This is a genomic window from Xenorhabdus sp. XBWT (genome assembly GCF_059072735.1).
In genome coordinates, this window is the sequence record NZ_CM180990.1 from 173,015 (window position 1) to 288,357 (window position 115,343).

At 42.7% G+C, this 115,343-nt stretch carries 91 protein-coding genes, 1 tRNA gene and 3 pseudogenes (2 of these 95 running past the window's edge); 50 read left to right on the plus strand and 45 right to left on the minus strand.

Features of this window, described 5'->3' with window-relative positions; translation table 11 throughout:
* The 13 genes from pstS to AC5JQI_RS00805 form a co-directional block, all read left to right on the plus strand.
* Window positions 1-551, plus strand: partial view of a phosphate ABC transporter substrate-binding protein PstS gene (gene pstS / locus AC5JQI_RS00745; protein WP_493913382.1) — the 3' portion only. 490 nt of this gene lie to the left of the window's left edge; 551 of the gene's 1,041 nt are visible here — the last part of the coding sequence; the start codon falls outside the window, past its left edge; it ends in the stop codon at window positions 549-551.
* 94 nt (window positions 552-645) lie between these two features.
* On the plus strand, window positions 646-1,602 hold the full coding sequence (pstC, locus tag AC5JQI_RS00750; protein ID WP_493914579.1) for a phosphate ABC transporter permease PstC: 957 nt from the start codon (window positions 646-648) through the stop codon (window positions 1,600-1,602).
* A gap of 1 nt (window position 1,603) precedes the next feature.
* Window positions 1,604-2,512 (plus strand): phosphate ABC transporter permease PstA, encoded by a 909-nt coding sequence (gene pstA / locus AC5JQI_RS00755; protein WP_493913383.1) that lies wholly within the window; start codon window positions 1,604-1,606, stop codon window positions 2,510-2,512.
* A gap of 38 nt (window positions 2,513-2,550) precedes the next feature.
* A complete protein-coding gene (pstB, locus tag AC5JQI_RS00760) occupies window positions 2,551-3,342 on the plus strand; it encodes a phosphate ABC transporter ATP-binding protein PstB (protein ID WP_237385783.1) in 792 nt (263 codons plus the stop codon).
* An 18-nt stretch (window positions 3,343-3,360) separates the two neighbouring features.
* Window positions 3,361-4,077, plus strand: a complete 717-nt coding sequence (phoU, locus tag AC5JQI_RS00765; protein WP_237385784.1) for a phosphate signaling complex protein PhoU — start codon at window positions 3,361-3,363, stop codon at window positions 4,075-4,077.
* A 155-nt stretch (window positions 4,078-4,232) separates the two neighbouring features.
* Window positions 4,233-5,081 (plus strand): ABC transporter substrate-binding protein, encoded by an 849-nt coding sequence (locus AC5JQI_RS00770; protein WP_493913384.1) that lies wholly within the window; start codon window positions 4,233-4,235, stop codon window positions 5,079-5,081.
* Window positions 5,082-5,217: 136 nt separating this feature from the next.
* A complete protein-coding gene (locus tag AC5JQI_RS00775; protein WP_493913385.1) occupies window positions 5,218-5,955 on the plus strand; it encodes an amino acid ABC transporter permease in 738 nt (245 codons plus the stop codon).
* Between the two features lies 1 nt (window position 5,956).
* Complete coding sequence (locus AC5JQI_RS00780; protein WP_493913386.1) at window positions 5,957-6,700, plus strand: amino acid ABC transporter permease; 744 nt, start codon at window positions 5,957-5,959, stop codon at window positions 6,698-6,700.
* Window positions 6,701-6,950: 250 nt separating this feature from the next.
* Window positions 6,951-7,430, plus strand: coding sequence for an Hcp family type VI secretion system effector (locus AC5JQI_RS00785; protein ID WP_493913387.1), 480 nt, complete (start codon window positions 6,951-6,953; stop codon window positions 7,428-7,430).
* 25 nt (window positions 7,431-7,455) lie between these two features.
* A complete protein-coding gene (gene ssp4 / locus AC5JQI_RS00790) occupies window positions 7,456-8,460 on the plus strand; it encodes an Ssp4 family T6SS effector (protein WP_493913388.1) in 1,005 nt (334 codons plus the stop codon).
* A 60-nt stretch (window positions 8,461-8,520) separates the two neighbouring features.
* A complete protein-coding gene (locus AC5JQI_RS00795; RefSeq protein ID WP_237385790.1) occupies window positions 8,521-9,210 on the plus strand; it encodes a hypothetical protein in 690 nt (229 codons plus the stop codon).
* A gap of 20 nt (window positions 9,211-9,230) precedes the next feature.
* Window positions 9,231-10,436 (plus strand): hypothetical protein, encoded by a 1,206-nt coding sequence (locus tag AC5JQI_RS00800; protein WP_493913389.1) that lies wholly within the window; start codon window positions 9,231-9,233, stop codon window positions 10,434-10,436.
* Window positions 10,437-10,597: 161 nt separating this feature from the next.
* Window positions 10,598-11,935: an NCS2 family permease gene (locus AC5JQI_RS00805; protein ID WP_493913390.1), complete on the plus strand. Its 1,338-nt coding sequence runs from the start codon at window positions 10,598-10,600 to the stop codon at window positions 11,933-11,935.
* Between the two features lie 59 nt (window positions 11,936-11,994).
* Here the strand turns inward: AC5JQI_RS00805 and AC5JQI_RS00810 are convergent, their stop codons facing one another.
* Complete coding sequence (locus tag AC5JQI_RS00810) at window positions 11,995-13,470, minus strand: ArnT family glycosyltransferase (RefSeq protein ID WP_493913391.1); 1,476 nt, start codon at window positions 13,468-13,470, stop codon at window positions 11,995-11,997.
* A 147-nt stretch (window positions 13,471-13,617) separates the two neighbouring features.
* On the opposite strand from AC5JQI_RS00810, the gene yihI reads away from it, so the two are divergent.
* The 4 genes from yihI to AC5JQI_RS00830 all read left to right on the plus strand — a co-directional run bounded on the left by yihI (window position 13,618) and on the right by AC5JQI_RS00830 (window position 16,584).
* The gene (yihI, locus tag AC5JQI_RS00815; protein WP_493913392.1) at window positions 13,618-14,142 is read left to right on the plus strand and encodes a Der GTPase-activating protein YihI; all 525 of its coding nucleotides are present in this window, start codon (window positions 13,618-13,620) and stop codon (window positions 14,140-14,142) included.
* Between the two features lie 203 nt (window positions 14,143-14,345).
* Window positions 14,346-15,719 (plus strand): oxygen-independent coproporphyrinogen III oxidase, encoded by a 1,374-nt coding sequence (gene hemN, locus AC5JQI_RS00820; RefSeq protein ID WP_493913393.1) that lies wholly within the window; start codon window positions 14,346-14,348, stop codon window positions 15,717-15,719.
* 149 nt (window positions 15,720-15,868) lie between these two features.
* Window positions 15,869-16,201, plus strand: a complete 333-nt coding sequence (locus tag AC5JQI_RS00825; RefSeq protein WP_493913394.1) for a hypothetical protein — start codon at window positions 15,869-15,871, stop codon at window positions 16,199-16,201.
* 8 nt (window positions 16,202-16,209) lie between these two features.
* Window positions 16,210-16,584 (plus strand): type II toxin-antitoxin system VapC family toxin, encoded by a 375-nt coding sequence (locus AC5JQI_RS00830; protein ID WP_493914580.1) that lies wholly within the window; start codon window positions 16,210-16,212, stop codon window positions 16,582-16,584.
* 49 nt (window positions 16,585-16,633) lie between these two features.
* Here AC5JQI_RS00830 and glnG read toward each other — a convergent pair whose 3' ends face one another.
* The 10 genes from glnG to AC5JQI_RS00880 form a co-directional block, all read right to left on the minus strand.
* Window positions 16,634-18,064, minus strand: coding sequence for a nitrogen regulation protein NR(I) (gene glnG, locus AC5JQI_RS00835; RefSeq protein WP_493913395.1), 1,431 nt, complete (start codon window positions 18,062-18,064; stop codon window positions 16,634-16,636).
* Between the two features lie 33 nt (window positions 18,065-18,097).
* Entirely contained in the window at window positions 18,098-19,147 is a 1,050-nt protein-coding gene (gene glnL / locus AC5JQI_RS00840; RefSeq protein ID WP_493913396.1) for a nitrogen regulation protein NR(II), read from the minus strand.
* Window positions 19,148-19,362: 215 nt separating this feature from the next.
* A complete protein-coding gene (glnA, locus tag AC5JQI_RS00845) occupies window positions 19,363-20,772 on the minus strand; it encodes a glutamate--ammonia ligase (RefSeq protein WP_493913397.1) in 1,410 nt (469 codons plus the stop codon).
* Window positions 20,773-21,324: 552 nt separating this feature from the next.
* A complete protein-coding gene (locus tag AC5JQI_RS00850; RefSeq protein ID WP_493913398.1) occupies window positions 21,325-23,241 on the minus strand; it encodes a hypothetical protein in 1,917 nt (638 codons plus the stop codon).
* A gap of 713 nt (window positions 23,242-23,954) precedes the next feature.
* Window positions 23,955-25,502, minus strand: coding sequence for a hypothetical protein (locus AC5JQI_RS00855; RefSeq protein ID WP_493913399.1), 1,548 nt, complete (start codon window positions 25,500-25,502; stop codon window positions 23,955-23,957).
* Between the two features lie 33 nt (window positions 25,503-25,535).
* Window positions 25,536-26,852, minus strand: coding sequence for a hypothetical protein (locus AC5JQI_RS00860; RefSeq protein ID WP_493913400.1), 1,317 nt, complete (start codon window positions 26,850-26,852; stop codon window positions 25,536-25,538).
* A gap of 215 nt (window positions 26,853-27,067) precedes the next feature.
* A complete protein-coding gene (locus tag AC5JQI_RS00865) occupies window positions 27,068-28,729 on the minus strand; it encodes a hypothetical protein (protein ID WP_493913401.1) in 1,662 nt (553 codons plus the stop codon).
* A 144-nt stretch (window positions 28,730-28,873) separates the two neighbouring features.
* On the minus strand, window positions 28,874-30,967 hold the full coding sequence (locus tag AC5JQI_RS00870; protein WP_493913402.1) for a hypothetical protein: 2,094 nt from the start codon (window positions 30,965-30,967) through the stop codon (window positions 28,874-28,876).
* A gap of 46 nt (window positions 30,968-31,013) precedes the next feature.
* Window positions 31,014-32,738 carry a hypothetical protein gene (locus tag AC5JQI_RS00875; protein ID WP_493913403.1) on the minus strand — a complete coding sequence of 575 codons (1,725 nt, stop codon included), beginning with the start codon at window positions 32,736-32,738 and terminating at the stop codon, window positions 31,014-31,016.
* Between the two features lie 264 nt (window positions 32,739-33,002).
* Entirely contained in the window at window positions 33,003-37,904 is a 4,902-nt protein-coding gene (locus AC5JQI_RS00880; RefSeq protein WP_493913404.1) for an inverse autotransporter beta domain-containing protein, read from the minus strand.
* Between the two features lie 561 nt (window positions 37,905-38,465).
* On the opposite strand from AC5JQI_RS00880, the gene typA reads away from it, so the two are divergent.
* The 4 genes from typA to fabY all read left to right on the plus strand — a co-directional run bounded on the left by typA (window position 38,466) and on the right by fabY (window position 42,686).
* Window positions 38,466-40,289, plus strand: coding sequence for a ribosome-dependent GTPase TypA (gene typA / locus AC5JQI_RS00885; protein WP_237385809.1), 1,824 nt, complete (start codon window positions 38,466-38,468; stop codon window positions 40,287-40,289).
* 276 nt (window positions 40,290-40,565) lie between these two features.
* Entirely contained in the window at window positions 40,566-41,183 is a 618-nt protein-coding gene (gene yihX, locus AC5JQI_RS00890; RefSeq protein WP_493913405.1) for a glucose-1-phosphatase, read from the plus strand.
* Window positions 41,184-41,259: 76 nt separating this feature from the next.
* Complete coding sequence (dtd, locus tag AC5JQI_RS00895; protein ID WP_493913406.1) at window positions 41,260-41,697, plus strand: D-aminoacyl-tRNA deacylase; 438 nt, start codon at window positions 41,260-41,262, stop codon at window positions 41,695-41,697.
* 71 nt (window positions 41,698-41,768) lie between these two features.
* Window positions 41,769-42,686, plus strand: a complete 918-nt coding sequence (gene fabY / locus AC5JQI_RS00900) for a fatty acid biosynthesis protein FabY (protein WP_493913407.1) — start codon at window positions 41,769-41,771, stop codon at window positions 42,684-42,686.
* Here the strand turns inward: fabY and AC5JQI_RS00905 are convergent.
* From AC5JQI_RS00905 to AC5JQI_RS00920, 4 genes are all read right to left on the minus strand, one after another.
* Window positions 42,676-44,445: a translocation/assembly module TamB domain-containing protein gene (locus AC5JQI_RS00905; protein WP_493913408.1), complete on the minus strand. Its 1,770-nt coding sequence runs from the start codon at window positions 44,443-44,445 to the stop codon at window positions 42,676-42,678. The two genes, fabY and AC5JQI_RS00905, sit on opposite strands and share 11 nt — an antisense overlap.
* A 333-nt stretch (window positions 44,446-44,778) precedes the next feature.
* Window positions 44,779-45,060, minus strand: coding sequence for a helix-turn-helix domain-containing protein (locus tag AC5JQI_RS00910; RefSeq protein WP_493913409.1), 282 nt, complete (start codon window positions 45,058-45,060; stop codon window positions 44,779-44,781).
* Complete coding sequence (locus AC5JQI_RS00915) at window positions 45,057-45,371, minus strand: type II toxin-antitoxin system RelE/ParE family toxin (protein ID WP_493913410.1); 315 nt, start codon at window positions 45,369-45,371, stop codon at window positions 45,057-45,059. The genes AC5JQI_RS00910 and AC5JQI_RS00915 overlap by 4 nt, the downstream gene beginning before the upstream one ends.
* 169 nt (window positions 45,372-45,540) lie before the next feature.
* On the minus strand, window positions 45,541-45,672 hold the full coding sequence (locus AC5JQI_RS00920; protein ID WP_493913411.1) for a hypothetical protein: 132 nt from the start codon (window positions 45,670-45,672) through the stop codon (window positions 45,541-45,543).
* 242 nt (window positions 45,673-45,914) lie between these two features.
* Here AC5JQI_RS00920 and gltS point away from each other — a divergent pair, with 242 nt between their 5' ends.
* Window positions 45,915-47,129, plus strand: coding sequence for a sodium/glutamate symporter (gene gltS / locus AC5JQI_RS00925; RefSeq protein WP_493913412.1), 1,215 nt, complete (start codon window positions 45,915-45,917; stop codon window positions 47,127-47,129).
* Window positions 47,130-47,221: 92 nt separating this feature from the next.
* On the opposite strand, the gene recG is transcribed toward gltS, so the two are convergent.
* The 5 genes and pseudogenes from recG to gmk all read right to left on the minus strand — a co-directional run bounded on the left by recG (window position 47,222) and on the right by gmk (window position 52,844).
* Window positions 47,222-49,303 (minus strand): ATP-dependent DNA helicase RecG, encoded by a 2,082-nt coding sequence (gene recG / locus AC5JQI_RS00930; protein ID WP_493913413.1) that lies wholly within the window; start codon window positions 49,301-49,303, stop codon window positions 47,222-47,224.
* Between the two features lie 48 nt (window positions 49,304-49,351).
* Window positions 49,352-49,672, minus strand: a pseudogene (locus tag AC5JQI_RS00935) (RNA methyltransferase); the annotation flags it as partial.
* Window positions 49,673-49,757: 85 nt separating this feature from the next.
* A complete protein-coding gene (gene spoT / locus AC5JQI_RS00940) occupies window positions 49,758-51,872 on the minus strand; it encodes a bifunctional GTP diphosphokinase/guanosine-3',5'-bis pyrophosphate 3'-pyrophosphohydrolase (RefSeq protein ID WP_493913414.1) in 2,115 nt (704 codons plus the stop codon).
* An 18-nt stretch (window positions 51,873-51,890) separates the two neighbouring features.
* The gene (gene rpoZ / locus AC5JQI_RS00945) at window positions 51,891-52,166 is read right to left on the minus strand and encodes a DNA-directed RNA polymerase subunit omega (RefSeq protein WP_013185697.1); all 276 of its coding nucleotides are present in this window, start codon (window positions 52,164-52,166) and stop codon (window positions 51,891-51,893) included.
* A 54-nt stretch (window positions 52,167-52,220) separates the two neighbouring features.
* On the minus strand, window positions 52,221-52,844 hold the full coding sequence (gmk, locus tag AC5JQI_RS00950) for a guanylate kinase (RefSeq protein ID WP_493913415.1): 624 nt from the start codon (window positions 52,842-52,844) through the stop codon (window positions 52,221-52,223).
* 307 nt (window positions 52,845-53,151) lie between these two features.
* On the opposite strand from gmk, the gene ligB reads away from it, so the two are divergent.
* Entirely contained in the window at window positions 53,152-54,975 is a 1,824-nt protein-coding gene (gene ligB, locus AC5JQI_RS00955) for an NAD-dependent DNA ligase LigB (protein WP_493913416.1), read from the plus strand.
* A gap of 2 nt (window positions 54,976-54,977) precedes the next feature.
* Here the strand turns inward: ligB and AC5JQI_RS00960 are convergent, their stop codons facing one another.
* The gene (locus AC5JQI_RS00960; RefSeq protein WP_493913417.1) at window positions 54,978-55,595 is read right to left on the minus strand and encodes a trimeric intracellular cation channel family protein; all 618 of its coding nucleotides are present in this window, start codon (window positions 55,593-55,595) and stop codon (window positions 54,978-54,980) included.
* A gap of 134 nt (window positions 55,596-55,729) precedes the next feature.
* Between AC5JQI_RS00960 and AC5JQI_RS00965 the strand changes: the two genes are divergently transcribed.
* Window positions 55,730-57,040 (plus strand): YidR family protein, encoded by a 1,311-nt coding sequence (locus AC5JQI_RS00965; protein ID WP_493913418.1) that lies wholly within the window; start codon window positions 55,730-55,732, stop codon window positions 57,038-57,040.
* Window positions 57,041-57,204: 164 nt separating this feature from the next.
* Here AC5JQI_RS00965 and AC5JQI_RS00970 read toward each other — a convergent pair whose 3' ends face one another.
* On the minus strand, window positions 57,205-57,543 hold the full coding sequence (locus tag AC5JQI_RS00970) for a YceK/YidQ family lipoprotein (RefSeq protein ID WP_493913419.1): 339 nt from the start codon (window positions 57,541-57,543) through the stop codon (window positions 57,205-57,207).
* A 1,280-nt stretch (window positions 57,544-58,823) separates the two neighbouring features.
* Here AC5JQI_RS00970 and AC5JQI_RS00975 point away from each other — a divergent pair.
* Window positions 58,824-59,558 carry an AzlC family ABC transporter permease gene (locus tag AC5JQI_RS00975; protein WP_493914581.1) on the plus strand — a complete coding sequence of 245 codons (735 nt, stop codon included), beginning with the start codon at window positions 58,824-58,826 and terminating at the stop codon, window positions 59,556-59,558.
* Window positions 59,555-59,866, plus strand: coding sequence for an AzlD domain-containing protein (locus AC5JQI_RS00980; protein WP_493913420.1), 312 nt, complete (start codon window positions 59,555-59,557; stop codon window positions 59,864-59,866). The genes AC5JQI_RS00975 and AC5JQI_RS00980 overlap by 4 nt, the downstream gene beginning before the upstream one ends.
* 235 nt (window positions 59,867-60,101) lie before the next feature.
* Here AC5JQI_RS00980 and AC5JQI_RS00985 read toward each other — a convergent pair whose 3' ends face one another.
* The 6 genes from AC5JQI_RS00985 to AC5JQI_RS01010 all read right to left on the minus strand — a co-directional run bounded on the left by AC5JQI_RS00985 (window position 60,102) and on the right by AC5JQI_RS01010 (window position 66,674).
* The gene (locus tag AC5JQI_RS00985; RefSeq protein WP_493913421.1) at window positions 60,102-60,518 is read right to left on the minus strand and encodes a DUF2000 family protein; all 417 of its coding nucleotides are present in this window, start codon (window positions 60,516-60,518) and stop codon (window positions 60,102-60,104) included.
* A 1-nt stretch (window position 60,519) separates the two neighbouring features.
* The gene (locus AC5JQI_RS00990) at window positions 60,520-61,635 is read right to left on the minus strand and encodes a fatty acid desaturase (RefSeq protein WP_493913422.1); all 1,116 of its coding nucleotides are present in this window, start codon (window positions 61,633-61,635) and stop codon (window positions 60,520-60,522) included.
* Complete coding sequence (locus AC5JQI_RS00995; RefSeq protein WP_493913423.1) at window positions 61,635-62,534, minus strand: 2Fe-2S iron-sulfur cluster-binding protein; 900 nt, start codon at window positions 62,532-62,534, stop codon at window positions 61,635-61,637. The genes AC5JQI_RS00990 and AC5JQI_RS00995 overlap by 1 nt, the downstream gene beginning before the upstream one ends.
* 835 nt (window positions 62,535-63,369) lie before the next feature.
* The gene (locus tag AC5JQI_RS01000; protein ID WP_493913424.1) at window positions 63,370-64,626 is read right to left on the minus strand and encodes a valine--pyruvate transaminase; all 1,257 of its coding nucleotides are present in this window, start codon (window positions 64,624-64,626) and stop codon (window positions 63,370-63,372) included.
* Window positions 64,627-64,892: 266 nt separating this feature from the next.
* Entirely contained in the window at window positions 64,893-66,014 is a 1,122-nt protein-coding gene (locus AC5JQI_RS01005; RefSeq protein WP_493912134.1) for an ISAs1 family transposase, read from the minus strand.
* 108 nt (window positions 66,015-66,122) lie between these two features.
* The gene (locus tag AC5JQI_RS01010) at window positions 66,123-66,674 is read right to left on the minus strand and encodes a DNA-3-methyladenine glycosylase I (protein ID WP_493914582.1); all 552 of its coding nucleotides are present in this window, start codon (window positions 66,672-66,674) and stop codon (window positions 66,123-66,125) included.
* A 208-nt stretch (window positions 66,675-66,882) separates the two neighbouring features.
* Here AC5JQI_RS01010 and glyQ point away from each other — a divergent pair, with 208 nt between their 5' ends.
* Together glyQ and glyS are read left to right on the plus strand one after the other, a co-directional pair.
* Window positions 66,883-67,806, plus strand: coding sequence for a glycine--tRNA ligase subunit alpha (glyQ, locus tag AC5JQI_RS01015; protein WP_493913425.1), 924 nt, complete (start codon window positions 66,883-66,885; stop codon window positions 67,804-67,806).
* 9 nt (window positions 67,807-67,815) lie between these two features.
* A complete protein-coding gene (glyS, locus tag AC5JQI_RS01020; RefSeq protein ID WP_493913426.1) occupies window positions 67,816-69,885 on the plus strand; it encodes a glycine--tRNA ligase subunit beta in 2,070 nt (689 codons plus the stop codon).
* 273 nt (window positions 69,886-70,158) lie between these two features.
* Here glyS and sstT read toward each other — a convergent pair.
* Both sstT and AC5JQI_RS01030 read right to left on the minus strand, forming a co-directional pair.
* Window positions 70,159-70,977, minus strand: a pseudogene (sstT, locus tag AC5JQI_RS01025) (serine/threonine transporter SstT).
* A gap of 72 nt (window positions 70,978-71,049) precedes the next feature.
* A pseudogene (locus tag AC5JQI_RS01030) lies at window positions 71,050-71,383 on the minus strand (cation:dicarboxylate symporter family transporter); the annotation flags it as partial.
* A gap of 484 nt (window positions 71,384-71,867) precedes the next feature.
* On the opposite strand from AC5JQI_RS01030, the gene AC5JQI_RS01035 reads away from it, so the two are divergent.
* Both AC5JQI_RS01035 and AC5JQI_RS01040 read left to right on the plus strand, forming a co-directional pair.
* Entirely contained in the window at window positions 71,868-72,413 is a 546-nt protein-coding gene (locus AC5JQI_RS01035; protein ID WP_493913427.1) for an ATP-binding protein, read from the plus strand.
* A gap of 3 nt (window positions 72,414-72,416) precedes the next feature.
* Entirely contained in the window at window positions 72,417-73,130 is a 714-nt protein-coding gene (locus tag AC5JQI_RS01040; RefSeq protein WP_493913428.1) for a hypothetical protein, read from the plus strand.
* 428 nt (window positions 73,131-73,558) lie between these two features.
* Here AC5JQI_RS01040 and AC5JQI_RS01045 read toward each other — a convergent pair whose 3' ends face one another.
* From AC5JQI_RS01045 to AC5JQI_RS01075, 7 genes are all read right to left on the minus strand, one after another.
* Window positions 73,559-74,941 (minus strand): MBL fold metallo-hydrolase, encoded by a 1,383-nt coding sequence (locus tag AC5JQI_RS01045; protein WP_493913429.1) that lies wholly within the window; start codon window positions 74,939-74,941, stop codon window positions 73,559-73,561.
* 28 nt (window positions 74,942-74,969) lie between these two features.
* On the minus strand, window positions 74,970-75,125 hold the full coding sequence (locus AC5JQI_RS01050; protein ID WP_493913430.1) for a hypothetical protein: 156 nt from the start codon (window positions 75,123-75,125) through the stop codon (window positions 74,970-74,972).
* Between the two features lie 118 nt (window positions 75,126-75,243).
* Window positions 75,244-76,149: a DMT family transporter gene (locus AC5JQI_RS01055; RefSeq protein WP_493913431.1), complete on the minus strand. Its 906-nt coding sequence runs from the start codon at window positions 76,147-76,149 to the stop codon at window positions 75,244-75,246.
* 63 nt (window positions 76,150-76,212) lie between these two features.
* Window positions 76,213-77,331, minus strand: coding sequence for an aspartate-semialdehyde dehydrogenase (gene asd, locus AC5JQI_RS01060; RefSeq protein WP_493913432.1), 1,119 nt, complete (start codon window positions 77,329-77,331; stop codon window positions 76,213-76,215).
* Window positions 77,332-77,480: 149 nt separating this feature from the next.
* Window positions 77,481-78,125, minus strand: coding sequence for a fatty acid desaturase (locus AC5JQI_RS01065; protein ID WP_493914583.1), 645 nt, complete (start codon window positions 78,123-78,125; stop codon window positions 77,481-77,483).
* Window positions 78,052-78,513, minus strand: coding sequence for a hypothetical protein (locus AC5JQI_RS01070; protein ID WP_493913433.1), 462 nt, complete (start codon window positions 78,511-78,513; stop codon window positions 78,052-78,054). Before AC5JQI_RS01070 ends, AC5JQI_RS01065 begins: the two co-directional genes overlap by 74 nt.
* Before the next feature lie 147 nt (window positions 78,514-78,660).
* Window positions 78,661-79,941: a type III PLP-dependent enzyme domain-containing protein gene (locus AC5JQI_RS01075; protein WP_493913434.1), complete on the minus strand. Its 1,281-nt coding sequence runs from the start codon at window positions 79,939-79,941 to the stop codon at window positions 78,661-78,663.
* Between the two features lie 717 nt (window positions 79,942-80,658).
* Between AC5JQI_RS01075 and AC5JQI_RS01080 the strand changes: the two genes are divergently transcribed.
* The 8 genes from AC5JQI_RS01080 to AC5JQI_RS01115 all read left to right on the plus strand — a co-directional run bounded on the left by AC5JQI_RS01080 (window position 80,659) and on the right by AC5JQI_RS01115 (window position 89,506).
* Window positions 80,659-80,735, plus strand: a tRNA-Pro gene (locus AC5JQI_RS01080).
* Window positions 80,736-81,354: 619 nt separating this feature from the next.
* The gene (gene dppA, locus AC5JQI_RS01085) at window positions 81,355-82,965 is read left to right on the plus strand and encodes a dipeptide ABC transporter periplasmic-binding protein DppA (protein WP_493913435.1); all 1,611 of its coding nucleotides are present in this window, start codon (window positions 81,355-81,357) and stop codon (window positions 82,963-82,965) included.
* A gap of 143 nt (window positions 82,966-83,108) precedes the next feature.
* A complete protein-coding gene (dppB, locus tag AC5JQI_RS01090) occupies window positions 83,109-84,128 on the plus strand; it encodes a dipeptide ABC transporter permease DppB (RefSeq protein ID WP_237385834.1) in 1,020 nt (339 codons plus the stop codon).
* 10 nt (window positions 84,129-84,138) lie between these two features.
* Entirely contained in the window at window positions 84,139-85,041 is a 903-nt protein-coding gene (gene dppC / locus AC5JQI_RS01095; RefSeq protein WP_237385835.1) for a dipeptide ABC transporter permease DppC, read from the plus strand.
* Between the two features lie 12 nt (window positions 85,042-85,053).
* Window positions 85,054-86,034, plus strand: coding sequence for a dipeptide ABC transporter ATP-binding protein (gene dppD / locus AC5JQI_RS01100; protein WP_493913436.1), 981 nt, complete (start codon window positions 85,054-85,056; stop codon window positions 86,032-86,034).
* Complete coding sequence (gene dppF, locus AC5JQI_RS01105) at window positions 86,031-87,059, plus strand: dipeptide ABC transporter ATP-binding subunit DppF (RefSeq protein ID WP_493913437.1); 1,029 nt, start codon at window positions 86,031-86,033, stop codon at window positions 87,057-87,059. Before dppD ends, dppF begins: the two co-directional genes overlap by 4 nt.
* Window positions 87,060-87,251: 192 nt before the next feature.
* Window positions 87,252-87,962, plus strand: a complete 711-nt coding sequence (locus tag AC5JQI_RS01110) for a HAMP domain-containing protein (RefSeq protein WP_493913438.1) — start codon at window positions 87,252-87,254, stop codon at window positions 87,960-87,962.
* A gap of 107 nt (window positions 87,963-88,069) precedes the next feature.
* Window positions 88,070-89,506, plus strand: coding sequence for an insulinase family protein (locus AC5JQI_RS01115; protein ID WP_493913439.1), 1,437 nt, complete (start codon window positions 88,070-88,072; stop codon window positions 89,504-89,506).
* A gap of 278 nt (window positions 89,507-89,784) precedes the next feature.
* Here the strand turns inward: AC5JQI_RS01115 and tnpC are convergent, their stop codons facing one another.
* The 8 genes from tnpC to AC5JQI_RS01155 all read right to left on the minus strand — a co-directional run bounded on the left by tnpC (window position 89,785) and on the right by AC5JQI_RS01155 (window position 101,131).
* On the minus strand, window positions 89,785-91,287 hold the full coding sequence (tnpC, locus tag AC5JQI_RS01120) for an IS66 family transposase (RefSeq protein WP_493913440.1): 1,503 nt from the start codon (window positions 91,285-91,287) through the stop codon (window positions 89,785-89,787).
* Window positions 91,288-91,357: 70 nt separating this feature from the next.
* Window positions 91,358-91,711: an IS66 family insertion sequence element accessory protein TnpB gene (gene tnpB, locus AC5JQI_RS01125; protein WP_275358884.1), complete on the minus strand. Its 354-nt coding sequence runs from the start codon at window positions 91,709-91,711 to the stop codon at window positions 91,358-91,360.
* Window positions 91,708-92,037 carry an IS66 family insertion sequence element accessory protein TnpA gene (tnpA, locus tag AC5JQI_RS01130; protein WP_493913441.1) on the minus strand — a complete coding sequence of 110 codons (330 nt, stop codon included), beginning with the start codon at window positions 92,035-92,037 and terminating at the stop codon, window positions 91,708-91,710. Before tnpA ends, tnpB begins: the two co-directional genes overlap by 4 nt.
* Window positions 92,038-92,156: 119 nt before the next feature.
* A complete protein-coding gene (locus AC5JQI_RS01135; RefSeq protein ID WP_237385840.1) occupies window positions 92,157-92,363 on the minus strand; it encodes a 2-hydroxymuconate tautomerase family protein in 207 nt (68 codons plus the stop codon).
* Window positions 92,364-92,553: 190 nt separating this feature from the next.
* Complete coding sequence (gene yhjD, locus AC5JQI_RS01140) at window positions 92,554-93,531, minus strand: inner membrane protein YhjD (RefSeq protein ID WP_237385841.1); 978 nt, start codon at window positions 93,529-93,531, stop codon at window positions 92,554-92,556.
* A 200-nt stretch (window positions 93,532-93,731) separates the two neighbouring features.
* Window positions 93,732-98,171, minus strand: a complete 4,440-nt coding sequence (locus AC5JQI_RS01145; protein ID WP_493913442.1) for a hemagglutinin repeat-containing protein — start codon at window positions 98,169-98,171, stop codon at window positions 93,732-93,734.
* Between the two features lie 118 nt (window positions 98,172-98,289).
* A complete protein-coding gene (locus AC5JQI_RS01150) occupies window positions 98,290-99,978 on the minus strand; it encodes a ShlB/FhaC/HecB family hemolysin secretion/activation protein (RefSeq protein WP_493913443.1) in 1,689 nt (562 codons plus the stop codon).
* A gap of 634 nt (window positions 99,979-100,612) precedes the next feature.
* Window positions 100,613-101,131, minus strand: a complete 519-nt coding sequence (locus AC5JQI_RS01155) for an Hcp family type VI secretion system effector (protein WP_237385844.1) — start codon at window positions 101,129-101,131, stop codon at window positions 100,613-100,615.
* A 929-nt stretch (window positions 101,132-102,060) separates the two neighbouring features.
* Here AC5JQI_RS01155 and tssB point away from each other — a divergent pair.
* The 12 genes in view from tssB to vasI are tightly spaced (at most 19 nt apart) and all read left to right on the plus strand, a layout consistent with a single transcriptional unit that may run on beyond the window.
* Entirely contained in the window at window positions 102,061-102,558 is a 498-nt protein-coding gene (gene tssB / locus AC5JQI_RS01160) for a type VI secretion system contractile sheath small subunit (RefSeq protein ID WP_237385845.1), read from the plus strand.
* Window positions 102,559-102,577: 19 nt separating this feature from the next.
* On the plus strand, window positions 102,578-104,056 hold the full coding sequence (gene tssC, locus AC5JQI_RS01165) for a type VI secretion system contractile sheath large subunit (RefSeq protein WP_237385846.1): 1,479 nt from the start codon (window positions 102,578-102,580) through the stop codon (window positions 104,054-104,056).
* A gap of 2 nt (window positions 104,057-104,058) precedes the next feature.
* A complete protein-coding gene (gene tssE / locus AC5JQI_RS01170; protein ID WP_237385847.1) occupies window positions 104,059-104,499 on the plus strand; it encodes a type VI secretion system baseplate subunit TssE in 441 nt (146 codons plus the stop codon).
* A complete protein-coding gene (tssF, locus tag AC5JQI_RS01175) occupies window positions 104,500-106,332 on the plus strand; it encodes a type VI secretion system baseplate subunit TssF (protein WP_493913444.1) in 1,833 nt (610 codons plus the stop codon).
* Window positions 106,296-107,348, plus strand: a complete 1,053-nt coding sequence (tssG, locus tag AC5JQI_RS01180; protein WP_493913445.1) for a type VI secretion system baseplate subunit TssG — start codon at window positions 106,296-106,298, stop codon at window positions 107,346-107,348. Before tssF ends, tssG begins: the two co-directional genes overlap by 37 nt.
* A gap of 5 nt (window positions 107,349-107,353) precedes the next feature.
* Window positions 107,354-108,649 (plus strand): type VI secretion system-associated FHA domain protein TagH, encoded by a 1,296-nt coding sequence (tagH, locus tag AC5JQI_RS01185; RefSeq protein WP_493913446.1) that lies wholly within the window; start codon window positions 107,354-107,356, stop codon window positions 108,647-108,649.
* On the plus strand, window positions 108,633-109,187 hold the full coding sequence (gene tssJ, locus AC5JQI_RS01190; protein ID WP_493913447.1) for a type VI secretion system lipoprotein TssJ: 555 nt from the start codon (window positions 108,633-108,635) through the stop codon (window positions 109,185-109,187). The genes tagH and tssJ overlap by 17 nt, the downstream gene beginning before the upstream one ends.
* A gap of 2 nt (window positions 109,188-109,189) precedes the next feature.
* Window positions 109,190-110,542 carry a type VI secretion system baseplate subunit TssK gene (gene tssK / locus AC5JQI_RS01195; protein ID WP_493913448.1) on the plus strand — a complete coding sequence of 451 codons (1,353 nt, stop codon included), beginning with the start codon at window positions 109,190-109,192 and terminating at the stop codon, window positions 110,540-110,542.
* 2 nt (window positions 110,543-110,544) lie between these two features.
* Window positions 110,545-111,312, plus strand: coding sequence for a type IVB secretion system protein IcmH/DotU (gene icmH / locus AC5JQI_RS01200; protein WP_237385853.1), 768 nt, complete (start codon window positions 110,545-110,547; stop codon window positions 111,310-111,312).
* A 9-nt stretch (window positions 111,313-111,321) separates the two neighbouring features.
* Window positions 111,322-114,057, plus strand: coding sequence for a type VI secretion system ATPase TssH (gene tssH / locus AC5JQI_RS01205; protein ID WP_493913449.1), 2,736 nt, complete (start codon window positions 111,322-111,324; stop codon window positions 114,055-114,057).
* Window positions 114,057-114,854, plus strand: a complete 798-nt coding sequence (locus tag AC5JQI_RS01210) for a Fis family transcriptional regulator (RefSeq protein WP_493913450.1) — start codon at window positions 114,057-114,059, stop codon at window positions 114,852-114,854. The genes tssH and AC5JQI_RS01210 overlap by 1 nt, the downstream gene beginning before the upstream one ends.
* Window positions 114,851-115,343, plus strand: the 5' portion of a protein-coding gene (gene vasI / locus AC5JQI_RS01215) for a type VI secretion system-associated protein VasI (protein ID WP_493913451.1). It continues 176 nt past the right edge of the window; only the first 493 of its 669 coding nucleotides appear in the window; the start codon lies at window positions 114,851-114,853; its stop codon lies off the right edge, out of view. Before AC5JQI_RS01210 ends, vasI begins: the two co-directional genes overlap by 4 nt.

Sequence of the window (115,343 nt, forward strand, 5' to 3'; positions counted from 1 at the left end):
CAGGGACCACCTACGTTTTTACCCGCTATTTGTCCAAAGTTAACAGTGGCTGGAAAGAAAAAGTCGGGGCAGGGACTACCGTCAAATGGCCGGCCGGCCTGGGCGGCAAAGGCAATGATGGCATCGCTGCCTTTGTGCAACGTCTGCCGGGTTCTATCGGTTACGTTGAATACGCTTATGCGAAACAAAATAACCTTGCTTACACCAAATTAGTCGCAGCATATGGCGCAGCAGTAGCACCTACGGCAGAGAGTTTCAGTGCCGCAGCCAAAGGCGCAGACTGGAGCCGCAGTTTTGCGCAGGATCTGACAAATCAGCAAGGCGCTGACGCGTGGCCAATTACTTCCACCACATTCATTCTCATTCACAAGCAACAGGCAAATGCCTCAAAGGGTGCGGAAGCCCTCAAATTCTTCGATTGGGTGTATGACAAAGGCAAAGATCAGGCGAAAGATCTGGATTATGTCGCTCTGCCAAAAGAAGTGATCACTCAGGTACGGGCAGCATGGAAGATCAATATCAAAGATAGCAGTGGCAACCCGCTGTATTGATATACTTTTTTCATCTTACCACCGTTGAGAATAGGCAATTGCTAAATGTTCCCCCCTTAGAGGGGGAAAATAACCCAAAATGAGAATCAAGCGTATGGCCGAACGTAAAACGGCACTGAAAGCACCAAGTAAAAATGGCGATATTATTTTCAGCGCTCTGGTTAGACTGGCAGCGCTGCTGACTTTATTCCTTCTGGGGGGCATTATCATTTCATTGATTATTGCTTCTTGGCCAAGTATACAGACATTCGGCGTTGCCTTTTTGTGGAGCAAAGACTGGGATGCGCCAGCAGGCGTGTTTGGTGCACTGGTTCCGATTTATGGCACATTGATGACCTCATTGATTGCCTTGATTATTGCGGTTCCGGTGAGCTTTGGCATCGCATTGTTTTTGACGGAGCTGGCACCGAATTGGCTGAAGCGTCCGCTGGGCATAGCCATTGAACTGTTGGCGGCTATCCCGAGTATCGTTTATGGCATGTGGGGGTTGTTTGTCTTTGCCCCGCTGTTTGCCACTTATTTCCAGCAACCCGTGGGTGATGTGCTATCGAGTATCCCTATTGTGGGCGAACTGTTTTCCGGTCCCGCCTTTGGTATCGGCATTCTGGCGGCGGGTATCATTCTTGCCATCATGATTATTCCCTATATCGCTTCTGTCATGCGTGATGTGTTTGAGCAAACGCCGGTCATGATGAAAGAATCCGCTTATGGAATAGGTTGTACAACATGGGAAGTGATTTGGCATATCGTTCTGCCTTACACCAAAAATGGTGTGATTGGCGGCGTGATGCTGGGGCTTGGCCGTGCCTTGGGAGAAACAATGGCCGTGACCTTTATCATCGGTAATACCTACCAGCTTGACAGTTTATCTCTGTACATGCCCGGAAACAGCATTACTTCTGCGTTGGCGAACGAATTTGCCGAGGCTGAATCCGGCCTGCATACCGCGGCATTGATGGAGCTGGGGCTGATCCTGTTTGTGATCACTTTTATTGTGTTGGCATTGTCAAAATTGATGATTATGCGTCTGGCAAAAAATGAGGGACGCTGAGATGACAACCATCAATAACCAACAGCCGCATATCGTTGGCACACTCAATGAAGTTGATATGAACAGCCGTCGTCGTATGCAGTCATGGCGCCGCCAGAAAAACCGCATTGCGTTGATGTTATCCATGGCAACCATGGCATTTGGTCTGTTCTGGCTGAGCTGGATCTTAATTTCCACCGTCACCAAAGGCATTGATGGCATGTCGCTGGCGTTGTTCACCGAAATGACACCGCCTCCCAATACCGCGGGTGGCGGGCTGGCAAACGCCATCGTCGGCAGTGGGCTGCTGATCTTCTGGGCGACCGTGTTCGGCACACCATTGGGCATTATGGCGGGGATCTATCTGGCAGAATATGGTCGTCGTTCGTGGCTGGCAGAAATTATCCGCTTTATTAATGATATCCTGCTTTCTGCGCCATCAATTGTGGTCGGGTTGTTTGTCTACACGGTTGTCGTGATGAAAGTTCAACATTTCTCCGGTTGGGCGGGTGTTATCGCACTGGCGTTGTTGCAGGTTCCGATCGTTATCCGCACGACAGAAAATATGCTGAAACTGGTACCCGATAACCTGCGTGAAGCGGCTTATGCGCTGGGGACACCAAAATGGAAAATGATCTCTGCCATTACATTAAAAGCGTCGATATCCGGCATTATTACCGGTGTATTGCTGGCAATTGCCCGTATTGCCGGTGAAACGGCACCATTGCTGTTCACGTCGCTTTCCAACCAATTCTGGAGCACGGATCTCAGCCAGCCGATTGCGAACCTGCCTGTCACTATCTTCAAGTTTGCCATGAGTCCCTTCTCTGAGTGGCAGCAACTGGCATGGGCGGGCGTATTGCTGATTACTCTGTGTGTACTGCTGATTAATATTGTGGCGCGTGTGCTGTTTGCGAAGAAGAAGCACTAACGTTTCTATAGGTAAAGTTATAGGTAAAGAGAACTCTGATGAATAAGGCTAATGACATTCCGGTAAGCGAAATCGCAGGGAGCAAAATTCAGGTACGTGATCTGAACTTCTATTACGGCAAATTTCACGCGCTGAAAAACATCACGCTGGATATCGCGCAGAACAAAGTAACGGCATTTATCGGGCCGTCAGGATGTGGCAAATCCACATTGTTACGCACGTTCAACAAAATGTACGAACTGTACGGTGAACAGAGAGCAGAAGGTGAAATCATTCTGGATGGCACCGATATTCTGATGGATAAGCAGGATATTGCCTTGTTGCGCGCTAAGGTCGGGATGGTATTCCAGAAACCGACGCCATTTCCGATGTCCATTTATGACAATATTGCTTTCGGCGTGCGCTTATTTGAAAAGTTGCCAAGGGCTGAGATGGATGAACGTGTCCAGTGGGCACTGACAAAGGCAGCATTGTGGAATGAGACCAAAGATAAACTGCACCAGAGTGGATATAGTCTTTCCGGTGGTCAGCAACAGCGCCTGTGCATAGCCCGCGGGATCGCGATCCGCCCTGAAGTCTTGTTGCTGGATGAGCCTTGTTCGGCACTTGACCCAATTTCTACTGGTCGCATAGAAGAGTTGATCAGTGAACTGAAATCGGAATATACCGTTGTGATTGTTACCCACAATATGCAACAGGCGGCCCGCTGTTCTGATTACACGGCATTTATGTACCTCGGTGAACTGATTGAATTCAGTAACACCGACAGGTTGTTCACCACACCGAAGATGAAACAGACCGAAGATTACATTACGGGTCGTTACGGTTGATACGGGGTATAGCACACTATGGATAATCTGAATCTCAGCAAACACATTTCCGGCCAGTTTAACGCTGAACTGGAGCATATACGCACGGAATTGATGACAATGGGCGGGCTGGTGGAAGAACAGCTCAGAAAAGCCATTCTGGCAATGCACAATCAGGACGAAACGCTGGCACAGCAAGTGATTGAAGATGACCAGAAAGTCAACATGATGGAAGTGTCTATTGACGAAGCCTGCGTCCGCATCATTGCAAAGCGGCAACCGACCGCCAGCGACCTGCGTCTAATCATGGTGATCTCAAAGACCATTGCTGAACTGGAACGCATTGGCGATGTAGCCAATAAAATCTGCCAGACCGCCCTTGAAAAGTTTTCACATCAGCAGCAATCCCTGCTGGTCAGCCTTGAATCGTTGGGCAACCATACTATCCAAATGTTACATGATGTTTTGGATGCGTTTGCCCGCATGGATCTGGAAGAAGCGGTTCGTATTTATCATGAAGATAAAAAAGTTGATCAGGAATACGAAGGCATTGTCCGGCAGCTAATGACTTACATGATGGAAGATCCCAGAACCATTCCGAATGTAATGACCGCACTTTTCTGCGCCCGATCCATTGAGCGCATTGGTGATCGTTGCCAGAATATTTGTGAATTTATCTTCTATTACGTTAAAGGACAGGATTTCCGTCACGTAGGGGGAGATAAACTGGAAAAACTATTAACCCAAAAAGAGTAACTTTAACCATTTGAAACGCTGAAATTTTTCTCCGGCGTTTCTTTTTTATATTCCATAAAGGAATAAATATATCATTTTATATTATTTCAGGTGCTATATCGAAATTGATAGCTTTTGTTGGTCATATAAAAATTAATAACCAACAGGGGTGTTCAATGAAAATTCGCAATAAATCTCGCGTAGCGATTACTGTACTGTTGACCAGTTTGGCACTGGTTTCTGGTGTAGCAAAGGCAGATAAACTTGATGACATTAAAAAAGCCGGCAAGGTACGCATTGCGGTATTTGACAGTAATCCACCCTTTGGTTTTATCGACCCTCAAACGAAAAAGCTGGCAGGTTATGATGTGGATATCGCTAACGCGATTGCCAGTGATTTGGGAGTGAAGCTGGAATTGCGCCCGACCAATCCGGCAAACCGTATTCCTCTGCTCTCGTCCAAGAAAATTGATCTGATTGCTGCTAATTTCACGATTACTGACGAACGCGCAAAACAAGTTGATTTCTCCATTCCTTACTTTGCCACAGGCCAGAAATTTATTGCCCGCAAAGGCGTTCTGACCAACCCTGACGATATCGCCAAATTGCGTATCGGGGCAGATAAGGGAACAGTACAGGAAATCACGCTACGTGAGCGTTACCCAACGGCAAAAGTTATCTCTTATGACGATACACCACTGGCATTCGCCGCCCTGAGAAACGGCAATGTTCAGGCGATCACGCAGGATGATGCAAAGCTGGTTGGCTTGCTGGCGAATGTTCCGGAAGCCCAGAAAGCCGACTTTGAAATTTCACCTTTCAGCATTACCCGCGAATATCAGTCAGTAGCGGCCAGCAAAGGAGAAGGGCGCCTGATTGGTGTGGTTAACCAGACGTTATTGAAACTGGAGAAAGAGGGCGAAGCGGAGAAAATTTACAACCGCTGGTTTGGCCCGGAAACTAAATCATCCCAGCCGCGTGGCGACTTTAAATTCGCTCCATTAGAGAGTCAGGCAAAACCGTAATCCTTTATACCTTTTGTCTTGCAAGCTGCAACCCGAAATCCATTGGGTATATAAAATCCTTTGGGTATATAGAAATAGTGCCTGAAACCAGCCCCGTCACTGCGGGGCTTTGCTGTTTGTTTATGCGGTGAATGATATGTTTGAACAGTTTATGACTGAGCACTTACTGGCTCCTGAATATCTGCGATGGCTCTGGCAGGGTTTTTTGGTCACCCTGTGGTTTTCTGCCTGTGCCATTGTTTCCTCCTCCTTACTGGGTTTCTTGATTGCTGCCGCGCGGGATAGCCAGATTAAGCCATTGCGCTGGCTGGTCACGGCTTACACAACGGTATTTCGCAATACTCCCTTGTTGGTACAGCTATTTTTCTGGTACTTCGCATCCGGTCAGATTTTGCCGCAAGAGGCGATGTTATGGCTGAATACGCCTCATAAAGCAACAATGTGCGGCCTGACACTGGTATGGCCATCCTTCGAGTTTTTGGCGGGCTTTATCGGTTTAACGTTCTATTCTGCACCTTTTGTGGCGGAAGAGTTACGAGCGGGCATTCAGGGAATCGGACGGGGGCAGAAATACGCAGCCCATGCGCTAGGCTTAAGGGGCTGGCAGGCCATGCGCCATGTTGTGCTGCCACAGGCACTGAAAATAGCCATGCCGCCATTGTTGGGGCAGTACATGAATATTGTCAAAAACTCTTCATTAACGATGGCAATTGGTGTTGCTGAACTCTCCTATGCTTCCCGTCAGGTAGAAACCCAATCCTTGCAGACCTTTGAGGCCTTTGGTGTTGCGACCGTGCTTTATATCGCCATTATCGCCGTGATGGAAGGCTGGGGACAGTGGCACCAGCAGAGAACATTAGCGAGGGGATACTGATATGGATTTTACTGTTATTGCAGAAAACTGGCGCTATTTGCTGTTGGGAACCTTTCCTGACGGGCCATTGGAAGGTGCGGCTTTAACGCTGTCAATCAGTATCATGGCCGGAGGGATCTCTGTTGTACTGGGAATTGTGGCTGGTGTTGCACTGGCGATGCTGCGCGGATTTTGGGTCAACCTGCTGGCGGCCGGGCTGGGTTTCTTCCGGGCTATTCCGGTCATCATGCTGATTTTCTGGACATATTTCCTATTGCCTGTGGTATTGGGCATGGAGATCCCTGAAATCACGACTGTCGTTTGCGCACTGGCACTGATTACCTCGGCTTATCTGGCTCATGGCGTTAAAGCGGGAATTTTGGCGATTGGCGAAGGCCAATGGCGAGCGGGATTATCACTGGGATTCAATCGGTGGGAAGTATTGTGGTATATCGTTTTACCGCAGGCATTGCGCATGATGATGCCTTCATTCATCAACCAATGGATTGCGTTAATTAAAGATACTTCGCTGGCCTATATTGTTGGCGTGGCGGAATTATCATTTTTGGCGACTCAAGTGAATAACCGCAGCATGGTTTATCCGATGGAAGTCTTTTTGTTCGTTGCGTTGGTTTATTTTGTCATGTGCTTATCACTGGAGTTAATTGCCAATTACATTGCACGTCACTTCTCCGTGAAACGTGAAAAAACAGCACTTTTCGGATTTTGGCGTAAAAAAACAATCAAGGTGGTTCCACAGAATTAATATCTTAAGTTGAAAGATATTTTTGCTGTTGTATTCATTCCCTGCCCTGTAGCAGGGATTTTTTTTAGATTAATCTAAAAAACTCTAATTTTATTCCTTTTGCTAGACTGATATTTTTCTTATTGAAGAGAAATATTTTTATTTATGTTGCTGGTCTGGTTTTTAAGATTTGGTTTATATTTTGTGGTTGAATTTCATACTATAATGATAAGGTAACTACAAGATAATAATATTCAAGGATTAATATAATATGGCAAATTCGATTTATGTAACGGTTAAAGGAAAACTCCAGGGATTGATTTCTCAAGGATGCTCGACACTGGATTCTATTGGTAATAAATTTCAGTCAGGCCATGAAGATCAACTTTTTGTATTACAATTCAATCATGGCATTTCTCGTTCACAGAATGTGGCCCATCAACCGGTTAAATTTATAAAGCCCCTGGATAAATCATCTCCGTTATTAATGATGGCAATTTCAAATAATGAGGAGCTTGACCTGATGTTTGACTTTTATCGAACATCACAAGCAGGTGGTCAGGAACGTTATTATTCGGTTAATTTGCGTAATGCAAAGTTAATAAGTTTGAATGTTCAGTACCCGCACTCGATTAATCATAATGATCAGCAACCAGAAGAAGTTGTTTCAGTAAAATATAAAGATATTGTTTGTCAGCATCATGCAGCAGGCACATCTGGATATTGTGCTTGGGAAGAAACGGTTTATTAATTAACAATCACGAGTGGTGATTAAAATGCGATTTGAAAGTCTTACGTCACAATTAAGGAATGAATTTGATGAAAGTAAGCTGCCGAGTTTACAGTATTCAAATCTTCTGGGGACTCGTGGTGCTGCTGATATAGATTTTAAGGCGATAGCTGATGCATTGGATTGCCACCGTGATTTTTATGGTGCCGGAATTATCTATTCAGATGGTTTGTATAAGCGCTATTTGGTCAGACCATCGAAAAGACGCGGCAGTCAAGTTTCTTCTGAATTAACGCATATTATTATATTTAATCTCGATTCAGGTGTAGCTCCAGAAGTTGAGCTGAAAAAAACGGTTTCAGAACCCAGTTTGATGTTGGAAATTGGTTCTACGGCACTTTCGTGTGGTGGGGCTGTATTAAGTGTATTGGGTGGACTAGGATCAGGTGCGGCGATACCATTTACTGGAGGTGGTAGTACGGCTGGTGTGATTTTAGCTTATAGCGGATTTACTGCGACGGCTGTTCAATGCATAAATGGAGGATACAGAGTTTATCAGCTTACTGCTAATGGAAATGAAGGAGTAGAACATATTGCGTGGTTAGATTCACAGAATTGGTATGTTACAACGACTACAATTTTGGATATAACCTCTCTTGCATCTGGATCTGCGGCATTAAAGGAAGCTTATCAAACCTATAAGATAATGAAGGCCACTTCTCCTCGTAAGGCATCAGAGTGGTTGAAAAGTATGCCAAGACATGAAAGAAAACGCTTAACTGAAGAAATTATGCGACATAACAATCCAGGAATATCTAACCAAGTAATAAAAAGAGCTATAGAGCAAGGGAAATATATCAAACGTTACCCTACAGAAGAGATACAAAAAACGTTACGAAAGCATCTTAAAGACTCACTTATAGCAGGTAGTGGATTTGTAGGAAGTGGTATGACAGGCTCAATCCGAAATCCAGATAATATATTAAAATCAGGAAATTATATTATTGGTACTATCTATTCTATTGCTTATGAAGAATCAATAATTTATTGAGCTTAACCTTATGGTTAATCGGGTTTGTTGTATAAATATTTTGGGCGTTTAGAAAATTATATGAAAATAAAAGAATTTATTTTTGATGCAGGTTTAAGAGAACTCTTTTATAAAGGGAAAGAGTTAGAAAATATGATAAGAAATAATGATCCAGCATTAGAAAATATTATACTGGATGTTAGAGATTATAAGAAATACTTTTGTTCTTCGGGTCAGTATAAGATAAGGCTTTTGATATCTATTATTGCTATGGTTTATCTGTTTTTCTTCTCTGGTGTGGCAGCAGCCCTGCCTGTATTACTTATAAAAAATCCTAGTCATGAAATAATGGCTACTTTTTTCATGTTAACTTTAGTTATTGCTGCTTGTGTTTCATTTTTACATGTCGGATTTACTTTAAAAGGTTATTATTATGGTTCGGTTATACGTAATTATTTAAATTATATTGTATTTTTTTCTAGTTTGTTTATTATATTCTCTAATAAGACTTCTAACGTTTCCTCTATTTATTTTATCTTTATAGCAGTATGTTGTTTTGTAATAAAAATAACATTGAACAGTCGTTATTATACTGATTTTATATTAGCTAACATGCGCTATAGAATAGCAATTATTATTGATAGAAAAGAGATGAATAAAATACAAGGACTTAATAAAAAACAATTAAGAGAATATTCAAGAGCGTTGAAATTGGCAAAACGTAAAAAAATAAGGGATCAAAAAAGAGAAAATCAATCGGTGGAAAAATAGGGTCAAACAGGAATGCTAATATGAATATAATAGAAATATTAACTAACAACCAATTCAAGCATATTTTTAATCTGTATAAAAATATAGAGAAAAGAATAAAAAGTGATGATTGTTCACTTACCCAAACGGATGATTTCATTAGACTTAAAGAAAAAACATCCATAAATAGATCTTCAGAAGAGAGTATATTATTGGCTTTGTTTCCTATACTGACATTTGTTTCTTATATAATATTAGTGATTGTTCTTTATGATTTTTATTTTTCTTCTGATCAAGCAGGATTTATTCGCTCTGCCAATATGTTTATTATTTCGGTGGTTTCTTTGCTGGCACTTTATGCTTATAGAGGTAATATCTCCGCTTTAAAAACCCTCAACGCTATGAATACATTGAGTATTGTATTTGCCTTGAGCATTCTTTTGCTTGATTACTTTGTCTATTATATGCACCACGAATGGTATTTATTGATTATCGTTTTTTTTAATTTCTTCTCGAATCGGGTGATCATTAACAGTGCTGCTTTTTCTCAAGCCATGACAGAAATATTGTGGTTTAAAACAACGAACCATCTGCTGAGAAAAAGCGTAGATAAAATAACTGAAGATGATACCGATGAAAGTCATATTAATTCCCCTAATGCCAATGTGTTCAAGAGGTTTTGGCGATATTGTATACTCAATATAAATCTCAATAAGACGTTAAAGGAAAGTAGTGAACTTAATCAGAGAGTGGAAAGTAATGATCCTGCTTTACTGTCAGAAAGAAGATTAAATAAATATCAACATCTGTTGGAATTTAGTGTTCCGAAAAAAGCGGTGTTGATGACATCATTGGTGACGATTTTATTGTTAAAAGTGTATGTGATGGCGACATTTATGTTGTTTTCTTATTTTGATAACAGGGAAGATCTGCCCATCTTATTTTCTGCCGTCGCAGTTGCCATTGTTTTTGCTCCTTTACCCATCTTGCTGACATATCGGGGAGTAACATCAGGATTTAAGATGTTAGCTTTAGCCCGTTATCTTTTTATCGTTCTTTTTGCTCTATTGGTGGGATTAAAATTTGTTGCTGGTGTGTTGAATTACAGCAATATCTCTTTGGGCATTATTGCTTTCGATTTCCTACTGATATTCTTTATCTTAAATACGGAATATTACAGCCGCCACCTCAGAGAATTACACTATTTCTTAGCTTGGCATAAGATAATCAGACAGAATAACGAATAAAATATCGCCATCGAATGAATTTCCTAAAGAATCATGGTGTTATTTAACTCATTGATTGTAATCAACGCAAACGTTTTCTTTTTTACATTTTCAGAGTAACGATTTGTATGGGTTTCCTGTAGGATAAATCGAAAAATTCTTTTTTTGGGAAACAACATTACATGAGCACAATAACTTCTGGTTCTGCAAACCGTCAGGGCTTGCTTCAGCGCATGTTTAAATTAGAGGAACATGGAACGACAGTTCGTACCGAAATAATTGCGGGGCTGACAACTTTTCTGACCATGGTCTATATTGTCTTTGTTAACCCGCAGATATTGGCGGTGGCAGGAATGGATATTAAGGCTGTGTTTGTCACTACCTGCTTAATTGCTGCGGCAGGCAGTATCATGATGGGATTAATGGCAAACTTGCCTGTAGCCGTTGCTCCTGCGATGGGACTGAATGCGTTTTTCGCTTTTGTCGTCGTTGGTGCAATGGGTATTTCATGGCAAGTCGCGATGGGAGCTATTTTTTGGGGGGCAGTGGGATTATTGATATTAACTGTCTTTAAAATCCGCTATTGGATGATAGCCAATATTCCATTAAGCCTGCGGGTGGGAATTACCAGCGGTATCGGCCTGTTTATTGCCATGATAGGGCTGAAAAATGCCGGTATTATCGTGCCAAATCCCGACACGATCGTCTCAATTGGCAATTTTGCTTCCCATAATGTTCTGTTGGGCACATTGGGCTTTTTTATCATTGCCATTTTAGCGGCACGCAATTTTCATGCGGCAGTGTTGATCTCCATCATCGTGACGACCGCTATCGGCTTCATGATGGGATATGTGGAGTATCACGGTATTTTTGATCTGCCGCCCAGTGTGATGAGTGTGGTGGGTAACGTTGATGTGAAAGGTGCGCTGGATATCACTTTGGCAGGCGTTATCTTCTCATTCATGCTGGTGAACTTGTTTGACTCTTCCGGCACCTTGATTGGTGTGACAGATAAAGCAGGGCTTGCTGACAGCAATGGTAAATTTCCGCGCATGAAACAAGCATTATATGTGGATAGTATCAGCTCGGTAGCAGGCTCTTACGTCGGGACTTCTTCCGTTACTGCCTATGTTGAAAGCTCTTCCGGTGTTTCTGTAGGCGGTCGTACCGGCTTGATGGCGATTGTGGTGGGTATCTTGTTCCTGTTGGTGATATTTATCTCTCCGCTGGCGAGTATGGTTCCTGCTTACGCCACAGCAGGAGCGCTGGTTTATGTCGGTGTTTTGATGACATCCAGCCTGACACGGGTGAAATGGGACGATCTGACTGAATCTGTACCCGCATTTATTACCGCAGTCATGATGCCATTTAGTTTTTCCATCACAGAAGGGATTGCACTGGGTTTTATCACCTACTGCGCTATGAAACTGGGAACCGGAAAATGGCGTGAAATCGGTTCCTGCGTGATCGTGGTGACATTGTTGTTTGTATTGAAAATGGTGTTTGTGGATGCCCGCTGAGCACGATTGAAATGATGAGAAAAGCCTGACAGAGTGTTTCCATGTCAGGCTTTTTTTGGTTAATGTGACTGAATATTTTCAGGTGCCACAAAACTAATACAAACTGGTTCTACTTCAGAGTTTGGCTGGGGCTGAAAAGAAAACTCTTCCTTATGACTGATTATTAATGCCGGCCATTCCTTGAGTGTATGCCCGAAATTTTCCTCCGCGCAGGTTTTCCCCCGCTCTCCCACCAGTAATGCGCCATGTTCCACAATATTTTTTTCTTTGATATGGCGATTGTAGATATTCGGTGGCGGGCCACCATTTAATTTCCAGAGTTGTATCGTTTCCGGGCGATAGTGGCTGTAGAACGTCATCCATTCATGTAAATATTCCCCACCCACGTAATACAAAGGTGTTGAATGCTGTTCGCTCCAGCGCTGATCAAGCTGACGGGTAAAGTCTTTTATCCCGACAAATTTCTGACCGGCTCCACGGATATTTGCCACCATTACGCTGGAATAGCCAATCAACACCAATATGCCGAACACGGTCAGTCCCCTTAATGTGCTTTGCAGAGATTTATGAGGATATACCGTTATTGACCCGACCAACAAAGCTGGCGCAACGATCATAAAAGGCTGCACCCACTCAGTCATGCGCCCGCCCTGATTGAAAGAGAACCAGCCATAAATAATCAGGAGAGGCAGCAGGATAATGATATTGACTAGCTTGTTGGATTGTTTCTTAGGCCAGCCAATCCGACCACCCAGCATATAAGTAATCACACTGACAATAATCAGCGGGTAAAACACAGAAAGCATTGCACGGGTGGTATGCAGATTGAATCCTGCCTTAATTTGGGAATCGACCCACTTGAACGCGGCAAAGTCGTTATTCACCAGCCACCAGAGATTCGGTAAAACCAGTGCGAGCCACAGGATAATGGCGAGATAAAACAGGGGCTCCCGATAATTGCGCCGCACTTTTGGCACGAACAGGGAGATCAAAAAGACAGAACCGATAATGGCAAGGGAAGAGTACTTCGCCATTGTTGCCAGCCCGGTTGTGAGTGCGAAAGCCAGCCACCATTTGGGATGATCATCAATGGCGCGCAGGAAAAGCAGCAGCGACCACGGCCATAGCATGACCAGAAGGTAATTATCGTTATAAGGAATGATATCAAAGTTGATGATACCGGACAGATTCAGCGTTAACATGGCAAGCCATGCCAGAATGATTTTATCTGTCAGTCGGAAAGCCAGCTGCCAGACACCAAGCATCCCGATGGCAATGGCAACAAAGTGGACAAAATACCAATAAAAGCTGAGCGATATATTGCTGATATGGATAGCAGGGAGCATTATAGCACCGACTAACCACGGGTTTTTTGGGGAACCCCACTCGCCATTGGTGCCCCAGTTCAAGGCTTCTACGGCATCATAAGGAACGGTGGGATCGAGAAAGTAGCTTGCTATTATCCATAACACAGCATAACCAGTGACCCAAAGATACAATGGCATGCGGTAAGAAGAAGTATCAAAAAAACGCATGGTGGTTAATGATCAATTATTTGAGTTAAAGTTAATTAGAATATTAGCCGAACTTTAAGCTATAAGTGAATGACATTGGATGTTATAGGTGGTTTCTGTTAGATTCCGCCGAAAATATCTTGATAAAAGCGAGTTGAGTCACAAGCTATGAGCCCGTTAAAGAAAAAAACACCAGCGAAGCCTTCCGCTGGTAAGCAAAAAAGAAAAAGTCGCGCAGAGCTGGATGCAGAAGGGCGCGAACGCAAACGCCAGAAAAAACGCCGTGGTAACCAGACAGGCAGCCGTAGTAACGGTGATGGCAGAGATAAAAAACGTTCAGCAGGTAATCAGGAAAAAGATCCGCGTATTGGCAGTAAAGTTCCGGTTCCTCTGGTCATTGGCGAAAAAGAAACGCCGGTGAAACCAGTCACTAAGCCTGTTGAGGAGAAACAAAAGCCTCGTTTGTCCCCGCAGGAAGAACTGGCAATGCTGGAAAATGACGAGCGTCTGGATGACTTGTTAGAGCGTCTTGAGCAGGGCGAAAAACTGTCTGAGGAAGACAACGCCTATGTTGATAATACACTCGACCGGATTGACGTTCTGATGGAAGAGTTGGGTATCAATCCAGAAGATGATGACAGCGAAGAAGAGGAACGGCAGGAAGATATCATGCAGTTGTTGAAGGGTAAATAATTCCTGCTTCAATGAATTGTGATTGTAAAAGGTGGGTTCATCCTAATAACCATAGTATTTGTATGTTATTTATTATGGTTATTAGGTAAACTATGGTGGCTATCGCAACGTAAACGTCGGTTGCGCAGTATCATCATGACACGACATTTCAACTCGATGAAAAAGTTGCGTTTTGATGGGCGTAAACAGCGGAAGGAATAAGCATGCCAGAGCAAGCCATTGTTTGGGATCTGCCTTTGATCCAGAAATACAACTATTCAGGGCCTCGTTATACTTCATATCCAACAGCATTGGAGTTTAACCCGCAATATGATAGCGTTGATTTTGCTCAGGCTGCTGCCCGTTATCCTGATCGCCCGCTTTCTCTTTATATCCACATCCCGTTTTGCCATAAGCTGTGCTATTTCTGTGGCTGCAACAAGCTGGTTACTCGTCAAAAACACAAGGCGGATGAATATCTAAATGTGCTGGAACAAGAGATTGCGTCCCGGGCTAAATTGTTCTCCCAACGGAAAATCAGCCAGATGCACTGGGGCGGAGGAACACCGACATATTTGGATAAGGCGCAGATTAGTCGGTTAATGTCGATACTGCGCAGCCACTTCTATTTTTTGCCCGATGCCGAGCTTTCCATTGAAATTGATCCGCGTGAAATTGAACTTGATGTTGTCGATCACCTGCGCCATGAAGGTTTTAACCGCCTTAGTATGGGGGTGCAGGATTTCAATAAAGACGTGCAGCGTTTGGTAAATCGTGAGCAGGACGAAGCGTTTATTTTTGAGCTGATCAATCGTGCCCGTGAAACCGGTTTTACATCCACCAGCATTGATTTGATTTATGGTCTGCCAAAGCAGACACCTGAGAGTTTCGCCTTTACATTGCAGCGAGTGCTGGCGTTGTCGCCCGATCGCCTGAGTGTATTTAACTATGCACATTTGCCAAGTCTGTTTGCCGCGCAGCGTAAAATCAAGGAGCAGGATCTACCGGGTGCAATGCAGAAACTGGATATCTTGCAGGAAACCATTGCGACTCTGACAGGCAATGGCTATCAGTTTATTGGTATGGATCACTTTGCCCGTCCTGATGATGAACTGGCGGTTGCTCAGCGCGAAGGCATTTTGCATCGCAATTTTCAGGGATACACGACACAAGGTGAGTGCGATTTACTGGGAATGGGAGTCTCAGCCATCAGTATGCTGGGGGATAGTTATGTACAAAACCAGAAAGATCTGAAAGCCTACTATTCAGCAGTGGAAGAGCAAGGCCATGCATTATGGCGTGGTTTGGCACTAACGCAGGATGATTGTATCCGTCGTGATGTGATCAAGGATTTGATCTGTAACTTCCGGTTGAATTTTGCGGACATTGAGCAGCATTATGGGCTGAACTTCGCTGATTATTTCGCCGAAGATTTGCAATTACTGGCACCACTGGCCGGAGATGAGCTGGTTGAAGTGACAGAATCACAGATTCAGGTATTACCAAAAGGGCGTCTTCTGATCCGTAATATTTGTATGTGTTTTGATAGCTATCTGCGTAATCAGGTGCGGCGGCGGCAGTTTTCGCGGGTGATATGAAGTTATCATTTTTCATCTATACCTATTGGATTTCAAGTTGCTTAATAAAGCGGTATCTATATATTTCAATCATTCAAAAAGGTTAACATTTGCCCAATAATTGGTTAAAATTAATTCTGTGATTTGATTGCTGAAATATGGGAGATCATATGAGTGCTGAAATCAAGCTCCGCATTGCAGAACTTCCTGAGGGGCTGAGAGCTGCCATCAGAAAAGGACAAGCTATTGTTATTAAAGAGGCTGGCGAAGGTATCATACAGGTAAAGGCTTACAGACGTTGGCGAGGTAAGCAAGTATCAAAAGTATCGACAGAAATTGATAATTTTATGGTAAATAGGCCAATTGGTGTTCTGACTAAGTCTAAAAAATCATTGAGGCCAATTGGGATTTTAGTTGGGAAATTGTCTGTTCCAACAGAAGAAGAATTTGCTAAATATGATAGTGAAATCCTTTCAATGTTTGAGGGGAGAGAGCAAAACTGATGTGATATCTGGTTGATACTCATATTTTGCTTTGGTATTTGTCTGATCCCTCTAAATTGAAAAAAGAAATCATTGAATTACTAAGAGATACTGATAATGAAGTTTATTTCAGTGCCACCAGTATTCAGGAAATAGCAATAAAAAGCAGGTTAGGTAGAAGTGATTATTCTTTTGAACCAAAAGTGCTCGTAGATGTTGCACAAAATGAGGTGGGTTTTTTGCCATTACCTGTAACAATAGAACACTCTGTGAGTTATTACGAATTGCCAAATGTAAAACACCGAGATCCTTTTGATCTTATGCTAATGACTCAAGCTTTATATGAAGGCATAGTACTGGTTACAAACGATGAAGCGATATTGTCTCAATTCATTGATTTTTAAGAGTATTTAATCAGAAATAGATAATGGACTTTATTGGGGGGGAATGTCACTATTCCAACCCCAACTCTTTCAATTTCCGCGTTATCGTATTTCTACCCCAGCCCAATAAGCGGGCGGCTTCCTGTTTATGGCCATTGGTATATTCCAGTGCACAATTAAGCAGTGTCCGCTCCAGTAATGGCAACGCATCGGAGAGAAGATCTGCTTTTCCCTCTTTTAAGGCATGTTTTGCCCATTCAGCCAACAGTTGAGACCAGCTTTCAGAGGAAACTGAGTGTGAAAGAGGTGGGCTTTCTGCTTGCTCAGTTGATTGATTGCCTATCAGGTCCGAGGGAAGATCTTGTACCAGTATTTCCTTGCTGGCAGCCATCACCGTCAGCCAACGGCAGACGTTTTCCAATTGACGGACATTTCCTGTCCATGGGAGGTTCATCAAAGCGATTTCAGTCGCGGGATGCAGTACTTTGGCTTCAACGCCTAACTCTTTGGCTGTTTGTTGCAGAAAATGATGCGTCAGACGAGGAATATCTTCCACTCTGTCCCGCAATGGAGGTAGCTGAACACGAATGACATTCAGGCGATGGTAGAGATCTTCCCGGAATTTTCCTTCTGCAACCCGTTGTTCAAGATTCTGGTGAGTGGCGGCAATGATACGAACATCCACCTTCACCGGAGCATAGCCCCCAACTCGATAGAATTGCCCTTCTGCCAGCACCCGCAGTAAGTGAGTCTGGATATCCAGCGGCATATCGCCAATTTCATCCAAAAACAGCGAGCCGCCATTGGCTTGTTCAAAACGCCCTTGACGAACCTGGTTTGCTCCCGTAAAAGCCCCTTTCTCATGACCAAACAGCTCAGATTCAATCAAATCTTTTGGAATTGCTGCCATATTCAAGGCAATAAACGGTGCACAAGCGCGTGGGCTATGGCGGTGAAGAGCATGAGCGACCAGTTCTTTTCCCGTGCCAGACTCCCCATTGATCAATACGCTGATAGAAGAACGGGAAAGGCGACCGATAATCCGGTATACGTCCTGCATGGCTGGCGCTTCACCGATCATGTCTGAAACAGATCCAGCCACTTGCGGATGGGAGGAAGATTGATGCTGTTCGCGATAGTGGCTCAGTGCCCGCTCAACCAGTGCAACGGTTTCATCAATATCGAAGGGTTTTGGCAGATAATCGTATGCACCGTGTTGATAAGCACTAACGGCGGCATCTAAATCAGAATGAGCGGTCATAATGATGACCGGAAGTTGTTGATAACTCTGTTTGATCTGATTGAGTAGGCTCAGCCCATCCAGCCCGGGCATACGGATATCTGAAAGCAGAACTTCAGGGCTGCCCTGTGACAGTGCAGCCAGTACAGCATCAGCGTTTTCAAAACAGGTGCATTCCATTCCTGCGCCACTCAGTGCCCGTTCAAGTACCCAACGGATAGAACTGTCATCATCAACGACCCAGACTTTTCCTCGTTGCATTGTCGCCCTCTACTTCTTGATCAGTTTGATCAGTTATTTCTTGATAGGCAGGTAAATGGAAAATTCCGTATGCCCCGGCCAACTGGTGAATTCGATTTTTCCGGCATGCTGAGTAATAAGATTACGTGCGATGGATAACCCAAGTCCAGTTCCACTTTCATGCCCACTGACCATAGGGTAAAAAAGTGTGTCCTGAATATTGGGTGGGATGCCTGGCCCATTGTCTTCAACATCAATTCTGGCAGCCAGACGGTAACGCTCACTTTGTAAGGTAACCTGAAATGCTGTTCTTGTCCTCAGAGTAATCGTACCGCCTTTTTCGCCCAGAGCTTGCAGGGCATTGCGAGTAATATTCAGTAATACCTGCTCAATTTGGTCAGGGTAGTGGGCTAACTCAGGCAGGCTGGGATCATAATCTTTGATCAGCGTGATATTGGCAGGCATTTCCAATGAAACTAATTGATAAACACGCTCGACCACATGATGAATACTCTGTCGGGTTTGGGTTCCGGGATGCTGTGGTCCCAGCAACCGATCAACAAGAGCACGTAGTCTGTCAGCCTGTTCAATGATCACTTGAGTATATTCCCGCAAATATGGTTCTGGCAGTGCCTTGGCGAGCAGTTGTGCGGCTCCTCGTAACCCGCCAAGGGGATTTTTGATTTCATGTGCCAGCCCCCGAACCAATTCCCGCGCAGCTGCCTGCTGTGCTTGTTGAATCTGCTCTTGGCTTAAACGTCGCTGGCTATCCATAGGTGCTAGTTCCAGCAGAATAAACTGTTCGGAAATTGGTTGGGCACTGAGCGACATCACGTGAGAGTGATTATTAATCACCAATATGACTTCGTTATCGGTAAAGCCATGGCCGCTTATCAAACTAGAACGCATCAATTCTGTATCCAATGAGATATAGCTAAACAGAATTGGAAGGGGTGTGCCGAATAACTTACGTGAACTTTGTGCCAGAAGTTGCATTGCAGAATGATTGGCATAACGGATAATCAAATCATTATCCAACACTAAGACACTGTTTATCTGTGAGTCGAGAATCTGTTCTGCATCGGGCAAATCAACCATTGTCATTCAATCTCTGCACTTTTTTGGTGCATTGTAGCCTATCTAAGCAACTCAATGGGCTTTCTGTTAAGAATGTATTTTGACTCCTTCGGAATAAGAGTCATTACGTACAATGTGAACCTGCTTATATGCACCGGAAAAGAACCCATCCGAAGATGGGTCAAAGTTTCACGGCAACAAAAAATGAATCACAGTAATATCATCAAGTACAATATTCAGCATTACACACTGTAATACAGTTCAAACTCCAGAGGATGTGGAGCCATACGGACACGTTCAACTTCACCTTGTAATAAATTGATATAAGCATCAATTCCATCATCGGTGAAAACACCACTGCGTGTCAGGAATTCGCGATCTGCATCCAATGCAGCCAAAGCCTCTTCTAAAGAAGAAGCCACAGTTGGGATCTCTTGTGCTTCTTCCGCAGGCAGGTCATACAAATTTTTATCCATTGCATCACCCGGATGGATTTTATTGATGATGCCATCAAGGCCAGCCATCAGCAGGGCGGAAAAAGCAAGGTAAGGATTCGCTGCCGGATCAGGGAAACGCACTTCAATACGGCGGGCTTTAGTGCTGGCTACAACCGGAATACGGATAGAAGCAGAGCGGTTACGGGCAGAATAAGCCAGCATAACCGGAGCTTCAAAGCCGGGTACCAGGCGTTTGTAAGAGTTAGTGGTTGGATTCGTGAAGGCATTCAATGCACGGGCATGTTTGATAATACCGCCGATATAGTACAGCGCCATCTCAGACAGACCACCGTATTTATCACCTGCAAACAGGTTAGTGCCATCTTTGGATAGTGACATATGGCAGTGCATCCCGGAACCGTTATCACCGACTAATGGTTTTGGCATAAATGTGGCAGTCTTACCATATTTATGGGCAACATTATGAACCACATACTTATAAATTTGGGTTTCATCTGCTTTTTTTGTCATGGTATTAAAACGGGTGGCAACTTCGTTTTGTCCGGCTGTTGCAACTTCATGATGGTGTGCTTCAACCACCAAACCCATTTTTTCCATTGTCAGACACATGGCTGAACGTAGGTCTTGAGAGGAATCTACTGGCGGAACAGGGGAATAGCCGCCTTTGATGCCGGGACGATGGCCTTTGTTACCGCTTTCATAACGTGTGCCGCTGTTCCATGCTGCCTCAGTATCATCAATATGGTAGTAAGAACCAGAGATGGAACTCCCGAAACGGATATCATCGAACAGGAAAAATTCGGGTTCTGGTCCAAATAAAACGGTGTCTGCAATGCCGCTCGCACGCAAGAAATCTTCCGCGCGTTTGGCAATGGATCGGGGATCGCGATCATAACCTTGCATCGTGCCCGGTTCCAGAATATCGCAACGTATAATGAGCGTGGCATCATTAAAGAAAGGATCAATCATTGCAGTGCTTGGGTCTGGCATTAACACCATGTCGGACTCATTGATACCTTTCCAGCCACCTATAGATGAACCGTCAAACATTTTTCCATCTTCGAAGAAATCGTCATCAACTTGATGGGCAGGGATAGTGATATGTTGTTCTTTACCTTTGGTATCAGTAAAACGTAAGTCAATAAACTTCACCTGATGCTCTTCAATTATGGACAAAACATGTTCAACGGACATACTGAATTCTCCTGGTTTACATCGGCCAGATAAAACTGTGCAAGAAAGCTGCTGTTTTATCTAGGGGCGATTGTGTATCTCTGCACAGTCAATTTTTGTGAAATTACTCATGCAAAGATTAATGCGAAAAGCGTGCCAACTTTTAAAAAGTCTTTAATATCAGAGTATGATTTTTTGGCAGCTAGAGAATGGATAGGATAAAGGCCAGTTTTTAAATATTTTGCACTGTATTGGTGACTTTCAGTTACGGATGTGCACTTAAGTGGTGCGATAGACCGTTCTGGTCGATAGTTCTATAAGTATAGGGATAGGATAGCCTTCGTGTTTTCCAATTGAGATTTCTTTTCTTCTGACAGAATCCGACTATGATAATCAGGATATCTCCATACTATCTGCAGTTTAATTATTTTTAAATTTGGTACAGGTAATAAGTAATTTGTCTATACCCCATGGATTCACTAAATAACATATGATGAATACCACCTCTATAAGAGGCGGTATTCATTTAAGAACAAATTGAATAATCAGCTAATATTAATGAGAATTAGTACATTAATTTGTAATATATGTTGAATAGCTAATCTGATTATCGATATTTGCTTCGCTGTTATTTCCGCCACCTGGCTCATATCCCCAGGTCACGACCCTTTTATCCCCTGTCAGGGCTGCAAATGCTCTTCCTGTCGCGTAGATAGCCCTTACATCTTTCAATTGATCTTTGACATTTGTACAATCACCGCCAAAATCGCTATCTCCCCAAGCGGTTACTGTCCCATCTTTGTGTAATGCAGCACATGCATTTGCTGTACACGTTACCTGAACAATATTCTCATTACATCCGCTGGGGGGTTCATACTTAGAGGGTGTATTTATATTGTAATTATGGGATATCTGGGCTTTATAGGATTGTGTCCTAAACATGACACATTCGAAATTACCAGATATATCTGTGATATTATCGTATGTCTTAATGAAGTCGAAAGGTGGATTTGGTGGTACATTCAGAGTCATCGTCAACTTATTGTCAGTACCCAGAATTGCTCTACCTCGCACGTTCTCAATAATATTCAGCTCATTTTCACCATTTAAGATATCCCACTCAGAAGGATTAACTGATTGAATGGCTAAATCTCCGGGTACTGGATAGATACCATCAAATTTAGGAGGAATAGGCGCTGCGAATGTTAAAAGCTCTGCTGTACCATCCTTATGGATAAACGTGAAATAACACCCAGCAGGTACAATTGCACGAGGATAACTGTAGTCTCGACCTAGTATCGTTGAATATGGAAATCCTAACCAACCGTTAGGAACCTCATCATCCATTCTGAGCCATAATGAGTGCTGAGTTTCAGTATTAAAGCCAAAGACAGCATCATCATTTCCGACAAGGATAGTCTTTTCAGCAGGTCCCAGATTCACTGACGGCTGTTGCCTTGCTCCCATGCCCCATATATCAATATTACCATCCTCTGTCATGGCCAGGACATTCAGACCGCCCATTGTAAGATCAATGTATTTTTTAGATTGAGATTGTTGTGGTGGTGACATGTGCATCGACGTTGTTGTAGACCAGAGTGTTATGCTGCCATCGTTATGTAAGGCTCCATAACCGTATCCAGATGCTACTACTTTTTTCACATTCGAGTCGGTCAGGCCACCAGTTGTCACTTGTGGCGCCCTCTCTATTGCTCCCCAGGCGTATAGATTTCCGGAATCAGTTAATGCGGCGAAACTAGATGCAAAAGATTCTGGAACACCGACTGGTTTACCTGGAGGAGTATCTCGAAAAGGGTTATCACGGGCTGCTGTACCACCATTACCAAAAATATTAATGGGGTTTATTATATACATATATTTCCCACTGGGAAGAGAAGTAACGGCTATTGGTATATCTGGTGCGTTATCATAGAAATGATCACTTATAGTTGCGTGATAATTTTTATCATTATACTGCCAACTTACATTGGCTTTTGGAGTATCACTATATTGCCAAGTAACTGACACGGGATTTCCCTCCTCATCCCACGCAGTCAAGCACTGTGGTCCAAAGAGAGCATTAGCCGAAGTGTAAAGAATGGAGCGTGCACCCATGACGATAAAAGGTTTTTCTGTTACTACGGGCTGTTTAATAACATTTATACTCACAGACTGTGAGTAAGCTATATTCTCAGCAGTATCAGATGTTGTATAACTAACGTCATACTTTTGTTCTTTGAGTTGATCTTTACTAACATGTAATTCGTAATAATTACTAGGTATGCTAGCTATCGTCAAAGTTGGTCCACTGAAAGCATCTTGAGAACTACCTGAGAATTTAAAGTGAACCGTAATACTGTCCTCTTTGATAAGATAAGAGCCTACTGGTACGAGTATTTGAATTATATCCCCTTTTATTTTAGATAGATCCAAAATGCCATTGTCGGATTGAGGTAAAAGAGGAAGAGGAAGAGAGTTATTTCCGCTCATAATTAAATCCTTATTTTTATTGGTAGATATGGAGTTTATTTATAATTAAAAGTGAAGATTGAGTGTAAATTAAATTATTGAAATTAACTAATGAAAATAACTTATCGCATATTCATGCCATAAATATAATTTTGTTGTTATAATTAATAGTGTTGTGAGTAATGACGGAGTTGTAAAAAAAGTAAGTAAATAAATAAAATAAAGATGCGTGATAATGATTTTTAATCACACTGAATTATAATTTCACCCGATATTATAGAGTAATCTGAGTTTATTTTATACAGAGAAAGGTAGGAAGTAGATTTTTAGGTTTTATTAATGGATAATATATATTAGTGTAATAATCTATGTGTTACCATGTATTTAATTACGTTTTAAAAACTAAATGATGTTACGGATGATATTGACAGAGGTAGGGGTAAATTATGTCTTTTATTATTAAATGAAAATATTCAGATATTATGGTTTTATTGACAATCGATATGATTGACGATCAGAGAAAATATGTGATTATAATAAGCGATTTTAACGGGCATATAATAATAAAATATATAATCTAGTTTTTATTTTTGAATATTATTCAAATGGAATAATCATGTCTTAAATACAAGCTATATCTAAAATTAATATTTAAATTCTGATAGGTATAAATTGGCCTCTTATAAAAAATAAGAGGCCATGAGTGTTATTAAAAATCATTAATTTAATGTCAGTTATTCACATTGCAACCCCGGAGCAGCAGGTTGAGTATCAATTTTTCCTTTCCAGGTGGTACCATTGCCAAGTGCAACTCCATCTTTACTAACAGTATAAGAAAAATTAATCTGACCATGATGATCCTCATCATATGAATCAGTACCTGCAAGATATGTCTGGGAAACATCTATTATTATATTATTACCTGAATTTGGCATTTTTATTGTACCCAAAGGCTGATCCAGGCTTTTTTGTTTAGCTCTTATATGCAATGTTAAAGAGACTTCAGAGCCTGAAGGGACTTTTGTTGTATCATTAGAACCACTGGAACCCGGTATTTTTACAAATAGTCCTGCGTGATCTTTATTTTTCTTATAATTAGATATTGCATTACAATTTACTATATCATTTTCAGTAATTAAATATTTCGGATCAACTCCATAGCTAGAGTAAATCTCACATTTTTCATAAATATTATCCATTGGATGTTGATATTTTACATATGTTACATCCTGAGGAATTGATACAAATTTATCGGCGGAACGTTTAATAATTATGTAAAAAAACGAATAATCCTTATTACTATCTAAAAAAGCTTTCTTATAAGGTATAGGGAAATCGTTCAACTGATCTGGGAGATTTGTCAATGGAATGGCATCACCAACCATCAAGCCATCAACAAAGAAAAAAATCGTATCATCACTTGATGCATCATCATACATTGGTACTTTAACAGAAAATGTTGGAGAATCTGTAGTTGGATGTAGTTTTCCATTAATTTCATCTTTAATTTCTGGAGGCATCAATGTATGAGATTGATCTACTGGACTACTATCAATTATATATAAAGTTTTGTCAGATGAAATTGTACCACTAACACCCGCTATATAAGAATAAAGATTGAAGACGACCGCATCTTCTTGTTTTGCAAAAACATAAAACTCTAAATAACCGTTATTGTCTGTGTTTATGGTAAACCCATTGAAATTCACCATATCCCTAATTTCTATTTTAGATTTTTCATCAGACTTAGATTTATAAAAACTGACTCTGTCATATACTTTATCTATATCAACTATATCAATAGGAGTACCTGATAATCCTGTTGTTCCATCCCCAGCTAGCACTTTTGCATGAACTTTAGTAAAATATCGTCCATCAACCCCATCAGAAGGGACATTTTTATGAGTAGGGACTCTTAGAAAGTCAGCTCCCGTTTTCAATCGCAATGAAGATTTGTCAAGTGTTCGTGCAATATACTCGACTCTCTGTTCTGGAAAACCTACTGCATTCGAATCTGGCTCAATATAAAATTGAACTAAATTTTTATCGATAACATCATCATAAATATATAGTTGAATAGTTATAATGCCTTTAGTTCCATTATCATAAAGCTTTATTGGTGGAATGGAATCTTGAAGATCAACATTATTCGTTTTTTTTATCGTAATGCTGGCATCACTTGAGATTGGTTCATCAGAAGTCAAAATAATATCAAGAAAGAATGTTTGGCCTATTATTACATCTGATTTATTCTCTACAGAAGTATTAATTTTTTTACTCATGGTTATTCCTTTATTTTTAATTTATTAAAAATGTCAAAGTTCACTACCTACTGTTTCAATTCGACTTTCCCATGTATGACTATATGTTCGTCCATTATCGCCCAAAACATAGTACTCAAAATAGATTATTGCGGAATTTTGATTTGAGTCATGTGAAAAATTTATAATTGAGTTATAATCTATATAAATAACAGTAGTAGATGTATTTCCTTTATTGTTATCTGCAACTTTATTAATCTCGCAAGAGATTTCTTTATAATTATTTACATCTTTATCATATCGACCCGCTCCATTATACAACCCCCCATTCAGATACATTTTAAAATGAATTTTATCGCCGAATTTTGGTTTGCTTACATCATTTTCATCATTTGTTCCTATTAACTTTATAAATAAACCATAACCACCATTATTTTTGTGATTTTTTATATTTAAGCTGTTAATGTAGTATGTTTCCGATAATATTCTATCATTATCGTTTTCATTCAAAGGAGGATGGCTGTTAGGGTCTGCCCAGCTAGAATACACAATAGGTTTATCAAAAACGCGATTTATTCGATCTGATGGTTTATTATCTCCCCCCCCGATATAAGTGAAATCTAATTTTTCCGAATACAGGCTACGTCCATCAACTGTAACAACCACATAATACAGTTCTGATGGTTTATTTATTTCAAAATCATCATAATAAATTTGATAATTATAATAACTAGAAAATGGTTCTCTGATTTTTTTCACTGAAGGAAAAGAATTTCCATTATTATCCTTGGTGAAAAATAGCACAGTGTCTCCATCCGATGGACTATCATAGTTAGGAACTTTGACATCAAACATCAGGTTTGAACCATAAGCACTGAGATTGCCATCATCAAGATCAGGTATTATTATTCTTGAAATTAGTAAACTTTGATCACTGGGTTTATGACTAATAATATAGATGTCAGGAACAGAAAAAATAATATTTTTTCCTGGTAACTCAACACCTAATTGAATTTTCGAAGGAATACCTTTTTTGGGATAAACTCTAAAATTAACATTTCCATCTGAATCAATGGGAATAGGAACAAAAATATTATCACCTGAAGTAACTGGGGGAATAATTTTAAGAGCCTGATCTCCTGATGGTTCATTCGTAATAGTAATTTTATGTACTATATAATCACCAATAGATGAATAAATATGAAAAATCTTATTATTCATTGACTTATCTGATATATTGGTCATTTTCATAGAATAGCGGATGAAATTATCTTTGATATCTTCAATATTTTCATTTTTATCTGGCGTATAACAAAAAGATTTATTTATATGAACTTTTACTCTAAGTTCATCAAATTGACTGTTTATCATATGATCCTCTATTAATTGTTTAATAACCACCTTTCTCTTGCACATTAAACAGATAACTTAATTAAATGTATAATAGAAAATAGTTATCACCCGATAACCATAGAAACACCATTAAATAAAAACAACGCCATAAAAATAATAAAGCTAAATTTTTATAAAAAATCCAACTATTATAAAATAAAATATAGATTACACTTTTATTTTATTAGGGATGTTTATGCGTCAGGTGAGCAACCTTCAAGGTTATCATCTCGCATGTTTGTTTCAGTGCCAATAGCTGCAACCCAAATATGACTATAAGTTTTGGTACCATTTCCATCATCAATATAGTAATCAAAAAATAATTCCCCATATTCACCATTATAATTTGTTGCCCGACTAAGAGCACAATATGGTATTGGCACTATATTTCCACCTTCTTTCTCCAGATTGAATTTATAAAATTTCTGATTGTTTCTAGTGTCAGATGTATAATAAAGATCTACACCACCAGACTGACCAACCGTTGGCAATGATTTATTATTTGGGTCCTTAGAGGCTGGTACTATAACATACAGACCAACAGCTTTATTAATATCGACATGCTCGTAGTCTTTTTGGAAGCTTATTGAAGCTGTATTAACCGGTGTATATTCATCAACCAAACTTTCATTACTGGATAAGTCAATAGGTAAATCTACAGTACTATCATAAACCCTAACTTTATCATATTGTCTATAAATTTGCTCTTTAGGATTTTTTTCTTCTCCTCCCAAATATGTTACTGAGATAGGATAACTATAGTTTATTTGTCCATCTACTGGTGAAATAACATAATAAAAACCAACCTCTTCTTTTAGTGGGAAAGAGTTATATGGAAATGAAAAAATACGTTTATCTACACTATCTTCACTCTGAAAAGTAGATATAGGCTGAAGCAATGTTGGTTTATCACCAATTTTTTTTTGTACAAAAAATAAAATAGCATCCCCATCCTGATAATTAGAATATTTAGGTATTTTTACATGGAAACTTTTAGAAGAAGATCTTAAATTCTGTCTTATGCAATTATCAGAATCTAATTCTCGTATTATCGGATAACCTAATGTACCTATACCATTTGAGGGTGTTACTATATATAAAGCATATTCTAGGGTAAATCTAGTCACTCCTAGAATTGCTGTCATTAACTCTAATCTTACTGCTGTATCTTTCTTAGGATAAATTCTAAATTTAATGTTTCCGTTTAAATCAGAATAAACTGTGATAAATTGTGTCTCTTTTACTGTCTCAACGGGAATTTCTTCAGGCAATTCCCCATCTGTAGTAAAAATAACTTGATTAATCGCTTTGTTGGACATAGCACTAATTGTCACACCAACATTCTTGAGTAAATTTCCTTTGTTATCTTTTATTATAGAAGAAATAACAACATACTCATTATGTGGATCTTTGGTACTATTCTCTGTTATTGGTGTAATTAAATAATTTTTATCATAATCCAAATGTATGTGGCTATCACTTGCTATTTTTTTTGCTGTATAGCTGACTTGTTTCGGTGTAATTTCTTGTACATCCTTACCTGAAAGCGAAACAGCATGAACAGTATAATTAACTGGTACATCTGCGATCAGCTTATGATTAATTTGCAATTGAAATGTTGCATAGCCACAGGTTTTATCAGAATTTATTCTCCAATCATCAATGTTAATTGCTTGAATGGAATTAGTACCATCTTTTATTAAAATATGACTTATTTTTTCAAGTATGGGTTGATCAGCCGAGAGTATTACTTTTAAATAACAAACTTGTCCAATAATAACATCTGAACCTGACTTTATGGATACACAAAGTTCCCCATTATTGCATAAATTATGCTGTGCATCTAATATATTCATATTATCCTCCATTTCATTAATTATAAAATTAATGAAAAATAATTTCAAATAATAAAATTCAATTTAAAAAACAGTAATTCTTACTTCCACCATCTATGGATGGTGGAGTTATTTAAAGTTAAAAAATTATTATCCATTATTCAATCAACAATTGAAGTCGGCTGAACATCCCCGCAGATAATCTGGATCTTGTCCTACTTGTACAGTATTAAGATCAACTTGCCAAACTTTGCTATAAGTGCGCGTTCCATTATCATCTTCTACATAATATTCGAAATACAGGGTTCCTTCTGCACCACTGTGGTACCCTTGCGCTCTATTCAAGGAACAATAGCGTATAGGAACAATCTGATAAATATTATTTTTAAGATTAGCGGGATTGGATAAATCAAATTTATAATTACATTTATTCTGGCGATTCAGGGATGTTAAGTACATTGATATCCCACCTTTTGCCCCCATTTGTGGCAACGTTTTATCATTTCTATCAGTAGTTCCTTTTATGACCACATATAAACCAGGAATAGTATCCGTTTTTACCTGCTGATCTGGCGGTAATGTATCATTTTTTATTTTCTGCTGTTCTATCGTATCTAAAGTAACAGCCCCGTATTCAGAAACTCCATCATCATAACTTGTCGGATCAAGGGTATCTTGAGTCACATAACTAGAGTAGACTGTTAATTTGTCATAAGGTCTTTCTATATTATCATCAGGAGATGCATCGCCTCCTCCTATATATTGTACTTCTATTCCTGTAGAGTAAACCGATGGCCCTTCCTGAGGTATTATCATATAATACAATGCCATCATCTCATTGATTTTTAATTTATTATATGGAAATTTAAAGCGGTATGTAGACAACGTAGTTATATCATTAAGCTTAAATACAGGCTCTAATCTTATTACATGGTTATTCACAAGCGACATTAGATAAAAAACAATACTATCTGTATCCTGATAAGAAGAATATTTAAAAACTTTAACCTGAAATTCCGATTCTCCAGGAGTCTGTTTTAGTGTACCACCCGGCTGTAATCCAAGTATAAACGGACTAGAGATACCAAAAACAGGAGCTGGTTTATCGTTAAAAACATATAGAGATGCCACAAATCGTGCGTAAGTTACTCTCAATATTTGAATCGTAAAATCAACCCTGACAGGAGTGTCTTTTACCGCATATACACGAAATGATATCTTTCCGTTCTCATCACTTTTTACAGCAACAAATTCAATATTGTCATACTTTTGAGGTAATTTCTGAGGCATGAGGTGAGTTGGATTAGTTTCATTTGTAGTTATTTTTACAGAAGGAGTATTTGAATATAGCTGACCTAAAACCATACTGGAAATTAAAATCTGAGTATGCTTTAATGGTGTATTTTTCCCGTCATCTGCAGTAATAGCACCAGAAAATACAGAATAAATCTGACCTGTTCCTATCGCATTATCATCTGCCGGAACATTCAGAAATTCGGGTGATGCTGTTAGGTGAATAGTAGTTTGTTCATTTAATTTCTTGACAATATAATTAACTGGTAAAGTTTGTAATGGAGGTTTACTCACGTCAGTCCCCATCAAATTTATAGTAAAAATAACTTTTTCTTCATCAGCTAGACCATTGTCAACTTGTAATAAAAAGACCATATCTTTACTGGTAACAAGATTAGTAATCCGGTTAGATATAGGCGATGCCTTTAAGTTAGTTGTTGTAGGCGATATAGTTACATTAGAAATGTTTGCTATATCAGATGCATTACCTGATACCGTTATTGTTAAAAAACAATATTGCCCTGAAATAACATTCGATCCGTCAGGTATATCTGGAACGATTGTATATTTATCATTTTTTAAAATTGTCTTTCCCATTTTTTTTGCTGTATAGCTAACTTGTTTTGGTGTAATTTCTTGTACGTCATCACCTGAAATAGAAACAGCATGAACAGTATAATTAACTGTCGCATCTGCAATCAAATCATGATTAATTTGCAATTGAAATGTTGCATAGCCACAGGTTTTATCAGAATTTATTCTCCAATCATCAATATTACTTGTTTGAATGGAGTTAGTACCATCTTTTATTAAAAGATGACTTATTTTTTTCAGTACAGATTGATCAGCCGAGAGTGTTACTTTTAAATAACAAATTTGTCCAATAATAACATCTGAACCTGATTTTATGGATACACAAAGCTCCCCATTATTGCATAAATTATGCTGTGCATCTGCTATATTCATATTATTCTCCATTTCATTAATTAAAAAATTATTATCCCTTATTCAATTAACAATTGAAGTTGGCTGAACATCCCCGTAAATAACCTGGATCTTGTCCTACTTGTACAGTATTAAGATCAACTTGCCAAACTTTGCTATAAGTGCGCGTTCCATTATCATCTTCTACATAATATTCGAAATACAGGGTTCCTTCTGCACCACTGTGGTACCCTTGCGCTCTATTCAAGGAACAATAGCGTATAGGAACAATCTGATAAATATTATTTTTAAGATTAGCGGGATTGGATAAATCAAATTTATAATTACATTTATTCTGGCGATTCAGGGATGTTAAGTACATTGATATCCCACCTTTTGCCCCCATTTGTGGCAACGTTTTATCATTTTTATCAGTAGTTCCTTTTATGACTACATATAAACCAGGAATAGTATCCGTCTTTACCTGCTGATCTGGCGGTAATGTATCATTTTTTATTTTCTGCTGTTCTATCGTATCTAAAGTAACAGCCCCGTATTCAGAAACTCCATCATCATAACTTGTCGGATCAAGGGTATCTTGAGTCACATAACTAGAGTAGACTGTTAATTTGTCATAAGGTCTTTCTATATTATCATCAGGAGATGCATCACCTCCTCCTACATATTTTACTTCTATTCCTGTAGAGTAAATAGGTGGCCCTTCCTGAGGTATTACCATATAATACAATACCATCAGCTCATTGACTTTTAATTTATTATATGGAAATTTAAAGCGGTATGTAGACAACGTAGTTATATCATCAACCTTAAATACAGGCTCTAATCTTATTACATGGTTATTCACAAGCGACATGAGATAAAAAACAATACTATCTGTATTCTGATAAGAAGAATATTTAAAAATTTTAACCTGAAATTCCGATTGTCCAGGAGTCTGTTTTAGTATACTACCCGGTTGTAATCCAAGTATAAACGGACTAGAGATACCAAAAAAAGGAGCTGATTTATCGTTAAAAACATATAGAGATGCCACAAATCGTGCGTAAGTTACTCTCAATATTTGAATCGTAAAATCAACCCTGACAGGAGTATCTTTTACCGCATATACACGAAATGATATCTTTCCGTTCTCATCACTTTTTACAGCAACAAATTCAATATTGTCATACTCCTGAGGTAATTTCTGAGGCATGAGGTGAGTTGGATTAGTTTCATTTGTAGCTATTTTTACAGAAGGAGTATTTGAATATAGCTGACCTAAAACCATACTGGAAATTAAAATCTGAGTATGCTTTAATGGTGTTTTTTTCCCATCATCTGCAGTAATAGTACCAGAAAATACAGAATAAATCTGACCTGTTCCCATCGCATTATCATCTGCGGGAACATCCAGAAAATATTTCGTTTCTGTTAGGTCAATAACTGTTTGTTTATTTAATTTCTTGGCAACATAATTAACTTGTAGAGTTTGTAATGGAGTCTTGTTAGTTTGATTCCCCATCAAATTTATATTAATAATAACCTTTGTTCCATCAGATAGACTTTCCGGAACTTGTAATAAAAAGGTCATGGAATTATTAAGAACAGGATTAGAAAGCCAGCTAGATAGAGGCGATGCTATTATGCCATTTGTTGTACTTGATATAGTTACTGTAGTAATGTCACTCATATCAGATGCATTACCTGAAATATTTATTGTTAGATAACAATATTGTCCTAAAATCACATTTGCTCCACCAGGTATATCTGGAACGATATTATATTTCTCTTTATTGAAAATTGTCTTATTCATTTTATGTCCCCATAAATAAAAACATTAATGTAACCAGTTGGAAAGTTCTTATTTATGGTAATTTACTCTGGTTGCTAAATTTTGCATAATGAAAAAAAGTTATCACTCATGATGATAGTAATATAAAAATAAATAAAACTGGTTAGTTTGTTATTCTGACTGAAATTTATATCAGGCTTATAAAAAGAGCAAATAGTCAGTTAACAGATAAGACTCTCCGCCCGACAAGAAGGCGGAGAGGTGCAATAACTCAAAGTTTAGCTCTCAGGGAAGAAGAGACAATGCACAGAATAAATAACCAGCTACTGAGTCGCCAGAGACCATTGTGTCGGTAGCGAGATCAAATACAAACACGTTTTGATGTAATGATGCATTTCCTCCACGAATATCTGCCATATTCGGAGCAGGTACTCCAGTATTAAGAAAGCTCAATATTCCCCAAAAGTAAGGTTTAGGAAACTCCACCACTAGAGGAATTCCACCTCCCGCAGGGTCAAACACATCATTGACTGTTGCATCTTGCACCAGCGGATTAGCCTCAGTGCATGAACCAGGGTCGTTCGGCATATAAACCACAGGATCGCTAGTATGTGAGAAAAATCTTTTATTATTAAATTGATACGTATAAAGATGCCGAACTTTATTCTTCGGATTCTTAACAGATACGTTTATAGCAGCCGTCCCAATAGCAGATAAATTTATTACTCCCGTTGTATTATCTATATTAACGTATCCCTTTATTACCTGAGGAGGCGGATCGAGTATATCTCCATTCTGAAGGATCGGATCTTCTGATGGTAATTTAACTAAACGTCCTTGTAGACCCCTAAACGAGTTATAAGGTCTGTTTTGCTCTTTAAATACTTTTTTCATTGTTTTGTTATTTACACTAATTGTACTGCTCACTTCAAGCCCCGCTTCGTGTGGCATTGGACTGAAAGCAACAATATCTGCTGATTTCGTCTCAGGTGGCTGCCCTTTCACAGGCGGTATTGTTAGTGTAACTTTCACCCCATCCGTTACCTGATCATTCTTAACATCCCCGACACCTACGCTACTAGATAAATGGGCAATAAGCTCCCCTTTCGTTACTGTAGTATCCATTCGTGTAAACTTCATTTCTGGAATACCATTCTCTTGGCTAGTGTCTGCCGCAGGATCAGAACTCCAAATATCATTTTGGAAAGAGTAACCGTCAGGGAGTGGCTTTCCGGTTTTTTTATTAATTATCTTAGCTGTATAGATATAGTAATCCTGACTATTTCCATCTAATACCTTTTTGCCAGTGGGATGTGTTGATACGATAATTTCTTCAATCCCTACATCCAGATAAAAATTTATCTCAGGAGTACATGCTTTTGGCTCAGTTTGTGGTTCAATAACCTGGAGGCAAACATTTACATTTTGTACAGGGGATCCATTATCAAGCAATCCCCCCGTCAATGTGTTTTGTAGGGTGCCGTCTGAACCAATAGTTAATGATCCTCCAGATGAGGCATCCAATGTCGTCCCTTCAGGTGCGGGTAACCAAGCAAATTTAATATCTGTTCCTTTATTGTCATTTGGCCCTTTATAAAGAATGGTCTTACTTTCATCACGATAAGCCGTTGCAGTGACTTTATATCCATCACTACTTCCAGCAATTATGTTTTCCCCTAAAACCCGTACATCAATCGTTGGCCAATCAAAATTCACCCCTTCTGGGTCTGAAACTTTATGTCCATCAACTGTTGCTGAGACTCTAATTCCTGTAGCTTTATCTGCACTTGTTAACGTTGCAGTGGCCTTCCCTTGGTTATTCGTCGTTTTTTCAACTGAAATGAACTTAACGGCTGGCCCTGTTTTTGGTTCAAACTCCCATGTTACATTTTGCGCTGGTATTGGTTTGCTATTCTCTCCTGTAACTGTAACTGTGTAGGTGTAAATATCATTTATTAATGCTTTGTTTTTACTAGGATTAACTGGATTATTACGATCTAGTTGAACTTCATAAGTTTTGGGATCCGGAATAAAGGCAAAGGCAGGTGATTTGGCCTTAATTTGATTTTCAAATGAAAGTTGTACCGTGAGTCCATCCAAGGCCTCTGTACTTTTTAATGTTGCTTGTAATGTTCCATCGTCTTTTGTTGTTACGTCGCCATCCGGTGCATTAAAAGTAAATTTAGGATTATCCGTGACATCTTTCGTTTCATTTTGCATGATGCGCCAGTTCACATTTTTAATGTCTTGGTTCCCAAGAGGCTTGTTATCAATACTATCGATGACAGTTGCTGTAAAGGTATAGGAAGCCTCACCATTGGCGGTTAAAGGACTGCCTGGCTCCATATCCAGCTTTCCTCCTTTAGTACGGATAGTTGAGGGATCTATAATGAACGAAACCAGCTGGTTTGCGTCAACTTCCTGGTGGTTTTCAATGGAGAGCGAAACCAGTAAATTTTCTCTGGGTTCGTGACTCGCCAACTGTGCCGTTAGTTTTCCATCTTTATCTGTTTTGACAGTTCCGGTTTGGGGATGAAAAACCAGCTGCTTATCGTCACTCACATCCCGACCATTGAGTGTGATTTTCCATTTTACTTGGTTAATTTCTTTGTTCTTTAAAACATTTCCATCACCATCCAAAACCACTGCGGTATAGGTAAATGGATTGAGTCCATTAGCAATCATGGGCTTTTGTGGATCGACAATAAGCTCTTTTATCTTGTACTTTGAGGGATCTGTAGTAAAGGAAACCTGTTCTGCATTAAAGGGAGGTTGATTTTCAATAGTGAGTGAAACCCGGACATCACCGATAAACGTTTTACTTGCCAACGTTGCTTTTAATTGTCCGCTATCATCTGTTTTGAAGATATCTCCTTCTTTGATAGGCACCAGAATCAGGCCGTTATCCTCTTTCTGATTAGTACTCCATGCCACATTTTTGATTTTTGCATCGGTCACGGTCCGATGGTTATCATTGATATCCACAATTGTGGCCGTGTAATGGAATTGGCTGCGACCGTCAGCCGTTAATGTCCCGGTTGGGGTGACGGTGATATCCTGAACACGGTAACCGGCAATATCCGCAATAAAGGAAACAGGATGGGGGGCTTCAATGGTGGGCGCGTCACCTTTAATGGAAAGTGCAACTTGTAAATCTTTTATCTCTTTATGGCTGGCTAGCGTTGCCGTTAATTCTCCTGATTCATTTGTTGTATCACCCAGAGGTTTAAAAATAAGATTTTGGTTCTGGCTCTCATCTGTGCCGTTTTGTTTAATAAACCATTTCACCTGAGAAATTTTCGTCTTCTTCACAGGGTTATTCTGTGCATCAAAGACAGTGCCGGTGAAGGTATAGTCGTCATGACCATTGGCTATCAGAGGGCTTTTTTTATTCACCGTCAGCTCACCCTTAATATGATACCCCGCAGGATCATCATCAAAACTCACTGTGCCGACTTGGGTTTTCGCCATGCCATCCATTTGCAGGAATACGTTCACCTCTTTCTGCGGTTTACTACTCACTAATGCGGCTTGTAATTGCCCTTTTTCGTTGGTTATCGAGGTCGGTTCCGGTTTACCCCAACTCAGCCCTGATTCTTCACCAACCGGCGGTTCAGTTGTCCATTTAATATGGTTTAACGGAACATCCTTCGGCAACGGGATATGATTAACTGTGTCGTAAGTCATGACGGGGGTGAAAATATAGGGAGTTTTACCGTCAGCAATGACGCCTCCGTCAGGTTGAACTTCTTTTTCTTTTATCAAAAATGGCCTGACAATCACTTGTATGGTGGCATGATGAGTCTGTTGCAAATTGCTACTTTCTGATACGGTAAAATTCAGCGGATAAGTATTGATTCCCCCTGTATTCAACTGGTATTCAGGAAAGGTAATGGTCATTTTATTGCCGGCATTCAGTGAGATTTTGCCGCCATTTTTGATAAAGTCGTTATTTTGTTGCAGCCAATCCACTTTATCGCTGGGATTGTTAGTCACGGTAACAACCTGTTCTTCATGGCTGTATCCCGTCATCACTTCCGGCAAAGAAAGTTGTAAAGTGGAGCGCTTTTGGTGATCAAGGATGATTTGGTTATTTCTTTCCACCAAATCATAGCGGCTGCCCGCCAATGTCCGCATGGAAGCTACACTGTCTGGCGATAACTGCACATGAAGTGGAACACCCAGTTTATAATTTAAATTCGCCAGGAATTGGGTTTCAGTATGTCCGCTTTCTCCCTGTTTATAATCAACCCCCATTGTAAAGAGCGGGATAGGGGTATAATTCAGTCCTAACGTCGCCAGGCTGGGATTTTTCTGTTTGGTATCACGGTTGAATAAAGTAACGTTATCACCGAAATATTGTTCATAGGCTAGTTTGGCACCCAGATTGGGATAAGCCGGCAGGAAAAATTCGCCATTAATATCATAACCATTGGCAGGACGTTCATGATAATCGTGAAAATGTTGGGATTTTTTCCAATCACTTAAGCCGTAATACGCATTGGCGGAGAGCTTAATATAGTCTCCCCAGATTTCTCCTCCCATCCCCAAGCGTTGGTTTTTACCTGTCAGATCATGGTCATAAAAGGTATTCAGGCCATACATCCAGTTTTGGTAAAAATAACGGCCACCCAAACCTATGTTAACGGTATTCCTGCTGTCTTTGTTACGGTAGCCAAATTGGGAAAAGAATAACCAATCGGCTTTATTGTCGTAAATGGGGAGCAACAGATCGAGAGAGGTATTCTCTAAAGTTCCTTTTTTATCCAGCCCAAAGTTAATTCTGGTCGTACCAAATTGCGATAACCATTTTTGTACTTCGGAGGTAACGGTGTTGTTAAGTTTGCTCAACGCATAGGATTTGGCTTGTTCGGTTAACTCTTTAGGGGACGAAGAAAGAATATTGCTGACTGCGTGAATATTTCTCGCGATAATATTTGGTGTGTCAGAATTTGAGGTGTCACTGTTTTTTTCTATATTGGCTTCTTTATGCGTGTTCGAAATTAATAATTTATTACTTGACTCACTTACTGGAATATCTATATTATTTTTCGTGTTTATTTTTTGTGAATAGATATCATTATCCGTTAAATTACCCTCTGCAAGGGCGGTTGTTATTGTAGACGGAATCAGTAATGTATAAATAGCAATGAAAGAAATAATAATCTTACTTAAATATGATGGCATATAAAAGTACCTCAAGATATTTTATTCGTTGACTGTTTTTTCTTTGATGTTTATCAAGAAAACGAGACTTCCCTAATTTCATATATTAGAATGTATTGTTTTTTTTATTATGAAAAATAGTTATCGACTGATAACAAAAAGTTATTCGGCCACACGGCTAATAGATAGATAAAAACTAAGATAGTACAAAACTAAAAAACAGCTCGGATATTATCAGTAATCAGAGGATTTATATTTTTTCTTTTTATTAAGCAGGCTTAACTAACAAGTTTATATTTATTAAGATAATTCATCGATTGCAGGTCAAATTACAGTACAATAATAAGGGAAAAATTCCCATATGGATGACCATGTGGTTGAGAAAGCTTGTGTCACTAACAAGGCTGTAGAGTGCAAAGAAGGGCACAGCCAACTTATCTAAGGTGATACATCTCACATTTATTTCACTATGTTGCCATAACGTGTAAAATAGCAGCATATTTGCGTTAGACAAATGTGGCAGTGTTCTGCCATGTTGTATCCATCTAATAATCCATCAAATAGCTAAAACGGTAAAAATACTTGTCAATTAATAACTTAAGAAATATCGCCATCATCGCTCACGTCGACCATGGCAAAACCACGCTGGTTGATAAACTCCTGCAACAGTCCGGTACTTTCGGTGAGCGCGCTGCAACAACTGAGCGTGTGATGGATTCTAATGATCTAGAAAAAGAACGTGGTATCACCATTCTTGCGAAAAACACCGCCATAAAATGGAATGATTATCGTATCAATATCGTAGACACCCCGGGCCACGCCGATTTTGGTGGTGAGGTTGAGCGTGTTATGTCGATGGTAGACAGTGTGCTGCTGCTGGTTGATGCGATGGATGGCCCAATGCCACAGACTCGTTTCGTTACCCAGAAAGCGTTTGCCCACGGTCTGAAACCTATCGTGGTTATCAACAAGGTTGACCGTCCCGGCGCCCGCCCGGATTGGGTTGTTGATCAGGTATTCGACCTGTTCGTAAACCTCGGTGCAACTGATGAGCAACTGGATTTCCCAATCATCTATGCTTCAGCGCTGATGGGTATTGCAGGTAATGACCACACTGATATGGCTGAAGATATGACTCCGTTGTATCAGGCAATCATTGAACATGTTGAGCCACCTAAGGTTGACCTTGATGGCCCATTCCAGATGCAAATTTCTCAGCTGGATTACAACAACTATGTTGGCGTTATCGGTATTGGCCGCATCAAGCGCGGTAAAGTAAAACCAAACCAGAACATCACTCTTATCGATAGTGAAGGTAAAACACGTAACGGTAAAGTTGGTAAGGTTTTCAGCCATCTGGGTCTGGATCGTATTGAATCTGAACAAGCTGAAGCGGGCGATATCATTGCGATCACTGGTCTGGGCGATCTGAACATCTCCGATACCCTGTGTGAATTCAATGCGGTTGAAGCATTGCCGGCACTGGCGGTTGATGAGCCTACCGTGAGCATGTATTTCTGCGTAAATACTTCCCCGTTCTGTGGTCGTGAAGGTAAGTATGTCACTTCTCGTCAGATTCTGGATCGTCTGAAAAAAGAGTTGGTTCACAACGTTGCATTGCGTGTTGAAGAAACTGAAGACCCAGATGCATTCCGTGTATCAGGTCGTGGTGAATTGCACCTGTCTGTTCTGATTGAGAACATGCGTCGTGAAGGATTTGAGCTGGGCGTTTCTCGTCCAAAAGTTATTTTCCGTGAAATTGATGGCCGTAAGCAGGAACCTTTCGAGCAGGTAACTCTGGATATCGAAGAGCAGCATCAGGGTGATGTGATGCAGGGGCTGGGTGAGCGTAAAGGTGAAATGCGTGACATGCTGCCAGATGGTAAAGGCCGTGTTCGTCTTGATTACGTTATCCCAAGCCGTGGTCTGATTGGTTTCCGTACTGAATTCATGACTATGACTTCCGGTACGGGTCTGCTGTACGCGACATTCAGCCACTATGATGATATCCGTCCGGGTGAGATTGGTCGTCGTCTGAATGGTGTACTGATTTCTAACGGACAGGGTAAAGCGGTTGCTTACGCGCTGTATGGTCTGCAAGAACGTGGTAAGTTGTTCCTTGGTCACGGTACTGAAGTGTATGAAGGCCAAATCATCGGTATTCACTCGCGTTCTAACGATCTGACAGTTAACTGTCTGACCGGTAAGAAGCTGACTAACGTACGGGCATCAGGAACGGATGAAGCGACAACCCTGTCTCCGCATATCAAGAAAACACTGGAACAGGCGCTGGAGTTTATTGATGACGACGAACTGGTTGAAGTGACTCCACAGTCAATTCGCCTGCGTAAGCGTCATTTGACTGAAAACGATCGTCGTCGCGCAAGTCGTAGCAAAGAAGTTTAATTACTTTTTGGTACATTGCGTGTGACAGATTGAATACGAATAGCTTAGGGTGCTTCGGCACCCTGAGTTTTTAGATATTACCTTTTATCATTTTTACCCTGCTCATCTATTCCTGATTGTCTGTCAGTACAGAAAGTTATAATTCTAATCACCATTCATCAAATTCAACACCTGTTCATTAAATGCGCGGCTTGTTTGTTTTTTTGTCTCTTATCCTTTTTTATGCACAAAAATATGATAAAAGTACCAAACGATGAACATCAGTCAGGAGGAATTATGCTGTATATTTTCGATATGGGTAATGTGATTATTGATATTGATTTTAAAAGGGTTCTGGCTGTTTGGAGTAATTTGAGTGGAACTCCACTGGCAACATTGACCGCGAAATTTTCATTGAATGATATCTTCGAAAAACATGAGCGCGGACAAGTCAGTGACAATGAATTTGCAGAAATGGTGTGTGACGAAATGGAGATTTCACTTAGTTTTGAACAATTTGCTGAAGGCTGGAATGCGGTTTTTATTGGTATCAGACAAGAAATTATTGAACTCATGAATAAATTACGCACACAAGGGCATCGCGTAGTTGTGTTATCAAATACTAACCACCTGCACTTTGATTACTTGTCTGTGCATTATCCTGAGATTGCAGCATCAGCCGATTTCCTTTATTTATCTCAAGAACTGGGAATGCGTAAACCGGAACCTGACATTTTTAAACATGTACTTAAGGCGGAAGGTGTAACGGCAGATCAGGCCATATTTTTTGATGATGTTTTAGAGCATGTCGAAGCAGCAATACGATCAGGTATCAATGCAATTCATGTAGCTGGCAGGAATGACATTCCTGATTATTTCAAGACACATGATTTCTCACTTCCCGCAAAAAATTAATGCTTTCCGCAATCAGCGGAAGATATTTTCCTCTATTCTCCTTGCCCGGATAGGGTGAGGACAACAGGTAAGAAAAATGATCGCTTTAATACAGCGTGTGACACAGGCAAAAGTTGTTATTGAAAATGAAACTATTGGGGAAATTGGACAGGGATTACTGGTGTTATTGGGAGTTGAGAAAGATGACAACCCACAAAAAGCACAACGTTTATGCGAAAAAATGATGGGATATCGGGTATTCAGCGATGAGCAGGGAAAAATGAATTTGAGTGTTCAGCAGGCTAATGGCGGCTTACTGGTTGTGTCCCAATTTACATTGGCGGCGGATACTCAGAAGGGGTTGAGGCCAAGTTTTTCTGGTGGTGCTGAACCTAAAAAAGCAGATGAACTTTATCGCTATTTTGTTGAACAGTGCCGTATAACTGGTGTAAAAACAGAAACGGGGAAATTTGCTGCAAATATGGAAGTCAGTTTAACGAATGACGGACCCGTGACTTTCTGGTTGCAGGTGTAAAGTAATCCGCAGTGTGCTGTATACGTTTTCCTGACTTACACATGACAACACACAAGAGAGGGGTTGTTTCTATGTACCACCTGAGAGTACCTCAAACAGAACAAGAGTTGGAAACCTATTACCAATTTCGTTGGGAGATGCTGCGTAAACCGCTTCATCAGCCCATTGGTTCAGAGAAAGATGGTTACGACTCAATAGCTCATCATCAAATGGTGGTGGATGAACATGGTAACCCGCTTGCTGTCGGGCGCTTATATATTAATGCGGATAGTGAAGGGGCAATCCGTTTTCTGGCTGTTCACCCCAATGTGCAGCGGAAAGGGCTGGGCACACTGATTGCAATGGCGTTGGAATCTGTTGCCAGACAAGAAGGGGTAAAGCGGGTCGTTTGCAGTGCACGGGAAGATGCCGTCGATTTCTTTGATAAATTGGGTTTTGAGAACCGCGGTTTAATCAATGGGGCCAGAACATCACCAATTAACCATTTTCTAATGATAAAACCTATCATGAGCCTTGATGATATTCTGCATCGTCCTGATTGGTGTGCGGAATTACAGCAAGCATGGCATAAACATATTCCTCTGAGTGAAAAGATGGGGCTGCGGATCACGCAATATACTGGGCAACGTTTTATCACGACGATGCCTGAAGCGGGGAACCAAAACCCACACAATACTATTTTTGCGGGCAGCTTGTTTTCCCAAGCTACGTTAACAGCATGGGGGCTAATTTGGTTATTGCTACAGGAACGCCAGCTGGGCGGAGATATTATTTTGGTGGATGCCAGTATTCGCTATCGGCAGCCTATTACTGGGCGTCCCAGTGCAACCGCAGATTTCAATAATATGAGTGGCGATTTGGCCCGCCTTGCCCGTGGCAACAAAGCACGCGTAAAACTGGAAGTAGAGGTTAGCGGTGAACATGGTGTCGGTAGCGTGTTCACCGGTACTTATATTGTCATGCCTCCAGAACGTTTTGCTACAGCCTGATTTTGGTGCAGGTTTCACTCTCTGTTGTTGGATGTTCGGTTTCCGAGTTATCTACGGGAGAGTGGGCTGCTGTAGTGCAACGATTTGTCGAAATCAGGCCTTGCTCAACAGACTGTGACTCTTTGTCTGATGATTTATCTTCAGCAACCAATGTACCATTGATTGTGCCTTTAACATTATCAGCAGAGAGGTCACCAGTAATCTCGAGTGAGAAATTCCCTTCTCCTTGAATATTGAGTGGCACCCAACCCCATTGAGGCAAAATGCTCAAATCCGCATTCATTCCTTTGAAACTGAGGTTAAAAGGAGTTTGGGACGTTCGTTGTTCCGCTGTGCCGGTAATTTGCAGTAACCCCTCACTTGTAAAAGCATTTAATTTATCGATGGTTATCTTGTCATCAGTAGTGTGAAATTGCAGATAAGGACGGGTTATCTCTATTTTATTGAATGTCCCCGCTGCGGCCTGAAACGATGCCTGTCCATTCCATAATCCCCATTTGCCATCTTTCAAAAGCTCCAGAGTGTCAACATGGCCTGAAAGGGTGGTGAGCTGGAATGGAAAATGAGGATTAGTATCAACCAACAGGGTATTGTTGATGCTAATGTCATTGAGTTTCAGCCCGGAAATCCATTCTGGTGCCGGGTTTTGTAAATAGTTAATCCAGGCTGATGGCAAATGATAAAACAGCCCTGTTACTGAGCTATCTTTGAGGGTCAGAAACCGGTTTTTGCGATCCCATTTAGTCTGGATATTAAACAATCCCTTTTGATAGTGGGTTGTCAGATTGGCAATGGTAAAAGTATCGCCAGAAAACCGGAATTTCCCAAGAGTATCACTGAGCTGGGCATTATTGAGGGACATGTTCATAACATTAAAATCAATCAACCCATCTTCGCCATCCCAACTGCCATTGACCAGCCCCAGATTTTTGATGGTACTGTTCAGATAATCGACAGACCAGTTTTGCCCTTGTAACTTGGCATTGGTGATATTGAGGTCTTTCACATGAATGGCAGGAAGATGGCTGATTTCTTCCTTGATTGCATTCAATGTCATCGGTGATTGCCAGCGGATATCGCTGATCAGGAGATTATTCCACTGCCAGCTGCCATTAGATAACCGTTGGCCATCTCCAGAAACAGCACCTTGCAGAAATGTCGCACCAAAAGAATCGATATTCAGAGCCTTATTCTGGTAGCTCCCCTGCATCATGACATTTTCAACAGGAATGCCATTTAAGCGGATTACATGGGCACTGAATTGATATTGCCCATCACCAAATGGGCTTTCCACGGTAGGTGCCCAAGGGGTAATTCCGCCAGTGATGTTCTCTCCCTGAATAGGTGTGGTTGGATTGTTCAACTGAACATTCATCTGATTCAGTTGTAAAATATCTGCTTTCAAAGGAAGTGGTAATTGGTTATTGGCTAACGTTACTGTTCCTTGTTGCAATGTCAGGCGGTGGAGATTTTGTGGTGTCAGTAGATGTCGCCATTTGAAATCGAGATTGATGGTATTGGCTTGTAGTGAGAAAGGGCTTTGTTTATCGTGAATATCCACACGGCTAAACGTTAAGGTGGATGGTTGCAACCAACTATGGCTGATGCTTTCGATATTGACTTGATAATGTCCTTGTCGGTTAAACCACTGGCTTAATTGTTTTGCGCCCCAATGCGTCTGGATAACAACATAGATGGTGATAATTGCCAGAGCGAGCAACAATAAAAGAGCGACAACACTTTTCCCTAACCATTTCATGATTCTCACCTCAATATTTCCTCCTGATAGAAACTCTTTTATGCCGTAAAAAGTACAGACGCTCAAGAGCTGGTGCAGATAAAACAGTATTTAATATATTTTTATGGAAGTAAATTCAGATATTGCGAATAGATACGCAAAATAAAAATACAAAAATTCCCGCCGGGAGGAGCGGGAGGAAGGCAACCAAAACTAGCGGCTATTTTCCGGAGGAAAAATTAAATTCAGCAGAATGGCCGTTAAATCACCCATCAATTACTCTAGATATTGGTTTTTATGAATTTGGGCAACAAATATTACGACTAGAGGGTGGGACCGCGGTCCCACCTTAATTTAAAATGTCATTCTGATATCTATGTTAGCACCACAGGCACTAGCGTAACGTGATAATGTTTTCACACTAGCACCCAGCGGATTACCCTCTAGTCGTGTGATCGCGGATGGAGATATACCCAATCGTTTAGCTAATTCTGATTTTGTTAATCCAGCGCGCTCGCGCATTTGGTATAGCATTTCAACTATCGCTAATTCTTTATCAGCATCGTTGTATGCCTGAATAGCGTCTGGAGTATCCAACATTTCTGCTTTCAGTTGTTCGAAACTGATACCGTTCATTTGTTCATCTCCTGTAACCGTTTTCTGGCTATTTCTATAGAGCCGGATGGAGTTTTTTGAGTTTTTTTCACAAATGCATGTAATAAATAAATTTTTTCCCCTATCTCAAATGCATATAGCGTTCTGGCTATATTTTTATCTCCAACCCGTAGTTCGAATAAACCACCGCCAATAACTTTACTGTGCGGCATTTTTAATTGGTTTCCATCCACACTCAGTCGTTCTATCAACCGAAACATGCGACCTCGCAGTTCGTCAGGTAGTTGTTTTAATTCCAATAGTGCATCTGGATGAGTTATCACATCAAACATTTCTCCTCCTGATTTAAATATACTTAAAAGAGAAATTTCTGTCAAAATTAAGTTTAATCAAAAGAAGAAATTCAACTAAAATATGCCTGCCATGCCTGAATCATTGCATCTTTCAGGTTATCAGCCTGACCAACCCACGAGTAATGTTGCCCTTTATATTCAAATTTTACTACCCATTGACCATCATCACGGCGATGTGGGGCGGCAAATTTGGGGCGATATCTTCGAGGCGATAAATCAATTCATTATCTGATTTAGCGGAAACTTCTGGTGAATTGGAGCCATGGGCTGGATTGGCCATGTTATGAAATTCTAGATGGACAAAACAACGCATTTTAATGATCTACAACATTAAAGCAATTGATTGCGTTTGGTTTTGCTTATCCCAAACGGCTTAATTCCGTCACATTTTTAAATGTTTTAACTTGTATTTATTAATAATTTTCTTTCTAATCCGATCCCTATCTGCTCTTGGCGTTTTTATAGGATGATTATAACGTCACATTAAACTTACATAATATTAACAATGGATGGGGTACATAAATGTATCATCTGGATATTTATGGCACGCTCGTTGCTGCCACTCTTGTTTTGCTACTAGGAAGAAAACTCGTAAAAACAGTTCCATTTCTTGAGAAATACACAATCCCTGAGCCGGTCGCCGGTGGATTATTGGTTGCTTTAGTTTTATTGGCGGTTAAACAAACCGTAGGTTGGGAAATCAGTTTTGATTCATCTCTCACCGAACCTCTTATGTTGACGTTCTTTGCCACAATCGGCCTGAACGCTAACCTTGCCAGCCTGAAAGCGGGCGGAAAACTTCTGATAATTTTTGTCTTTGTGGTTGTTGGCCTGTTATTAGTGCAAAACACCGTAGGCATCGCATTGGCGAAAATGCTTGGCCTTGACCCATTAATGGGGCTGCTGGCGGGTTCTATTACACTCTCTGGGGGGCACGGAACGGGAGCCGCTTGGGGCAAATTATTCACTGAACGTTACGGCTTTGAGAATGCGACGGAAGTCGCAATGGCATGTGCGACATTCGGTTTGGTCTTGGGTGGTTTGATCGGTGGCCCGGTTGCACGTTTTTTGGTGAAAAACATCAAAACACCGGGTTTGAGTACAGATGATACAGAAATCCCAACTGCATTTGAGAAACCTTATACTGGTCGTCTTATCACGCCATTGGTGATGCTGGAAACCATTGCCATGATTTCCATCTGTTTGTTGGCGGGCAAATTTATTGAGAAACTGTTGCAAGGCACTTCATATGAATTACCGACATTCGTGTGTGTGCTGTTTGTTGGTGTTATCCTCAGCAATGGTCTGTCTATGCTTGGTTTTTATCGGGTATTTGACCGAGCGGTTTCTATATTGGGTAACGTCAGTTTGTCACTGTTCCTTGCAATGGCACTGATGAGCCTGAAACTATGGCAGTTGGCTTCCCTTGCACTACCAATGCTGGTGATCCTCACTGTGCAGTCAGTGGTGATGGCGTTGTACGCGATTTTCGTGACTTACCGTATAATGGGCAAGAATTATGACGCGGCAATATTGTCAGCCGGTCACTGCGGTTTTGGCTTGGGCGCAACACCAACAGCCATTGCAAATATGCAGGCGATTACTGATCGTTTTGGACCATCACATGTGGCATTCCTTTTAGTGCCGATGGTTGGTGCATTCTTTATTGATATCGTCAATGCTGCTGTTATCAAGTTATATCTGTTGTTGCCGGTATTCCCATCTGTTGCAGGTTAATTTGACCCGCTTGTGATATGGCCTGATATCTTGGCTAAAATGCCGCTGAAATACTCAGCGGCATTTTTTTGCTTATTTATTACGGTTTGAATTTAGGCATGGCTGTACTGCGAGCTATCCGGTAGCCACCGCTCAATCAGTGCCTTGGCATGTTCAGGATAGTGCTGGTGGATATAGCGAGCGATGCGTTGAGCTTCGGGCAGCATACTTTGATCCCGCAATAAATCCGCGATCCTGAATTCTGCATTACCAGTTTGGCGTGTGCCAAGCAATTCACCCGGCCCGCGAATTTCCAGATCTTTCTGAGCAATTACAAAACCGTCGTTACTGTCCCGTAAAACTTGCAGGCGAATTTTGGCCGTTTGGGTCAGAGGGGTTTTATAGAGCAGGACGCAGTGGGAAGCAATGGCCCCACGCCCGACACGCCCGCGAAGCTGATGCAACTGAGCCAATCCGAGCCGCTCAGGGTTGTCAATGATCATCAGGCTGGCATTGGGAACATCAACCCCAACTTCAATAACTGTAGTGGCAACCAGCAATTGTAATTCACCCTGTTTGAAAGCCTCCATGATACTTTGCTTTTCAGTGGGCTTCATTCGTCCATGTACTAAACCGATTTTCAGTTCCGGCAACGCAAGGGCCAGTTCTTCGCTGGTGGCTTGTGCTGCTTGCGCTTCCAACACCTCAGAATCTTCGATCAACGTACATACCCAATAAGCCTGACGGCCTTCATCCAGACAGGCATTTTTGATACGCTGGATAATATCGTTCCGGCGGGTATCAGGAATGGCGACGGTTGTCACTGGTGTTCGCCCCGGCGGTAATTCGTCGATGATGGATGTATCCAGATCGGCATAGGCGGTCATTGCCAACGTGCGTGGAATGGGGGTGGCTGTCATGATCAACTGATGGGGATGGAAGCCCTGTTCTCGGCCTTTTTCCCATAAAGCAAGGCGTTGATGAACACCAAACCGGTGTTGTTCATCAATGATGACCAGCGCCAGTCCCGCAAATTTTACCTGCTCCTGAAACATCGCATGGGTTCCGACGACCATGCTTACCTGACCATTCGCAATCGCTTCTTGTTGTGCCTGACGAGCCTTGCCTTTTTGTTTGCCAGCCAGCCAACCGATTTGAATACCGAGTGGTTCGAGCCATTGGCGGAAGGTATTGGCATGCTGTTCCGCCAGCAGTTCAGTTGGCGCCATCAACGCAACCTGCTTACCGTGAACAATGGTGCGAACTGCCGCCAAAGCCGCGACCAGCGTTTTACCTGATCCGACATCCCCTTGTATTAAACGCATCATGGGAACGTTCTTTTCCAAATCGTGCTCGATTTCTGCAACAACACGCGCTTGCGCCCCTGTCGGTGAGAAGGGTAATTGATTGAGAAGTTGCTGCTTTAAGGTGTCATCCGCCATGAGTGGTTGGGCGTGAAAGCGCTGTGCTCCGGCTCTGACTGCCAACATACTCAAATGGTGTGCCAGAAACTCTTCCAGAATCAATCTGCGCTGGGCCGGATGTCTGCCGTTATCTAAATCAGTCAGGGATATGTCCGGTGGAGGACGATGCAATGTATGAAGGGCATCGGGCAGGCTAATAATCTTCCGGCTGAATTCTTCAGGTAGCAGTTCGTTAACAGCACAGGTATCCAATATCTCCAAGGCTTGTTCGATCAACTTACGCAGCGTTGTTTGGCGCACTCCCTCGGTTGTGGGGTAGATGGGAGTCAATGTCTCTTGCAGTTGAACACGGTTGGCGTGTTGCTGGACTTTATATTCAGGATGAATAATCTCTGGCCCCTGATTTCCGGGACGAATTTCGCCATAGGCAACGACGTGTTTCCCTTCGGCCAGATTGTTTTTCATGGCAGCGGAGAAGTTGAAAAAACGCAGGGTCAATACACCTGTTCCATCGCTGATTTGGCAGGTCATGATGCGCCGGCGTCCAAAAATGACATTGGTACGCAATACTTCACCCGTTACCGTCGCGTAAATGCCAGTCAGCAACTCATTGATGGTATACAGGCGGGTTTGATCTTCATAGCGGAGAGGCAGGTGCAGCAGCAAATCCTGTAGATTGACCAACCCTAATTTGGCGAGCCTAGCGACCTGACTGGCTCCAACACCATGCAGAGTGGTTAAGGGAATGGCATCAAGTAGTTGGCCTTTCATGCGATGTCTCCGTCGGTGTGATTTATATCCTTGTATACCTGTTGTCTTTCAATTAGCCGCTTTGTTGGCTGCGCTCACTTGCTGTCGCGCTGCATCTTGAAATTCAATGGGTATCGATGGCGCAGTCGTTGCCTGCATTGCTGCCCACCACACTTCACTTGCGATGATTTGCCCTTGTTTATCAATCAATGGTTGTTCCAGACCCTTACGGTGAGAAACGGCTGCCAAAACGGGATATCCCCCTTCGAAAAGCAGTTTTTGTTGTTCCTCTTCGGATAATATGCTCTTTTCCCGCTGGTACATGCCGGCCAGTTGCCGCTGCGCTTCATACAAGATTAAAGCAGATGCAACTGAGACATTCAACGATTGCTTCCAGACAAATTAATTGTCAGGTCAGGTTGGCGCATTGCCATCATTTGGCAAATACGAGCGTAACGTTTAGGATTCATAACCTTTAATTTCGGTTACGGCTGACCCGCATCACGTCCGGCATAACACGTATCTTACGCATGATATTCGCCAGCTGGATACGGTCTTTGGTCGTCAGCCTGATGAAAGCACAATAGACGCGGCCATCTTTTTCCTCTGTATTCATGCTTTGAATGCTGGAATTTGCATCATTGATGGCGGCGGTCAGATTTGCCAGTGCGCCTTGATGGTTAAACATATCAACTTTAATTTCAGCAATAAAATCACTATTGATATCTTTATCCCATTCAACAGGCATGAATTTTTCTGGTTCTTTCTGATATCCACGAATATTGCGGCACGATTCGTGGTGGATCACTAAGCCTTTCCCCGGACTGATATGGGAAATAATCGGGTCGCCTGGGATTGGACGACAACATTTTGCAAAGGTGATCAGAATACCATCAGCGCCCTTGATAGGCAGCTTACGCGTTGCATTGCCACTGCCGTTTGATGTTTTTTCCGCTGCACCCAATAATAAATTACGCGCGACAACCACGCTCATGGCATTGCCTAGCCCGATTTCGGCCAGTAAATCATCCAATGTAGCAAGTTTCATCCTTGCCAGTTCTTTATCAATATTCTCTTGTGGAATATCGATGACTTTTGTACCGTTGCCCAGTGCATGATTGAGTAGACGTCGCCCTAATCCGATGGAATCATCCCGTTTCAGGTTTTTCAGCAACTGGCGGATTTTGGCTCGGGCCTTAGAGCTGACAACAAAGTTTAGCCATGCTGCATTAGGACGAGCACCGGGCGCTGTGATGATTTCGACGGTTTGCCCGCTGCTGAGCGTCTGTGAGAGAGGATAAGGCAGGCGATCAACGCGTGCGCCGACACAAGCATGACCGATATCGGTATGGACAGCATAGGCAAAATCGACAGGGGTCGCACCAGCCGGTAACTCAACAATTCGTCCTTCAGGGGTAAAAACGTAAATCTCATCGGGGAACAAATCAGATTTGACACTCTCAATAAACTCAAAAGAGCTTCCGGCGCTTTGCTGAAGCTCCAGTAAACTCTGCATCCAACGCTGGGCGCGGACTTGTGCAGTTGTGCCGGACTCTCCCTGTTCTTTATAAGCCCAGTGTGCCGCCACCCCCATTTCTGCCATCTGATCCATATCTTCGGTACGGATCTGAACCTCAACAGGCACACCATGCGGGCCAATAAGGGAAGTATGCAGGGATTGATAGCCGTTAGCCTTGGGGATAGCAACATAATCTTTTACTCTGCCGGGACGCGGTTTATATAAACTGTGCATTTGCCCCAATACGCGATAGCAGGTATCAAGATTATTGACGATGACACGAAAAGCGTAAATATCCATGATGGAATGGAAACGCTGTTCTTTCAAATGCATCTTGCGATAGATAGAGTAGAGATGTTTTTCGCGACCACTGACGGTACATTGGATGCCAGCATCTGTTAACCTGCCTTCAATTTCAGACAGAATTTTCTGGATCATCTCTTTACGGTTACCACGGGCGGCCTTAACAACCTCTTTAATCACGCGGTAACGGTTAGGATATAGGGCTTCAAACCCAAGCTCCTCCAGTTCAGTTTTCAGGTGATGGATACCCAAACGATGAGCCAGGGGGCTATAAATTTCCAGCGTTTCCCTGGCAATGCGCCGCCGCTTATCGGGACGCAGGGAGCCAAGGGTTCGCATATTGTGTGTACGGTCTGCCAGTTTAATCAAGATGACGCGGATATCCTGCACCATTGCCATGATCATTTTGCGGAAGTTTTCAGCTTGTGCTTCCTTTTTGTCACGGAAGTTCAGCTTATCCAGTTTAGAAACACCTTCCACCAAACCGGCAACGACCGTGCCAAATAACTGTTCTATGTCCTGAAATGTTGCTGGAGTATCTTCAATTACGTCATGCAGAAGTGCCGCCATAAGTGTTTCATGGTCAAGTCGCATTTCGGCCAAAATACAGGAAACGGCCACAGGGTGAGTAATATACGGCTCACCACTGGAACGGGTCTGCCCTTCGTGGGCATCCCGCGCAACCACATAGGCCTGCTTAAGTAGATCGATTTGATCTTCAGGCAAATATTTCAGAACAAGCTGATTCAAGCTTTCAAACAGGTACAAGGCAGACCTACCGTAAAATTAACGACGACCTTCAGCGATGGCAGAAACAGCTTTGATTTCTGCGGCTTCTTGTTCTTGCTGTTCCTGACGCTCACGAACATCAAGAATTTTATTGTTGATAAGGCCTTGCTCGATTTCACGCAGAGCGATAACAGTCATCTTATCGTTTTCTTCTGGAACGAGGGGATCTTTGCCACCTGATTGCAATTGACGTGCTCGGCGAGCAGCGACCAACACCAGGTCAAAACGGTTACCAATTTTTTCTACTGCGTCTTGAACAGTTACGCGTGCCATATGTGTGCTACTCCACAGATAAATAAATGACTGGGCATAATACTGAAACTTGGTTCAGTCTGCCAATAATTTGCTGATTAAGGCATCATGCCGCTGAGTCTGACGATCTAATCGTAGACGCTCTGAACGAATAATAGATTGTAAATCGGCCAGTGCCGTATTGAAATCATCATTGATGATGATGTAATCGTATTCGTTGTAATGTTCCATCTCTGCGACAGCCTGAGCCATTCGTTTAGCAATAACTTCTTCGCTGTCCTGACCACGTCCGCGCAGGCGGCGGAGCAACTCTTCCCTGGAGGGCGGAAGAATGAAAATGCTGCAGGCTGCTGGCATTTTCTGACGGACTTGCTGCGCTCCCTGCCAGTCAATATCAAGGAAAACATCAACACCACTGGCGAGAGTGTCTTCAATGACTTTTCGGGATGTACCGTAATAGTTACCAAAGACACAGGCATATTCCAAAAACTCATCATGGCTGATCATATTTTGGAATTCATCTACTGTGATGAAAAAATAATGTTCACCATGATTTTCGCCTGAGCGGGTCTGACGTGTTGTATGTGAAACAGATACCTGAGTGTCATACAAAGGCTGAGTTTTCAGTAAAGCCTGAATGAGGCTTGATTTGCCTGCTCCACTCGGCGCAGAAACAATATATAACGTTCCTTGGTTCATGATGATTTCTTGACTGGTTGGGTATAAACAAATGCAAGCGCAGGAATATAAAATCCCACATAGTATACACGGATAGGTCAATCCATGCAGCGTTACAATACATGCCAACGGACATTTCAACAAAATTTTTTCTTAACAACCTGACGTTACTACTTAATTTTGCGAAACAATTTCAGGAAAAATAAACGGTTGCAGAAATTGAGTGTTTATTTTTCGAAACGCTTCGCAAACCCATATTTTCCCCCTTGGTAAAAATTACCGGGCTTTTTATTCTCTGCTCGTGTTTCAGGGAATTAACGGAGCAGGGATGCTTAACTTTCTTATTGGTTTTCTTATAACAGTTAGTGTGTCGCTATTTGGAATGCCTGCGGCATTTGCTGACAAGGGACATTGTTCTGCATGGATACAGGAAAAATGGTCACAGGAAAAACTTCAGCATGAAATAGAGCATCTGAAACGACAGATGGCGAAATGGGATGATCTTTATCGCCAGCAGGGTGTCAGTGAAATAGATGATGAAATCTATGATCAATTACTGGAAACTTTGGTGCTGTGGCAAAGCTGTGCAAACCAGATGCCAGACAGCACTTTCGAAATTAAGGTATCGCAGGAGGGAAAACAGCCTCACCCTGTCCAGCATACCGGCTTAAATAAGCTAAAAGAGGTGTGGAAAGTTCGTCAGTGGTTGCAGGGAAGAACGAAAGTCTGGTTGCAACCTAAGATTGATGGTGTTGCGGTTACTTTGGTCTATGAAAAAGGTCAATTAGTGAGGTTTATTAGCCGCGGTGATGGAATAGAGGGAACTGACTGGATGGATAAAAGCCTGTTTATTCCCAGTATTCCGAAACAGATAAAAAATGCACCGGAACATATGGTATTACAAGGTGAGCTTTTTTGGCAGCAGAAGGAGCATCGGCAATCCATTTCAGGTAGCCACGGCTCACGTAGCAAGGTTGCGGGGTTAATGATGCGCAAGACGCCTGCTGCAGAGATTAAGCAAATTGGCGTCTTTATTTGGGGTTGGCCGGATGGGCCATATGACATGGAAGTTAAATTGGAACGATTGGCATCTATGGGGTTTCCTCTCGCACAGCAATACAGTCATCCCGTTGCTACCCCAGAAGATGCAGAAAAAAGATGGAAAGATTATTTTGAATTGCCACTACCTTTTGCCTCAGATGGTGTTGTTTTACGGCAGGAAATTGAACCGGCTGGCCGGCAATGGCGTTCCGGGTCAAATAGTTGGGCGATTGCATGGAAATATCCATTACGCCAACAAGTGACAACGGTAAAAGATGTCAACTTCACAATAGGCCGGACGGGGAAAATATCCGTTGTCTTGGGATTAGAAAAAGTGAGGTTGGATGATAGACAAATTAGCCGTGTCAATATCGGTTCTGTCAAACGATGGAAGCAATGGAATGTTTATCCCGGAGATAAAATAACAGTAGCGTTGGCAGGGCATGGTATACCTAAACTCGATAAGGTGGTATGGCGTATGGCTGAACGTCCTGATATCCAGCCACCTGATGAACAGCATTATCACTATCTTAGTTGTTTCTCTTTCAGTTATTTGAGTAATGTGAATGAACATTATTGTCAGCAACAGTTCATTGCCCGCCTGACCTGGCTTGGAGAAAAATTGAAAATGAAAGGCGTTGGACAAGGAACATGGGCCATTCTGGTAAGGCATGGGCTTGTGACGAATTTAACGGATTGGCTGGCGTTGGATAAAGCACAACTTGAAAAAGTACCCAATATCGGAACTAAGCGTGCTGAGTTGATTTTCTCCCAATTACAGCAAGCGAAGTCACGACTGTTTTCATCATGGCGTGAAGCAATTGGCCTGCCTTATGCCAATCGGTTTACAGAAAATATGGGTTGGCAATGGAATATGCAGCCAGAGGGTGCTGACACTAAAAATTCGCTATCATTAACGGCAAAGCAAGCAGAAAAAATTTCAGCTTTTTTACAGCATCCAGAGATAAAGAGGGTAATTCAGAGTCTGGCTGTACATGGTATCAAGGAGGATAAATGGATTGGGGAGATAAACACGTCAGAGAAGCAAGATATCGAGCCGATTAAAAGTAGGAGAGATGGGGCGGCAAGCCACCCCGAAGCGCATAATTAAGGTTAATGGTCTGCACTGTCATAGTTAAAGATAGGTAATCCAAGGCGATAACGGATAGCAATTAACCGTGCGGCGAGTCCTGCGATAAGCGTAATCAGGATCACGCTATTTGGATGCAATGGCGTATGTAATAAAGCTATATAGAGCCAGGCGGCGGCAAAAGAGACCCCTGCATAAATTTCTTTTTGGAATACCAGCGGGATGGTATTGCAAAACATATCGCGCAATACCCCGCCAAAAACGCCAGTAATTACGGCGGCAATGGCTGCGATGATCGGGCTGTAGTACATATCCAACGCGATTTGAACTCCAATGATGGAAAAGACAATTAAGCCAATTGCATCAAGAATGAGAAATAAACGGCGTAAGTGCTTCATCATGGGTGCAACCCAGATGGTGACCACGGCAGCACAAGCAACGGTCACGATATACTCTGGATTTTTTACCCAGCCGAGAGGGTAGTGACCAAGGATCATATCTCGGACGGTGCCACCACCAATGGCCGTCACGGAAGCAATAATAATAACGCCGAACACGTCCATTTTTCGGCGACCAGCGGCTAAGGCACCTGTCATGGCTTCAGCCGTAATACCAATAATATAAAGGACACTAAGTAACATAATTTTAGTCAAATAAATAACGTAGAAGTAAAGGGTACTGTTGAAATAATAACTCCTCGCCTGAATTTTTTTAGTTAAATTTCAATAGAATTAGTTTTTTTCATCCGAAACCTCTCAATGTTAAGGTAATAAAAATGGTCTTTAAAGAACGCCAGATAACATTTGATAGCCATAGCCATCAGATAACTAATATAAATGTTTGGACACCTGACAGCCAGTGGTTGGTATACGATGTTCGTCCTGACGGAGCGTCTTTTACGGGCCTAACGATAGAAAAAATTCATATTGATAATGGGCAGACTGAAGTTGTTTATTTGGCAGGAAAGGGATCTCATGTTGGGGTGGTGACAGTGAGCCAACAGGAACCCGTTCGTTATGCATTCATTCATGGCCCAGAAAACCCAGATGCGCAATGGCAGTATAATTTCCATCACCGTCGTGGGGTGATTGTTTACGATACCCAGCCACATATAGCGGTGAATATTGATGCACTGGATATTACTCCTCCCTATACCGCCGGAGCCTTGCGTGGCGGTACACATGTTCACGTTTTCAGTCCTGACAGCAGTCGCTTGAGTTTTACCTATAACGACCATGTAATGCATGAGTTAGATCCTGCATTTGATTTACGTAATGTTGCTGTGGCTGTTCCGTTGAAATCCGTGGAGTCAGTCAAAAAACATCGGAGGGAATATGATGGCAGTTATTTTTCGGTTGTGGTCAGCCAAACTACTCCATCTCCCCGTCCCGGAAGTGATGATATTAATCGGGCTTATGAAGAAGGTTGGATAGGGAAAAGGGGGTATTTAAAAGATAATGGTCAATGGCAGCGTTGGGCGCTGGCCTTTATCGGAGATACCTGTGCTGAAAATGGTGAAAAGATACCGGAAATTTTTCTCATTGACCTGCCTGAAAATGATAGCGATTACGCTATTGCCGGTAGTCAGCCTTTGGCGGGTACTGAAACAACATTACCCGCTCCACCTGCGGGAGTGAAACAGAGGCGTTTAACATTTACACATGATAAACGTTGGCCGGGTGTAGTGAATATACCCCGACATTGGTTGAGAACATCACCAGATGGCAGCAAAATCTGTTTCTTAATGAAAGATGATAATGGGATTGTCCAACTATGGTACATCTCGCCAAATGGTGGTGAGTCAATACAGATAACTCACCGTAGTGACAATATTCAGTCTGCATTTAGCTGGGATAGCCGTGGTCGGTTTATTGCCTGTGTTTGTGATAACAGTGTTGTACTCTGTGATAGTCAAAATGGCGAAATTCGGCGTTTGACGCAGCGTACCGAAGATGCTCCTTCCGCGGATGCAATTGTCATATCACCGGATGATCGCTATGTTGCTTTTATGCGTGATATTGAGGGTTATCGGCAGATATTTGTGGTTGAAACAGGAATGGATAGTGCTTATTGCAGAGATGAATAACAGCTATATCCTTGCTCTTTCAAGTTGCAGCTTTGCCGGCGGCACTCACTTAACTCCAGTCACCGTTTTTATAAATATACGGTCAGCTATATTCTCAGGATTCGTTCCCTTGCCGTCGGGCTGAATCCAGAGATCCATTAAGTATATGCTTCATTGTTAATCGGTTATGACTCAGGTTCAGATAGTGCGATACTGTTTTTTTCCAGCTGTTCAATACGATGTTTAGGGGATTGCTCCGCTTTATTTTGATTGGAGCGGGCATAATCATAAGGGATCAGGAGTGTATCCAGAAAGGCAGAGAACGGAAGGTCAACAGCAAGCAGGGGTTTCATGAACCATCCTGTCCGGCCATCTTTCAGCATATCTATATTAGCTTTGGCACCAGAGTAATAACCTTGGTGGGGGCCGCTATGCGTCATGATGCTAGAGCAACCCGTGACAAGTAACCATCCAAATGTGGTACATAGTATACATAGTAATAGAAGTACTTTACGGTTTTTCATCGTTTCCATGATCTCACTGAGTTAATTTTCCAATGTTCAGATACTTTATTTACTCTTTAACGCTACTTTTTCCAAAGTGTGAAGATAAACCTTCAATACCATTTACTCTTTAATACTATTTACTATAGTCAGGTAGTATTCAGTTTGCTATAGCACTTATCGCTGAATTTAATAATTTTTTGTGATGGAAATTTTAATTCTGTTTTTATTTCTGCTTTTTGGAGAGGCCATCAGGAAATAAAAGCCTTCTTATTTTATCCATACACAACTGCATGAAGGGACTGGCATAGATAGCCGATGTTTTATCCACTGGCGCAGCTATGAAGAGTTTATGTCACCCGAAATTTTGACCGTTATGATGATTGAGGTCAGGGCTAACAGATTAAGTACTCTTACGTTAATCATTAAATGTGCTTTAGATCACAGAACACTGCTCGATCACCCCTATTTGACCTCAATTTGAGATAGTAGAGGTGGTTTAAAGTTAAAAAACCCTTCCTGTTCAACCCATTATAAAATAATTTTTCTGATTAAATATACTCAGTTCAGGGAAGGTATATAAACAAGGATTGTTTTCCTTTCCTGTTGTGTGTGAAGAATTCTTTTGGAATTCTAATAACTACTGTCCTGTTAGCAGGTAAAAGTCCTCGTTATCATCTTGCTCCCTCTCCCCTAAATGAGGGAGCTTTTTTTTATTATGAGGATTAGAAAGAGGTTTCATTTACTTTTGTTTTCAATCTTCAAGTAGCCGCTGATCTTTTTCGAATCATTCTCCATTGCCATATAGCTTATTGAAGAACGCCATTTCGGCCATCAACATTTCCTATCGTAATTTTAACCGACCCGATTTCACTTTACTGCTTGATGAATAATGTAACTTAAACCCATAAAACTATCCTGCCGTGTCAATATGGGTATTATTGAGCAAAATTGGAAAGTTTTGTGATGAAATGTCAGATGAATTCTACATGTTTTGTCCCGGAATTTTTATCAATACCCATACAATGATTGCTTTTACACAAAGCAGAATTCTTCCTTGCCACAATTTAGGGTTAAATAAATTAAAATTGTAAAATATTTTTTCTTTTTATAATAAGAAAACGTTTTCATAAAGTTGGGTGAATAATATATTATGTAGGACACATAAAAACCATATATGCAGAAATATTTAATACTGTGTAATAATTATATAAATCAAATTTCATAATAAACAATTGAAATTGATATCATAGTTTACTATTAGGTTGTGATATATGAAAAATGAAAATGATATACAGAAAATGGAAAGTAGCTTTGTTGAAAAAAAGAGAAAGACTAAATCTTTCTCTTCGCCTTGGAGAGCATTTTGGCTTGGAATGTATAACATGTTGCCACTGTGTTTATCTGTTATTCCTTGGGGAATATTAGCTGGATCAATGGCTGTCCAATCGGGTTTAACACTGTGGCAGAGTATCGGCATGTCTGTCATCCTGTTTGCTGGTGCGGCCCAACTAGTCACATTAGGATTATTGACGTCAGGTGCTAGTATTCTCACTATTATTATTTCTATTTTTTTTCTTACCTCTCAGCATTTTCTCTATGGACTAACATTGCGTGAATATGTAGCAAGTTTAAAAATTCGCTATAGACTACCAATAGGTTTTTTACTGACTGATGAACTATTTGCTCTAAGTTGTGCTCAGAGTGATAAAGAAAAATTAACGCCTAGCTATTTAATTGGTGCAGGACTTTGTTTTTATTTATGTTGGAATTTATTCAGCCTGATGGGGGTATTTATGGCGTCATCCATCCCAAATCTATCTGATTATCATCTTGATTTTTCCATCATCGCAACATTTATAACCATAATTGTTCCGATGATAAAAAGAATTAGTGTGCTGGGTGGAGTGCTATTTTCTCTGATTTTATCGATGGTGTTATCATACTTTCATATTGAGGGTGCTATAATTATTGCCGGTGTTAGTGGAATGTTTTTTTCAGTGTTTATCGCTAGATTAATGAAGGAGTCAGTATGAGTTGGGCTTTAATTTTTATATTGGGAGGTGTTATTTTTTTAAACCGATATATATTTCTGGAACCTAAGATGCCAGTTAAATTACCTGGATTCATCAACGAAGCTTTAAAGTATTCTGCACCTTGCTTACTTATCGCCATTTGTGGTCCTATTATTCTAATGGAGAATGGGGAATTAAGAGGTTTTACAAATAACCCTTATCTTTGGGGCGCATTATTAACTGCGTTATTTGCTTTTTTTATTCGTAATCTTGTGATCTGCGTTATTCTTAGTTTGATGGTTTTTTATATATTATTGGCTTTTCTATAGTGGAAGAGAATTAATGCTACAGTTTTAATGATTCAATAAGTAGGATGCTGGCTCAACACTATGTTTTATGTCTGTTATGATTTTAAGTACTTAATATGAATCTGCACCTTAATCAGTTAATCTATAACTTTTTAGGTGCAGTTGTCTATTAAGGAATTTTTACTTTTATATTAAAATCAATAAAAATGCCTTTTTCCATAAGATATTTTAGAGAAACTATCACTCTATATTTTCATTATTTAAATACTGAGAATTTTTTTGTCAGTGGTGATAGAATGTCTCGATCCCCATAAAGTGCTACTGCTACAAAATCTAACTCTTCTACAGGGGCATTTAAAGTATCTTCTTTTTGTTGTTCGGCGGAATGTGAAATCATGCTCGTTGTGAAAAAATTATACTGAATTTTTTCTTGATGACATTTCTCTGTTAATGTTTTCAATTGGTTACTGTTTTTAGCTTTTAATATCACTATAGGATAATGACTGATATTAGCTACAAATTCACTGCTTTCATTATAATAACGATGAAAAGACATCCCTTGCACAGAATCAACAATACCAGCCGTTAAATGGCAAGCGGCATTGAATAATAGGCTATTTTCATGATTATTACTTAAAATTACGTAAATTTTTTTATCATTATCTTCGTACATATCAAACCTCTGCTTTTGAAAGTGATATAAAACTGTTCATAACCATATTACGTATTCCCCAAATTTCTTGTAGAACAATTTTTTCATTTGGTGTCATTACGGCTTGTTGTCTTAGGTAGATGCTATTTTGCCAATAGATTGAAGATTGGCCTAATTCACCTGCCAAATGATGCCAATCATGTACAGGTAAGTCACCACACAAGATCATTATTCGACATGGAGCATGAAAAAACAGCATTTTAAGCCACCAACTTATTTTAGACAGGATATTGCTATTAGTTGGATATGTTTCTCCAGTAAATCGTCCCCAACAACGTCTGGCGTAATCGTCAAGATCTGTAGGTGAGTGTTTGGTGATCAACCAAGCATGTTCGGTTAAAAACTGCAATAATGAGCTGATATGGTAGATCACAAAATAAGGAATATAGATACACAATATTGACAGAACAGGTTCGAAGAATACAGGTACAATTAATATCGCTAACCAGATAACGGCAAATAAGCTTTCTATCAGTGATCCACGAAAGATAAAACTATTAATACGTGACCAGAAGAAACGTAAGTGAAACATAGGGCTGATAATTGTTAAAAATAAAAGCTTCTTGTAATAACTCACTGGCATACCAGGAATGAACCCCAGACGCTTTAAAAAAGCAGCATCGCTATCTTCTTCAGTTGTAAAGTTTTTTTCGTCATGATGTCCTAAATGATCGACTGTATAATCACGCCCATTCTGAGATACCGGAATAATCGTACAAAGTGCTAACATTACGCGATTAAGTAGCTTATTACTATTAAACAGGCAACGATGTACAGCATGGTGTGCATATGTTACCTGTATTTTTCTTAAACATCCTACCGTAACAACCCAGCAAATAGGAATAATGATAAACCATAATATATCAGGAATATAAGGTAATAATAAAATAGCGCCGAGTGTAGAGGTAATAAATATTAATACTGTTAAAATGAATTCTGTTATTGCTGGTAATTTTATACGAGACTGTCCTGATATTGGTTTCCCCGTTATTATAGTTAATGGTTTCTGGAAAATATTTGGAAGTACTTGCATACTTTCCCGTATGTGACTTGAAAAATAATTTTTATCATTTGACATTAGAAACTCTCCTGAACAATAGATGAACGGTTTTTTTCAATTAGCACTCTATTATCAAAAAATAATTTATTTAACTCAGGTGTGCCACAAACAATATACGTAGCATTACTTTCTTGGCTACTCTTTAAATAGTTATTTACTTCATCTATATTCATGCAATAGTCTTTAGTAATTGGATATTTTTGTTTAAAATCAGAGATCAATAGATCATGATATTGGCCGAGGCTTTTTTTTCTGCTTGTAGAAATAATTGTTGGGTTTATTAAATATTTTGAACATAATTTGTCTAAAAGAGTCAGCGCCACTCCCATCCCACTTCCTGTCGCAATAGCCAGACCAGTGCTAGGAGTTGTATCAAAATTAGGCAGCCTAAATTCTCCTTGAGGTTGAGAAATAAAAATTTCTTGGCCATGACGAGAATTAGCTAAAAGATTTGATACTTCACCATAGGGGTGTTTTTTGACATGTAATATTAAATTTTTCTCATTAATACTGACAATTGAATATTTACGTTGACTATTTTTTTGTTTATCAAAAGTAAGATCAACATACTGCCCTTCTTGTTCTTCATCTAATTCAATAGAAGGGACAAAAAGGCCGACTTTAATAATTTCATCACCTAATTGGGTAATGTTATCAATGTTCGCTTTATGCCATTGTTTATTATATTCTAAAGTTATGTCACTATCACTACTAAATTGACAGGCTAACACTGTCGAACCGTTAATGAATACTTCGCAACGTCTGCATGTTCCAACTCTACAGTTATGAGGTAATAGGATATTCTGGCGTAGTGCACCTTCCAGTACGGTTTCGTTTTCCTTTTGGATGAAATTACCATACCTACTGGTAATGTTAAATCCTTTCTTTTCTTTCTTTCGATTAAATAAACCGAACATATTTTTCCCCTAAGTTTTAATAAAACCAATAAATAATTACATTGTGAATGGAATATTGAATTATTTAAGTTTTAATTTTAATGCGTTTATTAAATGAAAATCCATATCATTACGTATGTCTTTTTAATCTAAAGTAAATAATAGTTATTAAATTATTATTTTTGGTTTGTTGTTTTATTACTTGTTGAATTTTTGGATTTTAACACTGGATTATTTGTTGTTTTAAAGAAATAAAGCCCATACATAATGTGAATAAAAGATAATACACATATTATAAAAATTATAGATATTAACGTGATATGCGGGAAATTTAAGTGAGTAATAAATTTAAAACTAACTACTAATTATGTTTAACAAAGTTGTAAGTTAGATATAAAAAGCATAATTGATTTAAATTAAGAGTGTGACCGGAAACAAATTTAATAACTAAGATTGGAGGGGGTAATAGAATATGATATTGATTTTTAGTTATAAAAGTTTTACTTATAAGCTATGGCTTTATGCTATAAGTATAGTTTTTTATTATTATGTTTCTGCTGTTCTTTAATGGTTGCTTTAACTTAAAATCATTAAATAGAATTCGCCTAATCATTGGAAGACTAAAGAAGGATAAGCTAGTACTAATCCTTGGTCTTTTCTTCATGATAATATCTGATTTCGGTTTGAACCAGTTGATTCAATTTTCTAAATATGAAACCTAATGAAAGAATGGTGAGAGTTACTTATTTTTATTAGCGTGAAAATTTTAATAAAAATAGGGAGTAACTCTCATGGATACATAATGTGCTGAACACATGAGGTTATTGAGCCTACAATCAATAACTATTGTTACAGATCAGTATCCAGCTTCTTTATGGGCGATCTCAATCTCTTCAGACAAAATGTGGATACCTTCTTCGATTTTCTCCACATCAGGCACATAATTCATGCGCATACACTGATGGGCATGAGGCCAGTCATGTTCCAAGCCCGGAAAGAAGAAATGACCCGGAACCATCAGCACTTTCCGTTTTTTCAACCGCTGATAAAGCACCTCTGTCGTGATTGGCAAATTTTTGAACCAGAGCCAAAGGAATATCGCCCCTTCCGGTTTATGGATCAGGCAGCGCTCTTCTGACATATGGCGGCGAATAATCTCAATCACATTATCTACCCGCTTTTTATAAAACGGTTGAATAACATCCTGTGATAAGCGGAACAGATCATTGCGCCTGATCATTTCCAGCGCGATAGCAGGCCCGACACCGCCCGGAGATAGGCTGATAATGCCATTCATATTGCTGACAGCATTGATAATTTTTTCATTGGCGATGATTATCCCACAGCGGGAACCCGGCAGGCCAAGTTTGGACAGGCTCATGCACAGAATAATATTAGGATTCCATAGCGGGGTAGCTTCACTGAAAATAATGCTGGGGAATGGCACTCCGTAGGCATTGTCAATCAATAACGGGATTTGGTGCTGTTGAGCCAGCCCATCCAATCGCAGCAACTCTTCATCGGTGATGACATTGCCTGTTGGGTTGGTTGGTCGTGAGACACAAATCAGGTTGATATCTTCAGTAATATTCAGGTGATCGAAATCGACACGATACTTGAATTGGCCATCAGGCAGTAATTCAATATTCGGTTTATTGGCGACAAATAACCCTTCATCCAAACCTGAATCCGAATAACCGATATATTCTGGGGCAAGAGGAAATAAAACCCGCTTCATTGAACCGTCTTCTGCACGACCAGCCAATAAGTTGAACAGATAGAAAAAGGCACTTTGGCTACCATTGGTCAACGCAATATTTTGCGGATGGATTTCCCAGCCAAGTTTTTCTCGCAATTCTCGGGCCAGAGCAGTTATCAGTGTATTTTTTCCTTGTGGCCCATCATAATTACATAGGGTTTCGCTTAATTGGCCACTTGATGCCAAGTCAGTTAATATTTGCTGAAAATACTCATCCATTTCAGGAATATGTGCTGGATTTCCTCCACCTAGCATAATTGCGCCGGGTGTTCTCAGGCCTTGGTTAAGATCAGTCATCAATCGGGTAATTCCCGAATCTTGCGTAAATTTGTTGCCGAATTGCGAAAATTTCATAACGGTTTTTACGTCGGTTTTTGTATGAGAAAAAGACACCATACCCCGCCTATTATTAGGGTGCAATGGGGCAAAATAAGTATTCTATGTTTTTATATAGCGTATTGTGATCACCGATTGGATTTAAAAACTAGATATTTATGATTAATCTGGTTTTATATTTTAAAGTGGTATTTTTGTTTATTTTTATGCACTAATTTTAATTTTTCAGTATACCCGGTGGATTTCAAGTTGAAGCCAGGGGTTACGCATGAAATTTTGGTAGGCTAAAATTGATTAAATAACAGGGCTTCCATGTAGCCATTATCCCACCCGGCTGATTTCCTTCGGGCACTCAAACTCAACTTATTGTTGGTATCCCGTTTAACGATATTGAGCGCCATTTTACGTAATTGGGCAAATATTCTTGTGGCGATCTGCTCTCTCATCCGTGAATCATCTTCCCGAAAAGTGACATCCAGCACCCAGTGTAAGCTATTTTCAATAGCCCAATGTTTCCGAATGGCTGCTAACTGAAAGGCAGGAGCGTCCTGACAACTACTTAAATAATAACGAAAATAAGAGGTGACTGTTTCAGAATATTGTTCTTGCCGTATTGTTTCTGTGACCAGAAGAGCCTGAATATCTGGCCAGGAGCCTAAGTGTTTTGTTTCTGGTGTCAGCGGTAGAACCCATCCGCGTCGTCTGACGGTACGCCCATGGCTATCTTCAAATTCATCATGGTCAGGTTTCAGATAAGGTTTTTGTGTTGCCCGTTGTTGTTGAAAATAGTTAACCGCTTCCGAAAAGGTTTTTCCCTGATTGCCTTTAAGGGACAAAATATAATCGGCTCCGCTCTCGCGTAATTGCTGGGCAATCGTGCGTTGACAGCCCATCGCATCAAGCGTCACGAGATGGCCTTTCAAGGAAAGCATCGATAATAATGTGGGGATGGCCTTAATTTCGTTTGATTTTCCGTCTACAGCACACTGACATAAGCTAAGCCCTTTCTCAACGGAGAATGCACTTACCACATGTAATGGGCTTTGTTCAATTTTCTTGTCAAACGAATGGCGTAAACTTTTACCATCAATCGCAATGATCGCCCGCTTTTCTGAAGAAACATCATGAGAAACCCACTGATAAAAATGGCGTTCAAAGAGGCGGGGATTTAATAAACTGAAACAGCGCCGGAAAGTATCATGTGACGGAATACCGCCTTTGAGCGGAAGAAATGAACCCAGCCAATCCTTTTTTAGTTGACCATACTGTTCAATATCGGTCCAGGCGTTAGCGCCGGCAATGACAGCACATACCGCAATCACTAAGATATCAATAAAACGGTGCCTGATCTTTCCCTGACAACGCGGGTCTGGAAAATCAGAAAAGACATCCACTAATTTTTTCATCTGCATTCCCTCTAAAAATGAGGGAATTATCCACTAAATATTTTCATGCGTAACCCCTGAGTTGAAGCTTTGTTGGCTGCATCTCGAAATCTATCGGGCGTAGCTAATTTATTTTCGGCAGAAACAACTGACGAGGTGATCATTTATCAAACCCGCTGCTTGCATAAATGCGTAGCAGGTGGTGCTGCCAATAAATTTAAATCCTCGCTTTTTCAATGCGGTAGAAAGAGCATCAGAAATAGCAGTTTGCGCAGGAACTTCTGTCAGTGTTTTCCAGTGATTAATCAGGGGGGAATCATCGACAAAGTGCCAGATAAATGTGCTGAAATCTTCTCCCTGTTCGGCCATTTTCAAATAAGCACGGGCATTATGAATAATCGCATTGATTTTGGCTCGATTGCGCACGATGGCTGACTCCCCCATCAGTCTTCCAACATCGGTTTCATCCATTTTAGCTATTTTGATCGGATCAAATTGGTGGAAACACTTTCTATAACCTTCCCGCTTTTTCAGGATAGTGAGCCATGATAAACCGGCCTGTTGTCCTTCCAGACAAATCAGTTCGAAAAGCTGTTGGCTCTCTTTCAATGGATTTCCCCATTCCTTGTCATGATAGGCCTGATACTCAGGATCGGATGTCACCCAACCACAGCGAGTCATTTCTTTATTCATGAATCGAGCTTCCTTAAAAGATAGTGGTTAATAATTAAACTGATTTTAGCTGTATAGATATACAAGTAAATAGGCTAGGATAAGATTTTTTTATACTGTGACAAAATTGGCGGGCGATCAGTGCTGTATATCTTACGGTCAAAGGGTATACTGACCCCTTTCGTTTAAATTCATATGTATCGCGTGCGGATTCAACATGCAAAAGTTTGATACCAAAACCTTTCAGGGACTCATCCTGACATTGCAGGATTACTGGGCTAATCAAGGCTGTACCATTGTCCAACCACTGGATATGGAAGTCGGTGCAGGAACCTCTCATCCTATAACTTGTCTGCGTGCTTTGGGGCCTGAGCCTATTGCAGCAGCTTATGTGCAACCTTCCCGTCGTCCAACTGACGGGCGTTATGGTGAAAATCCGAACCGCCTCCAGCATTACTACCAGTTTCAGGTTATCATCAAGCCATCTCCCGATAATATTCAGGAGCTTTATCTTGGTTCTTTGAAAGCCTTGGGGCTTGATCCTACTGTCCACGATATCCGCTTTGTTGAAGATAACTGGGAAAACCCAACATTGGGTGCCTGGGGGCTGGGCTGGGAAGTCTGGCTGAACGGCATGGAAGTGACTCAGTTCACTTATTTCCAACAGGTGGGTGGCCTTGAGTGCAAACCTGTGACCGGTGAAATTACTTACGGCTTAGAACGTCTGGCGATGTATATTCAGGGCGTGGACAGCGTTTATGATCTGGTATGGAGCGATGGTGCGCTGGGTAAAACCACTTATGGCGATATCTATCACCAGAATGAAGTTGAGCAGTCTACTTATAACTTCGAGCACGCTGATGTGGATTTCCTGTTTACCTGCTTTGAGCAATACGAAAAAGAAGCGCAGGAATTGCTGGCGCTGGAGACTCCGTTGCCACTGCCAGCTTATGAGCGCATTCTGAAAGCGGGCCATACTTTCAACTTGCTGGATGCCCGCAAGGCGATTTCCGTGACTGAACGTCAGCGATATATCCTGCGCATCCGTGCCCTGACCAAATCAGTTGCTGAAGCTTATTATGCCTCCCGCGAGGCGCTTGGCTTCCCTATGTGTAATAAGACTATTTGTAATAAGAACTGAGAGGCCATCATGACTCAACAGACTTTCCTTGTGGAAATCGGCACAGAAGAGCTACCACCAAAAGCACTGCGTTCACTGGCTGAATCTTTTAAAGCCAATTTTGAGGCAGAGCTGAACAACGCTAATCTGGGTCATGGTGAAGTTAGCTGGTTTGCGGCTCCCCGTCGTTTAGCACTGAAAGTGGCAAATCTGGCTGCTGCACAGGCTGATCGTGAAGTTGAAAAACGTGGCCCTGCGATTGCTCAGGCATTTGATGCTGAAGGTAAACCAACTAAAGCGGCAGAAGGTTGGGCACGTGGTTGTGGCATTACCGTTGATCAGGCTGAGCGCATGGTTACGGACAAAGGGGAATGGCTGCTCTATCGTGCTCAGGTCAAAGGTCGTGAAGCAAAAGAGTTGCTGGCGAACATGGTGAGCAATTCTCTGGGCAAATTGCCTATCCCTAAATTAATGCGTTGGGGTGATAAAGAAACTCAATTTGTTCGTCCGGTTCATACCGTCACTATGCTGTTAGGTAGCGAAGTGATTGAAGGCGAAATTCTGGGAATTAAATCAGATCGCATTATTCGCGGGCACCGCTTTATGGGCGAAGCCGAATTTACGATTGAAAACGCAGAACAGTATCCGACCATTTTGCCGGATCGTGGCTGTGTTATCGCGGATTACGAGATGCGTAAAGCGATTATCAAGCGTGGCGCAGAACAGGCCGCGACACAACTTGGTGGTGTGGCTGATCTGAGTAACAGCCTGCTGGAAGAAGTGACATCGTTGGTGGAATGGCCGGTTGTACTGACTGCGAAATTCGAAGAAAAATTCTTGGAAGTGCCTGCTGAGGCGCTGGTTTACACCATGAAAGGTGACCAGAAGTATTTTCCGGTTTACGACAAGTCCGGCAAATTGATGGCAAACTTTATTTTTGTGACCAACATTGAATCTTCTGATCCTCAGCAAATCATTTCAGGTAACGAAAAAGTTGTACGCCCGCGTCTGGCAGATGCGGAATTCTTCTTCAAAACAGACCGTAAACAGCGTCTGGAAGATAATCTGCCCCGTCTGGAAACCGTGCTGTTCCAGAAACAACTAGGAACACTGCGTGATAAGACTGATCGCATTCAAACCTTGTCTGGCTGGATTGCAGAAAAAATCGGTGCAGATGTGAACCATGCGACTCGTGCGGGTCTATTGTCCAAATGTGACCTGATGACTAACATGGTGTTCGAATTCACCGATACGCAAGGTGTGATGGGTATGCACTATGCCCGTCACGACGGTGAAGCTGAAGATGTGGCATTGGCGCTGAATGAACAGTACCAACCACGTTTCTCTGGTGATGAATTGCCATCAACAGGCGTTTCCTGTGCTGTAGCCATTGCGGACAAAATGGATACTTTGGCTGGGATCTTCGGTATTGGCCAGCATCCGAAAGGGGATAAAGACCCGTTTGCGCTGCGTCGTTCTGCATTGGGTATCCTGCGCATTATCGTTGAGAAAAAACTGCCTCTCGATCTCCAGACTCTGGCAGAAGAAGCGGTACGTTTTTACGGTGAAAAACTGACCAATGAAAAAGCGGTGGATGACGTGGTTGAGTTTATGCTCGGTCGTTTCCGCGCTTGGTATCAGGAACTGGGTTACAGTGTCGATACCATTCAGGCAGTACTGGCGCGCCGTCCGACTCAACCTGCTGATTTTGATGCCCGCATGAAAGCGGTAACGCACTTCCGCACATTGGATCAAGCGGTTTCTCTGGCGGCTGCCAATAAGCGTGTTTCCAACATTCTGGCTAAATCAGAAGAGAAGTTGAATGACAGCGTTCAGGTTCCTGTATTGAAAGCGGCAGAAGAGATCCAACTGGCAACACATCTTGTTGTGTTGAAGGAAAAACTGACCCCGCTGTTTGCCGAAGGTAACTATCAGGATGCGCTGGTTGAATTAGCTTCTCTGCGTGAAGTGGTGGATGCATTCTTCGATAATGTGATGGTGATGGATGAAGATCTGCAAGTAAGAATCAATCGCCTGACACTGTTGAGTGAGCTGCGCGATCTGTTCTTGCGTGTGGCGGATATTTCACTGCTCCAGTAAACGTTAGCCGGCGAATGTTATTTGATTGTTTGCCGTAGAACTATTACTTATAGTAAAGCTATTGTTTACCGTAAAACTATTATTTACCGTAAAACCTTAGCGCCGTGATACCGCTCGCGTAACAGCGAGCGGTTTTTTTGACGTAAAATCAGGTGCGTTTCCCTATACTTTCTAGTTGTAGCTTGGTTGGCGACACTCACTCAACCCAGTTACCGTTTTTATGAACATATCAGGTTAGTTATGCAATGGGGATTAATGAAAAGCTTTCGATTCTCATTGGAGGCCAGATTTTGTCTGGCAAACTGCCGCTGTAAACAGTACATCTGTAGAAGAGTTTAATGCCGTTTCAACGGAATCCTGCAAGACACCAATAATCATGCCAATCGCAACAACCTGCATGGATATTTCATTTGAAATACCAAACATGCTGCATCCTACTGGGATTAACAGTAAAGAACCGCCGACAACTCCAGAGGCCCCACATGCAGCAATTGCGGAGACAACACTCAGTAAAATATTGTTGGAAGGTCAACATTGATCCCCAAAGTATTCACGGCAGCGAGTGTTAATACCGTGATTGTGACTGCCGCACCACCTGCATTAATAATTTGCCCCCAAAGGGATGGAGATAGAATAGGTATCTTCGTTTAAATTCATCCGGCGGCATATTGCCATATTAATGGGAATATTCGCTGTAGAACTGCGGGTAAAAAATGCCGTTATAGCGCTTTCTCGCAAGCAAACAAAGACAAGTGGGTAAGGGTTTCGCCGAATTTTTAAATAAACAATCAATGGGTTAACAACGAAAGCAACAAAAAACATGCAGCCAATTAACACGGATAGTAAATGCACATAACTTAATAAGGCATCGAATCCTGTTGTTGCTATAGTTGAAGATACCAGACCGAAAATCCCAATGGGGGAAAAACGAATAATGACACGAATAACTTGTGTTACTGCCCCGGCCATATCCTGAAGGGCTAATTTTGTTGATGTCTTGCTGTAACGCAAGGACATTCCCAAAATGACTGCCCATGTTAGAATACCGATGTAGTTAGCATTTTGAAGAGCGTTAATAGGGTTTGTAACCATATTCTATTCATCAGTACGCTTTGCAAGATTTCGAGAATATTTCTGGGGAGGAGAGTTGTACTTCACTGACGACTAATCTCAATGTTGAAGGGAACATCATGCTGCCGACAACAGCGACACATGCAGCAAGAAAGGTGCCAATAAAGTAGAGTAATATGATCGGGCTGATGTCAGTTTTTTGCCCTATTTTATGGTTGGCAATTGAGGATATGACAAGGATTAACACTAATACAGGGGCGGTGGCTTTCAGGGCACTAATAAAAAACGAGCCAAGTAAACTGACCGATTTTGCAGCATTGGGAAATAACCATGCCAGTAGTATCCCAGCGATTAATCCAATAATAATTTGTGTAACTTGATTTACCTGAGCAATATATTGAAAGAATCTTTTTTGTTTTTTTTTCATAATTATTATTTTCATTTTATGAATTGATAAATTTCTTTATATTCTAGTTTAAAATAAAAGAAAGACTATAAATTAAGGATCGCAATTAATTTAACATTTAAAGTTATTTAAATAACTTTAAATTAACGCATGTGTGACCTAAACGGCAATTTTTCCATTGAATCGTTTAGCATCATGTAGAAGCTTGTCATCCTTTGATTTTAAGTGCTATCTATTGAAAAATATCTTCGGTAATATCAAGGTCAATGATTTTTTCATTACTGAAATATGAGCTTAATAACTAAATGTAGTCAATGATATTTACTCTACAGTTGGTTCACTTATCGTCAGGATCGTTTATTTTCGAGCAATGTCGCAGTTTCTTTTATAAGTATTGTGATTTCTTGGGTTTTGGTTCATAAATTTAATATCTTTATTTTTTTTAGTCAGCTTGTCGTCATGGTTAATTTAAATTCACTGCATATAATCAAATAGGAAATGGGTTATGTCTTCATGTAACAAACTTTTTATTATTGTTGATGCTTATGGTTCAGGCCGGCACTTTCGTCACTTTCTTCAGAAGCAAGGCTACCTTTGTGTCCATTTACTCAGTACATTACAACCGTTACCGCGTCTAAAACTTTCTGAACTGGAATATTACGATGGAACGCTAATTCATGATGGTGATTTCATTGCCACGGTGAAAAATATTGAAAACCTGTTGCGGGACTTAGATGCCGAATTATGTGAAATCCTGCCCGGAGTTGAGCCAGGGGTGCTTATGGCTGATAAGCTCAGTCACCATTTTAAATTGCACAGCAACGGGGTTGAAAAAAGTCTGGCGAGACGTGATAAGAATGCTATGGCTGATGTACTATCCGCTGCTGGAATACCTATCCCAAGCTATTGCCGAGTGGAGAGTTTGCAAGAAGCACAAGCCTTTGCCCACAGCCAGCAACGGCCAATCGTACTTAAACCATTAGACAGTGCGGGTACTAATGGTGTGCATTTTTGTCATTCCGAGCAGGAATTGGCTGACGCATTCCATTAGGTGATGGGAACTGAAAATAATATGGGAACAATAAACCAAGCGGTGTTGCTCCAAAGTTTCCTCCAAGGCAAAGAATATATGGTTAATACGGTGAGCCATGATGGCCAACACTATATGACGGATATTTGGTATGCAGATAAAACGCGTATAGAGGGATATGCACAGATTTACAATAAGAACCACCTGATAGATAGTCAAAGTGAAGAATATACGTTACTGCGAGATTATGTTTTTCAGGTCTTGGATGCCTTGGATATTAAATACGGCCCAGCCCATGCTGAAGTGATTATTACTCCAAGTGGTCCAAAGCTGGTGGAGATCGCTTCGCGTATCAGTGGGGTTGTTGATCCATTATATAATCAGATTTGTTTGGGTCATGACCAAATCTCTTTGACGTTAGAAAGTTACTTAGAACCACAAAAGTTTCTACAGCACATTAATCAGCACTACCACATTAAAAAACGAGGATTACAGATTATGCTTTCATCCCGCAAGGCGGGAAAGATCACGGCTTTCGATTTCCCTGCTCAATTGGATAAAATACCCAGTGTGGTTAACTATAATCTTAAGCCCAAAGTTGGCGATATGTTAGTAAAAACTATTGACCTCAGTAGTTCACCTGGAATGGTGAATTTGGCTGCTGACAATGAAGCGACCTTATTGGCGGATTATCAGCTTATTCAACAATTATTCGAAGAATACGTTCAAGTTGCTTGATGCTTTTTTATCCCGTTTTGTGTTTTATCCCGTGTCGTGTTAGAACTGGATTGATAATGCTTTTGGCTGCTTGGCTAGCATTTTAATATAGAACTCATTTCTTGTGCTGGCATTATTCTAATTCTATTTTTTATCACTTCACGGGTATTTTTTATCTGTTTTAATTACTGGATATTATATTGACTTTCTATTTATAGTTGGATTCATAAAATATATCGCATTGAAATAATAAGATGATTTCAATCTTGTGAATGGGTAAGTAATAGGAATGTGTGAAATATGCTGTTGTTGTTTCCTTTAATCTACTCATTTAATTAGATGGCGATCTAATCGCGTAGCAGGTTAATAATAAATTAACAACAGCATCAATAGTGAATGACTGGGGGAATTACCTTTTTATAAAAATGATAATCACTTTACAGCGTTAATTAGGAAAAAAACCATTCATCTTTACCAAATAGCCGGCGTGAAAATAGACCTTTCTGTTGGTTCTGTTGAATGAAACGATCTGATTCAATGATCTGTAACGCTTCCGGTGAATAATCGATGTTCATGATGTAATTCAACCAAGGCTCTTCTCCCATTGAATAAACATAGGCATGTTTGGCATTAATATGTTCGATAAGCTTGGTTGCTTTGGCGCAATCGGAGCCGGATAATGTGCGAGTGCGGGTAGCTTCTTTGTCGTAGTCGCGGGTAATCAGAGGTCCATACAACCAATGGATTGGTCCTCCGTCACATTCCATACCAATAAATACGACCTCAATATCACCCAATGAACGAAATGCGCGGCGGTAGACATCACCATCGAAATTGTTTAGATCCGCTCCTGCGAAGTAAGAACGACCATGTAGGCGTACATTGTAAACCAGCTTAGTTTGGATATCTAACTCAGCATGTTCGCCAATGAACGGAATGGCTGTGATTTCGCCTCCAGGTAGTGGAATTTGATCCATCTCTTCCAGTTCAGTCACGTTTTTAAAGTTGAGCTGTTCCAGAATGCGCTTCAAGGAAGGATCAACGAGTTCACCCCGGTCATTACGCGGTACGACAATATGTTTTACGCGGTGGCGAATTTTGAGCAGTGTTTCAATGGAAAAGTGATCCTGATGGGCATGGGTAATGAGTACGTAGTCGATCTGCTCCGGTAAATCACTGTAAGTAAAACGTTCAATATCGGAAGGGTAATCGTAGCTGATAAGTGGATCGATTAGTATCGATGTATCTTTGCTTTCTATCAGTAGGCAAGCATGACCATAATAGCGTACCCGAACACCATCACCGTCATAGTTCTGATTGCGCGTAGCAATGGACTCTGTACTGAAGAATTTCAGCAAAGAATCTAGCTGAGTCGGCGCCAATTGCAGTTGTTCCATCAACAGTTGCTGATCAATGCCAACATGAGTAGAGCGCTGGATATCATCAATGATGGATGAGGCGAATGGTAACTTCACAACCAGATTTTTATCGGTTTGCAGCACGGGTGTCCCAAGGATGAATGGGCGTTGATCAGAGTTAATTTGTGAGAAAGCAATCGATTGTGGCTCCGGGGAATAATAATCTTGCCACACCAGCGATTCATAAAATTTTAATCCGGGCTGGAAATTTAAATTATAGACTAACTCAACTAGGCCTTTTATTGCCGGTTGCAGTGAATCATACAGAGGTTCCAGCGTTTTACCCGCGGGTTTAAGCACTTGCAGCGAAGCATCTTCAATGCCTTCTGCCAGTGTGATCAAATCTTGGCATTCATCCAATGTTTTGTTGAGGAGCTTTTCTACATCGTTGACAAAAGTGCCATCCAATTGCACTACGGGTCCCCCTTCAAACTTTTGGTTTTTAACCTTGGGTTTGAAAGCGTTTCATGACGCGTAAATGGCGGTTCTTGATATGCATGGATGCAGTCAGTGGCCTCATCAGATGAGACCAAGCGTGCCAGTTCCACAGCAGGGGTTCGAGAATGGTATTAGGTTTCAGATATAATTTCGACGACATCGTTGTATCCATCCTTAATCAGTAGTAAAAAATATCGTAAAGAAAATTTGTTACACCTGCCTACTTAACATATATAGGTAGCTGGCAAAGAGAGCGAGCATACCAGTCGTGTAGTGCGTTAAACCTTTTTCATGGCCCAGTACGTGCCCACAGAGACTAACAGCCAAGTCATCATGGTGGCACTGATAGTCGCTTCTGAAAGTATGCTGGCATTGCCATACAACTGCATGAGTACAACCAACACTGGCATCAACGGAGAGACAATGGCCACTCTGAGCGGGTCGAGAGTTTTTAGAGCTAGCTGTATCAATACCATCGGTATTATCACAAATACTAAGGTCGTTTGTAGGATGGACAAAGCCAGATCCTGATTGAGCACGACCTTGTGAGTGGAGAAACCAATAATACCGGAAAGGATGATGGTGAGATAAAAGCGAAGACACATGACATCCACAATACCAAAACCATTTACCATAATTTTTTTAGTCAGAATATTGTTCACTGAAGTCGCAATACCAGAAAGATAACAACATAGTAACGACAGAACAATTTGCTGATCTGGAGTGCCGGCAATAATGCCTTCACCGTACCAAGCCCGAATGCTAAGAAAGACAATAATAAGAAACAGAGCCAGGCTGATACCCAGTAGTTTGGCTGATAAAACTTGTTTCTGGAACAAACGGGAAATCACCGCTGTCGCAATCGGATTGATCCCGAGGGTGAGTGTCGCGACCAAAGTTGGTTGGAGATAAGTTAGTGGATAGATCAATAATCCCCAACTGACGAAACTGCTGGCATTGAGGCCCAATACTGGGCCGATAATGCATTGCTCTCGGATACGGTGCCACAGCGCACCAATATGACGGATATTCCAGGATACAAAAACCACAGTAGTCAGGGAAAAGGTAAAAAAGCAGACAATGAAAGGACTCAGACGTTGACTCACTTCACTAGTCAGTAACATTGAAAAGGCCGTGATAAAGCACCAACTATAAGCTGCAAAGTAACCCATATATTGACGCATACTATTTCCTTTAATGAGTTATGATGACCATAATCATGGCTCTATTTTTTCATCATGGGCTTATCAAGCACGGCCGAGAAGAATATTTAGCATGCGTCGCAATGGCTCTGCAGCGCCCCAAAGTAGCTGATCACCTACTGTGAACACGGAATAGATCGGTTCATTATTGAGTGACATTTTTTTGTAACGACCTATGCCAACTTTGAGTGAACCACTGATAGCGGCTGGGGTTAACTTGTTAATGCTGTCTTCTTTATTGTTTGGTACATAATTCACCCATGGATGCGCGTCTTGCACTAGGTTGGCAAACTCTTGCTCACTCACTTCACGTTTCAGTTTCATCGTAATAGCAGCACTATGGCAGCGTATAACACCAACTCGAACGCACAGACCATTAACAGGGATAGTGCCAGACTGTAGGCCTAGGATTTTGTTGGTTTCTACTTCACCTTTCCATTCTTCCCGACTATTTCCATCACCAAGATCGCTATCTATCCAAGGGATAATGCTACCCATTAATGGTGCCCCTAAAGCATCGGTCGGTATTTCCGAATTGCTGATCAATTTGCTGACTTTTTTCACCAACGGTAATATTGACGATTTACTGGTTAACTCTTCCGCACTAAGATGCTGGCTGATGTAAGCACTTTGTGTGATTAATTCACGCACTTGTTTAGCTCCCGCCCCCGAAGCAGCTTGATAAGTCATCAGGCTCATCCATTCAATCAAATCGGCTTTGATTAATCCCGCGAGGCCGATTAAGCTCAAAGTAATAGAACAGTTTCCCCCCACAAATAGTTTGAGACCATCATTGACCGCTTTGTCGATTTGTATACGATTAACTGGATCAAGGATAATGCAAGAATCTTTATCCATACGCAGCGCTGAGGCAGCGTCAATCCAATAACCTTGCCAGCCACTATTCTTCAATGTTGGGTAAATAGCTTTGGTGTAATCGCCACCCTGACAGGTGATGATGATATCCATCTTTGCCAACTCTAGAATATTATTGGCATCCTTTAACTGATAAGTTACGCCATTAATGGTTGGTCCGATAGCACCCGCGCTGGAAGTACTGTAAAAATGCGGGGTAATGCCCAGAAAATCGTTCTCTTCCAACATGCGTTCCAGTAAGACTGAACCCACCATTCCCCGCCAACCGACTAAGCCTACTTGTTTCATATTCATCAACCCATATTTAAGTTAGACATTGTTAACAATTTGAATCAAATCTGTTATACATCACCGCCCGATTGATGTCATCAAAGACCGGGCGATGTTATTTAACTAAAACAAATTGCATTATATTAATTATAACAATGCTAATTAAATCAGCGGGTCATACAGGTCGCATCTATTCGGTGACTAATAAGGCCACGGATAACATCGCAATAGAAAGCGAAGTAAGACGTTTCTACGACTTGTAGCTCCTGTTTGATTAATTCATTAAGTTTGCCCACATTACACATAGGGACACCCTGATGAAAATGGTGCGCCGTATGGGTATGGTTACCATTTACATACCAGGCTATGAGCATGTTGGTACGGATTGTCCGTGTGTTTCCTAGCACGTCTGGCTCAGTCTGGGTATTCAAGCCATAGTGCTCTGGCATTTCAATCATGAAGTGTGCACCTTCGGCAATCACGAGTGTGGGTATCCACCAGGCCAGCGCGAACAGCCAGGTTTGGTAATACACTGAAGCGATGACACTCAAGATGAATATAACGGCATAAATCATATATTCATGCTTGATTTGGCGCTGAGTTTCTTCTTTGTTAACCCCTGCTATGGGTTTACCCGTAAACGCGGCGCCTAGGATATTAAATACTCGGCGGTAACGGTTGAGATCGAAAAAAGCGATGATAAAACCTTTTATCGAATTCAGGTTATTAAAGCGGTAATCAAAGTGTTCCTGATTGCGCTCCGTTCCGAGATAAGCATGATGACGTAAATGGTCGTAACGGGTAGTGTGAATGAGAGCTGAACATGAATAATCCCGCTAACACACCGAAAAAGCGATTAAGCTTGGCTGATTTGAAAGCGTGGAAGTGCAAACATTCATGTTGCAGTTCAATGAGATGGGCATAGATCAATCCGCTGATCAGCATGCCGCCAAGTGCCGCTAATATGGAGCCGATGGTCGCTGGTGTATTGAGAGCATACCAGATACCGAACCAGCTCAAAGCAATCAGCGCAAAAGCTAAGATCATTTTACCGAGAAACACCACAGGTTTTTTGACGAAATATTCTCGTGGTAAGTTGCGGCGCAAGTCTTTGCCTTTAATCGGAGCTAATTGGACGTCAGTACTACCTTCTAGATCGCCCGCGAGTAAATCAGGCACAAGGGAATCTTTCGAGTTCATATTGCTTCCTTAAATGAAGAGTAATGTCAACCAAAGAGATTTCAACCAACAACTTTGCATTTGGCCCATAGGAGGCCATTACAAGGAAATATCCTTGTATCGGATTAAATTATTATGTTCTAAAGTGTTGGGAAATTCAGAACGGCTTCAAATTAACGGCAGATCGCGTTCATTTTGTGTCATTTGCTCCAGAGTTTGTCGTTCACGTATGATGTGATAGGCTCCTTTGCTTATGCGGCATACTTCTACTGCTTCTGGATAGGAGTTGAAATTCTTCACGCTCATGCTGGCGGCATAGCCACCTGTACGCTCAACGACCAAATAATCATTGATTTCGGCACGAGCTAGGGTGACCGGTGTAAAATCTTCGGTATTACCAGCGACTGGCGTCAGACTGTCACCAGCGATACAGCAATGCCCGCAAACCATCTGTTCACATACATCGTTGGTTTCTAGTGTGCCGTTATGCTTTACGACTACGAGAGGATGCAGTGCGCCGTAGTAGGAAGGCCGCATAATTTCGGTCAGTCCTCCGTTAATCTTGATAAAACGGTAGCCATTGGTTCCGGTGTTGACCACGTCAATGACACGAGTGATTAACGATCCAGCTAAGGCCATGGAAAAGGTGCCCGGCTCTACTTCCAGATGTAACTTGCGCCCTGTTTCTCGTTGGAATTGCTCCAGCGAAGCACTGACACGGCTGCCCATGGCATGATGATCGTAATGAGGATCGCTATTGAGCGCAGTGATTTTGTAACCACCACCTAGGTTTAGGTGAGTGGCACTCGGCACTTTGGCGCACAGTTCCAGTGCACGATTTACTGTTTTTTCCAATACCTCTGAATCATGCCCTGAGCCAATGTGCAGGTGGACCCGTTTGATGGTGAGAGAATAGTGTTTGGCTAAAGCAAACGCTTCATCAAACTGTTCGAACCACAAACCAAAACTTGAGTGGTTACCACCACTAGTGAGTTTTTTCACTAATCCGGAACCAAAGCCTGGATTGATACGTATTGAGACTTGGGTGTTGGGGAATTTTTCGCCATAAGTTTTCAGTTGTTGTAGTGAACCAGCATCAAATTCCATTCCTGCCTCACATAGTGTTTCCCAGCCTTCTGAAATTTCTTGAGCCGTAATAAGAATTTTGTTTGCATCAATACCCGCATTGATGCAGCGACGTGCTTCCCAAACAGAGCTCACGTCAAATGAGGCACCCAATTTATTGAACTGAGCCAAAATAGCACGCGTTGGGTTTGCCTTGACAGAATAACGCACAGTCAAGCCGTACAGATTTGGAATCTGGCTGAAATAATCATAATGCTTTTTGATAGTTGGCAGATCGTACACAAACAGAGGAGTACCATACTGCTTGACTAAGTGAGGGATTTCATCAGCTTCCAGAAATTTCAATGTTTCAATATTATTCACAATGTTTTCCTTAAATTAACATTTTCATACAATAGAGAGTCATCATCTTCATCCATACTCACGGCAGGCCTAAAGTGGTAACCTCAATACGGGCATTTGCTTTCACTTTGTTAATAAAATGATTCATGTTTGCTTGTTTGCTTGTTTGCTTGTTTGCTTGTTTGCTTGTTTTTTGTTTGATGATTGATGATTGATGATTGTTGATTGTTGATTGTTGATTGTTGATATTGTCTGTTTATTTTGTTTTTAGAAGATGATTAATGCTAATAATTTATATGCCATAATTATCATTTTTTATGCTTGTGGGTTTATGTTGATATTCTTAATTAGCATTAGAATATCTTTGCTTTTCTTAAAAAAGAAAGCGATTGCATACATCAGATCTTATTATCTACCCCTAAAGGTGTCTTGTGAAAAATAACATTATTTATCTAATGGTTATGTTGTTTTTTAACGCCGCCTTTACGTTTTTTGGCTGGCTGGCAATGTCTATTTACATGTAATTTTTTTTAATTAAATCTCGCGAGTAGTGGCAACAATACAATGATGATGTGTGCTTGAAGTAGCTGGAGGTTTTTGCTGTTGATGATGGTGGTGATTTTGAGCTCAGCAGGTATGCAATGACATACATTGCGGTTGTATTTTCATCAATTAACCACTTATCTTTAAAAAGGTATTGACGGGCTAGGGGACAGGCAGTAAGATGCGCTTCGTTTTCGGCGAGTAGCGCAGCTTGGTAGCGCAACTGGTTTGGGACCAGTGGGTCGGAGGTTCGAATCCTCTCTCGCCGACCAGCATTCTGAAACCCCGCTCTTATGAGCGGGGTTTTTTCTTATGTATTAATCCTTCCGTTTGCAGCGGTGACTTTTCTCCTTTCGCTAAACCATCTAAGGTTCTATTACACTCAACGTTGAGTGTAATATTAGCAGTGCAAGCTCCCCACGTAACCTGTATCAGTAAACTGAATTCATAACAAAACTATGACTTTAACAAGGAATGAGATTAATCTTCCTTTAACCGTTTATATTCCAATTATTTTATCCATATTTACTTCGTCCATATCTCATGTCCCTTGTCTTTTTTTCATAAGTTAATTTGCATATTATTTAAGCAACTAGTCACAAATTCAAAATTATAATCAATAGAGATTAATTCTTGACGGGATTTGATTTTTTAGTGGATTTGACTATTTAATGTGCTGAAAATCATATTTTTTAACCAGATTTGTTAATAAATATTTTCTTTTATGTTGTTATAGTGTTTCTTGTGTCATGTGTGATTATGTTGACGCCGGGCATAACAATTGATTAATTGATAAACGAAAAACGATAAAACAAGCTGGGACAGTGGCATTTAGGAAGAAAACTCTGGGCTGGCTAAGAAACAATAAACATCACAAACGGAGTCCGAGTAATGATAATCTCCAAGAAAAAACAGTCCAGTTTGTTGAAACTGGGTGTCGGTTTTATTGCGTTAGCCATAACAGTCAGTATTCAGGCCAAAACGCTGGTTTACTGTTCCGAAGGTTCTCCGGAAGGTTTTAACCCACAGTTGTTCACTTCCGGTACGACTTATGATGCGACTTCCAGACAAATTTATAACCGCCTGGTGGATTTTAAAGCAGGTACAACTGATATCATTCCAAGTCTGGCTGAAAGCTGGGATGTAAGTGACGATGGTAAGGTTTATACCTTCCATTTGCGTAAAGGTGTGAAGTGGCACAGCAGTAAGGAGTTCAAACCTACCCGTGACTTTAATGCTGAAGATGTGCTTTTTACTTTTATGCGTCAGAAAGATAAAAATCATCCATATCATCGTATTTCGGGTGGCAGCTACGAATATTTCATTGGCATGGATATGGGTAGCATTATCAGCAAAATAGAAAAAATTGATGATTATACTGTTCGTTTTGTATTGTCGCGCTCTGAGGCTCCTTTCGTTGCTAATTTGGCAATGGATTTTGCTTCGGTTCTATCTCAAGAGTACGCTGATGTAATGATGAAAGCGGGTACGCCGGAAAAGGTTGACCTTAATCCGATTGGTACAGGCCCGTTCCAATTACAGCAATACCAGAAAGATTCCCGCATTCTCTATAAATCATTCAAGGATTATTGGGAAGGGCCATCGAAAATTGACCGCTTAGTGTTCTCTATTACCCCCGATGCCTCTGTCCGCTATGCAAAATTACAGAAAAACGAATGTCAGGTGATGCCATACCCGAACCCGGCTGATATTTCCCGTATGAAACAGGATAAAGATATTGTCCTGAAAGAACAGGCCGGTATGAACGTGGGTTATCTCGCATTCAATGTCACAAAACCACCGATGGATAATCAGAAGGTTCGTCAGGCGCTGGCGATGGCAGTCAATAAAGATGCCATTATTGATGCTGTTTATCAGGGAGCCGGACAAAAAGCGAAAAACCTGATCCCTCCAACTATGTGGAGTTATAACGATGACATTAAAGATTATGCCTATTATCCTGCCAAGGCGAAGGAATTGCTGAAAGAGGCTGGTTTTGAAAATGGTTTCGAAACAGATCTGTGGGCAATGCCGGTGCAGCGTCCGTACAACCCGAATGCCCGCCGTATGGCGGAAATGATTCAGGCTGACTGGGCGAAAATTGGTGTCAAGGCCAAGATTGTCAGTTATGAATGGGGCGAATATCTGAAACGTGCCAAAGATGGTGAGCCTAAGACTGTCATGATGGGATGGACAGGGGATAATGCTGATCCTGATAACTTCTTCGGTACTTTGTTTAGCTGTGCTGCCAAAGAAAGAGGCTCCAACTATTCCAAATGGTGCTATAAACCTTTTGAGGATGTTATCCAGCCAGCCCGTGAATCCTCTGATATCAATAAGCGTACCGAGCTTTATAAACAGGCTCAGGTTGTCATGAATGAACAAATACCAGCATTGATCATTGCTCACTCCACAGTTTATGAGCCAATCCGTAAAGAAGTGAAAGGATATCTGGTTGATCCGCTTGGAAAACACATTTTCTATCAGGTTGATCTTAAATAACGCTTGCTGTTGAGCTGTTGTGATGCACCATCCCCCGGATTTTTCTGTGGGGATGGTTTCGCTTCTCTGATGGGCAAGTCGAACTCTGTTACACCAAACGGCCTGAAGAGCTGTAACTGGTATTCAAAAAGAGAATTCAGGATATGCTGCAATTTATCCTCCGACGTCTGGGATTAGTCATCCCGACGTTTATTGGTATTACGCTACTGACTTTCGCTTTTGTACATATGATACCGGGTGATCCGGTGCTGATTCTGGCGGGAGAACGCGGTATTACTGCTGAGCGTCATGCTCAATTATTAGCTGAAATGGGGTTGGATAAACCTCTTTGGGAACAGTATCTTCATTATATCAACGGGGTTATGCATGGTGATTTGGGCATCTCTCTGAAAAGCCGTATTCCGGTGTGGGATGAGTTTGTTCCGCGTTTCAAAGCAACACTGGAATTGGGTATCTGTGCCATGTTATTCGCCATCTCTGTCGGTATTCCGGTTGGCGTATTAGCCGCAGTTAAGCGTGGCTCTGTTTTTGATCACACAGCAATCGGCCTGTCATTAACAGGTTATTCCATGCCGATTTTTTGGTGGGGAATTATGTTGATCATGCTGGTTTCCGTCCAGTGGGATCTCACGCCTGTTTCCGGTCGAATCAGCGATAGCGTATTTCTTGATGATAGTTATCCCCTGACGGGATTTATGTTGATCGATACACTGATTTGGGGGGAAGACGGTGATTTCATTGATGCAGTGATGCATATGCTCCTGCCTGCTGTTGTTCTGGGAACCATTCCGTTAGCGGTCATTGTGCGAATGACCCGCTCTGCCATGCTGGAAGTGTTGGGGGAAGATTACATCCGTACTGCCCGTGCCAAGGGGTTGAGCCGTATACGTGTCATTATCGTTCATGCTTTACGTAACGCTTTATTACCCGTTGTCACAGTCATTGGCCTGCAAGTGGGCGTTATGCTGGCGGGTGCGATTCTGACAGAAACTATTTTTTCATGGCCGGGGTTGGGGCGCTGGTTGATTGATGCTCTGCAACGTCGTGACTATCCGGTAGTGCAGGGTGGTGTATTACTGGTAGCAACCATGATCATTCTGGTTAATGTGGTGGTTGATTTGCTGTACGGCATCGTTAATCCGCGTATTCGTCATAAGAAATAAGGAGCACATGATGACTCAAACAACTGAGCCAGTAGTATCGGGTGCGCCAAAATTGATGACGCCACTACAGGAATTCTGGCACTATTTTAAACGTAATAAAGGGGCGGTAATTGGCCTTGTTTATATTGTCCTGATGCTGTTGGTCGCCTTATTGGCCGGAGTATTGGCACCACATGGGCCAGCCGAACAGTTCCGTGATGCCTTGCTGACACCTCCGGTGTGGCAGGAAGGCGGAAGCTGGCAGTTTATCCTCGGTACAGATGACGTCGGGCGCGATATTCTGTCCCGTCTGATGTATGGCTCACGCCTTTCGCTGCTGGTCGGCTGTCTGGTTGTGGTGATGTCACTGATAATGGGCATCATTCTGGGCGTACTGGCGGGTTATTTCGGCGGTGTTGTCGATGCCATCATCATGCGTGTTGTCGATATTATGCTGGCATTGCCAAGCTTGCTATTGGCATTGGTGCTGGTGGCGATCTTTGGGCCATCCATTGTCAATGCATCATTGGCACTGACTTTCGTTGCCTTGCCTCACTATATCCGTCTGACAAGGGCAGCCGTGCTGGTTGAAATTCACCGCGACTATGTGACGGCTTCTCAAGTAGCTGGCGCAGGAGCCGTTCGTCAAATGTTCATCAATATTCTGCCAAACTGCCTCGCTCCATTAATTGTGCAGGCATCATTAGGATTTTCGAATGCCATTCTCGATATGGCAGCTTTAGGATTTCTGGGAATGGGGGCACAGCCACCGACCCCGGAATGGGGAACCATGCTGGCGGATGTTTTACAATTTGCTCAGAGTGCATGGTGGATCGTTACCTTCCCCGGAGTGGCTATCTTGTTGACGGTATTGGCGTTTAACCTGATGGGAGACGGGTTGCGTGACGCACTCGATCCTAAGCTCAAGCAGTAGGGGTATTGTGAAATGGCATTGTTGAATGTAGATCAATTATCGGTGTACTTCGGAGATGAAGATACACCATTTCGCGCCGTTGACCGTATCAGCTACCGTGTTGAACAGGGGGAGGTCGTCGGGATCGTTGGGGAATCCGGTTCAGGTAAGTCAGTCAGCTCACTGGCGATTATGGGGCTGATTGATTATCCGGGTCGGGTGATGGCTGAAAAGCTGGAATTTAATGGTCGTGACCTGACGAAGATTTCAGAAAAAGAGCGTCGTCAGTTGGTTGGTACGGAAGTGGCGATGATTTTCCAAGATCCCATGACCAGCCTCAACCCGTGTTATACCGTCGGTTATCAGATCATGGAAGCCCTGAAAGTACATCAGGGCGGAAATCGGAAAACCCGGCACCAGCGGGCGATTGACTTACTGACTCTAGTGGGGATTCCTGATCCTGCCTCTCGTCTGGATGTCTATCCGCATCAGTTGTCGGGGGGAATGAGCCAGCGTGTGATGATCGCTATGGCTATCGCTTGTCGGCCGAAACTCTTGATTGCTGATGAACCTACGACAGCGCTGGATGTGACTATTCAGGCGCAAATCATCGAATTGCTGTTGGAATTGCAGCAGCAGGAAAACATGGCATTACTCTTAATTACTCATGATTTGGCGCTGGTAGCGGAAGCGGCGCACCATATTATTGTGATGTATGCCGGTCAGGTAGTGGAAATTGGCAAAGCAACAGAAATCTTCCGTGCTCCACGCCATCCTTATACCCAAGCGTTATTACGGGCCTTGCCAGAGTTTGCTGTAGATAAATCCCGTTTGGCATCATTGCCGGGGGTTGTTCCCGGAAAATATGATCGTCCTATAGGATGTTTGCTGAATCCCCGCTGCCCTTATGCCAATGAGCATTGCCGTCAGGAGGAGCCTCCATTGAAATCAGTGGGAGGACGTCAGGTTAAATGTCATATACCGCTGGATGATGAGGGGAGACCGACAGTATGAGTACTCAACAAAATTATGAACAGGAATATGAACAGAAAAAGGTCACGGCTCCTTTATTGAAAGCCACAGAGTTAAAGAAATACTATCCGGTGAAAACAGGTATATTTTCACCAGAGCGCATGGTTAAGGCATTGGATGGTATTTCATTTGAGCTGGAAAAAGGCAAGACGTTGGCGGTTGTCGGGGAATCCGGCTGCGGAAAATCCACATTGGGTCGTCTGCTGACTATGATTGAAAAGCCGACCGATGGAGAACTTTATTATTTTGGGCAAGATCTATTGGTGCCGAATAAAGAAGCGGAAAAACTGCGTCGCCAAAAAATCCAGATCGTATTTCAAAATCCCTACGCTTCCTTGAATCCCCGTAAAAAAGTAGGGCAGATTCTGGAAGAGCCGTTGCTGATTAATACCTCGCTCACGGTGGCTGAACGCAAAGATAAAGTTTTGCATATGATGGATAAAGTGGGGTTAAAACCGGAACATTATGCGCGTTATCCGCATATGTTTTCGGGGGGGCAGCGACAACGGATAGCCATTGCCCGTGGGTTGATGTTAAGTCCAGATGTGGTGATTGCGGATGAACCTGTTTCTGCACTGGATGTATCAGTGAGGGCGCAAGTTTTGAACTTGATGATGGACTTACAGCAGGATTTAGGGCTTTCTTATGTCTTTATATCCCATGACCTTTCGGTTGTTGAACATATTGCTGATGAAGTGATGGTCATGTATTTGGGGCGCTGTGTTGAAAAAGGTAATAAGGAAATGATCTTCAATAATCCGCGCCATCCTTATACACAGGCGTTGTTGTCTGCGACTCCTCGCCTGAATCCCGAATTACGGCATGAACGCATAAAGCTGACAGGAGAATTACCCAGCCCGATGAACCCGCCTTCTGGATGCGCTTTTGCTGCCCGTTGTCGTCGTGCATTCAGCCCGTGCACCCAGTCCCAGCCTAAGCTAGAGCAATATGGCGGGCAACTGATTGCGTGTTTTGCGGTTGAACAGGACGAAAATCTATCCATCTAATCGGATCTGATCGTGGTATAACGGTAAATATGACCAGTGAAAACTGTTATGTTGTTGTATTAGTGAATGCAACCGTTATACCCTCGTTTTTGAACTTATCAAAATAAGACGACTACAAAGAAAATCAAGTATACTCGGTCGCATTGTTAAGGTGTGATAGTCAGTCTTTTTACAATTATCGGTTTGGATAAGATGAAATTGCGTGTCAAACGTTCGTTAACTATTAAACAAATGGCCGCAGTGACAGGAGTCACTTTGGTAACTATTGCCATTTTCATCACCATCCAATTATCGCACTTATTGCAGCAGCGAAAAGATGACTATATCAGCCAACTACAGAATGCGGCAGTACAGATCCAAACCCCTTTGACAGAAGCATTGCGGAGTTCAGATCTCAATAAAGCGAAATCACTGTTGATTGGGCTAAAGACCTCCGGCATTTTAGGGCGAGCTGATATAGTATTGCCCGATAATATTCGGGTGATGAGCTTGGATTTTGCGACTCACCGGCCTATCCCTGAAATGGCAAACTATTTTTTTGGCATTCCGGTTGAGGTAAATATTCCTCTCTACGTTTATGGTGTTTCGCCAAAAACTATAGAGTCACAGGGGCACCTTATCTTGCAGGTTGACTCCAATCGAGTGTACCGTTTTGCTTTAAATACACTAGCATTAATGTTAACCACTTATTTATTGCTTGCGCTTATTCTTGCGGTATCGATAAGTTGGTGCATAAATCGCATTATCATCCATCCACTGCGCGATATTGCACGCGAACTGAATGAAGAAGAACCATCGCCAGTACCAATGCCTTGCCCTAAAGGCCATCAAGATGATGAGTTAGGGTTACTGGTAAAAGGTTATAATCGTCAGGCTAATAAGCAGAAAAAGTCATCAAAATGAAACCTTAAAAGATGAATAATGGTCTAATCCTTGATGATAATATCTGGGTTCATCTGATCGTCTCAGGTTTTTGAGGGATAAAACTAAACAGGTAGGGGTAAGTAAGAATGCAGGGCAACAAAATCGGATATCTTATTGGTGGCGCGATTCTGGGGACAACTTGCTTGGCACAGGCAGAAACTTTGCACCCCGATCCGGCTTGGCAACAAGGCAAACTGGAAAACGGATTCAGTTGGCAATTCCTGCAAACACCACAGAGACCCAATGACAGAATTCAGCTGCGTTTATTGGTAAAAACAGGGTCATTGGCCGAGAAGAACCAACAACGTGGCTATACTTACCTTATCCCTAAAGTCGTTTTATCCAGCAGTAAAGATTTATCATCGCAAAAACTAGAAAACCTGTGGAATAACGTGATAGATACCAAAAATCCTTTCCCACCCGCTATTGTTTCCTACGATTTCACGCTTTATAGCCTCAGCTTACCGAATAACCGTTCTGACCTATTGAAAGATGCATTAATATGGTTGTCAGATATTGCTGGTGGAGCAGTATTTAATCCTGAGACATTGGCACATGCCATGAAAGAGGGTGAACATGTCACCACTTTTCCCCCTGATGTCCAAGATCCGGTATGGCGTACGCGTTTGCAAGGATCGACTTTGATCGGCCACGACCCGGGAATGCCAGTATCTGGGGCTGTGGATGCAAAGAAAGTCGAAAACTTTTATCACCAATGGTACACGCCGGATGCGATGACACTCTATATCGCGGGGCATGTTGACAATCGGTTTCTGTCAGAGCAAATTAATCAGGCATTCTCATCACTGGAAGGAAAAAGGCAGACACCGGTTCCCGTTCCTACATTGCTACCGCTGAAAGCGGCAACGATTGGTGTAGAGAGCGAACAGGCCAAGCAAGATCGCTTATCTTTAACCTGGAACTTGAATTGGCTGCCGATTAAAGATTCACAGACATTGATTCAGTACTGGCAGAATGACCTGACGCGTGAGGCACTTTACCGTTATCTGCAATCGGGGCTTAAAGAGAAACAGGATGGCATGCAGTTAGGTCTGGATTGTCAGGTATTATATCAGCGGGCGAACTGTTCACTGAATCTTGATGCTCCCACAGATAAGCTGATGGAATCGACACTTTATCTGGCTTCCCAGTTGTCATCATTGCGTGAAAATGGGCTATCACAGGAACAATTTGATGAGCTTTATAACCAGAAGCGGACTCAGCTCCAGCAACTATTTGCCATGTACGCCCGCACAGATACCGATATCTTGATTAACCAGCGTCTGTTGTCACAGCAAAATAACGTGATAGATATCGCCCCAGAACAATTCCAGCGCTTGAGACAGACGTTTTTATCCTCCCTGACTCCCCAGCTTCTGAATAAAAAACTGAAAGAGATGCTATCTCAGGAAATCTCTTTTATTTTAGTACAACCGAAAGGCGAGGCATCGGTTGATGTTAACCAAATCAAAAACAGCTTTAATCAGATAATGAGACCCGGGCCGGTGCCAGAGGAACCTTAATTTTTCTGTAATTAATATATTATTATTTAAGTTGTTCTTCATTTTTTTTCAAGCAGGATATTTTCCCGATGTCCACCTAATTGACCGGGGGATTGGCTTTCGGGTGTTTTGCCCTGTCGATCCAGTAAAATCCAATTTTTTTAACCCCGGTCGTTGGCAACAGGAGCTAAGCTTTACCAAAACCATGTCAGGCTGGCTTGTGAGTATAAGGAGAGATGGTGACGAGTGGAATTGAATGGACTTTCGGATATAACGGGCAGATTGCTCGTAAGCGTCAACTAAACCCCACCTTGCTTTTTCCATGGCAGCAGTTTTTCCAGATCCGGGGCGGGCTGGCATAACTCATCCAAACAGGTCATGACATAATCGAAGGGGATCAGGCCATTGGCTTTGGCCGTTTCAATGACACTGTAGAGGATCGCACTCGCCTGCGCACCGCGCGGGGTATGGCTGAACAGCCACGCCTTTCGCCCGATGACAAACGGTTTGATCGCCCTTTCTGCCCGGTTATTGTCGATCGACAAACGACCATCCTCCCGATAGCGGATCAGTTTGGGCCATTGATTACTCAGGTAAGTCACGGCCTCACCCAGCTTGCTTTTGGGGATCACCTGAGATTGGGTTTTAACCAGCCAGGCCGATAACTTATCCCAGATAGGAAGCGCTTTTTCCTGGCGGATCCGGTATTTTTCGGCCGGGCTTAACCCCTTGATCTGATGCTCAACCCGGTACAGTGACTGGATCAGGCTCAGCGCGATATCGGCTTTGCCCGTTTTGTTTTTTCCCTGCGCCTGCTTCGCTTCCATAAATTTACGACGGGCATGGGCCATGCAGCCGACCAGCCGGGCACCGGTCTGCTCATAGCCTTGATAGCCATCCACCTGCAGATAACCTTGAAAACCGGCGAGATAGTCAGCAGCGCAGGTGCCTGAACGGCTGGCCTGGTGGTCATACAGCACAATATTCGGTGTGAGCGCCGCCGGTTCGGGGGTATCAGTGCCCACACAATAGACCCACATGTAATGGGTCGTTTTTTCAGACGTCACCCCCTTCACCGGGGTTTCATCCGCATGGAGAACCGGTTGTTGCAACAGCGTTTCCCTGAACCTGGTCACCAAAGGCGCAAACAACTGCGCGGATTTTACTATCCAGTCACTCTGGGTCTGGCGGCTGAGGTCAATGCCATACTGTTTGAACACACTTTCCTGACGGTACAGCGGTAACCCATACTGATATTTACTGGTGATAAGCTGGCTGAGCAGGCTGCTGGTCGCCATGCCTTTCTTGATGGGCATCGCTGGCAGGGAGGCTTGTTTGACAGGCGTCTGAATGCCGGATTTTTCACATTCACGGCAGGCGTATTTGGGGCGGACATGCTCAACCACCCTGATTTGAGCGGGAATGAACAACAGTTTTTCACTGCGATCTGCCCCCATCTGATGCAACCTGCCGCCACAGCACGCACACTGTTTTTCTTCCTCGGCGATATCATGGAACACGGTTTCGCGCGGTAAATCTTTGGGCAGGGGGTTGCGTGTCGGCTTACGGCGGGGAGGTGTGAGGGTTTCCTGTGCGGCGGCCGTTTCAGCCGGCAGCGCAATTTCTTCCGCTTCGTTAAACAACTCCCCCTGGCCGGGGAACGCTTCCGAGGAAGCCCCAAACCGTTTTTGTTGGGCTAAACGGAACTGCTCTTCCAAAAAGGCCAGCCGCTGCGACTGCTTAATCAGCAGCCGTTTCAGTTCAGCGGGGTCATTGGGCAGGGCATCAATATCAATTTTCATGGGGACATTTTATGCCATCCCCGGCGAAAAAGCGTAATTAATGCCCGTTGGTTTGATGATCATCAAGGGATCAGGCGACATGGCAATCCTGGACGGAGAAGGGCTGGTGCCCGATGACCTCATAACCCGATAACAACCCGTGCAGTTGCTGCTCTGTCAGGGTCAGGGAGGCACTGTTGACGGCGGTGGGCCATTTGAATTTCGCGTTCTCCAGCCGTTTGTACCAGAGCGCAAACCCAGTTTTATCCCAGTAGAGGATTTTGAGTTTATCCCGCTTCTTGTTGCAAAAGAGGAATAACGCGGTTTGCGTCGGCGACAGTTGCATTTCCAGCTCTACCCAGACCGCCAGCCCGTTGATGGATTTTCGGAAGTCGATAAATGAGCGGCACAAATACACCTCCGGCACATCCACAAACATTTTCATGCGGCGAGCCCTCGAATAATCGCAATGATAACATGCTTATCCGTGCCGGCAGGAAAACGCAGTGTGCCCTGTGGTGTCTCAAATAAGATGGGGAGTGGGCTGGATGAGGCGGATTTTTTCTGAGCGGTGCTGACTTTAATAAAAGCAGACGGTGAAGCCAGCCCAGACGGCTTTTCCGGTGGATGGGAGGTGCGTTGGCGGTGGTGATAGAACCGGGTTGTCGACACACCGATTTTTTGGCAAAACTGCGGGACTGTCAGTTCGGATTTTTTCTGCTGTTCAAACAGGTCCCGCCACTCGGCTTGAGTAAACCTGGATTGGCTCATGTGAGTTTTTTCCATCATCAGAATAGGTGAAACTATTTTAATCAATGGATTTATCCTGGCTAGGTGGGGTTCCCCGTACGCTTACGATTGCTCTACCCTTATTGATTAATAAAATGGATTTATTTCTTCGCAGCAGCCCTTAGCTCAGTCACGTTTTTACCCCCGATTCCCCAATTATCTGTCTCCACTTCATCAATAATCACAAAGGTGGTTGCAGGGTTTTTGCCGAGTACATCCACCAGCAGTTGGGTTGCACCTTCAATCAGTTTTTGTTTCTGTTCAGCGGTTGCACCTTCACGGGTAATTTTGATGTTCACAAATGGCATAGGAAGGACTCCTTTTCTGGTTTGTTATGAAATGCTTCTGATGAAGCATCCCGCTTTGGCGCGGGAGTGTGGGTACAGCAAAAAACAGTCTTAATACTTTTTCGTCTTTCAAGTTGCAGCTTTGTTGGCTGCAACTTGAAACCCATTGGGTATACATTAATATGTGGATAGTTACTCAATATGTGAATAGTTACTCTGACTTTTTCTCTTCTGCGGTGGCGATCCACGCAGCGCAAAACAGTGTCAGCCGGGCAAAGAAATAGAAAAATGCCATTAAGCCAATCACTGAACCAAAGGCAGCACCAGAAGGGGAGCTGGCAAGGCGTGGCAGCATCATGGTCATAATATATTTGATAATCTCAAATCCAATAGCCGCTATCAAAGTACCTTTGAGCAGCGATTTTCTTTCAGGCCGATGGCGCGGCAATATCCACAATATCCACAGAAATAACAGATAATTGGCCGAAATGGAAATCGTCATGCCAATTGATGTCCATACAGGGCGAAGCCATTCTATGCCTTCTAATCCGAGAGCATGGACAATGGTCGCTTGGGCTGAGCCTGCGATGGAGGTCAGCGAAAGTGTCATGACCAAAGCAAATAGCATTCCGAATAAGGAGAAAAAATCGCGGATGTACTGAAAGTAGATCTTTTCCTTATCTTCGTGGGTACGTTCCCAGACGTCCCGGGATTGAGCGAGGATCGCTTCACGTAAGTTGCCTACCCAGTTCACACCCGAATAAAGGGCAATGGCCAAACCCGTTAGCCCTACCGTTGTTCTTTGATTGACCGCAGTATCGACACTGTTTTTCAGCGTATTGGCGAGAGCGGGATCACTGATGCTGTTGGCGATGCCATTGATCAAACGGGCCAACAAATCAGGATTGGAAGCCAGCACAAAGCCCGCGATGGCAAAAGAGAGCATTAGGATGGGGATCAGGGATAGAAAGGAAAAGTAAGTAATTGCAGCCCCAAATTGACTGCCCATTCGGTCATTGAAACGTTGTGCCGCCCGAATCAAATGAGCGATAAAAGTAATGCGACGGATGGCGTTGCCAATACGAATCGTCACGGAAAGCGCTTTTTTACTGCTATGTAGCCCTTTCTCTAATGGTGTGGGGATCTTACCCGTATCGGGTTGCTCCCTTTTTTTATGGTCATTTGGCATGACATCCCCCTCAAATCTGCTCGGGCTTAATGTTACTTACTATATGCATTATGTTGAATAGCTTTGAAATTCGTTCGCTATATATGTATGAGGAAAAAGAGTAACAGGCAAAATGGAAAAGCAACAGAGAACGGTGGCTAAAAAATACGGTAGCCGTGTGATTGGCTACCGTACAGAGGATCAATTGGAGATCATGATGATCAATCTAATTGGCGACCCTTAACTTCACTGTGGACAGTTGGAAGCTCCGTGTCGTGACTTTCATTTTTCACAAAAGGCACTTTGCCGGAAAAAATATCTTTTTGTGCAGAGACAGCCAGACTTGCGATGGAATCTGATAAGTTAACACCCAAGTCTTTGCCTTTGTCGTATCCCGTTACAGCTTGCTGGTTAATTTGCTGGGTATTCACTGTTACAGGTCCTTGTACACTGTCAATTTTGCCGCCAGTTAAGTAAGTATTTCCAGAGATACCCAGATTGACTCCTTGAGTTCCGGTCAGCGTTGTTTGTTTACCTACAGCTTCCCTATCGAGGGTATTGTAATTGCCTTGCAGCTTGCCATTGTAGCCTTTGAAAGCCGCGGACAGCTGATCTTTCAGACTCGGTGCTTTGTCTTTGGCTTTGGCATTGCCGGTGGCCTCGGTTTTAGTTGTGCCGGTAGCCACGTTTTCTGCTGTATTAGTAAGGTTCGTTTTAGAAGGATCGTCCCCTTTGACGGTTTTGCTATAACCCAAGCCAGCATCCAGGCCGACATTCAGGCTATGAGTGCTGTCTTTGAGGCTTTCGACATTAAAATTGCCGCCGACTTTGCCCGAAACTTGATCAGCCGTTACATTAGCGCCTTTGAGTGAGGTATCTCCCGCGCTGGTCAGCGTGACATTGCCGCCGGAAACATATGCGTTATGGTGAGTCGTTTTATCCAGATGATTAACCCCGAATTTTAATTCACCACCAATGTTATATTTGTTGTCGATGATTTTGTTAGCCGAATCTTCGGTTGCCGAAGTATTACTTGCCGCATCATCACCTCCTTCATTTTTGCGGGCGGTGGAAGACATACCACCTTTAGCTTTAGCGCCGACGTTCCAGCCATTGGCGTTGGCAGTATCTTGAGCCGAAGTCAGTTCGATTTTTCCACGCTGTGCGGTTAAATCTACCTGTTTGCCAGAAACATTGGCGCCTTGTAATGCCAAGTTATTTCCCGCATTCAGATTGACACCCTGCCCACCTGTGATATTGCTGGTTTGAGCTGTCGTATTGCTTTGATTGTCTGTGTTATAACCGCCACCGAGACTACCACTGAAGTTCTTTTTGTCCGGCTCAGTTCCCACGGTCAGGGAAATCTCACCATTGTAACCAGTGCTTTGTTTCTCAGTACGATGGGTGGCTTGGTTGAACTGAATATTTCCACCTGCATCAACATTGTTTGAACCCTTGCCCGCATTCATTGATGTACCTTGATAGCGTGCATCTCTGGTGACCTGGACATTAATACCGTTTTGGGCGTTGATGCTGCCGTTAACTGCGCTGGTATTGTTGTTAGCGGTTTCCTGATAGCTGCCACTGCCTTTACCACTGACGGAGATATCTGCGCCCGTTTTGGTGTAAACACGTAAGCTAGCATTACCTGTGGTGTCAGAGGTCTGGCTGTTTTGGTGATTGAATGCGGCTTCACTGGTATGGCTGCCCGCGGTCAGCGATACACCACCTTTATTGGCTTGATATTGCGTACCTTGATCGTAAATATCGCCATTTGTTATCACCTTGACATCGCCAGCCTTAATGGTGGTTACCACCACATTGGATTTATGGTCATTGGTGTAATGGCTATTGCCATTCATCTCCATTTCAATACCCACATTAGGCAGATCTGTCTTCGTGACGGAAGTATCCAGTTTCTTGTCTGCGGCGGCTTTGGCCGTTTTTTCTACTGGGCGGGTCGTTGCACTGTAATCGGCTGTGCCACTGATTTCACCGCCTACCTGTAATTGACTGGTCGAGCTGGATTCCGTGTTAGTGGTTGCAACATTCTTAATGCTGCCTGCATTGGCCTGATAGCTACCCTGTACCTGATGGTTAGTACCTTGTTGCTTCAATTCTCCCATTGCATTCAGTCCAAGGTCACCGGAGACTTGAGTGTTTGTCACCACTGCTGTTGTCTGGGTCTGAGATTGACCATTGTTGTTGTAACCCCCCTCAGCACCGTTACCGAACCTGTCCATGCCACCAGTGTAAAATACGCCGCCACGGGTTTTTTCTTGTGAGGTTGAGGTTGATGTACTGTTTTCACCCACCAGCAGAGCAACGTTATCCCCGGAGATTTTTGCATTGCCCTGTGTTGTCACCAGATTAGCGCCTGTAGCCGTCACATTTCTACCTGCATTTACAGTGAGAACACCGCCATTCAGTTCTGATGACTGTTGAGTCGTACTTTCGTTTCTATATTTATCGAAAGTATGGTTAAAACCGACCCCGACACGGTATTGCTTATCTTTTACATCCTTCGCGTAGGCCTGCCAATCAAGGTTGGTTTTTTCCTGTTGGTACTGGTTTTTCTCACCATAGTTCAGGATATTAATATTGCCTGAAGTGTTCAGTTGCAGTTCACCGACACTTTTCGCCAGACTGCCGATGACATTGATATCTTTATTGCTGAGTAATTTCAGGTCTGCATCGGAACTCAAATGGCTGCCGGAAGATTTTTGCTGCTTGTTATGTTCTTGATTGGTATTTTTAGTGATGTTGAAGATCGTTCCCTTTCTTTCATCCACCTCTTTATAAGTGTGGCTGACAGCGTTATCGACAGTTAATTGTCCATCATTGGCCTGAACATAGGCACCTTGTTGGGCTTTGACTGTACTGCCCGTAATAGTGACACCATTCATGCCGGTCAGCAGCAAATGTCCGCCTGCCGTCACTTCGGAAATATGGTGAGTTTCTGATTTATCACGGTGATCTTTCTTGCTGCCGCCAGCCATACCGTGCCAATAAGTTTGATCTTTGGCAAGGATCTGATCGTCAACAAGAGATTGAACGGTAATATTGATTTGCTGGCCCGCAGAAACAATCAGATTTTTGCCTGAGTCAATGTGAGTTCCGGTAATATCAGAATTTCCTCCCGCCGTGATGCCTAAATCTCCGCCTGAACTTAACTTATTGCTGACGCTTCTCTGAGTGGCATTAACCTTATTCCAGTGACCGGTTTGCAATGTCGCAGTATGGTTCTTTTTATACCCTCTCTCTGTGGTTGTCTCTGATTCCATCAGCCCCGCCAGTTTCACATCTTTCTTAGCGGATACAGTCAGTTGATTTTTTGCTTTGATCTGACTGCCAAGTACCTCTGCATTGCCTTCATTGGCAGTGAGATGAACATTTCCACTGGCATTAATGGTATTGCCCTCTTGCTGATACTTTTCATTCTCGTTGATGACACTATATTTCCAGGATATTTTCCATTGATTGTTGTTTGTCCTGTCAAGCTGGTGAAGTTGTTGTCCATCTAATTTCAGATTGGCACCAGACAGTCTGACATTATTCCCGTCAATATCAGTTGCCATCACTTGATTGTTTTGTTTGGCGACCAATGTGATGTTCTTGCCTGTCAGTTGGGTACGGGCAACAGATTCACTGATTTGCTCTTGTTGAGTATAATTACCTGTGAAATAACCTTTGTAGTTACCACTGCCCGTTTTGTCTGATGCAGATTGATTCAGACGTCCTTGAGACAGGACATTATTGCCTTTCAAGGTAATATCCCCGCCTTTCAGGGCAGCGGCTTCCAACTTCACATCACCGTAGGATTCAATATCAATACCGTCATCGGCGGTCATCTTGCCTTGTAGATTAACACCGCTTCCTTCCGCGGTGTTCAGCAGACGAATGCGTCCGGCCTGCATACTGCCAAGATAATAGCTGTCGAGTGCGCCGATGTTCACTTGTTGTGAATCCAGAATTCGGCCATCGGTGGAAATCTGGTTATTGCCCGTCGTGATATTGAGGTTTTTTGATGTAACAACCTGACCATTGCTGTTAATTTTAGGCGCAATCAGATTCAGGACATCATCATGGGACAAGCCATTGTTTATGATATTCAAGGCATTCTGGTTATCAAAAGTGCTGAAGGCTTGCAGGGTACCATTTTCCACCAGCGGATTACCGACAACCAATGAGGCTTGATTGGTATTGATGAAGCCACAGCCGTTACAGGTGATACCATTGGGGTTTGCCAGCACATAATCGGCGGCTATGCCAAACACTTCCTGTTTTCCAAGCAATAACGAAGGGTTGCGGCTAATCACCTCATTTAAGATCACACTGGCGGCCTGCCCATTCAGGTTGCCGTTAGCAGATAATTGGCCTGCCAGTTGTGATGTGCCCTCTTCTAAGGCGTTATTGAACACCGCCCCCATTTGGTTAACGTTGAAATCCTGATATTGGTTATGTGATAACCCGGATTCGGAAGGCGCAACAATATTTATCACCGTTGCATTGGTATCAGACTGGATAACATCCGGGCTATGTACGGCATCACCTCCGGGCGTAATCCCATTGGCAAAACTGACTGAACAAGTTGTCAGGATAATTGCCATAGATGCGGCAAGTTTTCCTGTGGGAGATAACTTAAATTTTTTACTTTTCATGCTATTACCTCTATTTGTTTTCATTATTGCTATGTGCGGCTTTCTAGGGACTATTCTTTACGAATGATTACCCTACGAATGGCTGCGGTTAAAAAAGCGCTAATAATTAATTCAGAAATTAAAAAGTGTAAGAAAAGCGGGTTAACAGCTGCATAGGTTCATCCGTGTTCCTCTTTTGGTGAGAAAGATATTTGCCCCGGCTTACCTCAATATCCGCAAACAGATGCTGATAGCGCAGTGTCAGACCCGCACTCAATCCGGCACTGCTTTTCCAGTCATCCTGACGGGGATGGCCTTTAACCCGGCCGATATCGACACCGGTACGCAGCGAAAGTGAGCCTTTTGAAATGGGTATTGAGCGGGAAAGTGTATTTCTCAGATACCATCCGTTATCAGCCGATGACACATGATTGCTGAATCCTCGTACAGCATTGCGGTCGGTCACATTGATCCACTCAATACCCGGCAGCCCACTTTGACTATATTGAGCATAAAATTGGCTATTAAATCGGTAAGGCATACCAAAGATCGTGAAACGTTGTTGTAGATTTGCCGACAACTTACCTTTGGTAAATTGTTTATTCAGTTTGGCTGTTGTGATTTGGGCACCAAACCACGGCATTCCCCGCTCAATGCCCATATTGAGAGAAATCAGCCCTGAAGGAATGATTTGTAAATGGTTAATACTCAGTTCGAGAACACTCAATGTCTGGCTATTGATACCGATTTTTGACTCATTGGCATAGTTCTTGTAGTCCTTATAAATCAATTGAGTGTTTAATGTGCTGATTTGCGATTGGTTACGATGAAAGACCCAATCGGTACGAATGCCTGTTTGCTGTGAATTCCCGTGCAGCTTGAGCGAATACATCTGTAAATGGGGGTGGCTGATGTATTGGGAATGGCTGTTGAATCCACTGAATGTCATGGCTCCATAAGGGAGCGAATAAAGCAGGGTATAAGCGCGGTTGTACTGGGTATCGGGTTTATCAATGGTACTGTTGCCGCTGAGGCTGACAAAATCAGATAATCCGAATGGGCTATCAATGCTGGCATTGAGTCGGGTGATCCACTTCCCTGTACTTTTCTGCCCATAATTATCAGTGGTCGTGGTTATTCTCCACGGGGTGGAATGTCGATTATGCAGCTTGATGATGGAGCCACCACTGACTGTGCCGGGCAGAATATCAAGGGTGACTTTGTTTGATTGCAGACGATTCGCCTGATCTAGCCCTTGATCAAGCTGGTTCAGGTTGAGCGGCTTATTTGTCAAACGTGGGAATAGCATTTGACTATTGACCCAACGGCCATCGCCTTCTATCGCCTCGACAAAGCCTTCAACAACATTGATCCCCAGTTCGCCATTTGCATTGGGAGGAATAAATTGTATCCGTGCCGTAACGTAGCCTTTGGCAATATAAAGGTTAGTGATTTCTGCTGACAGTTTGTTGATGTCATTACTGGTGATACAGCTATTGGGCAGGGAACTGAGTGTATTCAGATCACTCAGAGAGAGTAAGGTAATGCCCTGAAGATAAACCCCACTGACTGCCAAGCATGGCGGTGCTTCCACCAGCACAGGTGAGACAGTTTGTGGTGAAACACTATCTGTACGATTGATTAACCCCTGATTGCGGCGTTCTTCAATTAATTGGTCTATTTCCCGTGAACTATCCTGCAAGGTTCTTCTTGCTTCATCTGTAGAGAAAGTGTCATTCGTAGGGAAAATAGGTTGAATCACGTCAGGCGATGAACTTACCTGAAATGACGTAAATAATAAGATGAAGATTGTTGTCCTTTTAATCATGATAATACCCAAATGACAATAGTTAATGGGGAATGTATCGTGTTGGGTTAGTTTTAAGCTTTCTAGCTTTCTAGCTTACTAATTAAGCATTAGAGCATAGAAAATATTTTATTTTGCTCTGATTAATGATTGATTTTTGTTCTGAACCATAATTTAAAATTATAAATTTCATTTAGTAATTTATAATAACTAAATTTAGTTATTGTTTTCATTATTATTAGGAAGTAAGTCAAATTGAGTTTTTGTTTGCTTGAAAATCAGAATAATAATAAGGAAAAATCAGCGTTATTTTTTTACTTTATGTTTTTCACTTAAAAATTTCACTTATGTACTTTTTATAAAAGGATTTCGAGAGGCAGAATATAAAATAGAAAATAAAGAATTTTTTTTAGTTGGATGATTTTTTGTGCGCTAATAACGAATGTAATTATGAATGTGATTCATATTTATTCATTGTGAAAATAATTACTATATAAAAATTTGACAGTGAGAAAGAAACAGAAAAGTAAATATAAAATAGAATAATAGGGATTAAAGTAAATTGGCGGGGTTTTGAGATATATCTGATTGATTCAGCCAATGAATAACATTCATTGGCTGAAAGATTATTACTTAATTCTTAATGAATAAGATATTAAGCAACAATTGGCGCACGCCAGTCGTCAGAACCAGAAGTACCTGCAGTAGTGTGTTCCCACTCGATCTTACGATAAGACAGAGAAACACGAACCAACTGAGTGAATTCAGCTTTTGCTGGGTCCTGGCAGTGTGGCATTTTGCAATCGATATCAACGATAGTTGCATCTACCAGTTTAGTAGTAAAGAAGTGCTCTTGTTTACCTTCGATAGAAGTACGGTACCACTTCAGCTCTACAGTAGGCAGCATTTCGCCGGAAGCCAGTGCGTTGTAAAGCAGAGGAACTGCTTTATTCAAAGCAACAGTAAAGCGGAATGGCTTATGTGCACGTTGACCAGAAGGCTGTCCAGACTGTGGGTCAGTAGGAACAGTCACGATGTGGTCAAATTCCTGAACCAGCATTTCGTCTTCGTGGCCCTGAACAAAGATATTACCTACGGATTCAGCGGTGAATGCGCCAGCGGTAATATTGCCCTGAGTTTTACCATTAATGGAAATATAACATGGAGTTGGCATATGAATATCCTATAAAAATTTACCAATATTAGTGTAAGTGTTAATTCCTAGCGTGATTATTCCATTTATTAATCAAATGAAATTATCGCTTGCCAAACACTCGGGGCGAATAATAAAGCTGAAATTTTCTAATGCAAAGTTATTTAAAAAATGCAACTCATGTCACAATTCAATGGCAAATGGAAATTTTATAATCATTGCCGTTGTAAAATTTATGTCTGAATATTTATATAAAACAAGATTGTTCAACTGGTTTAAAAATAGCCTCAAAACTTTGCGCGCATTCAATGCTTTGATTTATAAGTTGTTTTTATTTTTAAGTTGAATGTATTTTATGATCATCTGAAAAATGTTAACCGGATCAAAAAAATGAAAAAAATTTAGGTTATTATGAGGCGCAATTAATAAAAATAGAATGTAAAATGATATTTACCATAATTATCAGGAGAGTTTTTGCGGGTTATGTTTTATTCGTAATAAGATGAAAACATTTCTTTTTATACAATTGATATGTAATGGGACTGCACACTCTTGCAGCGAGTAAAACCAAGCTTTTCTCTATTTTAGGAGAGAAAAATGTTTATAACTTGCTATGAGTTGACATAAAGAGATTAAAAGCTTGAATAGCGGTATTTATCAATTTGTGTTTTGGCTTTACATCAAAAAAATAAAGTGTCAAACTCGAACTTGACGGTTTTTCATATCGATGTTATTTCCACGGTTGTATAATAACTGAATAGGATATATCTGATTATTTAACTATATGTTGAAATAAAATCATTCGTATCTACAAATACGGTTGCCTTCTCTAGCCTATTTTTTAGGGAGTTTTGCCGTACTTTTTTTATATGGATAAACATTGGAATCATTCTCTTACCAATAATGGGTTGTCAGACAGTTCATGGTTGTATTAGCCAAAGGATTCAAATATGAGTAAGAATAGTCCAGGTAGCGTAGCTCCGAAAGAAAGAATTAATATTAAGTATGTTCCTAATAACGGTGACCAGACCGCAGAAGTTGAATTACCTCTGAATCTTCTGGTTGTTGGTGACTTAAAAGGAAAAACCGAAGATACACCAATTGAAGAACGGCAAACAGTTTCTATCAATAAGAACAATTTTAATGCCGTAATGAATGAAGCGAACATCAATCTGACTTTTAATGTTCCTAACCGCCTTGATGAAAAAAGCGAAGAAGACTTGCCAGTTAATCTGGAAATAAAATCCCTGAACGATTTTTCACCAGATAATGTCGCGAAGAAAGTCCCTGAATTAAATAAACTTCTTGAACTTCGTGAAGCATTGGTTGCTTTAAAAGGTCCATTGGGAAATATCCCAGCATTTCGTACTCGCTTGCAGTCACTGCTGGATGATGAATCCGTTCGTGAGCAACTCCTGAAAGAACTTGAAATCGTCAATAAAAAATAACTGGTAAAGGAATTTTTAAATGGCTCAGCACGAAGAAAACAGCACAGCTATTGCTTCCGGCGCAACGACCTCCTTGCTTGATGAGATCATGTCTCAGGCAAGAATGACCCCGGAAAATGACGGCTACTATATCGCTAAGCAGGGTGTCGCCGCGTTTATCGGCAGTATTCTGGATACTGGCTCTAACGAAGAACCTATTAATAAATTACTCGTTGATAAAATGATCGTTGAGCTGGATAAAAAGCTGAGTGAGCAGATGGATGAAATTCTGCATGCTAAGCAATTCCAGGAACTGGAATCTTCCTGGCGTTCACTGAAAATTCTGGTAGATCGCACTGATTTCCGTGAAAACATCAAAATCAACGTCATTCATGCGACGAAAGACGAATTGTTAGAAGATTTTGAATTCTCACCTGAAATTATCCAGTCCGGCTTTTACAAACACGTTTATTCCACAGGCTACGGTCAGTTTGGTGGTGAACCTGTTGCTGCTGTCATCGGTAACTATGCGTTCAACAATACCACTCCTGACATTAAACTGATGCAGTATGTCAGTTCTGTCGGTGCAATGGCTCATGCGCCGTTCCTGTCTTCAGTTTCTCCGGAATTCTTTGGTGTTAACAACTTTACTGACCTGCCAGCCATCAAGGACCTGAAGTCTGTTTTCGAAGGCCCTTCACATACTAAATGGCGTGCGCTGCGTGAATCTGAAGACTCACGTTACTTAGGTCTGACCGCACCGCGTTTCTTGCTGCGTCTGCCTTATTCCAACGTTGAAAATCCAATCAAAAACTTCAACTATCAGGAAAATGTCAGCCGTGACCACGAACACTTCCTGTGGGGCAACACAGCATACTTACTGGCAAGTTGCCTGACTGACAGCTTCGCGAAATATCGCTGGTGTCCTAACATCATTGGTCCACAAAGCGGTGGTGCGGTAAGCGATCTGCCTGTTCACCTGTATGAAGCAATGGGTCAGGTTCAGGCGAAGATCCCAACTGAAGTTCTGATCACTGACCGTCGTGAATTTGAACTGGCAGAAGAAGGTTTCATCACGCTGACCATGCGTAAAGGCAGTGATAACGCCGCATTTTTCTCTGCAAACTCAGTTCAGAAGCCAAAAGTATTCCCGAATACCCGTGAAGGGAAAAATGCGGAAACCAACTATAAGTTGGGTACGCAGCTTCCTTACATGTTCATCATTAACCGTCTGGCTCACTACATCAAAGTGTTGCAGCGTGAACAGATAGGCTCTTGGAAAGAGCGTCAGGATCTGGAGCGTGAACTGAACATGTGGCTGAAACAGTACATTGCTGATCAGGAAAACCCACCAACTGATGTTCGTAGCCGTCGTCCTCTGCGTGCTGCTGAAATTAAGGTTCTGGATGTTGAAGGTGATCCGGGCTGGTATCAGGTTGCTATGCAGGTTCGCCCACATTTCAAATATATGGGTGCAAGCTTCGAGCTGTCTCTGGTTGGACGTTTGGATAAGGAATAATCATGGCTGCGCTGTACAGTTGGAACAGAGGCAGCTCTGCCAGTCTGTTCGAGCGCATTCAAGGGAAGAGCTCCGGCTCTTCCCGTCAGTCAAGGATGCGTGCACTGCTTGATTCTATCAAGAAGCATTTGAATGAAGTGCTTAATTCCCGTCCCGGTGCCTGCCAAAGCGCTGTTGAATTAGGTGTCATTGACCTCAATGATGCGACTGCGACATCGGTGGATTTCAAGCAAAGTATCGAATGGGCGATTGAAGAGTGCATCAGAAATTATGAGCCAAGAATATCAGCGGTTTCTGTCAGTGCCATCAATGATGATTCAGATCCGTTGTTGTTGAGCTTTCATATCAGCGCTGAAATATCTCTGGATGATATCAACGACCTTGTGGAATTTAGCATCCAGCTGGATAACAACCGGCGCTATTGCCTGGAGCGAACTCAATAAATGTCATTTGAAAAATATTTCAGAGATGAATTGAACTATCTGCGACAACTGGGAAAAGAAGCCGCAGTTGAGCGTCCTCATCTTGCCGCATTTCTGTCAGAACAAGGTTCTGATCCCGACGTTGAGCGTTTGCTTGAAGGTTTTGCATTTCTGACGGGCAACCTGCGGGCAAAGATTGATGATCAGTTCCCTGAATTGACCCACGGCCTGCTCAATATGCTTTGGCCGAACTATCTGCGCCCGACCCCGAGCATGACCATCATCGAATATACCCCTGATGAAAGCGTTGTGACGAAAGCGACACAGGTCAAGCGTGGCGCGCAGATTATGAGTCACACGTTGTCAACTCAAGATGATATTTATTCGAACGAAAAATCCGGTGGTATAAAAGACGATCATGGCCGTTGTACTTTCACGCTCTGCCGTGATGTTTGGCTGTTTCCGCTTTCCCTCCGTGACATTTCCGTCAATAACAGTAATGAAAACGGGATCATTGGCCTGAATTTTGCCTCGAAAACCGAGCTGAATCTGCACGAATTGGAACTGGATAAACTGCGCTTTTATCTGAGTGGTGATGACTATACTACGTCTCAACTCTATTTCTGGCTCTGCTATTACTTCAGAAAAGCGGAATTGGTGGTGGGTGATGAGGTAATCCCTCTACCGGATTTTGATTTTGTACCAGTGGGATTTGAGCGGGAAGATGCACTGTTGCCATACCCGAAAAACGCCTATATGGGATACCGCATATTGCAGGAATACTTCTGCTTTGCGGAAAGCTTCCTGTTTTTTGATGTGAAAGGTTTCCCGGAACTGCCTGAAGATCTCAAAACCAAAGATTTCAAACTGAATTTACATTTTTCTCAGGCACTGCCACCAGAAGCCAAGATCCGCCATGATACTTTTCGCCTGCACTGTACACCGGCGATCAACCTGTTCCCGATGGATAGTGAAGCGATTGAACTCAATGGTAGCCAGACTGAATATCCCCTGAAGGCCAGTTACAGTTTCCCGGATAATTACGACATTTTCTCCGTGGATGGGGTGGAAAGTTGGTTGACAGGTGAGAATGGCGAACGCAGTCGTGCCCGTATTGGCGGACGTGTTTATACGCCTTTTGAGAGTTTCAATCACCAGATTGATAACGAAGACGAAAACTCAATGCGTTTTTACCGTCTTCGGGTGAAAGAATCTCCTTTCCGCAGGGGGCTGGAACATTTCATCTCATTTGTACGGGGAGATGAATCCAATCTGCTCAGACTCAAGCTGAAAGAAAATGTCTCTATCAGCTTGACCTGTACCAACCGTGAACTGCCGTTAGAGCTGCGTGTTGGCGACATCAATTATCCCTCCATCGGCAGCCCGTCATTTGCGACATTCCGCAATATCACCCGGCCGTCAGTCCCCCTCTATCCTTTGCTGGATGGCGGGTTGCACTGGTCACTGCTGTCGAATATGTCGCTGAACTATATGTCACTGTTGGACAGGGACGCGTTGAAACAGGTACTGCGTACTTACGATTTCCCAAGTATTCACAACCGACAGTCCAAACGCTCATCGCAGAAACGGCTCGATGCCATTGAAAAGATTGAAACAGAACCGACAGATCGTCTTTTCCGTGGGCAGCCTGTGCGCGGATTGCGCTCAACGTTGTATATCCGGCAGCAGGCATTCAGCTCAGAAGGCGAGCTTTATCTATTCAGTACGGTTCTGTCACGGTTTTTCTCACTGTATGCCAGCGTCAACGCTTTTCATATGTTGAAGGTAATCAATTTAGATAATCAGGAATGTTATGAATGGCCGGTACAGATAGGTCAACACTCGTTGATGTAATCACTGAGCAGGAGCCTGCCACACCGCTGGCATTGGACATCTCACAGTATAATTTTTACCAGTTGGTTGAGTTGCTCAACCAACTTGCGGTAGCGTGGGAAAAAACCGGAGAAACAGATCGTGCCGATCTTGAGTCTATCCGTTTCCGTTCCAGTGCCAGTCTGGCGTTCCCGACCCGTGATGTCATCTCACTCGCGCAGTCCAGAAAGGGATACTTCGAACTGGAAGTTTCCTTTATGGGGTTGCACGGAAGCCAGTCTCCGATGCCAGGCTACTATCTGGATTCACTGGCATGGGAAGACGCTCAGGGAGAAAACCGCCTGACGGATTTTCTCAACCTTTTTAACCATCGTCTAATCACTCTCCTGCACCAAATCTGGCGGAAATACCGCTATTACATCTGTTTCAGGCAGGGTGGGGAAGATAACTTCTCCCAGCGTATGTTCTCGCTCGTCGGTCTGGGCAGTGATGTCAACCGCCGGATGCTGAACATCAACCACAGCAAAATGCTGGCGTATGCCGGATTGCTGGCTAGCCCCGGTCGTTCACCGGAAGTGATATGCAGCCTTGTTTCCCACAGTTTTGATTTGCATGACGTTACCTTGCACGGTTGGCAATTCAGGAAGGTCACGATCCCAATGGATCAACAGAACCGTCTGGGAGGAACCAATAAAGGACAGAAAATCGGGGACACCGAGCTGTCCGTGTTGGGACACAACTTCACCATCGGCTCATGGGTCGGGGATTACAGTGGAAAATTCCTGCTAAGCATCAATGATTTGACCCGTGATCGGTTTCTGTCATTCCTGCCCGACGGAAAGAATTATCTCCCCCTGGTGATGTTCATTTCTTTCGTCATGCGCAGCCAGTTCTCTTGGGAACTACGTCTTGGGCTGGCTGAAAATCAGGTTAGCGGCATGGTGTTGGGGGCTAAGGAGAATAACCATCTGGGGTGGACCAGTTTTCTCGGCGAACCGGAAAAGAAACCCTTTGTCACAATTTCAGTTATGGAATAACGACTATGGAAAAACATCAACCAATCCTTTCATTGCGGGTTCTTAACAGTGAACAGCTAGAAAGTGGTAAAGCTGCCAGTTGCCAGTTCTCGGCACAGGGCGGTACGGTCGGTAGCAGTGAAAGCCATCTTTGGTCTGTGCAGGATCAGCAGGGCAATGTCCACCCATCACAATTCGCCATCAAATGGCAGGATGGGGCATTCTGCCTGCAAGTGCTCGCTGAACCAGTAAAAATCAATAATGCAACATTGACACCTCAGTCAAGTCTGATTCGTTTGCAGCAGGGCGATCAGATCAAAGTAGGAAACTTATCCGTCAAGATCCACATCAGTTTTTTTGAGACAGATCGTGTCGATCCTTCAACCGTATCGCCTGAGTCGCTGGTCTCCAGTTACAGCAACCCGCTGGATGCCATGATGGAAGGTGCTCCGGCGCAAAAATCCGCATTTGCCCATGATGAAAGCGTAGCTCCGACGGTTATGCACCGTTTTAGTGATGATCCACTCAGAGTGCTCGACAGTGAGAGTCTGACTACCCTGAAACCACAGGTTGAAGCTGATGATACCGAGCAGCTTTTGCCGCCGGATCATTATCAATCACCCCCATTTGCCAACCCTATTTCTGATAACCGAGGCAGTGTTATGGATCAGGAGTTCCTTGATTTACCGGATATCGCGTCCGATAGGCAGTACGAAGATATGGATGTTGATCATGTTGCAATTACTCCGCTCATGCGTGGGCTGGAGGCTCGATTGCCTTTGCACGACAGCCAGCAGGCGAATGATTTTCTACAAGAGATGGGTAAAACCATGAAAGCCGCGATTGAAGGGTTATTGGCTCTCCAGCGCGAACAGCATGGATTGCGTGATAAACAACTTCGCCCTATTGAAGATAACCCGCTGCGCCTGAACATGGATTATGACACCACCATGCAGGTGATGTTCTCCGATCAGAAAAGCCCGGTTCACCTGTCTGCTCCTGCTGCCGTAGCGGAAAGTCTGCAAAACCTGCAACTGCATTATCAGGCCAACCGGACTGCGATTTCTGCTGCGTTGGACACCATGCTGGATGCATTTTCTCCGGAACAACTGCTTCGTCGTTTCTCACATTACCGTCGTAGCAACGAAGTCAAGAATAAAGATGCATCCTGGGCTTGGGAAATGTACACCAACTATTACCATGAACTAGCGTCCAGCCGCCAGCAAGGGTTCGAAAAGCTATTCCGCGAGGTGTATGAGCAGGCTTATGACCGCGCACTGCGTCAGGGCTTAGAGGAATCCAGCAATGACACATTCCGCTAGTCGCCGGATTTGGGCTGTAGGGATTTTATTGCTGTCAGCGATGTTGCTGAACGGTTGTAGCAGTGCATGGAACGCAACGAAAAAAGTGGGGCAAGTTATCTGGGATCCTTCCACTCCGGTAGGAACACCTGATGATCAGCCCTCTGTTGCCAACATTACATTGCTGGCCGAACCCGACATCAACCCCAATGAAAGTGGTGAAGCGGCTCCTGTTGAAATGAACCTGGTTTATCTCAGTGAAGATTCACGTTTTTTGGCTGCCGATTACGACCAGCTGGAAAGCGACAAACTCGAAAAGGCGCTGGGGAAAAACTACATCGATCATCAGGATTACACCTTGTTGCCGGGGCAATTCAAGCCTCTGGAAGCCATCATACTGGAAAAGAAAAACCGTTACATCGGTGTCATTGTTCACTATGCAGATGCAAATCAATCTGAATGGAAAAAGATCATCCGAGTAAAAGACATCGGCCGCCATTACCACATCTTGGTGCATGTCAGAAATAACGACGTAGAACTTAGAAAAGAGGAGGAGTAATCATGCCGGGTAAAAATCGGGTGATTTGGCACGAAGGATTATTCATCAAACCACAACATTTTCAGCAGCAACAAAAGCACATTGATTATCTGGCACATAGTCTGGTTTCAGTATTGACACCTTATGCGCATGGTTTCAGTTCCCTGAGCATCAATGATGATTTACTTAAACTGGGGCGCATCGGCATTACTGAAGCCAGCGGCATTATGCCGGATGGCACTATATTTTCTGCGCCGGGCCAAGATTTATTGCCAAAACCACTGGATATCGAAAACATCAATGATCTGAAAAGCAAAGATATCTATCTGGCATTGCCAATGTCCAGCGACACCATTCGGGAAGTTGCTGATCGGGATTCAGAAATCCAGAGCGCTGTGCGTTATCGGGAACTGCCTACCGATGTCCGTGACTTGCATACCAAGGGCGGTGACTCCTTCGCTCTTAACCTTGCCCAATTGACACCGATCCTGATGCAAGGCTCCGAGGATATGAGTGCTTATACGGCGATCCCACTGTGCCGCATCAAAGAAAAGCAAAAAGATGGCACCATCGTTCTGGATAACGAATTTATTCCGACATGTTTGTCGATCTTCGTGGCCGATAAGCTCAGGCGCTTTATGGTGGAAATAGACGGCCTGCTGACAGAGCGTTCAAGAACATTGGCAAAACGTATCGGTTCACCGGGCCAGCAAGGTGTTGCGGATGTGGCTGAGTTTATGATGCTGCAACTGCTGAACCGCGTTCAGCCGCTGTACAACCACTATGCAAAACAGACCGTTCTGCACCCACTGTATTTATATACCGAACTGCTCCAGACGTGTGGTGAGCTGAGAACGTTCACCGATGCAAGCCGCTTGCCGGGTAATGTCTTGGCCTATGACCACAATAACCTGACAGATACCTTTCAGGATGTGATGCACGCAATTCGTGACGCGCTGAACGTCGTTCTGACACCACGTGCAACATCTATTGCGCTGAAACAGAACGAAGGCGGCATCCGTGTGGCGACGCTCCACGACAACGATTTGCTGCGCAAAGCTGAGTTCGTACTGGCAATCAGCGCCAGCACGCCACAGGAGCAGTTGCGTCGCCAGTTCGTCCAGCAAACCAAAGTCACTTCGATGGAAAAGATCCGCGATCTGGTCAGCGTTCAATTGCCGGGCGTGCCACTGATTGCATTGTCCGCAGCACCCCGCCAGTTGCCGTATCACTCAGGATATACCTACTTCCGTCTGGATCAGAAAAGTCCGGCATGGAAAGAGATTCAGCAAGGAAATTCCATCGCATTCCACGTATCAGGAGAGTTCCCTGATTTAGATATGCAGCTCTGGGCTATCAGGGGCGGTAAGGAATAATCATGAGTGATATCAATGTTGACAGTCTGTCACTGGCAAAGCCTGAAACGTTGAAAACGTTTCAGCACCAGTATCAGCTACCGTTGCGCGGTGAAAGCCTCAACCCAATGATCGATGCTGCCACCCCTTTGCTGGGGATGGTTTTGCGTTTGCAGGACATGAATGATCAGGCATTGCCGGACAAGCTTTACCAACAGGTAGTGACTGACATTCGGGCCATTGAGCAGTTTCTGCAAACTAAGGGTTATGAACCCGGTGCGATTGTTTCATTTCGTTACGTACTGTGCACCTTCATTGATGAAACTGCGTTGGGGCACGGTTGGAACAGTCAGAATGGCTGGTTAAAGCAATCACTGCTGGTGCACTTCCACAATGAAACCTGGGGAGGTGAGAAGGTTTTTGTATTACTCGAACGTTTAATGGGAGAGGCTCAGCGCTACCAGCACCTGCTGGAGTTCATTTATCTCTGTCTTTGTCTGGGATACCGCGGGCGTTACAAAGTCAGCACCCAGAAAAGTGATGATTTTGAGCGTTTGTTCCGCCGCTTGCAGCAACAGCTTCACTCACTGCGCGGAGACACTCCGCCAACCACGTTGTATGTCAATGTCAACGAGAGTGACGCGCGTTATCGTCTGAGCAAACGCTGGACCATCAAACACCTGCTCGGTATCAGTATAGGATTGTTGATCGCCATTTACAGCTTTTATGCCATTCGCCTCGGTGATCAGACACAAGACATATTACAGCAGCTAAGTAAATTATTGAGATAGGAAGTCGCCATGATTCAGATTGATCTGCCCACTCTTGTAAATCGTTTAAACCCGATGACCCGCCATGCGCTGGAAGCAGCGGCGGCATCTTGTGTCAGTCAGCAGCAGCCTGAAATCACTGTTGCACAACTGTTGCTTCAAATGATCGACACACCACTCAGTGACATGAGACTGATCCTGAATAAAGCAGACATTGATAAAGATCTGCTGAAAGAGCAGCTCGATCAGGTGATGACTCATCATCAATCGCTTGTGCAGAGTTACCCGAACTTTTCCCCGATGCTGGTGGAGTGGTTGCAGGATAGCTGGCTACTGGCTTCCACAGAGATGCAGCACTCTGAATTGCGCAGCGGTGTGATGCTGATTGCGTTGCTGTTCAGCCCGCTGCGTTATTTGGCACCACAAACTGGGCGTTTGCTGGCGGGTATCAACCGCGAATTACTGCGCCAGAACTTTACTGAATGGACAAATGGCTCTGCCGAGCAGCCTTTTGCTGCCGACGATAAAGAGTGGCAGGGCGTGCATCCGGCAAACAGCGACAGTCTGCTGGCGCGCTTTACTCAGAACATGACTGAGCAGGCTCGCAAAGGAAAACTCGATCCTGTTCTGTGCCGCGATAAAGAAATCGATCTGATGATCGACATCCTTTGCCGTCGCCGCAAAAACAACCCTATCGTTGTCGGTGAAGCGGGTGTGGGTAAAAGTGCCCTGATTGAAGGTCTGGCACTGCGAATCATTCATGATCGTGTACCGGATAAATTGCGTAACAGCGAATTAATGACACTGGATCTGGGGGCATTACAGGCAGGAGCGGCGGTTAAAGGTGAATTTGAAAAACGTTTCAAAGGTATCATGGCGGAAGTCAGCCAGTCGTCAAAACCCATCATCTTGTTTATCGATGAAGCCCACACTCTGATTGGCGCCGGTAACCAAGCCGGCGGGCTGGATATCTCCAACTTGCTGAAACCTGCTCTGGCACGCGGTGAGCTGAAAACCATCGCGGCGACCACATGGAGCGAGTACAAAAAGTATTTCGAAAAAGACGCTGCACTGTCCCGTCGTTTCCAACTGGTAAAAGTTTCTGAGCCAACGGCAGATGAAGCAACAGTCATTATGCGTGGTCTGCGTGCCATCTATGAGCAGGCACATGGCGTACTGATCGATGATGAAGCCCTGAAAGCCTCTGCGGTACTGAGTGATCGTTATCTTTCTGGCCGCCAGCTGCCGGATAAAGCGATTGATGTGCTGGATACCGCTTGTGCCCGTGTTGCCATTAACCTGACTTCACCACCACGCCAGATCTCCTCATTGACGACTGAACTGCATCAGATGCAAATGGAAATTGATGTGTTGGAGAGAGAGCAACGCATGGGACTGAACACTCACGCGGAGCGACTGGAAGAATTACAAAACCAGCAGAAAGAAATTCAGGAACAGCTCACAGAGTTGGAAACTAGCTGGAAACAGCAACAGGAATTGGTAAAACAGGTCATCGAACTGCGCAGCCAATTACTGTCTGACGATGAGATGGCTGAAACTGAATCCGAAACCGCTGAAAACGTGATTGAAGAGCGTGCGGAAGAGACGGCTGGGCAGCCGGCTGAAAGCATGGAAGAAGCAAAAGAAAATCAATCAGATGAGCAGGTTGAACCTGCGATCAATGACGAACAGTCTTTGATCGGAAAACTGGTCGAACTTAACGCACAACTGGCAGAACTACAGCAGAAACAAACTCTGGTTTCCCCGCATGTAGACAAAACCCAGATTGCTGCGGTAATTGCTGAGTGGACTGGTGTTCCGCTGAACCGCCTGTCACAGAGCGAACTTTCCATTGTGACTGAACTGCCGACTCATCTGGGACAAAGCATCAAGGGACAGGAACTTGCGATCCAGTGCCTGCATAAACACCTGCTGACTGCCCGCGCGGACTTGCGTCGTCCGGGTCGTCCTCTGGGGGCGTTCCTGTTGGTGGGACCAAGTGGTGTTGGTAAAACCGAAACTGTCCTGCAAATTGCAGAACTGATGTTTGGTGGTCGCCAATATCTCACCACCATCAACATGTCTGAGTTTCAGGAAAAACACACAGTATCCCGCCTGATTGGTTCACCCCCGGGTTATGTGGGCTACGGCGAAGGTGGAGTATTGACCGAAGCTATCCGTCAGAAACCGTATTCCGTTGTCTTGCTGGACGAAGTCGAAAAAGCCCACCCGGATGTATTGAACCTGTTCTATCAGGCCTTCGATAAAGGGGAGCTGGCGGATGGAGAAGGACGCATCATCGACTGTAAAAACGTTGTGTTCTTCCTGACCTCTAACTTGGGCTACCAAACCATCGTAGACAATGCTGAACAGCCCGACCAGATCAACGATCTGCTCTACCCGGAGCTGGCGGCGTTCTTCAAACCAGCACTGTTGGCGCGTATGGAAGTGATCCCTTACATGCCGCTGGGCCACGAAACACTGAAAACCATCATTCAGGGCAAACTGGCCAGACTGGATACGTTGCTGATTCAACGCTTCAACGCAGAAGTCACCATCAGCGATGAAGTATCGGAAGAGATCCTGCAACGTGCTACCCGCGCAGAAAACGGTGCCCGTATGCTGGAATCCATCATTGATGGTGCTCTGTTGCCACCGGTTTCATTACTGCTGTTGCAGAAAATGGCTACGGGTACACCGATCAAGGCCATTCGCTTAACCGTGGCAGAGCACGAGTTCCAGGCAGAGGTTGAGGAGGCGGAATAATGAAACAGCGGCTGAAAAGCGCGTTAGCGTTATTGGAAGATGACACTATAGAAAAACTGGTTGGCAATTTCTTGCAGGCCAGCCAAAGCTCGCGTTTTGATGCCCTGTTGGTTTTCCTGCTGAACATCAATGAAAACAGGCTGGAATGCTACAACTTGCCGGAACCTCAGCAAGCCAGTTCACGCCGGTTGCAAGTGGATATTGATGATGTCAATCACCCGTTGATACAAGTACTGCGTAAGGGAACCCCAACAGTTTGGGATTCCCTTAATCATGGGGTTCGCATTGACGATCTTCATTTCCGCACGTTTATTGCAGAACTGCCGCATAACTGTGGGTTATATGGCATCCCCCTGTTTGACTGCAATGGGCAGGCTTGCGGTGTAATCGCCATTTTTGCCGAAAATGTTCACCATTTCACCAACAATGAAAACATGTTCGGCATTTATTGCCATGTCATGCAGCATCGCCTGAAAAAATTGCAGGAACTCGAACAACTGCGCGGACAGTTACGCCAAATCCGCCAGGTATTTCAGGTTCAACGCCAAAAAGAAAAACAACTGGATGAACTGCTCGCTTCTCTGAGTGAATCGAAAAACCCAGCGGCGGTCAGCAGTATCTCCGTGGATTACAGTCATATCGATAATCTGCCAAAAGCCATAGAAGAATTTGAAAGCGCCGTGTTGGTTCAACGTCAGCGTCAATTTGGCAACGACACCAGATTGATTGCACAGAGTCTGGGCATCCCCCAGCGGACGTTGGTTTACAAACTGGCTAAATACGGGTGTAGATTATGAATATTATTTTAATTATCAGTTCATTACTCGCGTCATTGGCAGGGAACCCTAAGCTTGCGGAGGTGGTAGAACCGAAGGAAGCGGTCGCGGTAAAGGAAGAACAAAATTTAGATGAACTGCAAAAATGCCGCTTTGAGCCATCTCCTCTTATCCGGCTGGCGTGCTACGATCGTGCGTTGAGTAACCTTAAGTTTAAAACGGTACACATTCCAATTGAAAAAATGGGACCGTCATGGCGGAAGGCAATGGAGCAGGAGATGAAGCGTACTGATTACTCCACTAGCTTCATTGTGACGCAGGGAGAAAATGGCGCGGCACCGGTTATCCTGACCACGCCCGCGATTGGGGTTCCACCCCCTCGGCCTGTATTAATGCTGAGTTGCATTGACAATATCACCCGTTTGCAGGTAGCACTGCCTAAAGAGGTGGAATCAGGTGATGTCACCATTATGACGGACAAAACCCAGTACCGCACCGAATGGTTCGTGC

Bases quoted from the DNA above. Each gene is read 5' to 3' on its own strand.
- AC5JQI_RS01210 (WP_493913450.1), top strand. From the start codon at position 114,057: ATGAAACAGCGGCTGAAAAGCGCGTTAGCGTTATTGGAAGATGACACT.
- AC5JQI_RS00805 (WP_493913390.1), top strand. From the start codon at position 10,598: ATGAGCACAATAACTTCTGGTTCTGCAAACCGTCAGGGCTTGCTTCAG.
- tnpC (WP_493913440.1), bottom strand. From the start codon at position 91,287: ATGAAAATTGATATTGATGCCCTGCCCAATGACCCCGCTGAACTGAAA.
- glyS (WP_493913426.1), top strand. From the start codon at position 67,816: ATGACTCAACAGACTTTCCTTGTGGAAATCGGCACAGAAGAGCTACCA.
- AC5JQI_RS00985 (WP_493913421.1), bottom strand. From the start codon at position 60,518: ATGTACGAAGATAATGATAAAAAAATTTACGTAATTTTAAGTAATAAT.
- fabY (WP_493913407.1), top strand. From the start codon at position 41,769: ATGTACCACCTGAGAGTACCTCAAACAGAACAAGAGTTGGAAACCTAT.
- tssE (WP_237385847.1), top strand. From the start codon at position 104,059: ATGGCTGCGCTGTACAGTTGGAACAGAGGCAGCTCTGCCAGTCTGTTC.
- glyQ (WP_493913425.1), top strand. From the start codon at position 66,883: ATGCAAAAGTTTGATACCAAAACCTTTCAGGGACTCATCCTGACATTG.
- AC5JQI_RS00865 (WP_493913401.1), bottom strand. From the start codon at position 28,729: ATGAATATATTAGATGCACAGCATAATTTATGCAATAATGGGGAACTT.
- AC5JQI_RS00980 (WP_493913420.1), top strand. From the start codon at position 59,555: ATGAGTTGGGCTTTAATTTTTATATTGGGAGGTGTTATTTTTTTAAAC.
- asd (WP_493913432.1), bottom strand. From the start codon at position 77,331: ATGAAACAAGTAGGCTTAGTCGGTTGGCGGGGAATGGTGGGTTCAGTC.
- dppD (WP_493913436.1), top strand. From the start codon at position 85,054: ATGGCATTGTTGAATGTAGATCAATTATCGGTGTACTTCGGAGATGAA.
- dppB (WP_237385834.1), top strand. From the start codon at position 83,109: ATGCTGCAATTTATCCTCCGACGTCTGGGATTAGTCATCCCGACGTTT.
- glnG (WP_493913395.1), bottom strand. From the start codon at position 18,064: ATGCAACGAGGAAAAGTCTGGGTCGTTGATGATGACAGTTCTATCCGT.
- phoU (WP_237385784.1), top strand. From the start codon at position 3,361: ATGGATAATCTGAATCTCAGCAAACACATTTCCGGCCAGTTTAACGCT.
- AC5JQI_RS00785 (WP_493913387.1), top strand. From the start codon at position 6,951: ATGGCAAATTCGATTTATGTAACGGTTAAAGGAAAACTCCAGGGATTG.
- tnpA (WP_493913441.1), bottom strand. From the start codon at position 92,037: ATGAGCCAATCCAGGTTTACTCAAGCCGAGTGGCGGGACCTGTTTGAA.
- pstB (WP_237385783.1), top strand. From the start codon at position 2,551: ATGAATAAGGCTAATGACATTCCGGTAAGCGAAATCGCAGGGAGCAAA.
- AC5JQI_RS00965 (WP_493913418.1), top strand. From the start codon at position 55,730: ATGGTCTTTAAAGAACGCCAGATAACATTTGATAGCCATAGCCATCAG.
- tssK (WP_493913448.1), top strand. From the start codon at position 109,190: ATGCCGGGTAAAAATCGGGTGATTTGGCACGAAGGATTATTCATCAAA.
- AC5JQI_RS01145 (WP_493913442.1), bottom strand. From the start codon at position 98,171: ATGAAAAGTAAAAAATTTAAGTTATCTCCCACAGGAAAACTTGCCGCA.
- AC5JQI_RS00810 (WP_493913391.1), bottom strand. From the start codon at position 13,470: ATGCGTTTTTTTGATACTTCTTCTTACCGCATGCCATTGTATCTTTGG.
- AC5JQI_RS01050 (WP_493913430.1), bottom strand. From the start codon at position 75,125: ATGTCGTCGAAATTATATCTGAAACCTAATACCATTCTCGAACCCCTG.
- AC5JQI_RS01070 (WP_493913433.1), bottom strand. From the start codon at position 78,513: ATGAACTCGAAAGATTCCCTTGTGCCTGATTTACTCGCGGGCGATCTA.
- AC5JQI_RS00990 (WP_493913422.1), bottom strand. From the start codon at position 61,635: ATGTCAAATGATAAAAATTATTTTTCAAGTCACATACGGGAAAGTATG.
- tssB (WP_237385845.1), top strand. From the start codon at position 102,061: ATGAGTAAGAATAGTCCAGGTAGCGTAGCTCCGAAAGAAAGAATTAAT.
- AC5JQI_RS00960 (WP_493913417.1), bottom strand. From the start codon at position 55,595: ATGTTACTTAGTGTCCTTTATATTATTGGTATTACGGCTGAAGCCATG.
- AC5JQI_RS00855 (WP_493913399.1), bottom strand. From the start codon at position 25,502: ATGAGTAAAAAAATTAATACTTCTGTAGAGAATAAATCAGATGTAATA.
- AC5JQI_RS01010 (WP_493914582.1), bottom strand. From the start codon at position 66,674: ATGACTCGCTGTGGTTGGGTGACATCCGATCCTGAGTATCAGGCCTAT.
- gmk (WP_493913415.1), bottom strand. From the start codon at position 52,844: ATGAACCAAGGAACGTTATATATTGTTTCTGCGCCGAGTGGAGCAGGC.
- AC5JQI_RS01040 (WP_493913428.1), top strand. From the start codon at position 72,417: ATGGGAACTGAAAATAATATGGGAACAATAAACCAAGCGGTGTTGCTC.
- hemN (WP_493913393.1), top strand. From the start codon at position 14,346: ATGCCAGAGCAAGCCATTGTTTGGGATCTGCCTTTGATCCAGAAATAC.
- tnpB (WP_275358884.1), bottom strand. From the start codon at position 91,711: ATGAAAATGTTTGTGGATGTGCCGGAGGTGTATTTGTGCCGCTCATTT.
- icmH (WP_237385853.1), top strand. From the start codon at position 110,545: ATGAGTGATATCAATGTTGACAGTCTGTCACTGGCAAAGCCTGAAACG.
- AC5JQI_RS01055 (WP_493913431.1), bottom strand. From the start codon at position 76,149: ATGCGTCAATATATGGGTTACTTTGCAGCTTATAGTTGGTGCTTTATC.
- AC5JQI_RS00975 (WP_493914581.1), top strand. From the start codon at position 58,824: ATGGAAAGTAGCTTTGTTGAAAAAAAGAGAAAGACTAAATCTTTCTCT.
- tssH (WP_493913449.1), top strand. From the start codon at position 111,322: ATGATTCAGATTGATCTGCCCACTCTTGTAAATCGTTTAAACCCGATG.
- AC5JQI_RS00915 (WP_493913410.1), bottom strand. From the start codon at position 45,371: ATGTTTGATGTGATAACTCATCCAGATGCACTATTGGAATTAAAACAA.
- dppF (WP_493913437.1), top strand. From the start codon at position 86,031: ATGAGTACTCAACAAAATTATGAACAGGAATATGAACAGAAAAAGGTC.
- yhjD (WP_237385841.1), bottom strand. From the start codon at position 93,531: ATGCCAAATGACCATAAAAAAAGGGAGCAACCCGATACGGGTAAGATC.
- glnL (WP_493913396.1), bottom strand. From the start codon at position 19,147: ATGACAATGGTTGATTTGCCCGATGCAGAACAGATTCTCGACTCACAG.
- AC5JQI_RS00795 (WP_237385790.1), top strand. From the start codon at position 8,521: ATGAAAATAAAAGAATTTATTTTTGATGCAGGTTTAAGAGAACTCTTT.
- recG (WP_493913413.1), bottom strand. From the start codon at position 49,303: ATGAAAGGCCAACTACTTGATGCCATTCCCTTAACCACTCTGCATGGT.
- pstA (WP_493913383.1), top strand. From the start codon at position 1,604: ATGACAACCATCAATAACCAACAGCCGCATATCGTTGGCACACTCAAT.
- dppC (WP_237385835.1), top strand. From the start codon at position 84,139: ATGACTCAAACAACTGAGCCAGTAGTATCGGGTGCGCCAAAATTGATG.
- AC5JQI_RS00860 (WP_493913400.1), bottom strand. From the start codon at position 26,852: ATGATAAACAGTCAATTTGATGAACTTAGAGTAAAAGTTCATATAAAT.
- dppA (WP_493913435.1), top strand. From the start codon at position 81,355: ATGATAATCTCCAAGAAAAAACAGTCCAGTTTGTTGAAACTGGGTGTC.
- AC5JQI_RS01005 (WP_493912134.1), bottom strand. From the start codon at position 66,014: ATGAAAAAATTAGTGGATGTCTTTTCTGATTTTCCAGACCCGCGTTGT.
- pstC (WP_493914579.1), top strand. From the start codon at position 646: ATGGCCGAACGTAAAACGGCACTGAAAGCACCAAGTAAAAATGGCGAT.
- rpoZ (WP_013185697.1), bottom strand. From the start codon at position 52,166: ATGGCACGCGTAACTGTTCAAGACGCAGTAGAAAAAATTGGTAACCGT.
- AC5JQI_RS01135 (WP_237385840.1), bottom strand. From the start codon at position 92,363: ATGCCATTTGTGAACATCAAAATTACCCGTGAAGGTGCAACCGCTGAA.
- yihI (WP_493913392.1), top strand. From the start codon at position 13,618: ATGAGCCCGTTAAAGAAAAAAACACCAGCGAAGCCTTCCGCTGGTAAG.
- AC5JQI_RS01150 (WP_493913443.1), bottom strand. From the start codon at position 99,978: ATGATTAAAAGGACAACAATCTTCATCTTATTATTTACGTCATTTCAG.
- AC5JQI_RS00905 (WP_493913408.1), bottom strand. From the start codon at position 44,445: ATGAAATGGTTAGGGAAAAGTGTTGTCGCTCTTTTATTGTTGCTCGCT.
- AC5JQI_RS00850 (WP_493913398.1), bottom strand. From the start codon at position 23,241: ATGAGCGGAAATAACTCTCTTCCTCTTCCTCTTTTACCTCAATCCGAC.
- AC5JQI_RS00870 (WP_493913402.1), bottom strand. From the start codon at position 30,967: ATGAATATAGCAGATGCACAGCATAATTTATGCAATAATGGGGAGCTT.
- AC5JQI_RS00825 (WP_493913394.1), top strand. From the start codon at position 15,869: ATGAGTGCTGAAATCAAGCTCCGCATTGCAGAACTTCCTGAGGGGCTG.
- AC5JQI_RS00875 (WP_493913403.1), bottom strand. From the start codon at position 32,738: ATGAATAAGACAATTTTCAATAAAGAGAAATATAATATCGTTCCAGAT.
- tagH (WP_493913446.1), top strand. From the start codon at position 107,354: ATGGAAAAACATCAACCAATCCTTTCATTGCGGGTTCTTAACAGTGAA.
- AC5JQI_RS00910 (WP_493913409.1), bottom strand. From the start codon at position 45,060: ATGAACGGTATCAGTTTCGAACAACTGAAAGCAGAAATGTTGGATACT.
- AC5JQI_RS00920 (WP_493913411.1), bottom strand. From the start codon at position 45,672: ATGGCCAATCCAGCCCATGGCTCCAATTCACCAGAAGTTTCCGCTAAA.
- ssp4 (WP_493913388.1), top strand. From the start codon at position 7,456: ATGCGATTTGAAAGTCTTACGTCACAATTAAGGAATGAATTTGATGAA.
- AC5JQI_RS01000 (WP_493913424.1), bottom strand. From the start codon at position 64,626: ATGAAATTTTCGCAATTCGGCAACAAATTTACGCAAGATTCGGGAATT.
- glnA (WP_493913397.1), bottom strand. From the start codon at position 20,772: ATGTCCGTTGAACATGTTTTGTCCATAATTGAAGAGCATCAGGTGAAG.
- tssG (WP_493913445.1), top strand. From the start codon at position 106,296: ATGGCCGGTACAGATAGGTCAACACTCGTTGATGTAATCACTGAGCAG.
- AC5JQI_RS00770 (WP_493913384.1), top strand. From the start codon at position 4,233: ATGAAAATTCGCAATAAATCTCGCGTAGCGATTACTGTACTGTTGACC.
- tssJ (WP_493913447.1), top strand. From the start codon at position 108,633: ATGACACATTCCGCTAGTCGCCGGATTTGGGCTGTAGGGATTTTATTG.
- AC5JQI_RS00995 (WP_493913423.1), bottom strand. From the start codon at position 62,534: ATGTTCGGTTTATTTAATCGAAAGAAAGAAAAGAAAGGATTTAACATT.
- AC5JQI_RS01035 (WP_493913427.1), top strand. From the start codon at position 71,868: ATGTCTTCATGTAACAAACTTTTTATTATTGTTGATGCTTATGGTTCA.
- dtd (WP_493913406.1), top strand. From the start codon at position 41,260: ATGATCGCTTTAATACAGCGTGTGACACAGGCAAAAGTTGTTATTGAA.
- AC5JQI_RS00800 (WP_493913389.1), top strand. From the start codon at position 9,231: ATGAATATAATAGAAATATTAACTAACAACCAATTCAAGCATATTTTT.
- AC5JQI_RS00970 (WP_493913419.1), bottom strand. From the start codon at position 57,543: ATGAAAAACCGTAAAGTACTTCTATTACTATGTATACTATGTACCACA.
- ligB (WP_493913416.1), top strand. From the start codon at position 53,152: ATGCTTAACTTTCTTATTGGTTTTCTTATAACAGTTAGTGTGTCGCTA.
- AC5JQI_RS01110 (WP_493913438.1), top strand. From the start codon at position 87,252: ATGAAATTGCGTGTCAAACGTTCGTTAACTATTAAACAAATGGCCGCA.
- AC5JQI_RS01155 (WP_237385844.1), bottom strand. From the start codon at position 101,131: ATGCCAACTCCATGTTATATTTCCATTAATGGTAAAACTCAGGGCAAT.
- AC5JQI_RS00880 (WP_493913404.1), bottom strand. From the start codon at position 37,904: ATGCCATCATATTTAAGTAAGATTATTATTTCTTTCATTGCTATTTAT.
- AC5JQI_RS00775 (WP_493913385.1), top strand. From the start codon at position 5,218: ATGTTTGAACAGTTTATGACTGAGCACTTACTGGCTCCTGAATATCTG.
- gltS (WP_493913412.1), top strand. From the start codon at position 45,915: ATGTATCATCTGGATATTTATGGCACGCTCGTTGCTGCCACTCTTGTT.
- AC5JQI_RS00780 (WP_493913386.1), top strand. From the start codon at position 5,957: ATGGATTTTACTGTTATTGCAGAAAACTGGCGCTATTTGCTGTTGGGA.
- yihX (WP_493913405.1), top strand. From the start codon at position 40,566: ATGCTGTATATTTTCGATATGGGTAATGTGATTATTGATATTGATTTT.
- AC5JQI_RS01115 (WP_493913439.1), top strand. From the start codon at position 88,070: ATGCAGGGCAACAAAATCGGATATCTTATTGGTGGCGCGATTCTGGGG.
- tssC (WP_237385846.1), top strand. From the start codon at position 102,578: ATGGCTCAGCACGAAGAAAACAGCACAGCTATTGCTTCCGGCGCAACG.
- tssF (WP_493913444.1), top strand. From the start codon at position 104,500: ATGTCATTTGAAAAATATTTCAGAGATGAATTGAACTATCTGCGACAA.